The organism is Variovorax glucosi (assembly GCF_051216695.1).
In the GTDB taxonomy this organism is placed as follows: domain Bacteria; phylum Pseudomonadota; class Gammaproteobacteria; order Burkholderiales; family Burkholderiaceae_C; genus Variovorax.
The window spans coordinates 188,233-302,460 of sequence record NZ_JBPJZE010000004.1 but is presented as its reverse complement, the minus strand read 5'-3'; the positions used below and the strand labels follow the sequence as shown (position 1 = coordinate 302,460).

The 114,228-nt window shown below is 61.6% G+C and carries 97 protein-coding genes, 4 tRNA genes and 6 rRNA genes (2 of these 107 cut by a window edge); 40 read left to right on the top strand and 67 right to left on the bottom strand.

Going from position 1 to position 114,228, the window contains the following annotated elements:
• On the bottom strand, positions 1-439 hold the 5' portion of the coding sequence (pyrC, locus tag ACSFA3_RS19835) for a dihydroorotase (RefSeq protein ID WP_435507206.1). It extends 596 nt beyond the left edge of the window; the window shows 439 of its 1,035 coding nt (coding positions 1-439); it begins with the start codon at positions 437-439; its stop codon lies beyond the left edge, outside the window.
• A 98-nt stretch (positions 440-537) separates the two neighbouring features.
• Here pyrC and ACSFA3_RS19830 point away from each other — a divergent pair, with 98 nt between their 5' ends.
• From ACSFA3_RS19830 to ACSFA3_RS19800, 7 genes are all read left to right on the top strand, one after another.
• Positions 538-1,338, top strand: coding sequence for an IclR family transcriptional regulator (locus ACSFA3_RS19830; protein ID WP_435507205.1), 801 nt, complete (start codon positions 538-540; stop codon positions 1,336-1,338).
• Positions 1,339-1,593: 255 nt separating this feature from the next.
• Positions 1,594-3,138, top strand: a complete 1,545-nt coding sequence (locus ACSFA3_RS19825) for an ABC transporter substrate-binding protein (protein ID WP_435507394.1) — start codon at positions 1,594-1,596, stop codon at positions 3,136-3,138.
• Between the two features lie 30 nt (positions 3,139-3,168).
• The gene (locus ACSFA3_RS19820) at positions 3,169-4,122 is read left to right on the top strand and encodes an ABC transporter permease (protein ID WP_435507204.1); all 954 of its coding nucleotides are present in this window, start codon (positions 3,169-3,171) and stop codon (positions 4,120-4,122) included.
• A gap of 5 nt (positions 4,123-4,127) precedes the next feature.
• Positions 4,128-5,021, top strand: coding sequence for an ABC transporter permease (locus tag ACSFA3_RS19815; RefSeq protein ID WP_435507203.1), 894 nt, complete (start codon positions 4,128-4,130; stop codon positions 5,019-5,021).
• A 5-nt stretch (positions 5,022-5,026) separates the two neighbouring features.
• Entirely contained in the window at positions 5,027-6,064 is a 1,038-nt protein-coding gene (locus ACSFA3_RS19810; protein WP_435507393.1) for an ABC transporter ATP-binding protein, read from the top strand.
• A gap of 28 nt (positions 6,065-6,092) precedes the next feature.
• A complete protein-coding gene (locus tag ACSFA3_RS19805; protein WP_435507392.1) occupies positions 6,093-7,082 on the top strand; it encodes an ABC transporter ATP-binding protein in 990 nt (329 codons plus the stop codon).
• An 18-nt stretch (positions 7,083-7,100) separates the two neighbouring features.
• A complete protein-coding gene (locus tag ACSFA3_RS19800) occupies positions 7,101-8,282 on the top strand; it encodes an amidase (protein WP_435507202.1) in 1,182 nt (393 codons plus the stop codon).
• Positions 8,283-8,296: 14 nt separating this feature from the next.
• On the opposite strand, the gene ACSFA3_RS19795 is transcribed toward ACSFA3_RS19800, so the two are convergent.
• From ACSFA3_RS19795 to ACSFA3_RS19780, 4 genes are all read right to left on the bottom strand, one after another.
• Positions 8,297-8,821 carry an ureidoglycolate lyase gene (locus ACSFA3_RS19795; RefSeq protein WP_435507201.1) on the bottom strand — a complete coding sequence of 175 codons (525 nt, stop codon included), beginning with the start codon at positions 8,819-8,821 and terminating at the stop codon, positions 8,297-8,299.
• Positions 8,818-10,095 (bottom strand): Zn-dependent hydrolase, encoded by a 1,278-nt coding sequence (locus ACSFA3_RS19790; RefSeq protein WP_435507200.1) that lies wholly within the window; start codon positions 10,093-10,095, stop codon positions 8,818-8,820. The genes ACSFA3_RS19795 and ACSFA3_RS19790 overlap by 4 nt, the downstream gene beginning before the upstream one ends.
• Before the next feature lie 66 nt (positions 10,096-10,161).
• The gene (locus tag ACSFA3_RS19785; RefSeq protein ID WP_435507199.1) at positions 10,162-11,178 is read right to left on the bottom strand and encodes a Bug family tripartite tricarboxylate transporter substrate binding protein; all 1,017 of its coding nucleotides are present in this window, start codon (positions 11,176-11,178) and stop codon (positions 10,162-10,164) included.
• Positions 11,179-11,234: 56 nt separating this feature from the next.
• Positions 11,235-12,413, bottom strand: a complete 1,179-nt coding sequence (locus ACSFA3_RS19780) for a M20 family metallopeptidase (protein ID WP_435507198.1) — start codon at positions 12,411-12,413, stop codon at positions 11,235-11,237.
• Between the two features lie 61 nt (positions 12,414-12,474).
• Between ACSFA3_RS19780 and ACSFA3_RS19775 the strand changes: the two genes are divergently transcribed.
• The 3 genes from ACSFA3_RS19775 to ACSFA3_RS19765 all read left to right on the top strand — a co-directional run bounded on the left by ACSFA3_RS19775 (position 12,475) and on the right by ACSFA3_RS19765 (position 15,144).
• Positions 12,475-13,389 carry a MurR/RpiR family transcriptional regulator gene (locus ACSFA3_RS19775; RefSeq protein ID WP_435507197.1) on the top strand — a complete coding sequence of 305 codons (915 nt, stop codon included), beginning with the start codon at positions 12,475-12,477 and terminating at the stop codon, positions 13,387-13,389.
• A gap of 92 nt (positions 13,390-13,481) precedes the next feature.
• Positions 13,482-13,826, top strand: coding sequence for an XRE family transcriptional regulator (locus ACSFA3_RS19770; RefSeq protein ID WP_435507196.1), 345 nt, complete (start codon positions 13,482-13,484; stop codon positions 13,824-13,826).
• 1 nt (position 13,827) lies between these two features.
• Positions 13,828-15,144, top strand: a complete 1,317-nt coding sequence (locus ACSFA3_RS19765) for a type II toxin-antitoxin system HipA family toxin (RefSeq protein ID WP_435507195.1) — start codon at positions 13,828-13,830, stop codon at positions 15,142-15,144.
• A gap of 45 nt (positions 15,145-15,189) precedes the next feature.
• Here the strand turns inward: ACSFA3_RS19765 and ACSFA3_RS19760 are convergent, their stop codons facing one another.
• The 7 genes from ACSFA3_RS19760 to ACSFA3_RS19730 form a co-directional block, all read right to left on the bottom strand.
• Complete coding sequence (locus ACSFA3_RS19760) at positions 15,190-15,927, bottom strand: amino acid ABC transporter ATP-binding protein (RefSeq protein WP_435507194.1); 738 nt, start codon at positions 15,925-15,927, stop codon at positions 15,190-15,192.
• A 24-nt stretch (positions 15,928-15,951) separates the two neighbouring features.
• Positions 15,952-16,620 carry an amino acid ABC transporter permease gene (locus ACSFA3_RS19755; protein WP_435507193.1) on the bottom strand — a complete coding sequence of 223 codons (669 nt, stop codon included), beginning with the start codon at positions 16,618-16,620 and terminating at the stop codon, positions 15,952-15,954.
• 1 nt (position 16,621) lies between these two features.
• Positions 16,622-17,353, bottom strand: a complete 732-nt coding sequence (locus ACSFA3_RS19750; protein WP_435507192.1) for an amino acid ABC transporter permease — start codon at positions 17,351-17,353, stop codon at positions 16,622-16,624.
• Between the two features lie 100 nt (positions 17,354-17,453).
• On the bottom strand, positions 17,454-18,350 hold the full coding sequence (locus ACSFA3_RS19745; RefSeq protein ID WP_435507191.1) for a transporter substrate-binding domain-containing protein: 897 nt from the start codon (positions 18,348-18,350) through the stop codon (positions 17,454-17,456).
• Positions 18,351-18,638: 288 nt separating this feature from the next.
• Positions 18,639-19,631, bottom strand: a complete 993-nt coding sequence (locus ACSFA3_RS19740; RefSeq protein WP_435507190.1) for a LysR substrate-binding domain-containing protein — start codon at positions 19,629-19,631, stop codon at positions 18,639-18,641.
• Positions 19,632-19,645: 14 nt separating this feature from the next.
• Positions 19,646-20,584, bottom strand: coding sequence for a 2-hydroxyacid dehydrogenase (locus tag ACSFA3_RS19735; RefSeq protein WP_435507189.1), 939 nt, complete (start codon positions 20,582-20,584; stop codon positions 19,646-19,648).
• Positions 20,585-20,630: 46 nt separating this feature from the next.
• Positions 20,631-22,496, bottom strand: a complete 1,866-nt coding sequence (locus ACSFA3_RS19730; RefSeq protein WP_435507188.1) for an ABCB family ABC transporter ATP-binding protein/permease — start codon at positions 22,494-22,496, stop codon at positions 20,631-20,633.
• A 42-nt stretch (positions 22,497-22,538) separates the two neighbouring features.
• Between ACSFA3_RS19730 and ACSFA3_RS19725 the strand changes: the two genes are divergently transcribed.
• Positions 22,539-22,937 carry an acyl-CoA thioesterase gene (locus ACSFA3_RS19725; RefSeq protein WP_435507187.1) on the top strand — a complete coding sequence of 133 codons (399 nt, stop codon included), beginning with the start codon at positions 22,539-22,541 and terminating at the stop codon, positions 22,935-22,937.
• Between the two features lie 29 nt (positions 22,938-22,966).
• Here ACSFA3_RS19725 and ACSFA3_RS19720 read toward each other — a convergent pair whose 3' ends face one another.
• The 7 genes from ACSFA3_RS19720 to ACSFA3_RS19690 are packed head-to-tail and all read right to left on the bottom strand — an operon-like array spanning position 22,967 to position 29,372.
• Positions 22,967-23,410, bottom strand: a complete 444-nt coding sequence (locus ACSFA3_RS19720) for a cupin domain-containing protein (protein WP_435507186.1) — start codon at positions 23,408-23,410, stop codon at positions 22,967-22,969.
• 2 nt (positions 23,411-23,412) lie between these two features.
• Positions 23,413-24,057: a glutathione S-transferase family protein gene (locus ACSFA3_RS19715; protein ID WP_435507185.1), complete on the bottom strand. Its 645-nt coding sequence runs from the start codon at positions 24,055-24,057 to the stop codon at positions 23,413-23,415.
• A 10-nt stretch (positions 24,058-24,067) separates the two neighbouring features.
• Positions 24,068-25,039 carry an ABC transporter ATP-binding protein gene (locus ACSFA3_RS19710; RefSeq protein WP_435507184.1) on the bottom strand — a complete coding sequence of 324 codons (972 nt, stop codon included), beginning with the start codon at positions 25,037-25,039 and terminating at the stop codon, positions 24,068-24,070.
• Positions 25,036-26,070, bottom strand: a complete 1,035-nt coding sequence (locus ACSFA3_RS19705) for an ABC transporter ATP-binding protein (protein WP_435507183.1) — start codon at positions 26,068-26,070, stop codon at positions 25,036-25,038. The genes ACSFA3_RS19710 and ACSFA3_RS19705 overlap by 4 nt, the downstream gene beginning before the upstream one ends.
• A 3-nt stretch (positions 26,071-26,073) precedes the next feature.
• Positions 26,074-26,916: an ABC transporter permease gene (locus ACSFA3_RS19700; protein WP_435507182.1), complete on the bottom strand. Its 843-nt coding sequence runs from the start codon at positions 26,914-26,916 to the stop codon at positions 26,074-26,076.
• A gap of 7 nt (positions 26,917-26,923) precedes the next feature.
• Positions 26,924-27,931 (bottom strand): ABC transporter permease, encoded by a 1,008-nt coding sequence (locus ACSFA3_RS19695; protein ID WP_435507181.1) that lies wholly within the window; start codon positions 27,929-27,931, stop codon positions 26,924-26,926.
• Complete coding sequence (locus ACSFA3_RS19690; RefSeq protein WP_435507180.1) at positions 27,912-29,372, bottom strand: ABC transporter substrate-binding protein; 1,461 nt, start codon at positions 29,370-29,372, stop codon at positions 27,912-27,914. Before ACSFA3_RS19690 ends, ACSFA3_RS19695 begins: the two co-directional genes overlap by 20 nt.
• On the opposite strand from ACSFA3_RS19690, the gene ACSFA3_RS19685 reads away from it, so the two are divergent.
• Positions 29,320-30,642, top strand: a complete 1,323-nt coding sequence (locus ACSFA3_RS19685) for a helix-turn-helix domain-containing protein (RefSeq protein ID WP_435507179.1) — start codon at positions 29,320-29,322, stop codon at positions 30,640-30,642. The genes ACSFA3_RS19690 and ACSFA3_RS19685 overlap by 53 nt on opposite strands.
• A gap of 6 nt (positions 30,643-30,648) precedes the next feature.
• Here ACSFA3_RS19685 and ACSFA3_RS19680 read toward each other — a convergent pair whose 3' ends face one another.
• Genes ACSFA3_RS19680 through ACSFA3_RS19645 form a run of 8 tightly spaced genes read right to left on the bottom strand, consistent with a single transcriptional unit; the run spans position 30,649 to position 39,289 of the window.
• Positions 30,649-31,413, bottom strand: a complete 765-nt coding sequence (locus ACSFA3_RS19680) for an enoyl-CoA hydratase (RefSeq protein ID WP_435507178.1) — start codon at positions 31,411-31,413, stop codon at positions 30,649-30,651.
• A gap of 7 nt (positions 31,414-31,420) precedes the next feature.
• Positions 31,421-32,260 carry an acyl-CoA thioesterase gene (locus ACSFA3_RS19675; protein WP_435507177.1) on the bottom strand — a complete coding sequence of 280 codons (840 nt, stop codon included), beginning with the start codon at positions 32,258-32,260 and terminating at the stop codon, positions 31,421-31,423.
• A gap of 5 nt (positions 32,261-32,265) precedes the next feature.
• A complete protein-coding gene (locus ACSFA3_RS19670) occupies positions 32,266-33,462 on the bottom strand; it encodes an acetyl-CoA C-acyltransferase (protein WP_435507176.1) in 1,197 nt (398 codons plus the stop codon).
• The gene (locus ACSFA3_RS19665; RefSeq protein ID WP_435507175.1) at positions 33,459-33,878 is read right to left on the bottom strand and encodes an endonuclease domain-containing protein; all 420 of its coding nucleotides are present in this window, start codon (positions 33,876-33,878) and stop codon (positions 33,459-33,461) included. Before ACSFA3_RS19665 ends, ACSFA3_RS19670 begins: the two co-directional genes overlap by 4 nt.
• Before the next feature lie 55 nt (positions 33,879-33,933).
• Complete coding sequence (locus ACSFA3_RS19660) at positions 33,934-36,351, bottom strand: 3-hydroxyacyl-CoA dehydrogenase/enoyl-CoA hydratase family protein (RefSeq protein ID WP_435507174.1); 2,418 nt, start codon at positions 36,349-36,351, stop codon at positions 33,934-33,936.
• 13 nt (positions 36,352-36,364) lie between these two features.
• Positions 36,365-36,805 carry a DUF2147 domain-containing protein gene (locus ACSFA3_RS19655; protein ID WP_435507173.1) on the bottom strand — a complete coding sequence of 147 codons (441 nt, stop codon included), beginning with the start codon at positions 36,803-36,805 and terminating at the stop codon, positions 36,365-36,367.
• The gene (locus ACSFA3_RS19650; protein WP_435507172.1) at positions 36,802-38,598 is read right to left on the bottom strand and encodes an acyl-CoA dehydrogenase C-terminal domain-containing protein; all 1,797 of its coding nucleotides are present in this window, start codon (positions 38,596-38,598) and stop codon (positions 36,802-36,804) included. Before ACSFA3_RS19650 ends, ACSFA3_RS19655 begins: the two co-directional genes overlap by 4 nt.
• A 40-nt stretch (positions 38,599-38,638) precedes the next feature.
• Positions 38,639-39,289 carry a TetR/AcrR family transcriptional regulator gene (locus ACSFA3_RS19645; protein WP_435507171.1) on the bottom strand — a complete coding sequence of 217 codons (651 nt, stop codon included), beginning with the start codon at positions 39,287-39,289 and terminating at the stop codon, positions 38,639-38,641.
• Positions 39,290-39,474: 185 nt separating this feature from the next.
• On the opposite strand from ACSFA3_RS19645, the gene ACSFA3_RS19640 reads away from it, so the two are divergent.
• Positions 39,475-40,329, top strand: coding sequence for an SET domain-containing protein (locus tag ACSFA3_RS19640; RefSeq protein ID WP_435507170.1), 855 nt, complete (start codon positions 39,475-39,477; stop codon positions 40,327-40,329).
• A 40-nt stretch (positions 40,330-40,369) separates the two neighbouring features.
• Here the strand turns inward: ACSFA3_RS19640 and ACSFA3_RS19635 are convergent, their stop codons facing one another.
• Both ACSFA3_RS19635 and ACSFA3_RS19630 read right to left on the bottom strand, forming a co-directional pair.
• Positions 40,370-41,218 (bottom strand): fumarylacetoacetate hydrolase family protein, encoded by an 849-nt coding sequence (locus ACSFA3_RS19635; protein WP_435507169.1) that lies wholly within the window; start codon positions 41,216-41,218, stop codon positions 40,370-40,372.
• A gap of 27 nt (positions 41,219-41,245) precedes the next feature.
• The gene (locus ACSFA3_RS19630; RefSeq protein ID WP_435507168.1) at positions 41,246-41,980 is read right to left on the bottom strand and encodes an SDR family oxidoreductase; all 735 of its coding nucleotides are present in this window, start codon (positions 41,978-41,980) and stop codon (positions 41,246-41,248) included.
• 97 nt (positions 41,981-42,077) lie between these two features.
• Here ACSFA3_RS19630 and ACSFA3_RS19625 point away from each other — a divergent pair, with 97 nt between their 5' ends.
• Genes ACSFA3_RS19625 through ACSFA3_RS19615 form a run of 3 tightly spaced genes read left to right on the top strand, consistent with a single transcriptional unit; the run spans position 42,078 to position 45,403 of the window.
• A complete protein-coding gene (locus tag ACSFA3_RS19625) occupies positions 42,078-42,785 on the top strand; it encodes a FadR/GntR family transcriptional regulator (protein WP_435507167.1) in 708 nt (235 codons plus the stop codon).
• Positions 42,782-44,317 carry a UxaA family hydrolase gene (locus ACSFA3_RS19620; RefSeq protein WP_435507166.1) on the top strand — a complete coding sequence of 512 codons (1,536 nt, stop codon included), beginning with the start codon at positions 42,782-42,784 and terminating at the stop codon, positions 44,315-44,317. The genes ACSFA3_RS19625 and ACSFA3_RS19620 overlap by 4 nt, the downstream gene beginning before the upstream one ends.
• A gap of 30 nt (positions 44,318-44,347) precedes the next feature.
• Positions 44,348-45,403 (top strand): malate/lactate/ureidoglycolate dehydrogenase, encoded by a 1,056-nt coding sequence (locus tag ACSFA3_RS19615; RefSeq protein ID WP_435507165.1) that lies wholly within the window; start codon positions 44,348-44,350, stop codon positions 45,401-45,403.
• On the opposite strand, the gene slmA is transcribed toward ACSFA3_RS19615, so the two are convergent.
• On the bottom strand, positions 45,400-46,056 hold the full coding sequence (gene slmA / locus ACSFA3_RS19610; RefSeq protein ID WP_435507164.1) for a nucleoid occlusion factor SlmA: 657 nt from the start codon (positions 46,054-46,056) through the stop codon (positions 45,400-45,402). The genes ACSFA3_RS19615 and slmA overlap by 4 nt on opposite strands.
• A 131-nt stretch (positions 46,057-46,187) precedes the next feature.
• On the opposite strand from slmA, the gene galE reads away from it, so the two are divergent.
• The gene (gene galE, locus ACSFA3_RS19605; protein ID WP_435507163.1) at positions 46,188-47,216 is read left to right on the top strand and encodes a UDP-glucose 4-epimerase GalE; all 1,029 of its coding nucleotides are present in this window, start codon (positions 46,188-46,190) and stop codon (positions 47,214-47,216) included.
• A 16-nt stretch (positions 47,217-47,232) separates the two neighbouring features.
• Here the strand turns inward: galE and argB are convergent, their stop codons facing one another.
• Genes argB through ACSFA3_RS19590 form a run of 3 tightly spaced genes read right to left on the bottom strand, consistent with a single transcriptional unit; the run spans position 47,233 to position 50,586 of the window.
• The gene (argB, locus tag ACSFA3_RS19600) at positions 47,233-48,138 is read right to left on the bottom strand and encodes an acetylglutamate kinase (RefSeq protein ID WP_435507162.1); all 906 of its coding nucleotides are present in this window, start codon (positions 48,136-48,138) and stop codon (positions 47,233-47,235) included.
• Positions 48,135-49,478: a flippase gene (locus ACSFA3_RS19595; protein WP_435507161.1), complete on the bottom strand. Its 1,344-nt coding sequence runs from the start codon at positions 49,476-49,478 to the stop codon at positions 48,135-48,137. The genes argB and ACSFA3_RS19595 overlap by 4 nt, the downstream gene beginning before the upstream one ends.
• 13 nt (positions 49,479-49,491) lie before the next feature.
• On the bottom strand, positions 49,492-50,586 hold the full coding sequence (locus ACSFA3_RS19590; protein WP_435507160.1) for a glycosyltransferase family 4 protein: 1,095 nt from the start codon (positions 50,584-50,586) through the stop codon (positions 49,492-49,494).
• Positions 50,587-50,640: 54 nt separating this feature from the next.
• Between ACSFA3_RS19590 and ACSFA3_RS19585 the strand changes: the two genes are divergently transcribed.
• The 6 genes from ACSFA3_RS19585 (at position 50,641) to ACSFA3_RS19560 (ending at position 56,149) form a co-directional block, all read left to right on the top strand.
• Positions 50,641-51,423, top strand: coding sequence for a glycosyltransferase family 2 protein (locus ACSFA3_RS19585; RefSeq protein ID WP_435507159.1), 783 nt, complete (start codon positions 50,641-50,643; stop codon positions 51,421-51,423).
• A 48-nt stretch (positions 51,424-51,471) separates the two neighbouring features.
• The gene (locus ACSFA3_RS19580) at positions 51,472-52,275 is read left to right on the top strand and encodes an ABC transporter permease (RefSeq protein WP_435507158.1); all 804 of its coding nucleotides are present in this window, start codon (positions 51,472-51,474) and stop codon (positions 52,273-52,275) included.
• Positions 52,276-52,279: 4 nt separating this feature from the next.
• On the top strand, positions 52,280-53,032 hold the full coding sequence (locus ACSFA3_RS19575; protein ID WP_435507157.1) for an ABC transporter ATP-binding protein: 753 nt from the start codon (positions 52,280-52,282) through the stop codon (positions 53,030-53,032).
• Between the two features lie 2 nt (positions 53,033-53,034).
• The gene (locus ACSFA3_RS19570) at positions 53,035-54,024 is read left to right on the top strand and encodes a glycosyltransferase family 2 protein (RefSeq protein ID WP_435507156.1); all 990 of its coding nucleotides are present in this window, start codon (positions 53,035-53,037) and stop codon (positions 54,022-54,024) included.
• Positions 54,021-54,992: a glycosyltransferase gene (locus ACSFA3_RS19565; RefSeq protein ID WP_435507155.1), complete on the top strand. Its 972-nt coding sequence runs from the start codon at positions 54,021-54,023 to the stop codon at positions 54,990-54,992. The genes ACSFA3_RS19570 and ACSFA3_RS19565 overlap by 4 nt, the downstream gene beginning before the upstream one ends.
• Positions 54,993-55,123: 131 nt before the next feature.
• On the top strand, positions 55,124-56,149 hold the full coding sequence (locus tag ACSFA3_RS19560) for an SGNH/GDSL hydrolase family protein (RefSeq protein WP_435507154.1): 1,026 nt from the start codon (positions 55,124-55,126) through the stop codon (positions 56,147-56,149).
• On the opposite strand, the gene ACSFA3_RS19555 is transcribed toward ACSFA3_RS19560, so the two are convergent.
• From ACSFA3_RS19555 to rfbB, 8 genes are read right to left on the bottom strand one after another with little or no spacing between them, the layout of a single operon-like run.
• Entirely contained in the window at positions 56,139-59,168 is a 3,030-nt protein-coding gene (locus ACSFA3_RS19555; protein ID WP_435507153.1) for a glycosyltransferase, read from the bottom strand. The genes ACSFA3_RS19560 and ACSFA3_RS19555 overlap by 11 nt on opposite strands.
• Complete coding sequence (locus ACSFA3_RS19550) at positions 59,161-61,425, bottom strand: rhamnan synthesis F family protein (RefSeq protein ID WP_435507152.1); 2,265 nt, start codon at positions 61,423-61,425, stop codon at positions 59,161-59,163. Before ACSFA3_RS19550 ends, ACSFA3_RS19555 begins: the two co-directional genes overlap by 8 nt.
• A 30-nt stretch (positions 61,426-61,455) precedes the next feature.
• Complete coding sequence (locus tag ACSFA3_RS19545; RefSeq protein ID WP_435507151.1) at positions 61,456-62,883, bottom strand: O-methyltransferase; 1,428 nt, start codon at positions 62,881-62,883, stop codon at positions 61,456-61,458.
• Entirely contained in the window at positions 62,870-65,185 is a 2,316-nt protein-coding gene (locus ACSFA3_RS19540) for a glycosyltransferase (RefSeq protein ID WP_435507150.1), read from the bottom strand. The genes ACSFA3_RS19545 and ACSFA3_RS19540 overlap by 14 nt, the downstream gene beginning before the upstream one ends.
• Positions 65,186-65,240: 55 nt before the next feature.
• On the bottom strand, positions 65,241-65,786 hold the full coding sequence (gene rfbC, locus ACSFA3_RS19535) for a dTDP-4-dehydrorhamnose 3,5-epimerase (protein WP_435507149.1): 546 nt from the start codon (positions 65,784-65,786) through the stop codon (positions 65,241-65,243).
• Complete coding sequence (gene rfbA, locus ACSFA3_RS19530) at positions 65,783-66,673, bottom strand: glucose-1-phosphate thymidylyltransferase RfbA (protein ID WP_435507148.1); 891 nt, start codon at positions 66,671-66,673, stop codon at positions 65,783-65,785. The genes rfbC and rfbA overlap by 4 nt, the downstream gene beginning before the upstream one ends.
• Positions 66,674-66,718: 45 nt before the next feature.
• Positions 66,719-67,609, bottom strand: coding sequence for a dTDP-4-dehydrorhamnose reductase (rfbD, locus tag ACSFA3_RS19525; RefSeq protein ID WP_435507147.1), 891 nt, complete (start codon positions 67,607-67,609; stop codon positions 66,719-66,721).
• Positions 67,606-68,676: a dTDP-glucose 4,6-dehydratase gene (gene rfbB, locus ACSFA3_RS19520; protein WP_435507146.1), complete on the bottom strand. Its 1,071-nt coding sequence runs from the start codon at positions 68,674-68,676 to the stop codon at positions 67,606-67,608. The genes rfbD and rfbB overlap by 4 nt, the downstream gene beginning before the upstream one ends.
• 328 nt (positions 68,677-69,004) lie before the next feature.
• Here rfbB and ACSFA3_RS19515 point away from each other — a divergent pair, with 328 nt between their 5' ends.
• The 7 genes from ACSFA3_RS19515 (at position 69,005) to ACSFA3_RS19485 (ending at position 75,166) form a co-directional block, all read left to right on the top strand.
• Positions 69,005-70,432 (top strand): mannose-1-phosphate guanylyltransferase/mannose-6-phosphate isomerase, encoded by a 1,428-nt coding sequence (locus tag ACSFA3_RS19515; protein ID WP_435507145.1) that lies wholly within the window; start codon positions 69,005-69,007, stop codon positions 70,430-70,432.
• Positions 70,429-71,559: a GDP-mannose 4,6-dehydratase gene (gene gmd, locus ACSFA3_RS19510; protein ID WP_435507144.1), complete on the top strand. Its 1,131-nt coding sequence runs from the start codon at positions 70,429-70,431 to the stop codon at positions 71,557-71,559. Before ACSFA3_RS19515 ends, gmd begins: the two co-directional genes overlap by 4 nt.
• Positions 71,560-71,637: 78 nt before the next feature.
• On the top strand, positions 71,638-72,069 hold the full coding sequence (locus ACSFA3_RS19505; protein WP_435507143.1) for a phasin family protein: 432 nt from the start codon (positions 71,638-71,640) through the stop codon (positions 72,067-72,069).
• A 663-nt stretch (positions 72,070-72,732) separates the two neighbouring features.
• Entirely contained in the window at positions 72,733-73,188 is a 456-nt protein-coding gene (locus ACSFA3_RS19500; protein WP_435507142.1) for a hypothetical protein, read from the top strand.
• A gap of 106 nt (positions 73,189-73,294) precedes the next feature.
• Entirely contained in the window at positions 73,295-73,969 is a 675-nt protein-coding gene (locus ACSFA3_RS19495) for a TetR/AcrR family transcriptional regulator (protein WP_435507141.1), read from the top strand.
• A 122-nt stretch (positions 73,970-74,091) separates the two neighbouring features.
• Positions 74,092-74,877 carry a tetratricopeptide repeat protein gene (locus tag ACSFA3_RS19490; RefSeq protein ID WP_435507391.1) on the top strand — a complete coding sequence of 262 codons (786 nt, stop codon included), beginning with the start codon at positions 74,092-74,094 and terminating at the stop codon, positions 74,875-74,877.
• A gap of 31 nt (positions 74,878-74,908) precedes the next feature.
• On the top strand, positions 74,909-75,166 hold the full coding sequence (locus ACSFA3_RS19485; RefSeq protein WP_435507140.1) for an acyl-CoA-binding protein: 258 nt from the start codon (positions 74,909-74,911) through the stop codon (positions 75,164-75,166).
• On the opposite strand, the gene ACSFA3_RS19480 is transcribed toward ACSFA3_RS19485, so the two are convergent.
• From ACSFA3_RS19480 to glyQ, 9 genes are all read right to left on the bottom strand, one after another.
• On the bottom strand, positions 75,152-76,288 hold the full coding sequence (locus ACSFA3_RS19480; RefSeq protein ID WP_435507139.1) for an aminopeptidase: 1,137 nt from the start codon (positions 76,286-76,288) through the stop codon (positions 75,152-75,154). The two genes, ACSFA3_RS19485 and ACSFA3_RS19480, sit on opposite strands and share 15 nt — an antisense overlap.
• Complete coding sequence (locus ACSFA3_RS19475; RefSeq protein WP_435507138.1) at positions 76,285-78,333, bottom strand: molybdopterin-containing oxidoreductase family protein; 2,049 nt, start codon at positions 78,331-78,333, stop codon at positions 76,285-76,287. Before ACSFA3_RS19475 ends, ACSFA3_RS19480 begins: the two co-directional genes overlap by 4 nt.
• A gap of 70 nt (positions 78,334-78,403) precedes the next feature.
• Positions 78,404-79,192 carry a M48 family metallopeptidase gene (locus ACSFA3_RS19470; protein WP_435507390.1) on the bottom strand — a complete coding sequence of 263 codons (789 nt, stop codon included), beginning with the start codon at positions 79,190-79,192 and terminating at the stop codon, positions 78,404-78,406.
• Positions 79,147-79,911: a lysophospholipid acyltransferase family protein gene (locus ACSFA3_RS19465; protein ID WP_435507137.1), complete on the bottom strand. Its 765-nt coding sequence runs from the start codon at positions 79,909-79,911 to the stop codon at positions 79,147-79,149. Before ACSFA3_RS19465 ends, ACSFA3_RS19470 begins: the two co-directional genes overlap by 46 nt.
• Positions 79,911-80,492: a D-glycero-beta-D-manno-heptose 1,7-bisphosphate 7-phosphatase gene (gmhB, locus tag ACSFA3_RS19460; protein ID WP_435507136.1), complete on the bottom strand. Its 582-nt coding sequence runs from the start codon at positions 80,490-80,492 to the stop codon at positions 79,911-79,913. The genes ACSFA3_RS19465 and gmhB overlap by 1 nt, the downstream gene beginning before the upstream one ends.
• Complete coding sequence (locus ACSFA3_RS19455; protein WP_435507135.1) at positions 80,489-81,028, bottom strand: DUF6036 family nucleotidyltransferase; 540 nt, start codon at positions 81,026-81,028, stop codon at positions 80,489-80,491. The genes gmhB and ACSFA3_RS19455 overlap by 4 nt, the downstream gene beginning before the upstream one ends.
• Entirely contained in the window at positions 81,025-81,342 is a 318-nt protein-coding gene (locus tag ACSFA3_RS19450; RefSeq protein ID WP_435507134.1) for a hypothetical protein, read from the bottom strand. The genes ACSFA3_RS19455 and ACSFA3_RS19450 overlap by 4 nt, the downstream gene beginning before the upstream one ends.
• 31 nt (positions 81,343-81,373) lie before the next feature.
• The gene (gene glyS / locus ACSFA3_RS19445; protein ID WP_435507389.1) at positions 81,374-83,530 is read right to left on the bottom strand and encodes a glycine--tRNA ligase subunit beta; all 2,157 of its coding nucleotides are present in this window, start codon (positions 83,528-83,530) and stop codon (positions 81,374-81,376) included.
• 15 nt (positions 83,531-83,545) lie between these two features.
• Complete coding sequence (glyQ, locus tag ACSFA3_RS19440) at positions 83,546-84,469, bottom strand: glycine--tRNA ligase subunit alpha (RefSeq protein ID WP_435507133.1); 924 nt, start codon at positions 84,467-84,469, stop codon at positions 83,546-83,548.
• Positions 84,470-84,652: 183 nt separating this feature from the next.
• On the opposite strand from glyQ, the gene ACSFA3_RS19435 reads away from it, so the two are divergent.
• From ACSFA3_RS19435 to ACSFA3_RS19425, 3 genes are read left to right on the top strand one after another with little or no spacing between them, the layout of a single operon-like run.
• Positions 84,653-85,666 (top strand): diacylglycerol/lipid kinase family protein, encoded by a 1,014-nt coding sequence (locus ACSFA3_RS19435; RefSeq protein ID WP_435507132.1) that lies wholly within the window; start codon positions 84,653-84,655, stop codon positions 85,664-85,666.
• Complete coding sequence (locus tag ACSFA3_RS19430) at positions 85,663-86,523, top strand: metallophosphoesterase family protein (RefSeq protein ID WP_435507131.1); 861 nt, start codon at positions 85,663-85,665, stop codon at positions 86,521-86,523. Before ACSFA3_RS19435 ends, ACSFA3_RS19430 begins: the two co-directional genes overlap by 4 nt.
• On the top strand, positions 86,520-87,335 hold the full coding sequence (locus tag ACSFA3_RS19425; RefSeq protein ID WP_435507130.1) for a phosphatase PAP2 family protein: 816 nt from the start codon (positions 86,520-86,522) through the stop codon (positions 87,333-87,335). Before ACSFA3_RS19430 ends, ACSFA3_RS19425 begins: the two co-directional genes overlap by 4 nt.
• A 10-nt stretch (positions 87,336-87,345) precedes the next feature.
• Here the strand turns inward: ACSFA3_RS19425 and ACSFA3_RS19420 are convergent, their stop codons facing one another.
• The 14 genes from ACSFA3_RS19420 to ACSFA3_RS19355 form a co-directional block, all read right to left on the bottom strand.
• Positions 87,346-88,440: a type II asparaginase gene (locus ACSFA3_RS19420; RefSeq protein ID WP_435507129.1), complete on the bottom strand. Its 1,095-nt coding sequence runs from the start codon at positions 88,438-88,440 to the stop codon at positions 87,346-87,348.
• 128 nt (positions 88,441-88,568) lie between these two features.
• Entirely contained in the window at positions 88,569-90,230 is a 1,662-nt protein-coding gene (gene lnt / locus ACSFA3_RS19415; protein ID WP_435507388.1) for an apolipoprotein N-acyltransferase, read from the bottom strand.
• A 46-nt stretch (positions 90,231-90,276) separates the two neighbouring features.
• Positions 90,277-91,155 carry an HlyC/CorC family transporter gene (locus tag ACSFA3_RS19410; protein ID WP_435507128.1) on the bottom strand — a complete coding sequence of 293 codons (879 nt, stop codon included), beginning with the start codon at positions 91,153-91,155 and terminating at the stop codon, positions 90,277-90,279.
• 75 nt (positions 91,156-91,230) lie between these two features.
• Positions 91,231-91,962, bottom strand: coding sequence for a GNAT family N-acetyltransferase (locus ACSFA3_RS19405; RefSeq protein WP_435507127.1), 732 nt, complete (start codon positions 91,960-91,962; stop codon positions 91,231-91,233).
• 328 nt (positions 91,963-92,290) lie between these two features.
• A 5S ribosomal RNA gene (rrf, locus tag ACSFA3_RS19400) occupies positions 92,291-92,403 on the bottom strand.
• A 162-nt stretch (positions 92,404-92,565) separates the two neighbouring features.
• Positions 92,566-95,438: ribosomal RNA gene (locus tag ACSFA3_RS19395) — 23S ribosomal RNA — on the bottom strand.
• Between the two features lie 332 nt (positions 95,439-95,770).
• Positions 95,771-95,846, bottom strand: a tRNA-Ala gene (locus ACSFA3_RS19390).
• A 21-nt stretch (positions 95,847-95,867) separates the two neighbouring features.
• A tRNA-Ile gene (locus ACSFA3_RS19385) sits at positions 95,868-95,944 on the bottom strand.
• Between the two features lie 94 nt (positions 95,945-96,038).
• A 16S ribosomal RNA gene (locus ACSFA3_RS19380) occupies positions 96,039-97,573 on the bottom strand.
• 499 nt (positions 97,574-98,072) lie between these two features.
• A 5S ribosomal RNA gene (rrf, locus tag ACSFA3_RS19375) occupies positions 98,073-98,185 on the bottom strand.
• A 162-nt stretch (positions 98,186-98,347) separates the two neighbouring features.
• A 23S ribosomal RNA gene (locus tag ACSFA3_RS19370) occupies positions 98,348-101,220 on the bottom strand.
• 332 nt (positions 101,221-101,552) lie between these two features.
• Positions 101,553-101,628 (bottom strand) — tRNA-Ala (locus ACSFA3_RS19365).
• A 21-nt stretch (positions 101,629-101,649) separates the two neighbouring features.
• Positions 101,650-101,726 (bottom strand) — tRNA-Ile (locus ACSFA3_RS19360).
• A 94-nt stretch (positions 101,727-101,820) separates the two neighbouring features.
• A 16S ribosomal RNA gene (locus ACSFA3_RS19355) occupies positions 101,821-103,355 on the bottom strand.
• The 16S, 23S and 5S rRNA genes sit together here with 4 tRNA genes alongside, the layout of an rRNA operon.
• A gap of 706 nt (positions 103,356-104,061) precedes the next feature.
• Between ACSFA3_RS19355 and ACSFA3_RS19350 the strand changes: the two genes are divergently transcribed.
• Together ACSFA3_RS19350 and ACSFA3_RS19345 are read left to right on the top strand one after the other, a co-directional pair.
• Positions 104,062-105,969 (top strand): ATP-binding cassette domain-containing protein, encoded by a 1,908-nt coding sequence (locus ACSFA3_RS19350; protein WP_435507126.1) that lies wholly within the window; start codon positions 104,062-104,064, stop codon positions 105,967-105,969.
• Between the two features lie 123 nt (positions 105,970-106,092).
• On the top strand, positions 106,093-107,874 hold the full coding sequence (locus ACSFA3_RS19345) for a phospholipase D family protein (RefSeq protein WP_435507125.1): 1,782 nt from the start codon (positions 106,093-106,095) through the stop codon (positions 107,872-107,874).
• Between the two features lie 17 nt (positions 107,875-107,891).
• Here the strand turns inward: ACSFA3_RS19345 and ACSFA3_RS19340 are convergent, their stop codons facing one another.
• The gene (locus ACSFA3_RS19340; RefSeq protein WP_435507124.1) at positions 107,892-109,160 is read right to left on the bottom strand and encodes a DUF445 domain-containing protein; all 1,269 of its coding nucleotides are present in this window, start codon (positions 109,158-109,160) and stop codon (positions 107,892-107,894) included.
• A gap of 57 nt (positions 109,161-109,217) precedes the next feature.
• Here ACSFA3_RS19340 and ACSFA3_RS19335 point away from each other — a divergent pair, with 57 nt between their 5' ends.
• A complete protein-coding gene (locus ACSFA3_RS19335; protein WP_435507123.1) occupies positions 109,218-110,411 on the top strand; it encodes a M20 aminoacylase family protein in 1,194 nt (397 codons plus the stop codon).
• Here ACSFA3_RS19335 and ACSFA3_RS19330 read toward each other — a convergent pair.
• Positions 110,401-111,192, bottom strand: a complete 792-nt coding sequence (locus ACSFA3_RS19330) for a type III pantothenate kinase (RefSeq protein ID WP_435507122.1) — start codon at positions 111,190-111,192, stop codon at positions 110,401-110,403. The genes ACSFA3_RS19335 and ACSFA3_RS19330 overlap by 11 nt on opposite strands.
• Before the next feature lie 143 nt (positions 111,193-111,335).
• On the opposite strand from ACSFA3_RS19330, the gene lysM reads away from it, so the two are divergent.
• A complete protein-coding gene (gene lysM / locus ACSFA3_RS19325) occupies positions 111,336-111,812 on the top strand; it encodes a peptidoglycan-binding protein LysM (protein WP_435507121.1) in 477 nt (158 codons plus the stop codon).
• Between the two features lie 64 nt (positions 111,813-111,876).
• Here the strand turns inward: lysM and ACSFA3_RS19320 are convergent, their stop codons facing one another.
• Positions 111,877-112,320: a rhodanese-like domain-containing protein gene (locus tag ACSFA3_RS19320; RefSeq protein ID WP_435507120.1), complete on the bottom strand. Its 444-nt coding sequence runs from the start codon at positions 112,318-112,320 to the stop codon at positions 111,877-111,879.
• A gap of 159 nt (positions 112,321-112,479) precedes the next feature.
• On the opposite strand from ACSFA3_RS19320, the gene ACSFA3_RS19315 reads away from it, so the two are divergent.
• The 3 genes in view from ACSFA3_RS19315 to ACSFA3_RS19305 are tightly spaced (at most 34 nt apart) and all read left to right on the top strand, a layout consistent with a single transcriptional unit that may run on beyond the window.
• The gene (locus tag ACSFA3_RS19315) at positions 112,480-112,905 is read left to right on the top strand and encodes a CopG family transcriptional regulator (protein ID WP_435507119.1); all 426 of its coding nucleotides are present in this window, start codon (positions 112,480-112,482) and stop codon (positions 112,903-112,905) included.
• A gap of 34 nt (positions 112,906-112,939) precedes the next feature.
• Entirely contained in the window at positions 112,940-114,094 is a 1,155-nt protein-coding gene (locus ACSFA3_RS19310) for an extracellular catalytic domain type 1 short-chain-length polyhydroxyalkanoate depolymerase (RefSeq protein ID WP_435507118.1), read from the top strand.
• A gap of 33 nt (positions 114,095-114,127) precedes the next feature.
• Positions 114,128-114,228: the beginning of a DUF6600 domain-containing protein gene (locus tag ACSFA3_RS19305; RefSeq protein ID WP_435507117.1), read on the top strand. The gene runs 1,912 nt beyond the window's last position; 101 of the gene's 2,013 nt are visible here — the first part of the coding sequence; its start codon is at positions 114,128-114,130; its stop codon lies beyond the right edge, outside the window.

The window sequence follows — 114,228 nt, the reverse complement described above, 5'->3', positions numbered from 1 at the left end:
GGTCGACGGCCGGGTCGGTAACTTCGCCGTGCACCAGGAACAGCAGGCCGTGCTTCTGCATGGCTTCAAGCGTCTTGTAGGTGTTGCGAAGATCGGTGACGCCGGCATCGCTGTTGGTGGTTGCGCCGGCCGGGTACAGCTTGAGCGCGCGCACGCCGGCTTCGGCGGCGCGGGCGATTTCTTCGGGTGGCAGCTTGTCGGTGAGATAGAGCGACATCACCGGATCGAAAGCGAGGCCCGGCGGCACGGCCGCGAGGATGCGCTGGCGGTAGTCGAGCGCCTGCTGCGCGGTGGTCACCGGCGGGCGCAGGTTCGGCATGATCAGCGCGCGGCCGACCTGGCGCGCCGAATGCGGCACGACCGCTTCGAGCGCGGCGCCGTCGCGCACATGCAGATGCCAGTCGTCGGGGCGAGTGATCGTGAGGGTGTTCAGGGTCATGGCGGCAATTGTCCCATCGGGTTCAGCAAGTCGAAAGAGGTCGAAAGAGGTCGAAAATAGAATCGCGTCTCGATTCTTCCCCAACACATACAAAACAGATGGCGAGCAAGAAGCCCGAGACAATCGCAGCGTCGGAACCCGATCCGCTGTTCAACCAGTCGCTCGAGAAAGGGCTCGCCGTGCTGAGCGCCTTCGACGGCGCACATCGCTCGATGACGCTCGCCGAGGTCGCCGAGCGCACGCAGATGACCAAGGCGTCGGCGCAGCGCACGGTGCATACGCTGCAGGTGCTCGGCTATGTCGGCAAGCATGCGCAGACGCGGCGCTTCCAGCTGCGGCCCAAGGTGATGGACATCGGCTTCAACTATGTCTCGAACCACCCAGTCGTGCAGATCGCCAACCCATACCTGTCGCAGCTTGCGAATGCCAGCGGCGAAACGGCCAGCCTCACCGAGCCGGTCGAGCGCGACATGCTCTACGTCGCCCAACGCGTGACGAACCAGTTCATCCCGGTATCCACGCCGGTCGGCATGCGCATTCCGATGTACTGCACCAGTTCGGGACGCGCCTGGCTCAGCTCGCTGCCGGTCGCCGAGGCGCGGCGCATCCTGCAGGAGTCCGACCGCGCGGCGCGCACGCCCGCCACGCTGACCAGCGTGAACGCCATCCTGGTGCGCATCGCCGCCTGCCGCAAGCTCGGCTACGCCACCAATGCCGAGGAACTGTTCCTCGGCGACATGGGCATCGCCGCAGCCATCGTCGATCGCTCGGGCCGCGCGTTCGGTTCGGTGCATGTCTCGCCGCCGACCAGCCGATGGTCGATCGAGTCGGCGCAGAAGAAGCTGGCGCCAATGGTGATCGAGTGCGCACGCGCAATTTCAAGCGCTCTTTCGCATTGAAAAAATATCGATAATCGATTCACCGGTAGCTATTGACGATCTTCAAGAACGGGAGGATTGGCACAGCATTTGCTTGACGAAGCATTGCGCTTTCAGACTTCGCCAACCATCTCCCTTCGAGGCTGCCCCATGAATTCGATTTCGTCGCCCCGCCCCAACCGCCAGATCTGGACCGGGGCCATCGCCGCAGTCACCGCTGCCGCTGCCCTCGCCTGCGGCACCGCCTCGGCACAGGAAAAGACGCTGCGCATCGCGATGACCGCCGCCGACATCCCGCGCACGCTGGGCCAGCCCGACCAGGGTTTCGAAGGCAACCGCTTCACCGGCATCCCGATCTACGACTCGCTCACGCAGTGGGACCTGTCGAAAGCCGATGCACCGAGCGTGCTGATTCCCGGCCTTTCGACCTCGTGGGCGGTCGACGCCAAGGAAAAGACCAAGTGGGTCTTCAAGCTGCGCCCCGGCGTGAAGTTCCATGACGGCTCGGCCCTGAATGCCGACGCCGTGGTCTGGAACGTCAACAAGGTGCTAGACAAGGAAGCGCCGCAATTCGACGCCAGCCAGGTCGGCGTGACGGCCTCGCGCATGCCCACGCTGCGCAGCGCCCGGAAGATCGACGACATGACGGTCGAGCTGACCACGAGCGAGCCAGATGCGTTTCTGCCGATCAACCTGACCAATCTGTTCATGGCTTCGCCGGCGCAGTGGCAGAAGAAGTTCGACGCCGTCGCGGGCGCGACGCCGGCCGACAAGTCGAAGGCCGCCTGGACAGCCTTCGCTTCCGATCCGTCCGGCTCCGGTCCGTTCAAGGTGACGCGCTTCGTGCCGCGCGAGCGCCTCGAACTCGCAGCCAACAAGACCTACTGGGACGCCAAGCGCACGCCGAAGATCGACAAGGTCGTGATGCTGCCGATGCCCGAGGCCAACGCGCGCACCGCCGCGCTGCTCGGCGGTCAGGTCGACTGGATCGAGGCGCCTGCACCCGATGCGATGCCGCAGATCACGCAGCGCGGCTTCAAGATCTATTCGAACGCGCAGCCACATGTGTGGCCGTGGCAACTGTCCTTCGTCGAAGGCTCGCCGTGGCTCGACAAGCGCGTGCGCCAGGCGGCCAATCTCTGCATCGACCGCGGCGGCATGAAGCAGCTGCTCGGCGGCATGATGGCCGAACCCAAGGGCACCGTGCCGCCCGGCCATCCGTGGTTCGGCAAGCCGACCTTCGACATCAAGTACGACGTGAAGGCCGCGCAGGCGCTGATGACGCAGGCCGGCTATTCGGCGGCCAAGCCGATCAAGGTGAAGGTGCAGATTTCGGCTTCGGGCTCCGGCCAGATGCAGCCGCTGCCGATGAACGAATTCGCGCAGCAGTCGTTGAAGCAATGCTTCTTCGACGTGCAGTTCGACGTCATCGAATGGAACACGCTGTTCACCAACTGGCGCAAGGGCGCGAAAGATCCGTCGGCCAACGGCGCGAACGCCACCAACGTGAGCTTCGCGGCGATGGACCCGTTCTTCGCGATGGTCCGCTTCGTCAGCACCAAGGCGTTCCCGCCGGTGTCGAACAACTGGGGCTACTACGGCAATGCCGAAGTCGACAAGCTGGTCGCCGATGCGCGCACCAGCTTCGACGACAAGCAGCGCGATGCGGCACTGGCCAAGCTGCACGAGCACATCGTCGATGACGCACCGTTCGTGTGGATCGCGCACGACGTGGGTCCGCGTGCGATGTCGGCGAAGGTGAAGAACGTGGTGCAGCCCAAGAGCTGGTTCATCGATATCGCGACGATGACCATGGACTGACCGAGGACAAGGCAAGCCGCAAGCCAGCCCATGTTCGCCTACCTCTTCCGCCGCGTGATCTACGCGCTGCCGATCATGATCGGCGTGGCGCTCGTGTGCTTCCTGCTGGTGCATCTCGCGCCAGGCGACCCGCTGGTGTCGATCCTGCCGCCCGACGCGTCGGCAGAACTTCAGGCGCAATTGCGCGAGCTGTACGGCTTCAACCGCTCATTGCCGGAGCAGTTCGCGATGTGGGTCTGGCGCGCGCTGCACGGCGACCTGGGCGTGTCGATCGCCAGCAACCGGCCGGTGGCAAGCGAGGTGATGACGGCCGTCGGCAACACGCTGCGTCTCGCTGTGGTCGCGACCTTCATCGGCTTCGTGCTGGGCTGCCTCTTCGGCTTCGTGGCGGGCTACTTCCGCAACTCCTGGCTCGATCGTTCGGCATCGATGCTGTCGGTGCTCGGCGTGAGCGTGCCGCATTACTGGCTCGGGATGGTGATGGTCATCGTGTTCAGCTCGCAGCTGATGTGGCTGCCCGCCACCGGCGCCGGGCCGGGCGGGTCGAGCGACTGGAAGTGGGACTGGGAACATCTGCAATTCCTGGTGCTGCCCGCGATCACGATGTCCGTCATACCGATGGGCATCATCGCGCGCACGGTGCGGGCGCTGGTGGCCGACATCCTCGACCAGGAATTCATCGTCGGCCTGCGCGCCAAGGGGCTGACGCACTTCGGCGTGTTCCGCCACATGGTGAAAAACGCAGCGCCGACCGCGCTCGCCGTGATGGGTCTGCAACTCGGCTATCTACTGGGCGGTTCGATCCTGATCGAGACCGTGTTCTCCTGGCCCGGCACCGGCTTCCTGCTGAACTCCGCGATCTTCCAGCGCGACCTGCCGCTGCTGCAGGGAACGATCCTGGTGCTGGCGATGTTCTTCGTGGTGCTGAACCTGCTGGTCGACGTGCTGCAGACGCTGCTCGACCCAAGAATCGCGAGGGCCTGAAACCAATGTCCACACTCACTGCAACGCAAGCCGACATCGCACCGCTGCCCGCGCAGCGTTCGCGCGGCTACTGGACCTCGGCAATGCTGCGCTTCACGCGCGATCCGGTCGCGATGGGCGCGGCGCTCGTCGTGCTGCTGCTGATCTGCATCGCCGTCTTCGGGCCGTGGCTCGCACCGTCCGATCCGTACCAGTCGTCGATGCTCAAACGCCTGAAACCGATCGGCACCGAAGGCCTGCCGCTGGGCAGCGACGAGCTGGGCCGCGACATGCTGTCGCGCCTGATCGTCGGCGCGCGGCTGTCGCTTTTCATCGGCATCACGCCGGTGGTCTGCGCGTTCATGCTGGGTTCGGTGATCGGCATCGTGGCCGGTTATGCGGGCGGCATCGTCAACACGCTGATCATGCGGACCATCGACGTGTTCTATGCGTTCCCGTCGGTCCTGCTGGCCATCGCGCTCTCGGGCGTGCTGGGCGCGGGCATCTTCAATTCGCTGATCTCGCTGACCATCGTCTTCATTCCGCAGATCGCGCGGGTGGCCGAGAGCGTGACCACGCAGGTGCGCGGGCGCGACTACGTTGAAGCGGCACGCGCGTCGGGCGCGAACGCCTTCACCATCGTGCGGGTGCATGTGCTGGGGAACGTGCTCGGGCCGATCTTCGTCTACGCGACGAGCCTGATCGCGGTGTCAATGATCCTGGCATCGGGCCTTTCGTTTCTCGGTCTCGGCGTGAAGCCGCCGGAGCCGGAGTGGGGCCTGATGCTCAACACGTTGCGCACCGCCATCTACGTGCAGCCGTGGGTCGCGGCGCTGCCGGGGCTGATGATCTTCATCACCTCGATCACCTTCAACCTGCTGTCGGACGGCCTGCGTTCGGCGATGGACAACAAGGCATGAGCGCCATGAGCCTGCACGAAGACATCGGCGGCCCGGCGCAACCGTTGCTCACCATCCGCGGACTGCAGAAGCACTTCCCGCTCAAGAAAGACCCGTTCGGTCGCGGCGGCGGCGTGGTGCGCGCGGTCGACGGCGTCGACTTCGAGGTGATGAAGGGCGAGACGCTCGGCGTGGTCGGCGAATCGGGCTGCGGCAAGTCGACGACGGCGCGGCTGCTGATGCAGCTGATCGAGCCAACGGCCGGCGAAGTCGTGTTTGACGGCCGGCTGGTCGGCGGGCGTGAGTTGCCGCTGAAGGAATTCCGGCGCCAGGTGCAGATGGTGTTCCAGGACAGCTACGCCTCGCTCAACCCGCGTCTGACCATCGAGGATTCGGTGGCGTTCGGGCCGCAGGTGCACGGCGTGCCGAAGAAGGAATCGGTGGCCCGCGCACGCGACCTGCTGGCGCGCGTCGGTCTCGCGCCGCAGCGGTTCGCGGAGCGCTACCCGCATGAGCTTTCCGGCGGCCAGCGGCAGCGCGTCAACATCGCGCGTGCGCTCGCGCTGCAGCCGCGCATGGTGATCCTCGACGAGGCGGTGTCGGCGCTGGACAAGTCGGTCGAGGCGCAGGTCATCAACCTGCTGCTCGACCTGAAAAGCGAGTTCGGCCTGACCTACGTTTTCATCAGCCACGACCTGAACGTGGTGCGCTACATGAGCGACCGCGTGATGGTGATGTACCTAGGCCAGGTCGCGGAGATCGGCCCTTCTGACGCGCTGTACGACGACCCCGCGCATCCGTACACGCGCGCGCTGCTGTCGTCGATGCCGTCGATGGACCCGGACAACCGCACCGAAGTCGCCGCACTGGCGGGCGACCCGCCGAACCCGATCGATCCGCCGTCGGGCTGCCGATTCCATCCGCGCTGCGCGATGGCCGCGCCGGTATGCAGCCAGCGCGTGCCGGCACGCGTGGTGGCTGGCGCGAAGCAGGCGGTGAGCTGCCTGATGTACGAGGCGGGGAGCGGGCATCCGAATGCCATCGCTCTGAGGGAAGCGGCCTGACATGACAACGATGAATCCATCCGAACCGATGGTCTCCCTGCGCGACCTCAGCGTCACCTTCACCGGCGGCCGCAAGCCGGTCCACGCGGTCAGCGGCGTGAGCCTCGACGTGCAGCGCGGCGAGGTCGTAGCGCTGATCGGCGAATCGGGCTCCGGCAAGAGCGTGACGATGCGCACCATGCTTCGCCTGCATCCCGAGCGCCGCACGCGCATGGGCGGCCAGGTGCGTGTGGCGGGGCGCGATGTGCTGGCGATGTCGCAGGGCGAACTGTCGGACTTTCGCGGCAAGGTCGCGTCGATGATTTTTCAGGAGCCGCTGCTGGCGCTGGACCCGGTGTATTCGGTCGGCGCGCAGATCGTCGAGTCGATTCGTCGCCATGAGAAGGTGTCGGCCGCAGAAGCGCAGAAGCGCGCGCTCGAACTGTTCGAGCGCGTGCGCATTCCGAGTCCCGAACGTCGGCTGCAGGCCTATCCGCACGAGATGTCCGGCGGCATGCGCCAGCGCGCCATGATCGCGCTGGCCCTCGCCTGCCGTCCGCAATTGCTGCTGGCCGACGAGCCGACCACCGCGCTCGACGCCACCGTGCAGATCCAGATCCTGCTGCTGCTGCGCGAACTGCAGCGCGATCTCGGGCTGTCGGTGGTGTTCGTCACGCACGACATCGGCGCGGCGGTCGAAGTGGCCGACCGCATCGCCGTGATGTATGCGGGCCGCATCGTCGAGGAAGGCACCGCGCGCGAGCTGATCCGCTCGCCGCGCCATCCGTACACCATCGCCCTGCTCAAGAGCCGGGCGCACGGCGCGATGGCGCGCGGTACGCGGCTGGAAACCATCGGCGGCGCACCGCCCGACCTGTCGGCCCTGCCGCCGGGCTGCGCATTCGCCGAACGTTGCGTGCTCGCGACCGACGCCTGCCGCGCAGCGCAACCACCGGCCATCGAACTCGCGCCGGCGCATCGCGTGCGCTGCATCCGCACCGATGCGGCCGCGGCCATTGCGCCGGTTCTCGTCGCCTGAACCCACACGCTTCACACCATGCCGCTCGACGACCCGTCCCACGCCTTCGTTCCATATCCCGACGTGCACGTAACCTGCGCCTCGACCGGCCCGCTCGCCGGCCTGCGCTTCGGCGTGAAGGACCTGTTCGACGTCGCCGGCTATCCGACCGGCGGCGGCAGCCCGATCGTGCTGGCGATGTCCGGCATCAAGACCCGTACTGCGCCTGCCGTGCAGCAACTGCTCGATGCCGGCGCGCGCTTCTCCGGCAAGACCGTGACCGACGAACTCGCGTTCTCGATGAACGGCAACAACGCGCACTTCGGCGCGCCGATCAACGGCGCTGCGAAGGACCGCATCACCGGCGGTTCGTCGTCAGGCTCCGCATCGGCGGTGTCCTCGGGCCAGTGCGACTTCGCGCTCGGCAGCGACACCGGCGGCTCGGTGCGCGCGCCGGCCAACCACTGCGGCCTCTTCGGCCTGCGCCCGACGCACGGACGCATCAGCCTCGACGGCGTGCTCGACCTCTCGCCGAGCCTCGACACCTGCGGCTGGTTCGCGCGCGACATCGGCACGTTTGCCCGCGTGGCGGATGTGCTGCTCGGCAACGACGCCCATCCGCTGCCAGACAAGGTTCGCCTGCTCTGGCCGCAGGACATCTGGGCCATGCTCGATGCGCCGGTCACCGAAGCATTGCAGCCGACAGCGGCGCGCGTGCAGTCGGTGTTCGGCGATGCGACACCTGTCGCGCAGATCGCGCTGGACTCGTGGGATGCGATGTATTGGAACTTCCGCTATATCCAGTCGCGAGAAGCCTGGCTCACCGACGGTCCGCTGATAGAGCGCTACGCGCCGCCGCTCGGCCCCGGCGTGGCGGAACGCTTTGCGTGGTCGCGCGAAGTGACGGATGAACAGGTCTCGACCGCCCGCGCATTCCGCGAGCGCTTCCGAAAGCAACTCGCCGAACTGCTCGGCGACGACGGCGTGCTGCTGATGCCGACGATGCCGGACATCGCTCCGCTGCGCTCGGCCGCCGAGAGCACGCTGGAGGACTACCGCAACAAGTCGGTCCGCATGCTGTGCGCGGCAGGGCTTGCGGGATTTCCGCAGCTGTCGATACCGATGGCGCAGCGCGAAGGCGCGCCGCTGGGGATTTCGCTGCTCGGGCCGTCAGGATCAGACCGGTCGCTGGTGGCGATGGCGGAACGCCTCCTGAACTGACGGACGCCCGGCCCTCAGTCCGGCATGGCGACTGAGACGTGCTCGGACAGGCTCGCAATATCGCAGTCGACGCATTCGCCCACTCGTTCCACCACCACGAAATCGCCGCCGTCCACGGCCAGCAACGCGTGATGCCATGTGCCGGGCGCCAGCACGATGCCCTGGCGGCCATCGGTGACGAAAGCCGCCAGCGATTGCGCCGTCGGCGCTGCACCGGCCGGCGCGACGACGATCACGAAGCGCTGTGTGCCGAGCGGCACGAAGGTCTGGCTGCCCAGCACATGCCGCTCCACCTCGACGACCTCGTGCGGGAACCGGCGCGCCTGCGCACGGAACATCGCCAGCGTGGCGCGGCCGCCCTGTGTGCCGAGTCGCAGATCGTCGAGCAGGTCGAATCGCTCGGTCGTACCGGCATTGATGCGCCGGCCCGTGCCGTCGACGGCACTCGCCCGACCCGCGACGGTGCCGTAGGGCGCGAAGGTTTCCGGCGTGAGCGGAGAAGCCGTCAGCCGCCGCAGGTACGAAGCTTCTGCGCTCACGCAGCGATTCCGGCCCGGTCCAGCATCGCGTGCAGCAGCACGTTGCAACCCGCAGCCAGATGCGCCGGCTTCGCGTCCTCTATCTCGTTGTGCGAGATGCCGTCCTTGCAGGGAACGAAGATCATCGCGGCCGGCGCGACGCGGGCGACGTAGACGGCATCGTGGCCGGCGCCGCTGACGATGTCCTGGTGCGGCAGCCCCGCACGCTCGGCGCCTTCGCGCACGGCACGGACCAACTCCTCCGCGAAGATGGCCGGCGGGAAGTAGACGGTCTGCTCGATCGTCACGCTCACGCCGCCCTTCGCCTGCAGCGCAGCACATGCAGCGCGAATGCGCGCATCCATGCGGTCGAGGCCGGCATCGTCGCCGTGACGCAAATCCACCGTGAAGGTGACGCGGCCCGGAATCACGTTGCGTGAATTCGGATGCACCTGCACGTAGCCGACGGTGCCGCGACCGTTCGGCTGCTCCTCCATCGCGATGATCTGCACTTCCTGCATCAGCGTCGTTGCCGCCTGCAGCGCGTCGCGGCGCAGCGCCATCGGCGTCGGGCCGGCGTGCGCTTCCTGCCCGGTGACGACGACGTCGTACCAGCGCTGGCCGAGCGCGCCGGTGACGACGCCGAGCGGAATGTCGGCATCTTCCAGCACCGGGCCCTGTTCGATGTGCGCCTCGAAATAGGCGCCGAACGGTGGCGCGCCGGCCGCGATGGACGCTGGCTCAGCGCCCGCGAATCCGGTCTCCTGCAACGCATGCGCGACCGAGATGCCGTCGCGGTCGACGGCGGCAAGCGCATGGTCGAGTGTGAAGGCACCGGCATACACGCCGGAGCCCATCATCACCGGCACGAAACGCGAGCCTTCTTCATTCGTCCAGACGCAGACTTCGAGCGGCGCGACGGTGCGGATGCCGGCATCATTCAGCGTGCGCAGCACTTCGAGACCGGCGAGCACGCCGTAGTTGCCGTCGAACTTGCCGCCGGTGGGCTGGGTGTCGATGTGGCTGCCGGTCGCGATGGCCGGCAGGCTCGCGTCGGTGCAGGGACGGCTCGCGAAGATGTTGCCGATGGCGTCGACGCGTACCGTGCAGCCGGCTTCTTCAGTCCAGCGCACGAAGAGTTCGCGGCCCTGGCGGTCGAGGTCGGTCAGGGCCAGACGGCAGACGCCGCCCTTCTCTGTCGCGCCGATGGCGGCGAGTTCCATCAGCGAGGCCCAGAGGCGATCCGGATCGATGGAGAGCTGGGCTGAGGCAGGGGAAAGCACGGTGGAGTTCATGACTCAACCGCAGCAGAAACCGTGCCCGTGGCCGCCTTTCCCCGCTTCTCTCCACCCTTCTCCGTCTTATTCAGCCTTGATCCCGGCGCGGCGCACCACTTCTCCGTAGCTCGCGAGCCGGTCGGACATCATCTTCTCGAAAGCGACCGGCGGCAGCTCTTCCGGTGGAATCACGCCGCGGTCGTTCAGCGCAGCGATCATGGCCGGCGTCACTGCCGCTTCGCGCACGGCGTTGTAGATCGCGCGGACCACCGGCTCGGGGGTACCGACGGGTGCGGCAAGGCCGGTCCACGAGGTGATGTTGAGCTGCGGGTAGCCAACTTCGGCGAAGGTCGGCACATCCGGCAGTTGCGGCATGCGCTTGTCGGCGGTTACCGCCAGCGCACGCATCTTTCCGGACTGGATGTGCGGCAGCATGATGAGCAGGTTGTCGAGGATGAACTGCACCTCGTTGCCCACCACGGCCGTGATCAGCGGCGAGCCACCACGGTACGGGATGTGCGTGGTGAAGATGCCGGTCGCGGCCTTGAGCATCTCGACATTCAGCTGGCCCATGCTGCCGACACCGCCGCTGCCGTAGTTGAGCTTGCCGGGGTTCTTCTTCGCGTACTCGACAAACTCCTTGAAGGTCTTGATCGGCAGGCTCGAATGCACCACCAGCACGTTCGGCTGGCGGCCGAGGATCGTGATGTTCTCGAAGTCCTTGATCGGGTCGTAGCCGAGCTTGGGCTGCGTCAGCGGGTTGGCCAGATGGCTGCTCTGCGACGAAACGACCAGCGTGTAGCCATCCGGCTTGGCGCGCGCCACCAGTTGCGAGGCGACCGAGCCGCCAGCACCCGGACGGTTGTCGATGATGACCGGCACGCCCAGGATGCGCGACATCGGCTCCGAGTACGTGCGTGCCATCAGATCGACCGAGCCGCCTGCCGGGAACGGCACTATCAGCGTGATCGGGCGCGACGGGAACTTGTCTTGCGCGTGAACGCCGAGCGGTGCGGCCAGCATGCCGGCGCCGAGCGACAGACCGGCGCCCAGAAGGCTGCGGCGATGGATCTTGCGGGGAAGGATCGAAGAAGAGGACATGGTGGTTTGAAGGCTGAAGGCTCGATTGAAAAAACGGATGCGTGGCGACGTTCGACTTATTCCAGGTCGAGCAGTGCCAAAGCCAATGCCTGGGCCCGCGGCACGAAGGTGTCGAGCTCGCAGTACTCGCGGTCGGTGTGCGGATGGCCGCCGACCGGACCGGTGGCACACAGCGTCGGCACGCCGACCGATGCGGTGAGGCCGCTGTCGGCTGCGCCGCCGGTGAACTCGCCCTGCACGTCGAAGCCGACCGCCTGCGCGCTGCGGCGATACAGCGCCAGCAGCGGTGCGGGCGTCTCGCGCATCGGCAGCGTGCGGCGCGCGGCGGTCACGCGACCGGCGGTGCGCGGCAGGTCTTCCGCCTCGATGACGGCGCGCACGCGCGCCAGCAATTCGTCGGGATCGAGCGCTGCCGTGTAGCGGATGTCGACCTCGGCGCGGGCCAGCGGCGCGACCATGTTCGGCACGATGCCGCCGCCGATCACGCCGACGTTGACCGTCAGGCCGGTGGCTGGATCGTTCAGCGCATGCAGCGCCAGGATCTTGCGGGCCAGCGCATCGATGGCGCTGGCACCGGCGGCGGGATTGATGCCCGCGTGGGCGGCGACGCCGTCGACCTCGAACTCCACCACCATCGAGCCCTTGCGACTGGTCACGACATTGCCGTTCGAACGACCGGGCTCGGCATTGAACACGGCGCGGGCGCCACGAGTGACTTCCATGATGCGTTCGCGTGTGGCGGGCGAGCCGATCTCCTCGTCGCAGGAGAACAGCAGCCGCAGCGGTGCGCGCAGTCCGGCCGCAGCACCGGTGCGTGCCAGCGCTTCGGCCACGAACACGTTCAGCACCAGACCCGATTTCATGTCCGCAACGCCCGGTCCGAAAGCGCGATCGCCCTCGATGCGGAACGGCCTGCGCGCCACGGTGCCGGCCGGATAGACCGTGTCCATGTGGCCCATCAGAAACACCGCCGGACCGCCGCCGCCGCCGGGCACCTGTCCTTGCAACATCTGGCCGTAACCATCGACAGGATGGAAATCCACCGCGATACCGGCAGCTTCCAGATGACGACGCAGCACGCCTGCGACGGCTTCGATGCCCTCGACCTGACGGCTTCCGCTGTCGATGTCCACGATTTCCTGCAACAGCGTTTGCATCGACTGACGCTGATCGGCCAGCCAGGCCAGCACGGCGGCGCGCACTGCGCCGGGAGCGATTTCGGGGGTATTCTGCATGGATGAAGTCTCCCACTCTTGCACCGCGCTTGCAATACACATTGCATAAACAACAATAAAAATGACTGATCCGTTGCAATCCAGCCTGTTACCTCAGCGTCTTGCGCGCCACGGCAGCGCCCTCACCGGAAGCGAGCGCGGGCTCGCGCAGACGCTGGTAGAGGGTTGGCCTCATGCCTTGCTCGACTCCGCGACCGCGCTCGCTGTGCGCACGGGCACAAGCGCATCCACCGTGGTGCGGCTGTTCGCCAAGCTCGGCTACGAGAGCTACGCGCAAGCGCAAAAGGAAGCGCGCGACGAGGTCGCCTCGCTGCTGCAGACCGCCGGTCAGCGTGCGCCGGCAGCGCTCGGCACGCAGCGAAGCCTGCGCGAATGCGTGGACGACACGCTGGCCCACGACCAGCGCAATCTCGCCGCAACCCGCGACGGCCTCGACGCCGCCGCTTTCGAAGCGATGGCCACCCGGCTCGCGCGGCCCGAGGGTCGCGTCTTCGTCTTCGCGCAGCTCAACAGCGCACCCGTCGCAAGCTGGCTGGCTCTGCACCTCAACATGTGCCGGCCGCAGGTTCAGCAACTCGGCGCCGGCGCAGCGGCCGCTGCCGATGCGCTGCTGTGGATCGGCCCGGACGACGTGCTGCTGGCTTTCAGCATCCGGCGCTATGCGTCGGAGCCTGTACGCATCGCCCAGCGCTTCAGGGATGCAGGCGCGCAGGTTCTGGCGATCGTCGACGGTCCTGCCGCGCCGCTGGCCGCGTTGGCGGACGCATGGGTGCAGGTGCATACCGGCAATGCATCGCCGTTTCGCTCGTACACGGCGGCGTTTTTCCTGTGCAATGCACTGGTGTCGGCGGTGGCACAGCTGCGCCGAGACGAGGTGTCGAGCGCATTGCAGAGACGCGATGCGCTATGGAGCCATTTCGAGGATCAGCTGGCATTGCCGCCTGCGGTTTCGGAACGGTCAACACGACGGCGCTGAACATTCCGATTTCATTGAAATACATATAGATGTATACGAGAATGATATTTCCGTTGTAATCTATGTGTATGCCGAAAACCGCTCGCGCCCTTATGCAACTTCCACCAGCGACTGCTGCCGCTATAGGAAAGCTCGGTGCCGACCTGGCTGTCGCCCGCTTGCGCCGCAAGGAATCGCTGAAGTCATGGGCGAAGCGCATGGGCGTCTCGGTGCCGACATTGCAGCGGCTCGAAGCGGGCGACCCGGGTGTCGGCATCGGCATCGTCGCAACGGCGCTTTGGCTCATCCAGCGCGACGGTGAAATAGGCGACCTCGCCGCACCTGAGCACGATCAGGGGGCCATCGAAATGAACGTCCGCGAGGCAGTCGAACTAGGTCGCGCGCGCGCCCGAGCCTCTGCGGAAGCCCGGATCGGCTCGAACCGGGCGGAAGACTGAGATGCGCTTCGACGACCTTTTCCTCTGGTATCTGGCCGATCCGAAAACACCGCGCTACGTCGGCGCACTGCAGCTGGTTTCCTCAGGCAAGGGGATCTCGCTTCACTACAGCGAGGATTGGCTGACCAACGGCTTCGCACTCAGCGAAGACCTTCCGCTCGTCGACACCGAGTTCCTGCCACCGGGGCGTCTGACTGCCGACATGCAGCGCGCAGTCGGTGCAATCGACGACGCGCGACCGGATCGCTGGGGCGAAAAAGTCATTCGTTTCGTGGTCAAGCCCAAGCGCCTTTCCCTGATGGAGTACCTGTACTACGCCGGCGACGATCGATTCGGCGCGCTCGGTGTTTCGACATCGGCGGACGCCTACAGTCCGCAAGCTACAGGGCCGCTGCCTCACCTCGAAGATGCGCAGCAGCTCAGCGAAGTGGCTGCCAAGATCGAAGCGTCGGAACCCATCACCGTGCAGGAGGCGAAGATCATTGCGGGCGGCGGCAGTCCGCTCGGCGGCGCGAAGCCCAAGGCGCTCATCGATATCGGCGGCGAGCAGTGGGTCATCAAGTTCTTCAACAACGAGCCCGTCGATACGCCGCTCATCGAGCACGCGACGATGACGCTGGCCGCGCGTGCAGGCATCACGGTGGCCACGACGCAAATCGTCCGCCTCGTCGGTACGCATGCGATCGCGATTCGCCGATTCGATCGCGAACAGGGCCGGCGTATCCACAGCATCTCTGCCGGCACTGCAATTCGTGCGGCCACCGCATCCGGTGGCGAGCCCGAGATGGGTTACCCGGAACTGGCGCGAATTCTTCGTCGGATCGGGATCACCCAGGACGACATCAACCAGCGGGACGCGCGCGAGTTGTTTCGTCGCATGGTTTTCAACGTCCTGATCGACAACACCGACGACCACGAAAAGAATCACGCCCTGCTGGTCGTCAATCCGCTCGGCAACGGCCGACTCAAGCTGTCGCCGGCATACGACGTACTGCCGACGAATTCAGGACAGGGATTTCAGGAATTCATCTGCGGTGCAGACGGCCGGGATTCGACGCTCGACAACGCAATGTCGCAGTGCGATGCGTTCGGAATGACGCCCGCGGAGGCTGCTGCGGAAGTCGTCGCTGTGATCGCCGTGGTGAACACATGGAAAGAACACTTCGCGCAGATCGGGGTTTCGGCGCGCGACATCGAAAGCCTGGCCGAGCGCATTGACGGCGAGGAACTCCTGAACCAGCGCATCGGCTTCGATCAGGCACGGTTCAGATCCGCGCCCGTCAAAGGAAAACGAGAAAGTCCGTTCCGGCGCGCCTGAAGCACGTGATAAGCGTGATAAGCGTGATAAGCGCGATAAGCGCGATCAGTGCTGCAGGATCTTGTTCAGGAATTCCTTGGTCCGCGGCTGGCGGTTCTCGGGATGGCTGAAGAACTCGTCTTTCTGGCAGTCTTCGAGAATGCGGCCGCCCACGTCGATGAAGATCACGCGGCTCGCGACCTTGCGGGCGAAGGCCATTTCGTGCGTCACGACCATCATCGTCATGCCTTCCTTCGCCAGCGTGACCATCACGTCGAGCACTTCGCCGACCATCTCGGGGTCGAGCGCCGAAGTCGGCTCGTCGAACAGCATCACGATCGGGTCCATCGACAGCGCACGGGCGATGGCCACGCGCTGCTGCTGGCCGCCTGAAAGCTGACCCGGAAACTTGTCCTTGTGCGCCATCAGGCCCACGCGGTCGAGCATCTTCAGGCCGCGGGTCTTGGCCTCGGCGGCGCTGCGGCCGAGCACCTTGATCTGCGCGATCGTCAGGTTCTCGGTCACCGAGAGGTGCGGGAACAGCTCGAAGTGCTGGAACACCATGCCGACCTTGGAGCGCAGCTTCGGCAGGTTGGTCTTCGGATCGTGCAGGGCGATGCCGTTCACGGTGATCTCGCCCTTCTGGAAGGGTTCGAGCGCGTTCACGGTCTTGATGAGCGTGGACTTGCCGGAACCCGACGGCCCGCAGACCACGACCACGTCGCCCTTCGAGATGCTGACGGAGCATTCGTTGAGCACCTGGACCGGGCCATACCACTTGGAAACGTTTTTGATTTCGATCATTTTTTCGGACATGTTTCTCTCCGGTCAGCGAATGATGGCGATCTTCTTGTGCAGGCGCTTGACCATGTAGGACAGCGCGTAGCACATGACGAAATAGACGACCGCGGCCAGCAGGTACGCCTCGATCGGGCGTCCATAGTTCTTGCCGGCGGTCTCGATGCCCTTGAGCAGGTCGTAGGCGCCGATGGCATAGACCAGCGAGGTGTCCTGGAACAGGATGATGGTCTGCGTGAGCAGCACCGGCAGCATGTTGCGGAAAGCCTGCGGCAGCACGACCAGCTTCATGTTCTGGCCGTAGGTCATGCCGACCGCCTGGCCGGCATTCACCTGCCCGCGAGGGATCGACTGGATGCCGGCACGCATGATTTCGCTGAAATACGCCGCCTCGAAGGCGATGAAGGTGATCACGGCGGACAACTCCGCCCCGATGGGCCGTCCGATGAAGAACGGCACGAGCAGGAAGAAGCCCAGGATCACCATCACGAGCGGAATGCTGCGCATACCGTTGACGTAGATGGCGGCAGGTGCGTCCAGCCACTTCTTGCCGGACAGGCGCATGAGCGCCAGCACGGTACCGAAAAGTACGCCGCCGATAGTGGCGACGACGGTCAGGATCACGCTGAAGTACAGGCCGTTCAGGACGAACTTGCTGACGACGTCCCAGCTGTAGAACGAAAAGTCGAGATTGGACATGTCAGTGACCTCCGCCGCCGGAGGCTGAAACGATGAAGCCCGGCACACGCGTGCGCTTCTCGATAAAAGCCATGATCCGGTTGATTGTGAAGGCCGAGACCACATACAGCGCCGTTACGCCGAGGAACATCTCGATGGGCCGCGAGGTCTCTTCGCTCGACTGGATGAAGAACATCGTGAGTTCCGACACCGAAACGGCGAAGGCCACCGACGAATTCTTGAAGATGTTCATCGTCTCGCTCGTGAGCGGCGGAATGATGATGCGGTACGCCATCGGCAGGATGACGTAACGGTAATACTGGAACGTGGTGAAACCCACGGCCATGCCCGCATAGCGCTGGCCCTTCGGAAGCGCCTGGATGCCCGAGCGCACCTGCTCGGCGATCCGTGCGGAGGTGAAGAAGCCCAAGGCGAGCACCACCAGCACGAAGCTGGGCACGTCCTTCATGATCGGGATCAGCGCCGGGATGACGTGGTACCAGAGAAAGATCTGGACCAGCAGCGGGATGTTGCGAAACAGCTCGACCCACGCGTTGCCGAGCCGAGTCAGCCACGGGCTGTCGGGCAACGTGCGGATGATGCCGACGAGCGATCCGAGCACGAGGGCCACGATCAGCGCCAGCAACGACACGGACACGGTCCAGCCCCAGGCCGACAGCATCCATTCCCAGTAGGTCGGGTATTTCCCGCCCGGGTCTTGCAAGAAGACCTGCCAATCCCAATTCGATCCCATCGGGCTCTCCTTCGTATCGTCGATTTGTTTTTATTCGCTGCCGGAAAACAAACGCCCGCCGGATGGGGCGGGCGTTTGCTTCATGGCGGCCCCGCGAGAATTATTTCTTCGCGTAGTCTTCCATCGGCTTGTCGTTCGGCGTGGCCCAAGCGGCCTTGGTTGCGTCGGAGAGCGGCAGGCCGATCTTCACGTTGGCTGGCGGGATGGCCTGGATGAACCACTTGTCCCACAGCTTGGCCAGATCGCCATTCTTGATCTGTGCCTTGATGCTGTCGTCGACGGCCTTCTTGAAGGCCGGATCGTCCTTGCGGATCATGATGGCGATAGGTTCAACGCTCAGCACTTCGCCGACCAGCTTGTAGTCGGCAGGTGCCTTGGACTTGGCGATGTTCGAAGCCAGGATCGAGCCGTCCATCACGAAGGCATCTGCGCGGCCGGATTCGAGCAGCAGGAAGCTGTCCGAGTGGTCCTTGCCGTACAGCTCCTTGAAGTCCAGGCCGGTAGCGCGTTCGTTCTTGCGCAGCGTCTGCACCGAGGTGGTGCCGGTCGTCGTGGCAATGGTCTTGCCGGCGAGGTCCTTGATGCCGGTGATGCCGGAGTTGGCCTTGACCGCGATGCGCACTTCCTCGACATAGGTCGTGACGGCGAAGGACACGTCCTTTGCGCGCGTGGCGTTGTTGGTGGTAGAGCCGCATTCCAGATCGACCGTGCCGTTCTGGACGAGCGGCACGCGGTTCTGCGACGTCACCGGCTGGTACTTGGTCTCGAGCTTCTTGCCAAGGGTCTTTTCGAGGTCCTTGATGATGTTCGCGCAGACGTCGTAGTGAAAGCCGGTGTATTGACCGTTGCCCAAGGTATACGACAGGCCCGACGACTCGCGCACGCCTTCTGTAATGACGCCGGAGGCCTTGATCTTGGCCAGCGTGTCATTTGCCTGCGCGAAGGCGCCGCCGACGGCCAATGCCGAGATGGCCAGCGCCAGTACTTGCTTCTTCATAAGGAAAACTCCTGAGTTGAGAGATACACAACGGAATTCTAGACATGGGCTCTTGCGGGAAAACCCGCCCCACCCTGGTGCATTTCGCACCATGTCCTCGATCCCGGTACGCCGACCTGTAAAGGATTGGTGCACCGGATCGAATTCACGTTATCGCAGGTTACTTAGCAGTCTTTGTGCCTGAATGCCTTCGTATGACACCCGCATGAAACTGCGCGGACTTTATGCAAACAAATTCACACGTGCCAATGCCTTATGCGGTTCAAGGCATGCGCCATCGTCATAGTTTTATTGCGGCGGCGGCTGGGTTTCGACAAGGTAATCCCAAAGCGCGTCCACCACCCGCTCGACTGGCGGTGCGATGCGCTCGTCACCGCGCCGACTTCCCGGTGGCCTGGCAGGTGTTTTCGTCGATGGCGGCAATGGCCGCTCCCGATAAGCACGGATTTCCATGGTCGCTTCGAGGCTGTCGATTTCCGGCGGCAGTGCGCTCACCAGCCGTCGCGCCTTCACATCCTTGCGCACAGCGTTTTGCGGCAGGAACGCGATGCCGTGACCTTCGAGCGCCATCGCCTTGAGCCCCTCCGACATGTCGGTTTCGTAGATTCGGTCGAGGTGTATCGCGACTCTCGAATCCTTGATGAGCTGGTCGACGACGCCGCTCAGGTACGCCCCCGGCGCATAGCCCAGGTACGGCAGCGGCTGACCCGGCCGACCAGGCAGACGGTAGCGGGGAGCGCCATCGGAATCCGGCTTGACCCAAGGCGCCACGACCTCGCTGCCCAGACGCACCATCTCGTAGCGGTTGGTGTCTAGCTGCAGCGGCTGCGACGGGTGGTGATAGGCGATCAGCAGGTCGCAGCTTCCCTCGACCAGCCGAAGCACGGCGTCATGCACGTTGAGGGCAATCAGCCGGCTCTTTAGCGGGCCGAAATGCTCGCGCAACTTCGTCGCCCATGCCGGGAAGAATGTGAACGCCAGCGTGTGCGGCACGGCGAACTCGATCACGTCGTGCGACGTCGTCGAATGGCCGCGCAGCATCGCGCGCGTGCTCTGCAACCCCTGCAGCATCTCGATCGCCTGGCCGTAGAGCGTCTGGCCGGCGGCGGTCAGACGCGTCGGATACGAACTGCGGTCAACCAGATCGGTGCCGGCCCAGCCTTCGAGCGCCTGGATGCGGCGCGAGAAAGCCGGCTGCGTCACGTGCCGCAACTGCGCCGACCGGCTGAAACTGCGGGTTTCCGCAAGACTGACGAAGTCTTCGAGCCACTTGGTTTCCATAGCGAACCGCGGCGTCAGACCGGCGACACCGCACCGCGTCCGGCGAAGTGCCCGTCCGCATTCGCGATGAAGCGCATCACCGATGCATGCACCGCCTCCGGAGACCAGCCGGCGACATGCGGCGTCAGCACGACGTTGTCGAGGCCGACGAGCAGTTCGGGCGGTAGCGGCTCGCTTTCGTACACGTCGAGACCGGCGGCAGCCAGCCGCCCTTCGGTCAACGCAGCAGCAAGCGCCGAGGTGTCGACGACGCTGCCGCGCGCGATGTTGACCAGCACGCCGCGCGGCCCGAGCGCATCGATCACCGCGGCATCGACCAGGTGCTTCGTGCCCGCGCCGCCAGGCGTTGCGACGACCAGGAAATCCGCCCATTCGGCCAGCGCCTGCAGGCTCTCGAAATAGCCGAGCGTCACGCCGTCGCGCGGCTTGCGGTTGTGATAGCCGACTTCCATGTCGAAGCCGGCCGCTCGACGGGCGATCTTCTGGCCGATCGTGCCCAGCCCGAGGATGCCGAGCCGCTTGCCCGACACGTTCGGCGGCATCGACAGGCTGTCGCGCCAGACGCCATCGCGGCACAGCCGGTCGAGCTTCACGATGCCTCGCACGGCGGCGATCAGCAGGCCGAATGCATGGTCGGCCACGCAGTCGTCGTTGGTGCCGGAACCGTTCGCGATCACGATGCCGCGCGCCTTGGCCGCGTCATAGGCAATGTTCTCGTAGCCGGCGCCCACCGCGCATACAAGTTCGACGACCGGCATGGCATCGATCTCCGCCGCCGTCAGGCCGGTCGAACCGATGGTAAGCACGGCGCGAAACTGCGCGCCCTGCGCGGCGACAGCTTCGGCGCGCTGCGCCGGCGTGGGCGCGTAGGTGATGTCGAAATTCTCGGCGACGAGCGCGAGATGCGCCTCGGACAGTTTGTGCAGCACGAGGAGCGGAATCTTGCCGGACATGAATGATTTCCTGGGAGCGTATCGGACTGGATTGTCGGACTGCCGGTCAAAGTGCCGGCGATGCCTCTATTTTCTGCATCGTCCACATCTGCGCATAGCGCGCCTGCATCGCAAGCAGTTCGGCATGCGTTCCGCGCTCGACGATGACGCCGCTTTCGAGCACCAGGATCTCGTGCGCGTCGACCACGGTCGAGAGCCGATGCGCGATCACCAGCGTGGTCTTGTTCTGCGCCGTGCGCTGCAGTTCGGACTGGATCGCACGTTCGTTGGCCGAGTCCAGCGCCGACGTCGCCTCGTCGAATATCACGATCGGCGGGTTCTTCAGCAAGGTGCGCGCGATGGCCACACGCTGCTTCTCGCCGCCCGACAACTTCAGCCCGCGCTCGCCGACCGGCGTCTGGTAACCCTTCGGCGTGGCGGCGATGAATTCGTGGATTCGCGCAGCCTGCGCGGCGGCCACGACTTCCTCATGCGATGCGCCGGGCCGGCCGTAAGCGATGTTGTATTCGACCGTGTCGTTGAAGAGCACCGTGTCCTGCGGCACGATGCCGATCGCCGCCCGCACGCTGGCCTGCGTCACGCTGCGGATGTCCTGGCCGCCAATGACGATGCGGCCGTCCTGGATGTCGTAGAAGCGGTAGAGCAGCCGCGCCAGCGTCGACTTGCCGGAGCCGGACGGGCCAACGACCGCGACGGTCTTGCCAGCCGGGATTTCGAAGCTGACGTTCTTGAGGATAGGGCGGCTGGGCTCGTAGGCGAAGCTGACGTTTTCGAAGTGCACCGTCGCTTCGCCTGGGGTCAACACGAGTGGCGCGGCGCCGGGGGCGTCCTGGATTTCTCGGTCTTTTTCCATCAGCACGAACATCTTGTCGAGGTCGGTCAGGCTCTGCTTGATCTCGCGGTAGATCACACCGAGAAAATTCAGCGGTATGTAGAGCTGGATCATGAAGGCGTTGACCATCACCAGATCGCCCAGCGTCATGCGCCCCTCGACCACGCCGGACGTCGCGCGCCACAGCATCAGCACCAGGCTGATCGCGATCAGCATCTGCTGGCCGGTGTTGAGCATGCTCAGCGTGCGCTGGCTCTTGATGGCAGCCTTGCGATAGCGGTCGAGGCTGGCGTCGTAGCGGCCGGCCTCGAAGTTCTCGTTGTTGAAGTACTTGACCGTTTCGTAGTTCAGCAGCGAATCGACCGCGCGGCTCTGCGCCACCGAATCGAGCTCGTTCATGGTCTTCCGGAATTGCGTGCGCCATTCGGTCACCGTCACCGTGAAGCCGATGTACAACAGCAGTGCGGCGCCGGTGATCCAGACGAAGAGCGAGTCGAATTTCACGCCGAGGATAGTCAGCACCAGCACCAGCTCGATGATGGTCGGCACGATGCTGTAGAGCGACATCGAGATCAGCGAATGCACGCCGCGCGTGCCGCGTTCGATGTCGCGCGTCATGCCGCCGGTCTGGCGCTCGAGATGGAAGCGCAGGCTCAGCGCATGCAGGTGGCGAAACACCTGCAATGAGATGGTGCGCGACGCGCCTTCGGTCGCCTTCGCGAAGACCAACTCGCGCAGTTCGCCGAACAGCGATGTCGAGAACCGCAGCAGACCGTAAGCGGCCAGAAGCCCGATCGGCACCACCAGCAGCGCGGTCGCCATGTCTGGCTTCGGCGTCATGGTGTCGACCAGGTTCTTCAGCAACACCGGCACGCCGACGTTGGCGACCTTGGCGCCGATCATGAAAGCCAGTGCCGCCGCCACACGCCATTTGTACGGCCAGAGGTACGGGAGCAGGCGGCGCAGCGTGGCCCAGTCGGAGCGGTCGTTGCGGGCGGGTTCGGGAACCGCGCCGGAGCCGGTTGCGTGCGCCGCGGCGGCTGGCGCCACGGAAGTAGACGATTCGCCGCGGTGGCGCATGAGAGGGACAATCGTGGTTGTTATTTGCTCTGGATTGTGCCCATGTCTTCCGATTCCCAAACCCTGCCGCTCGATATGGAGCTGGTGCTCAAGGTCATCCCGATGCCGGCCGACTGCAATGCCAACGGCGACATCTTCGGCGGCTGGGTCATGGCCCAATGCGACCTCGCCGGCTCGGTGATTCCGGCCCGCCACGCACGCGGCCGCATGGCGACGGTGGCTGTGAACGAGTTCATCTTCAAGCAGCCGGTGCGGGTCGGCGACATCCTGTCGTTCTATTCGAAGACGGTTCGCATCGGGCGCACTTCGGTCACCGTGCTGGTCGAAGTTTTCGCCGAACGCATGCGGGCGCAGGGTGCGTACGTCAAGGTGACGCAGGCCACGTTCACCTATGTGGCGATCGACGACAGCGGGCGGCCTCGGGCGATCGAAGCGGACTGACCCGTCGCGCGCCGACCGTTCCCAGGACGCTAGGGCGCAGCGATCCCGCGGCGTACCGGCACCTCTCCCGCCGGCAACACGGTGAAATCCGGAGAATTGCGCATCGCCGATTCAGGTCCCGGCGGCGAATAGACAGCCAGGATTCGCACCGGCTCCCATCCGAGATTGAATGTGGAGTGATAGGCACCTTTGGGGATCGACACCATGTCGCCGCCCCGAATCGTTTTCTTCTGCGGCCGGCCTTCCTCGAACTCGATCGTCATTTCCGCTTCGCCCGCGATCATGAAGATCAGCTGCTCGGATTCGGAATGGTTGTGACGCGCGTGGCCCTGACCCGGATCGAAATAGATCGACACCGCACTCAGGTTTCCGACGCCGTTCGCCTGCGGGTCGGCGAGCACCTTGCCTGTGACCCAGACCGACATGATGGTGTCGGCATCGGCAGGGCTTACGGAGACGGGGTAGTTTTTCATGCTCAGGCCACCCGGTCGCGGATCACCTGCGGCACCGGGCGCGTGGACGCGAACGAAGGCCGCTCCTCCAGCCGGTCGGAGAAGACGGCCAGGTTCGGATACTGATCGCGCCAAGTATTGAGCGGCCATCGCACGGTGATGTAGCGCAGCAACGTGCCGGCGGCGATATCGGCCATGGAGAAGGTGTCGCCATGACAGAACTGCCGGTCTTCGATCACGCGCGAAAGCTCCCGCAACGCGCCGTCGAGCTTGCGCTGCTGGCGTGCGTACCAGGGTGCGCTGCGCTTGTCCTCGTCGCGCGCGTTCTCGAAGAACATCAGCACCATCGCATCGCAGGCGCCGTCGGCGATCACTTCGAATCGCTTGACCGCGAGGATGCCTTCGATATCGGTGGGCACCAGCGGCGGCGTCGGATGACGCATCTCGATCCACTCGTTGATGTAGCGCGACTCGAACACGCTGCTTCCGTCCGGGCAGATCAGCACCGGCAGCTTCTCGAGCGGGTTGAAGCGCGGAGTCTGCGTTTCGCCGTTCCACGGCACCTCGGTGATGAGTTCGAACGGAATTCCCTTTTCCGCCAGCTGGATGCGGACCTTGCGGGCATACGGGCTGGGTGTGGCACTGATGAGTTGGTAGATGTCGGACATGACGCGCCTTTCACGCGGTGGTTTCGAAAGCACGGTGGCAGGCCACCTGGTGGGCGGTGCCGACGCCGGCAGCGAGCAGGTGCGGCGTTTCGGTTGCGCAGCGCGGTATCTGCATCGGGCAGCGGGTGCGGAACCGGCAGCCGGACGGCGGATCGACCGGGCTGGGTATGTCGCCGTCGAGCAGCACGCGACGGCCCCTCCGCCGCGTCGGGTCCGGGAGCGGTGCCGCGTCGAGCAATGCACGGGTGTACGGATGCAGCGGCTGCTGCCAGAGACGCTGCCTCGGGGCGATTTCGACGATGCGGCCGAGGTACATGACGGCCACCCGGTCGCACACGTACTCGACCACCGAAAGATCGTGCGAAATGAAGAGGTAGGCCAGGCCGAACTCGTCCTTCAGGTCCGCCAGCAGGTTGAGCACCTGCGCTCGCACCGACACGTCGAGCGCCGACACCGGCTCGTCGCAGACGATGATCTTCGGCTGCAATGCAAGCGCACGTGCGATGCCGATGCGCTGGCGCTGGCCGCCGGAGAACTCGTGCGGATGGCGGTTCGCCGCGTCCTGCGGCAGGCCTACCTTCTGCAGCAGCCACTGAACCCGCTCGCGGCGTTCGGCGCGCGTGCCGATGTCGTGCACGACCAGCGGCTCCTCGATCGCACGGCCGACGGTGGTACGCGGATTGAGCGAAGCGAACGGATCCTGAAACACCATCTGCAGGTCGCGACGCAACGGCTTCATCGCCCGTCGGCTGACGTCGGCCAGTTCGCGTCCCTGAAGGCGCACCGAACCCGAAGTCGGCGGATAGAGCCGCAACAGGGTCTTGCCCAGCGTCGACTTGCCGCAGCCCGATTCTCCGACCAGACCCAGGGTTTCACCGGCTGCCAGTTCGAAGGTCACGCCGTCGACCGCATGCACCGTGCCGTCCTTCACCGGAAAGTGCTTGACCAGATCGTCGACCAGAAGAAGCGGCGCTTCGCTCATGCGACCACCTGCAGTTTGCGGCGAACCATCGGCGCCCGCAGGCAGGCCACCTCGTGCAGAGGTCCCTTGACTTCCAGCGGCGGCACCGAAGCCTTGCAGGCATCGACTGCCAGGTCGCAGCGCGGCGCGAACGTGCAGCCCGGCGGCATGGCATCGAGTGGAGGCACCATGCCCCTGATCTCGACCAGTCGCTCGCGTCGATCGCCCTGCGCACCCGGCGTTGCACGGATCAACCCCTGCGTGTAGGGATGCTGGGGCGTCCTGAAAAGTTCGAGCACGGGTGCCTCCTCGATCTTGCGGCCGGCATACATCACGGCCACGCGGTCCGCCGTTTCGGCCACGACCCCGAGGTCGTGCGTGATGAGGACGATCGCCATGCCGAGCCGGTCGCGCATCTCCAGCAGCAGATCGAGGATCTGCGCCTGCACGGTGACGTCGAGCGCCGTCGTCGGCTCGTCGGCGATCAGCAGCTTGGGTTCGCAGGCAAGCGCCATCGCGATCATCACCCGCTGGCGCATGCCGCCGGACAGCTCGTGCGGATACTGGTCGATACGCTGACGCGGCGCCGACATGCGCACCAACGAAAGCAATTCGACCACCCGTTCTCGCGCCGCCGCAGGTGTCAGCTTCTGATGGAGGATCAGCGTTTCGGCCACCTGCTCGCCGATGGTCAGTACGGGATTGAGCGAAGTCATCGGCTCCTGGAAGATCATCGCGATGCCGTTGCCGCGGATCGCGCGCATCTCTTCCGCGGTGCAGCGCAGCAGGTCGCGCCCCTCGAACATGATCTGGCCGCCGACGATGCGACCCGGCGGCTGCGCGATGAGCTGCAGCACCGAAAACGCGGTCACGGACTTGCCGCAGCCCGATTCGCCGACGACCGCGAGGATCTCTCCCTTGCGCACCGACAGCGAGACGCCGTTGACCGCTTTCAGCACGCCTCGCGGCGTGAAGAAGTGCGTGTGCAGATCGCGGATTTCCAGCAGCGGAGCGGCGGCTTCGTCCGCCAGGTCGAAGTGTGATGCGGTCATCGTTCAGCGATTCTTCAGACGCGGATTCAGGGCGTCGTTCAACCCCTCCCCCACAAGGTTGAGCCCCAGGACGGTCAGCATGATGGCGAGCCCCGGAATCGCCGTGATGTACCAGGCGCTGCGCAACGCATCGCGTCCGCCGCCGATGATGGTTCCCCAGCTCATGATGTTTGGATCGCCGAGCCCCAGGAACGCGAGGCCCGCCTCGGTGAGGATGGCCGTGGCGACCATCAGCGAACCGGTGACGATGATCGGGCCGAGCGCGTTGGGCAGGATCTGCGTCGCGATGATGCGCAGGTCGCCCATGCCGATGGCGACGGCGGCCTGCACGAACTCCCGCTCCCGCAGCGCCAGGAATTCGCTGCGGACCAGACGCGCCACGGACGGCCACGACACCAGCGCGATGGCCAACGTCACGTTGAGCACCGAGGGCGTCAGGATGGCCACGACGACGATGGCGAAGATGAACTGCGGGACAGTCTGGAACAGCTCCGTGAAACGCATCAGCAGGTCGTCGACCCAGCCACGGTAATAGCCGGCCACCGCACCGATGCCGGTGCCGACGAACACGGCGACAAGCGTTGCCGCGAAGCCCACCACCAGCGACACGCGCGCCCCATGGAACAGGCCGCTGGCCAGATCCCGGCCCAGCATGTCGGAGCCCAGCGGCAGCGTGCTGTCTTCGCCGGGCCATACGAAAGGCGCAGCGGCCATGTCCCACGGATTGCCCGGGAACAGGACCGGTGCCGACAGTGCCATGAGGAGCACCGCGAACAACACCGCGAGTCCAGCCAGCGCTGCGCGGTTGCGGGCGAATCGACGCCAGAAATCCTTGAATGCCTTCACATCGTCCTCACGACATCCGGATGCGCGGATCGAGCCTTGAATAGGCGAGATCGACGGCGATATTGGCAACCACGACGACGAACGAGCACATCAGGAGAATCCCAAGCAGCAGGTTGATGTCGCGCTGGAAAACGGCCTCGAAGGCGAGGCGGCCGAGACCCGGCCAGGAGAACACAGTCTCGACCAGCACCGAACCGCCGAGCATCGTTCCCATCTGCACGCCCAGAAGCGTCACCAGCGGAAGCAACGCATTGCGAAAGACATGCCGCAGCGAAATTCGCCGTTCCGAAAGTCCCTTGGCACGCGCCGTCGTCACGAAATCCTGGTTGAAAACCTCCAGCATCGACGCCCGCATGACCCGGGTGTAGAGCGCCACGTAAAAAAGAGCCAGCGTGCTCACCGGCATCACCATGTGCACGGCGATGTCCCAGGCCCGACGCAGTCCGGTGTAGCCGGCGGCGATCGTTTCCATGCCGCTGGAAGGAAGCCATCCGAGATGCACCGAAAACAGGACAATCATCATCAGTCCCATCCAGAATACCGGCGTCGCGAAGGCCAGCATCGCGAACATGGAGATCAGGTTGTCGCGCAGGCTGTTGACCCTCTGCGATGCGTACACGCCGAGCGCCGCACCGGCGGTCACTGCCAGCAGCATGCCGCTCGCCATCAGCAACAGCGTGGCCGGCAGGCGTCCGAGGATCAGCTGGAGCACGCTCTGGCTGTGCCTGAACGAGTAGCCCAGGTCGAGCTGCGCGAGCTTCCATATGTAGTAGAGCAACTGCTCGTGTACCGGTCGATCGAGCCCGAAGCGGGCGCGCAGCTCGGCGAGGTACTCGGGCGTCGCGGAAGCCGACTCGCCGGCCAGCACTTCCGCCGCATCGCCCGGCGCCAGCTTCAGCAGGATGAAGTTGAAGACGACGACGGCGAGAAGCAACGGCAATGCCTTGAGGAGACGCCGCCCCACCAGCCGCAAGTTCCTTGACACGGCGATGCTTTCACTTGTCGAAGTAGGCATCGGCGAAGTTGCCGCCGATCACGCCGTCGGCACTGATCGTGTGATTCTTCAGCCTGCTGCTGGACACCGTGGCGAACCGTGTCTCCATGAGCGGAATCACCGGAAGGTCGGTCATTGCCAGGCGTTGCATCTCCAGGTACAACGCTTTGCGCTTCACGGGGTCGATCTCGTTCTGCGCGCCTTCGATGATGCGGTCCATCTCGGGGCTGCGGTAGTCGGTCGCGTTGGTGTAGACCACGCCCTTCTGGATCGATTTCGACCAGTAGAGGCGCTGCAGGCCCTGCGTCGGATCGGCGAAGGCGCCGTAATAAAGGCTGGTCGTGTCGAAGTCGTAGTCGGTGTAGACGCGGCGGAAGAAGCTGGGCAGATCCTGGCTGCGGAGTTCGACCTCGATGCCAACCCGCGCCAGCTGTTGCTTGATGAATTCGCCCGTGCGCTGGTAATCGCTGCCGAGCGGAATGAAGTCATGCGTCATCTTGAAGCGCACGCCGCCGGCGCCCGGCTTCAGGCCGGCCTCGTCGAGCAGGTTCTTCGCCTTCTCGGGGTCGAACCCGTACGCTGGAATGTCGGTGGAATGAAAGGTCGTGACCGACGAGGGTATCGGGCTTTCCGCCGGCTTGCCGAAGCCCATCCAGACGATCTGCGTGAACCGCTTGCGGTCGATGGCATGTGCGATTGCCCGGCGCACGCGAACGTCGTTCAATGGTGGCTTCCGGAGATTCACCTCCATCAGCATGAATGGCGACATGTAGGCATAGCCGCGCGTCTCGATCGCCAGCTTCGGATTCTGGGCGATACGCACCATATCGGTGAGCGGCACCGGGCTCAGCGCGCCGATCTGCAACTCTCCCGATTCCAGCCCCGCCGCGCGGGCCGATGCGTCGTTGATGATGCGGAACACGATGCGCTGCAGCGCGGGTTTGCCGGGACGCCAGTAGTCGGGATTGCGCTCCAGCACTATGTGGCTTCCCTTCTGCCATTCCTTGAAGACGAACGGGCCGGTGCCCACCGGCTTGCTGATGAACGGATTCGCCGCGATATCCGTGCCCTGGTAGAGGTGCTTGGGAATCATGGGCGATTCGTAGCCCGATGCCAGCGCCGTGAGCATCGGCGGCGCGGGTTGGCTGAGCTTGATCACGGCCGTGAGCGGGTCGGGGGTCTGTACCTCGACGACCTTGGCGAACGATGAACGTCCGCGCGGATGCAGCTTCTTCAGCGCTTCCATCACCGTGAACTGCACGTCGGCCGACGTGAACGGATGGCCGTCGTGCCACTTCACGTTAGGTCGCAGCTTGAAGGTGTAGGTCAGGCCGTCGGGGCTGATGGTCCAGCTCTGAGCGAGTTGTGGCTGCGGCTTCAGGTCGGTGTCGAGGTACAGCAGCGGCTCCATGATCTTGGACGACACCAGTCCCATCTGCAGCGTCGTGTTGATGGCGGTCATGATGAAAGGCGGCTCCGGCGAAAGCGCGAAGCTCAATACGTCGCCCGAGGCCGGTGCAGCCTGTGCGGATGCAGTCCCGGCGCCCAACGCAAAAGCTGCCGAGAGCGCAACGACTGCGAGTTTTCGAAGCGGAATGAGATTCAGGATCACGTGGAATTCCTCGAGTCAGAAAAATATTTGCCTGCTCCGGTTCAGCTCGCACGGAATTTGCAAGCAGCCCTTCGCTTCAATAGCTGGAGGGCGGCAAAACCGACGAAACAGAAACAGCGTCGAGGCGAGTATTCAAAAAACGCGCCACCCGGTCTTTCAAATTTCAAGCGTTCGTTTACAAGATCCGAGGGAGCACGACATGCATGGCGAGTTCAGCGGCAAGCAGACGCACGGGATCGGCCAATGGGCCGGCAATCAAGTGCTTGCGCAGAGCGGAGGAAGAGGCTGGCGAAACGTGTACGCCGCGCTTGCGACCGTCAACAGCTGGTCGGGCACGCTCGATCCCGTCAAAAATTACTGCGTGGCTTTTTGCCTGAATCGGCCTGCACGGCTGCACCGGGTCGTCGTCGGCGAGGGTGAAACCGGAACCGCCGTCGTGACGCCGAGACAGTTCCTGGTCATTCCCGCGCATCAGGCCTCCGAATGGGATCGGCACGGCGCCTCGGAAATGCTGATGCTGTATTTGCGGCACGACATGGTCGAGGGCGTCAGCAACGAAATCTTCGATCGGGAAGGAGTCCAGATCGAACCGCGCCTCGGTGCAACCGACCCGTTGCTCGAACAGCTGGCACTTGCGATTCTGCAGACGCTGCGCCAACCGGAACCGATGGCAACCGCTCTCTATGTCGACGGTCTTGCTCTCGCGATCGCGGCGCAGCTGGTGCGCGCGCACTCACGCCATGCAGTAGTCCAGCCACGGAACGATCGCATCGCGTCCCGAGGCGCCAAGGGTTTTTCGCGCTTGCGGGATTTCATCGAGGAATCGCTCGACCAGGATCTGTGCCTGGAAACGCTGGCTCGCGAAGCCGGCGTCAGCGTGTATGTACTGCCCCGCGCATTCCAGCAGCACTTCGGCGCCACACCGCACCAATACGTTTTGAGCCGCCGACTGCTCCGCGCCCGCGCACTGCTTTCGGACACCGATCTGCCCATTGCCGAGATCGCACTGGAAACGGGGTTCTCCAGCCAGAGCCATCTCGCCACCACCTTCAAACGGTGCATCGGGGTCACTCCGAACGGCTACCGCCATTCGCAGGAGCGCGGAATCTGGAATCACTGACCCTGCTCAGACCTTCGAGAAATCCGGCCGCCGCTTCTCCATGAACGCCGCGAACGCCTCGCGCGCAGCCGGCTCCTTCATCATCCGGCCGAAGCTCTGCATCTCCTCGTCGATGCGCTCCAGCACCGCCGGCAGATGCGATTTCTTCAGCAGCCGCTTGGTTTCGATCAGCGAACTCAGCGGCTTGGTCGTGAACTTGCGCGCCTGGAGTTGTGCGATGGCATTGGCCTCGGTCGGCGGTACCACGCGGTTCACCAGGCCGACTTCGAGTGCCGCTTCCGCCATAAACGGCTCGCCCAGCAGCAGCGCCTCGGCTGCGCGGTGATAGCCGAACATCTCCGGCACCAGCAGGCTCGAACCGGCTTCGGGACAGACGCCCAGATTGACGAACGGCATCGAGAACGCAGCGTTGTCGCCCGCATAGACCAGATCGCAATGGAACAGCAGCGTGGTGCCGATACCGACCGCCGGGCCGCAGACCGACGCGACGAGTGGTTTGGAAAAGGTCGCGATGCCGCGCAGGAAACGGAAGACCGGCGAATCGCCCGTCGATGGCGGCGCATTCAGGAAATCGCCGATGTCGTTGCCGGCGCTGAACACCGTCGGGTCGCCCTGTATCAGCACTGCACGCACCGAAGCGTCCTGCTCGGCCAGCGCCAATGCATCGGAAAGTGCCGCATACATCGCGCCGGTGAGCGAATTCTTGCGCGCGAGGCGGTTGAAGGTCAGGGTCATCACACCGGCTTCGGTGTGAACGAGGATGTCGCTCATGGCTGTCTCATTCCTTGAAATACGCAATCTGGTTGCTGGTCGCGAGCAGCATACCGGCCTCGCTCCAGAGCTGGACTGCCTGGTCGAAGAAGCCGTTCCTGAACTGCTGGCCGGTCGCGCGACCAAGCAGATGGCCGGTGCCGACCTCCGCAAGTTGCGCGGCCTCGGCATGGAAATACGTCGTCATCGACACCGTGCCGGCCGGCACGCGCTTGGCGCGGCGCAGCCAGACGCGCGGATAGAACATGTCGCTCATCGCCATCAGCGACGCGAAATCGAGCGGTCGCGGCGAGGTGTCGCGCAGCCACAGCACGCTTTCGCTGTGGTCGCCGCCGCCGTCCCACTGCGACGGAATGAGTCCGCTCACGCCGCGCAGCTGGTACTGGCCGAGCCATGCCATCGCACCTTCCCCGAGCTGCATCTGCGGGACATCGGCCGGCTTTGGCACGGCGGGCATCGGCATGTCGCTGGTACCCCAGGTTTCTCGGCGCGCAGCCGTCACGACGGTCGCCGTGGTCGTGGTCTGCGGCGCCCCGCCAATGCCGGCCTGCGTTTGCTGGATCGTCCAGTGCTGCGTCGAGCGGTTGGTACGCACCGCCGTGGCCTGGATGTCGAAGGCGCCCGCCTCGACGGCGGCCGCGAAGTTGACGGTCATGGCGATCGGCGAACCCAGCAGGTCGGGATGCGACAGCACGGAATTCAGCATCACCGCCGCCGTCATGCCGCCGAACGGGCCGATCATGTTCCAGTAGTCCGGACTTGTCGTGCCGGTGAAATGACCGGCCTTGATGTCGCTGTGATGCAGCGCAAGCGCCTTGTCGAATACGTGCTGCTGCTGCGTTGCCATAGCGTCTAGACCCTTTCGAAGATCCCCGCTGCGCCTTGCCCCATGCCGACGCACATCGTGACCATGCCGTAGCGCAGATTCTTGCGCCGCAGCGCATGAACCACTGTCGCCGAACGGATAGCACCCGTCGCGCCCAACGGATGGCCGAGCGCAATGGCGCCGCCCATCGGATTGACCTTCGACGGATCGAGCCCGAGCGTGCGGATGACGGCCAGCGACTGCGCCGCGAACGCCTCGTTCAGTTCGAACCAGTCGATGTCCTCGTGCCGCAGGCCTGCGTAACGCAGCGCCGCGGGCACCGCCTCGATCGGGCCGATGCCCATGATCTCCGGCGGCACGCCCTTGCTCGCGAAACTGACGAAGCGCGAGAGCGGTGTCAGGTCGTACTGCTTGCAGGCCTTCTCGCTCGCGAGAATCAGCGCACCGGCGCCGTCGGACGTCTGCGAACTGTTGCCCGCCGTGACGGTGCCGCGTGCGGCAAACACGGTGCGCAATTTGGCCAAACCTTCGATGCTGGTGTCGGGGCGCGGGCCTTCGTCGAGGTTGACGATGCGGCTCCTGGCGATCGACTTGCCGGTTTCGAGGTCCGGCGTGCGGTCGGTAACCTCGACTGCAAAGATCTCGTCGGCGAACTCGCCCGCCGCCTGCGCAGCCAGCGCCTTCTGATGCGATGCCAGCGCGAACGCGTCCTGCGCATCGCGCGACACCTTCCACTGCTGCGCGACCTTCTCGGCCGTGAGCCCCATGCCGTACGCGATGCCGACATCGCCGTCACGCTCGAAGATGGACGGCGACAGCGACGGCGCATTGCCCATCATCGGCACCATGCTCATGCTCTCGACACCGGCCGCGATCATCACGTCGGCCTCGCCGACGCGGATGCGGTCAGCCGCCATCTGCACCGCCGAGAGGCCCGAAGCGCAGAAGCGGTTGACGGTGATGCCGCCGATGCTGGTCGGCAACCCCGCGAGTACCGCGCCGATGCGCGCGATGTTCAGGCCCTGCTGAGATTCGGGAATCGCGCAGCCGCAGATGATGTCTTCGATGGCCTTCGGGTCGAGGCCGGGGACTGCGGCAAGTGCGGCCTTGAGGGTGGCGGCGAGAAGATCGTCGGGCCGGTAATTGCGGAAGAAGCCGCGGTGCGACTTGCCGATGGGCGTGCGCGTGGCGGAGACGATGTAGGCGTCCTGGGTCTGTTTCATGTGAACGATTTCTCCGGTATGACTCCTTCCCCTCCCGGGGGAAGGCAGGGATGGGGGCCGACGGCCGTCATTTCATCAAGTCGATTCAATACCGCCTGCAGCACCCCTTCCAAATTGATGAACGGCTCGTTCGATGCGAACCTCGACACGCCAAAACCCTGTGCGTGAAAGAAGGCATACCGCTTCGCGTCGTACTCGACCTGCTGCTGGTGCTGCGAGCCATCCGGTTCGACGATCAGTTTCGGGGCGAGGCAGGCGAAGTCGGCGATGTAGTTTCCGAGTGGATGCTGGCGGCGGAACTTGTAGCCGAGCTGTTCACCACGCAAGCCAGTCCAGAGTTTTCGCTCGGAATCGGTCATGTCTCGGCGATGCAGCCGGGCGTTGGTGCGGGCGATGGATGTGGTCTGGTTTTTCATAGGCTGTCGGCCCCCATCCCTGCCTTCCCCCGGGAGGGGAAGGAGAAATACGGGATCAATTGCGCACCGGCTTGCCAGTACTCAGCATCCCCATGATCCGATCCTGCGTCTTCGCATGAACGATCAGCGAGCAGAACGCCTTGCGCTCCAGCGCCATCAGATATTCCTCCGTCACCAGCGAGCCGGCGTCGATATCACCACCCGTTACCACTTCGGCGATCAGGCTGGCGATATGAAAGTCGTGCGCGCTGATGAAACCGCCGTCGCGCATGTTCACCAGCTGACCCTTGATCGTCGCCGCGCCGCTTCGGCCAGCCACGCGGAAGCTCCGGCGCAGCGGGGCGCGATAGCCTGCGTCGGCCATCGACTTCGCCTGCTGAAGCGCGACGTAAAGCAGTTCGTCCTTGTTCGGCACGATCACGTCGCTGTCCAGCAGGTAGCCGAGCTTCTTCGAATCCAGCGCGCCCGTACCGACCTTGGCCATCGCCGCGGCGGTAAAGCCTTCAGTGAGAAAAGGCAGCAGGTCGCTGCCCGTCGACAGCGCCGCGTTCTCCGCCGCGCGACGCGCGATGTAGGTCAGCCCACCCGCACCCGGCACCAGTCCGACGCCGACTTCGACCAGCCCGATATAGCTCTCCATCGCAGCCACGCGCTTCGCCGAATACACGGCCAGCTCGCAGCCGCCGCCGAGTGCCAGGCCGCGGATCGCCGACACCACCGGCACTCCGGCATAGCGAATCTTCAGCATCACGTTCTGCAGCTCTTCTTCCGCGCCCTCGACCGCGCCGATGCCCGCGACCACGAAGGCCGGCAGCATCGCCTGAAGATCGGCGCCGACCGAGAACATCTCATCGGGCGACCAGATGACGAGGCCCTTGTATTCCGCCTCCGCCAGGTCGACCGCAGCGCCCAGCGCCTCGGCCACGTCGGGGCTGATGGCGTGCATCTTCGAATGGATGCTGGCGATCAGTATCTCGCCGTCGAGCGTCCAGGTGCGCACGTCGCCCTCATCGCTGATCGTGGTGCCGGAATCGGTGGCTGATAACGCGTTCGCGCCCAGCACGCTCTCGGGAAACAGCTGCCGCGCATGCACCGGCAACCGCCGCTGCGGCACGAAGCGGCTGGCCGACGCGCTCCACGAACCTTCCGGCGTGTGCACGCCGCCAGCCTCTGCCACCGGCCCTTCGAACACCCACTTCGGCAACGGCGCCGTGCTCAACGCCTCGCCCGCGTCGATGTCCGCCTGCACCCATCGCGCGACCTGCAGCCAGCCCGCTTCCTGCCAGAGCTCGAACGGCCCCTGCTTCATGCCGAAGCCCCAGCGCATCGCGAAGTCGACATCGCGCGCGCTCTCGGCGATGGTCGCGAGATGCACTGCTGCGTAATGAAAGCTGTCGCGCAGGATCGCCCAAAGGAACCGACCTTGCGGCCCTTCTGAGTTGCGCAGCAGGCGCAACCGCTCGCCGGCCGGCTTCTTCAGCATGCGTGCGTAAACGTCGTCGGACTTCTCGCCGCCGGGCACGTAATCGCCCTGCCCGCCGTTGGCCGCCATGTCGAAACGCAGGATGTCGCGTCCGACCTTTTTGTAGAAACCGGCCTTCGTTTTCTGGCCCAGGAATCCGCGCTGCAACAAGGTCGCCAGCACCGGCGGTGTCGCGAAATTGCCGTAGAACGGATCGCTGTCGGCATCGAGGTTGTCCTGCAGCGTCTTCACGACATGCGCCATCGTGTCGAGCCCGACAACGTCGGCGGTGCGGAAGGTGCCCGAGCTCGCGCGGCCGAGCTTCTTGCCGGTCAGGTCATCGACCACGTCCGGCGTCAGGCCGTACTTCTCCGCTTCCTTCAACGTCGCCAGCATGCCGGCGATGCCGACGCGGTTGGCGATGAAATTGGGCGTGTCGTGCGCGCGCACCACGCCTTTGCCGAGCGTGCTGGTGACGAAGGTTTCGAGCTGGTCGAGCACCTGCGCTTCGGTGGTCGGCGTGTCGATCAGCTCGACCAAAAACATGTAGCGCGGCGGGTTGAAGAAGTGGATGCCGCAGAAGCGCGGCTTCAGTGCTTCGGGCAGCGCCTCGCTCAGCTTCGTGATCGACAGGCCGGAGGTGTTGGAAGCAAGGATCGCGTGCTTCGCGACGTGCGGCGCGATCTTCTTGTAGAGGTCGAGCTTCCAGTCCATGCGCTCGGCGATGGCCTCGATCACGAGATCGCATTCGCCGAGCTTTACCAGGTCGTCCTCGTAGTTCGCGACTTCGATCAGCGCGGCATCGGCCACGTCGCCGAGCGGTGCGGGCTTCTGCTTCTTGAGCGCCTCGATGGCGCGCACGACGATGCCGTTTTTCGGGCCGTCCTTCGCTGCCAGATCGAACAGCACGACCGGCACGCGCACGTTGACGAGATGCGCGGCGATCTGCGCTCCCATCACGCCGGCGCCGAGCACGGCGACTTTCTTTACGTTGAATCGGTTGGTGGTCATGGATTGCTCGCGGTCATTCCTTGCGTGTCCAGGTCTGCGTACGCCAGAACGGGCCGATGTACCCGCGCACGTCCAGCTTCTGCCCGCCGTCCACCGGCGTGAAGCTTGCGCGGTATTCCTTGCCGTTCTCCGGGTCGAGGATCTTTCCGCCTTCCCACACGTCCTTGCCGTCGGCTTTCTTGCCGCCGCGGATGATTTCCAGCCCGGTGATCGGCTTGCCCTTGCGGTCGTCGGTGCAGGCTTCGCAGGTGCTGTCGGGCTTGCTGTCCTTGCCGAGTGTTTTCTCGATGCGTCCGGCCAGCGCGCCACCCGATTCGGCAATGCGGATTTCCGCCTTGACCTCGCCGGTCTTGTCGTCGACGTTGCGCCAGATGCCGACCGGGCTGACCTGCGCCAGCGCGGATGCGCCGCACAGAACCAGCGCCGAGGCGAAAGCGATGCGGTGCGCGTTCATGCCAGCGCCGCTTCCGTGTCCATCAGCGAACGGCTGCCGGCGCGCGCGGTACGCATCAGCGTGGCCGTCTCGGGGAACAGCTTCGCGAAGTAGAAGCGCGCGGTCTGCAGCTTGCCGACGTAGAAAGCATCGTCGTTGCCCGAGGCAATCTCGCGCAGCGCGACCTGCGCCATGCGCGCGAACATGTAGCCGAACACGAAGTGCCCAGCCACCCGCAGATAGTCGACCGCCGCAGCGCCGACTTCGTCCGGATTCTGCGAACCCTTGAAGCCGATCTCGGTCGTGAACTTGACCAGTTGGTCGCCGAGCATCGCGATCGGGTTGATGAACTCGGCCATCTTCTCGTTCACGCCCTCTTCCTCCACCAGCCGGCCCACCAGCTTGCCGAATTTCTTCAGCGTCGCCCCGTTGTTCCCCAACACCTTGCGGCCCAGCAGGTCGAGCGACTGGATCGTGTTGGTGCCCTCGTAGATCATGTTGATGCGGTTGTCGCGCACGAACTGTTCCATGCCCCACTCCTTGATGAAGCCGTGGCCGCCGAAGACCTGCATGCAGGCGTTGGTCGCGATGTGGCCGTTGTCGGTGATGAAGGCCTTCACGATCGGCGTCAGCAGCGCGACGAGTTCGCCGCTGTCCTTGCGCACTTTCTCGTCCGGATGGTGATGTTCCTTGTCGAGCAGCAGCGTGCAGAAGATCTGCAGCGCGCGGCCGCCTTCGGCATAGGCCTTGGCGGTGAGCAGCATCTTGCGCACGTCGGGGTGGACGATGATCGGATCGGCATCCTTGTCCTTTGCCTTCACTCCCGAGAGCGAGCGCATCTGCGTGCGGTCCTTCGCGTAGGCCAGCGCATTCTGATAGGCCACTTCGGTCAGCCCGAGCGACTGGTTGCCCACGCCCAGGCGCGCCGCATTCATCATCACGAACATCGCGGCCAGGCCCTTGTTCGGCGCGCCGACCAAGCTGCCGACGGCGCCGTCCATCACGATCTGCGCGGTCGCGTTGCCGTGGATGCCCATCTTGTGTTCAAGGCCGCCGCAGTAGATCGCGTTGCGCTCGCCGAGCGATCCGTCGGCGTCCACATTGAACTTCGGCACCGCGAACAGGCTGATGCCTTTACTGCCTTTGGGCGCGTCCGGCAGGCGGGCCAGCACCAGATGAATGATGTTGGCCGCCATGTCGTGCTCGCCGGCACTGATGAAGATCTTGTTGCCGGTGAGCCGGTAGCTGCCGTCGACCTGCGGCTCCGCCTTGCTGCGCAACAGGCCGAGGTCGGTGCCGCAATGCGCTTCGGTCAGGCACATGGTGCCGGTCCATTCGCCGGTGACGATCTTCGGCAGGTACATTGCCTTCTGCGCATCGGTGCCGTGCGCGACCAGCGCCTCGTAGGCGCCGTGCGAGAGGCCGGGATACATCGTCCAGGCCTGGTTGGCACTGTTGAGCATTTCGTAGAGGCACTGGTTCAGCACGAAAGGCAGGCCTTGCCCGCCGTACTGCGGATCGCAGGACAGCGCCGCCCAGCCACCTTCGACGAACCTGGCGTACGCGTCCCTGAAGCCGGTCGGCGTCTTCACTTCGTGCGTGGTCTTGTCGAGCACGCAGCCCTCTTCGTCGCCACCGATGTTGAGCGGAAAGGCCACTTCGGCCGCGAACTTGCCGGCCTCCTCGATGACGGCATTGATGGTGTCGACGTCGACTTCGGCATGGGCCGGCATGGCCTTGAACTCGTCGGTGACGTTGAAGACTTCGTGCAGGACGAACTGCATGTCGCGCAGCGGCGGCGTGTAGAGAGGCATCGAAAAGCTCCGTGGGGACAGGTAAGAGGAAAAGGAAAACTCAACCGGCCGCGCCGTTGCGCGCCAGGATGTTGTCGAAGCCGGCACTGGCGCGAGCCAGCGATCCCGGCGTGCGAAGGAAGCGCGCTTCGTAATGCAGTGCCAGGATCAGCGCGTGGATCTCGAAGGCGATCTGCTCTTCGTCGGCGTCCGGACGAAGGTGACCTTCATGGATGGCCAGCACCACGGCGCGCTTCATGGCGGCCAGCCAGGTGTTGACAGACTCGGCCAGCGCGTCGCGCACCGGGCCGGCGCGGTCGTCGAATTCCACCGCGCCGCTGATGTAGATGCAGCCGGAATCGAGCTCGGTCGAGGTGCGCTGCATCCAGTTGGCGAACATGGCCCGCAACCGCGGCAGGCCGCGCGGCGCTTCGAGCGCGGGGTAGAAAACCTCCTGCTCGAAGCGGTGGTGGTACTCGCGCACCACCGAAATCTGCAGCTCCTCGCGCGAGCCGAAGTGGGCGAACACGCCCGACTTGCTCATCTGCGTGACCTCCGCAATGGCGCCTATCGAAAGGCCTTCCAGCCCGATCTGCGCAGCCAGCCCGAGCGCGGCATCGATGATCGCGAGTTTGGTCTGCTGGCCTTTTTGCAGGGCGCGGGATAGCTTCGGCGGATTGATGGAATGAACAGCAGTAGCGGCAGTTGGCATGTCGGAACCTGCAGAAAATCGAAAGCTCTAGGAAAAAAGAACGACCGTTCTATTTTGCAAGATTTGTATTGAAAGTTGCAAGCAGAAAAACGCACACAACAACATCCGGCGTTTAGGACCGGTCCGATCCGATGTGCCGGTGCCCTGTCTTCAAATCTCGATCTTTGATTTGAAGAAAGCCCGCCATGACCTTCGCCCCTGCTTCACGCGTCCATCGGACCAGTGCCATGACTGTCGATGCACAGGGGCAAGGGGCCGCAAGGGAGGTGCGCAAGGCAGCACCGTTCGCACGCAGTAAATCGAGCGGAATCGACGACGCTCTTTCGAGAGCCTCTCAGTCGTCACTGCTCGCTTCTCTGAAAAAGATCGGGCTGCCGGACCATTTCTCGCCCCGACAACAGCAAGCGGTGGCCAGACTGCTGGACAAATATCATCCGCACACGCTGACCCAATCGCCCTTGGTGGGCATCAACGGCAAGGCGTTGAACTTGCAGCTTGCATCGGTTCCGCTGACCGACCCTCAGGGGACGACGCTACCGTCAGGCACTCCCCTCAACCGTGGGCTGATCCGCATGCTCACGCATTTTCCGGAGCACCGACGGTGGGAAGACTCGAACCTCGGCGTCCGGACAATTCGGCCCGGCGAGGCCGAAGCTGCGCTCGTCGGACAGGAAGGCGTATTCGCCAAGAGGAATATCCCCGCAAACACGCCTGTCAGCATCTTCGGAGGGATGTTTCTCGATCGACCGGAAGATATCGCCCTCGACGCACAGGTCCGCAGCATGGCCGGCCTGCAGCCCAACAAGTACCAGGACTCCGACGTCTCGGCGAATGGCAATGTGATGAATGCCATGGGCATCGCGATGAAGTGCAACAGCAACGAGCACGCTCACAACCTGATGCCGGCCTATCTGCACGTGATCGCACCGTCGGGAGAAAAGCTGCAACTCATGGCCCTGTACTCCACGAAGCCCATAAAGGCAGGCGAAGAACTGTCCATGAGCTATCACGAGCAACTGAGGCTCGACAACCAGCTATGACCGCTGGCTATCGAGTCGTGCCACCGTTGCCGAACGGCGTTCAGAGCTTGAACGGCACCACTTCCTGCCGCTGCTCGCCGAGCCCGTCGATGCCCAGCGTCATCACGTCGCCCTTCTTCAGATAGAGCGGCGGCTTCATGCCCATGCCGACGCCGGGCGGCGTGCCGGTGGTGATGACATCGCCGGGCATCAGCGTCATGAAGGTGCTCAGGTAGCTGATGATCTTGGCGATGCCGAAGATCATCGTCCTGGTGCTGCCGGTCTGCACGCGCTTGCCGTTCAGGTCGAGCCACATTCCGAGCTTCTGCGGATTGGGCACTTCGTCGCGCGTGACCAGCCAGGGGCCGATCGGCCCGAAGGTGTCGCAACCCTTGCCCTTGTCCCAGGTGCCGCCGCGCTCGATCTGGTATTCGCGCTCGCTGACGTCGTTGATGGTGCAGTAGCCGGCGACGTAGTTCAGTGCCTCCTTCTGCGACACATAGCGCGCACGGGTGCCGATGACCACGCCGAGCTCGACTTCCCAATCGGTCTTGACCGAACCCTTGGGCAGCATCACCGGATCGTTCGGACCCTGGATGCAGCTGGTTGCCTTCATGAACAGGATCGGTTCCTTCGGTATCGGCAGGTTCGATTCGGCCGCGTGGTCGGCGTAGTTCAGGCCGATGGCGATGAACTTGCCGACATTGGCGACCGGGCTGCCGAAACGCGGTTTGCCCCGCACCAGCGGCAACTTGTCGGTCTTCTGTTTCTGCAGCTTGGCGATGGCGGCATCGCCGAGCTGCTCTGGGCCGATGTCCTTCACCACGGCGCTCAGGTCGCGCAGCTGGCCGTTGTCGTCGATGAGCCCTGGCTTCTCCTTGCCGGGGTTGCCGTAGCGAACGAGTTTCATCCGTTGTTCCTTGTGTGAAAAGACCGGTTATATCGTGATGCCGCCATCGACCGAGTAAGCCTGACCGGTGACGAACGCCGCATCCTCGCTCGCGAGGAACACCACCAGCGGCGCGATTTCATGCGCCTGGGCGAGCCGGCCGAGCGGCTGGCGCGCGATGAAAGCCTTGCGCGCCTCGACCGGATCGGCGTTGGCGTTGATACGGTCGGCGAGCGACGGCGTGTCGACCGTACCGGGACAGACGGCGTTGCAGCGCACCTTGTTCGACACGTAGTCGGCGGCCACGCTCTTGGTGAGCCCCAGCACCGCCGCCTTGGTCGTGCCGTAGACGAAGCGGTTCGGCAAACCCTTGATGCTCGAACACACGCTCGCCATGTTCACGATGCTGCCGCCGCCGGCTTCGATCATGCGCGGCAGCACGGCCTGCACGGTCCAGAACTGCGCCCGCACGTTCAGGTGGAACGCGAAGTCGAGATCCGCATCGGTGGCTTCGAGCGCGGTGCCGTTGTGCACGACGCCGGCGCAGTTGAACAACACGTCGACCGCCGGCATGCGTGAGACCAGCGCATGGATCGCCGCCTTGTCGAGCACGTCGAGCACGGCCGTCTGGATGCCCGGCGTGCCGGCATAGCTTTCGAGCAGCGAGGCATTGACGTCGGTTGCCCAGACCGTCGCGCCCTCGGCGGCCATCGCCAGCGCCGTGGCGCGGCCGATGCCTTGCCCGGCGGCGGTGATGAGGGCTGTTTTCCCTTGGAGTCTCATGCGTGATCCTGGTGGTGTGCGGTCGTTGAGGGTTTCGCCCGATTCTGAATTGGCCTTACCAGTTGTCCAATTCAGGACAACCCTTAATTTCCCAGAAGTGTCTCTCGAACCCCAGCGTCTCTACCGCCAGATCGCCGACCGGCTCCGTACCCTGATCGGCAATGGCGAATTCACGGCCGGCGCGCGTCTGCCGGCGGAACGCGATCTGGCGCGGGAGTTCGGCGTGAGCCGGCCCTCCGTGCGCGAGGCGCTGATCGCACTCGAGGTCGAAGGCTGGGTCGAAGTGCGCACCGGCTCCGGCGTCTACGTGCAGGACCGCGCGCAACGCACCGCCGAACGGCTGCCCGGCACCGAGTGGGGACCGCTGGAACTGATCCGCGCCCGCCGCGTGGTCGAGGGCGAAACCGCCGCGCTCGCCGCAGTGCAGGCGCGCCGGAAAGACCTCGACGCGATGACGCGCGCGATGACGCAGATGCAGGACGCCAGCGACCGCCTGGTCGCACCGCTCGAAGGCGACCGTGCTTTCCACATCGCCATCGTCGGCGCCTGTGCCAACGCGGTCCTGGCCGAGACCGTCGAAGCTTTCTGGGATTCGCGCAAGGGGCCGATCTTCACGCGGCTGGGCGGGTACTTCGAAACCCCGCCGTCGTGGCGCGCCGCCATTGCCGAACACACCACGGTCGTCGATGCGATAGCAGCCGGCGATGCGCAGGCCGCCCGCGCGGCCATGCACACGCACATGGACAAGTCGCATCAGCGTTTCAGCGCCAGCTGGCGACGCCTCAAAAGAAAGAGCCCCACATGAATTCCGTCGCACCTTTCATCCGCCTCCATCCGTCCGACGACGTGGTCATCGCACGCGCGCAACTCGTCAGCGGCACGCCGATCGAGAGCATCGTCAGCCGCGGGCTGATCCCGCCCGGCCACAAGGTCGCGATGCGCCACATCGCCGCGGGCGAGCCGGTGCGCCGATACGACCAGATCATCGGTTTCGCCAGCCAGCCGATCGCGCCCGGCGAACACGTGCACACGCACAACCTCGACATGGGCGCCGATAAAGGCGATTTCGAGCGCGACTACGCCTACGGTGCCGACGTGAAGCCGCCGCCGACCCCGCGCGAAGCGACCTTCCTGGGCATCCGCCGCGCGGATGGCCGCGTCGCGACCCGCAACTACATCGGCGTGCTGACCAGCGTGAACTGCTCGGCCACGGCAGCACGCGCCATCGCCGATCACTTCTCGCGCCGCATGAACCCGGCCGCGCTGGCCGACTTCCCGAACGTCGACGGCGTGGTCGCGCTCACCCACGGCACCGGCTGCGGCATGGACGGCGACGGCGCGGGCATGCAGATCCTGGCGCGCACGCTCACCGGCTACGCGACGCATGCGAACTTCGCGGCGGTGCTTGTCGTCGGGCTCGGCTGCGAGGTCAACCAGATCAACACCTGGCTCACGGCCGGCCACCTGACCGAAGGCGACAGCTTCCGCACCTTCAACATCCAGGACACCGGCGGCACCCGCAAGACGGTCGACAAGGGCGTTGCGCTGATCCGCGAGATGCTGCCGCGCGCGAACGCTGTGGTGCGCGAGCCGTGCAGCGCATCGCACATCACGGTCGGGCTGCAGTGCGGCGGCTCGGACGGGTATTCGGGCATCAGCGCGAATCCGGCGCTGGGCGCTGCGGTCGACCTGCTGGTCGCACACGGCGGAACGGCCATCCTCAGCGAGACGCCGGAGGTGTACGGCGCAGAGCATCTGCTGACGCGGCGTGCCGTGCGGCGCGAGGTCGGCGAGAAGCTGGTGGAACGCATCAGGTGGTGGGAGCACTACACCGAGATCAACGACGGCGAGATGAACAACAACCCTTCTCCCGGCAACAAGGCCGGCGGGCTGACGACCATTCTGGAGAAATCGCTCGGCGCCGTCGCAAAAGGCGGCACCAGCAATCTCGAAGCGGTCTACGAATACGCAGAGCCGGTCACGGCGCACGGCTTCGTCTACATGGACACGCCCGGCTACGACCCGGTCAGTGCCACCGGCCAGGTCGCGGGCGGCGCGAACATCATCTGCTTCACCACCGGGCGCGGCTCGGCGTACGGCTGTGCGCCCTCGCCTTCGCTCAAGCTGGCGACCAACTCGGCGCTATGGAAGCGGCAGGAGGAAGACATGGACATCAACTGCGGCGAGATCGTCGACGGCACCGTGTCGATCCAGGCGATGGGCCAGCGGATCTTCGAGACGATTCTTGCGACGGCATCGGGTGTGCAAAGCAAGAGCGAAGAGCATGGCTACGGCCAGAACGAATTCGTGCCCTGGCAAGTCGGCGCGGTCATGTGACCGATACAAATCAAAGGAAGCAACTCACTCATGTCCCAGACCCTTCAAGTCTCATTCCTCCGCCAGCAAGTCGCAGCCATCCTCATCGCCGCCGGCAGCTCACCCGCCGAAGCCGCGCAGGTCGCCGACAACCTCGTCCTGGCGAACCTCAGCGGGCACGACTCGCACGGCGTCGGCATGGTGCCGCGCTATGTCGACGCCATCGCCGAGGGCGGCCTGAAGCCGAATGCGTCGGTCAAGACGAACCTCGACATAGGCACCATGCTGGCGCTCGACGGCCAGGGCGGCTACGGCCAGATCGTCGGCGTGCAGGCGATGGAACTTGGCATCGCGCGTGCCAAGCAGCACGGCAGTTGCATCCTGTCGCTGGCGCATGCGCACCATCTCGGGCGCATCGGCCACTTCGCCGAGATGGCGACCGCACAGGGACTGGTGGCGATGCATTTCGTCAACGTGCTGTCGCGTCCGGTCGTGGCGCCGTGGGGCGGCGGCGACGGGCGATTCGGCACCAATCCGTGTTGCATCGGCGTGCCGCTGGCCGGCGCGGAGCCCTTCATCCTCGACTTCGCCACGAGCCGCGTCGCGCAGGGAAAGATGCGCGTCGCCTACAACAAGGGCGAGCGCATTCCGCCCGGCTACCTGATCGACGAACAAGGCAAGCCGACCGACGACCCCGGTGTGGTCGTCGTGCCGCAACCGAACGGCCTGTTCGGCGCGCTGATGACCTTCGGCGAGCACAAGGGCTACGGCATGGCAATCGCGTGCGAACTGCTCGGCGGCGCGCTGACCGGCGGCGGCACATGGCATCGACAGGCGGACACCGCCCGATCGGTCTTCAACGGCATGCTGACGGTGCTGATCGACCCGGAAAGGCTCGGTGCACAGGCCGGTTTCGCGCAGGAAGCGAACGCCTTCGTCGAATGGCTGCGCCAGAGCCCCGCCGGCGAAGGTTTCGACCATGTGCAGATCGCCGGCGAGCCCGAACGCGCCGCGCGCAAGGCTCGCGAAACCGAAGGCATCTGGCTCGACGACGCGACCTGGGGCGAGATCGTCGCTGCGGGTGCGAAGGTCGGCGTGAGCGTCTAGAACATCATCGCCAGGCTGGGTTCCAGGTGCTCCGACGGCAGATGCCTGAAGCCGGAGCGCACGAAGCGCTGGAGCCTGCCGGCGACGAAGGCCGTCAGCACCGCGGCGCGCACCTGCGCATCGACGGTCGGCGTCGATGACGACTGGATGTCGACCACCACGGCACCGCGCAGTGCCTGGCGCAGCGTCGATTCGATGCGGTCGAAGAACTGATTCATGCGGCTCTGCAGCCGTTCGTTCTCGTAGACCAGCGCATCGCCGACCATCACGCGCGTCATGCCGGGATTCTTTTCGGCGAACTGGACCACCATCGTGACGATGCGCGAAGCCCGCTCCCGTGCGGACGACGACTCGCGCTCCAGGATCTGATTGATCAGCGTGAAGACGCTCTGCTCGATGAAGTCGATAAGCCCCTCGAACATCTGCGCCTTGCTCGCGAAATGCCGGTACAGCGCAGCCTCGCTAACGGCCAGTTGCGCAGCCAGTGCCGCCGTCGTCACACGTTCGGCGCCGGGTCGCTCCAGCATGGCTGCCAGCGTCTGAAGGATCTGCACCCGCCGCTCGCCGGGCTTGGGACGCTTGCGGACCACCGGCTCGATGGACTTGGCCGACCTGTCGGCTGTCTGGCTGCGTTCGATCTCTTCGTTGGGCATGACGACACGCGGAGACGCGCAAATGTAAAAATTTAATTCTCGCACGCCGCATTTGGCGGTCATCCGTGATCCGGCGTGGCCGAGAATGACGGTAAGTTCACATTTGTTCAACCATCCGAAAGCAACCGCACATGGGCAATCGCATTCTTGTCACGGGTGGCGCCGGTTTCATCGGCAGCCACACCTGCGTGGCGTTGGCAGAAGCCGGCTACGAACCGCTCATTCTCGACAACCTGGGCAACAGCGACGTGCGCGTGCTCGATCGCCTCGCGCGCATCAGCGCCACCGGCACCGCACCGCAGTTCATCGAAGGCGACGTGCGCGACCGCGCCCTGCTCGACCGCATCTTCAAGGAACACGAGATCGCCGGCGTGATCCACTTCGCCGGGCTCAAGGCGGTCGGCGACTCGGTCGCAGATCCGCTGACCTACTACGACAACAATGTGAACGGCACCTTCGTGCTGGCCGCCGCGATGCACGCAGCGGGTGTGAAGACGCTGATCTTTTCGTCGTCGGCCACGGTGTACGGCGAACCGGAAAGCTCGCCGATCCCCGAAAGCGCACCCTGCCGCCCGGCCAATCCGTACGGCCGCTCCAAACGGATGGTCGAAGAAGCGCTGGTCGACCTGCAACTCGCCCAGCCCGACTGGCGTATCGCGTTGCTACGCTACTTCAACCCGGTCGGCGCACACGAAAGCGGCCTGATCGGCGAGCATCCGCAAGGCAAGCCGAACAACCTCATGCCGTTCGTGAGCCAGGTCGCGGTCGGCATGCGCGACAAACTGTCGATCCACGGCGGCGACTATCCGACGCCGGACGGCACCGGCGTTCGCGACTATGTGCATGTGATGGACCTGGCCGAAGGCCATGTCGCGGCGCTGCGCAACGCGGAAAAATCCGCCGGTCTCGTGACGGTGAATCTGGGCACCGGCATCGGCGCATCGGTGCTCGACGTGGTCAAGTCCTTCGAGCGCGCCTGCGGCAAGCCGATCGCGCATGAAATTGGCCCGCGCCGCGCCGGAGACGTGCCCGCCTACTGGGGCGACCCGTCGCTCGCAGAAAGCCTGCTCGGCTGGCGCGCGAAGCGCAGCGTCGACCAGATGTGCGCCGACAGCTGGCGCTGGCAGCAGGGGAATCCGCGCGGTTACGAGCCGGTCTGATAGGAGAGGAGCGCGCTCAACGCGCCCGGATCATCGTCCCGTAGGCCTGCTCGGTCAAAATCTCCAGCAGCATCGCGTGCGGCACCCGCCCGTCGATGATGTGCACCGCGTTCACGCCGCTCTTGGCCGCATCCAGCGCGCCTTCGATCTTCGGCAGCATGCCGCCGGAAATCGTGCCGTCGGCGAACAGTTCGTCGATCTCGCGGGCGCTGAGGTCGGTCAGCAGATTGCCGGCCTTGTCGAGCACGCCGGGCGTGTTGGTCAGCAGCATCAGCTTCTCGGCCTTGAGCACCGTGGCCAGCTTGCCGGCGACGACGTCGGCGTTGATGTTGTAGCTCTCGTTCTCTTCGCCGAAGCCGATCGGGCTGATCACCGGGATGAAGGCATCGTCCTGCAACGCCTTCACCACGCTTGGATCGATCGAGACGATTTCGCCCACCTGGCCGACGTCGTGCAGCAGGCTCGGGTCGGCGCGGTCGGCCATCTTCAGTTTTTGCGCGCGGATCAGGCCGCCGTCGCGACCGGTCAGGCCGACGGCTTTGCCGCCCGCCTGGTTGATCAGGCCGACGATGTCCTGCTGCACTTCGCCGGCGAGCACCCATTCGACGACTTCCATCGTTTCGGCATCGGTCACGCGCATGCCCTGGATGAAGCTGCCCTTCTTGCCGAGCTTGTTGAGCGCCGCTTCGATCTGCGGACCGCCGCCATGCACGACGACAGGGTTCATGCCGACCAGCTTGAGCAACACCACGTCTTCGGCGAAATCGGCCTGCAGGGCCGGATCGGTCATGGCGTTGCCGCCGTACTTGATGACGATCGTCTTGCCGTGGAATTTGCGGATGTAGGGCAGCGCCTGGGCGAGGATCTCGGCCTTGTCGCGGGGAGGAATATTGAGCAGATGCTCGGGCACTGGCGAAGTCATGGACGCTCCGGTTCGGGGGATGCCAAATTGTGCCGCATGGCAGGGGTTACCCGAGCCGGAAACATGCGGTCGGGAAACACCTTCCGGCGAACGACGCCGAGCAGCAACACCAGGTCGACGCCGACGCGCAGCGTCCACGCGACAGCCGCGCCGGCCAGGCCGAACTGACCGAGCGCGAACCACAGCACCGGAAAATAGATCAGCGCCTCGACCACGTGAAGTTGCGCCGTCGTGCGCGCGAAGCCCGCGGCCTGCACGGCGGCGAACGGCACGAAGGCAATGCCGTTGAACAGCAGGCCCAGCGCGAAAATCGACACCACCGGCGCCGAGCGATCGGCGAAATCGACGCCCAGCCACAGCGACAGGCCCCAGTGCGCTCCGAGCGCGATCAACACACACAGCGGCAGCAGCGCAGCGGCCACCAGCGCGACGCAGTGCCGGTAGATGCGTCGTGCGGCCTCGATGTCGTTGGTCAGCAGGGATGCCAGCCGCGGGAACAGCGCGCCGGTGAGCGCACCCGGCAGGATAAGCAGGCGCGCCATTACTTCCGACGGCACCGTGTAATACGCGACGACGGCGGCGCCCAGCACCGCCGAGATCACGAAACGATCGGCCGTGACCATCAGCGGACTGATGATGTTCGACACCGTCATCCAGGCTCCGAACGACAGCAGCGCGACGATATCGGTGCGTTGCCATGCCACCCGGCCCAGGCCGCCACCCAGCCGGCGGCGCACCATGATCCAGTGCGCAACGCCGAAGACCAGCCGCGCCGCCATCAGGCTCGCCACCATCGGCACCAGCGACGGCCCGAGCCAGAAGACGCTCAGGGCAGGCAGGCCGAAGTTCGCCAGGCCGAGCACCATCCGCAGCAGGTTGACGTTGCGGAAGTCTTCGTAGGCTTCGAGCACGCCGCGCATGCCGGCAGTGATCGTCGTCACCGGCACGCCGACCGCGGCGATCAGCAGCGCATGGAAGACATCGGAGTGCAGCGCCTCCGAGACCTTGAGGCCCTTCACGGCCAGCGGCTCGGCAAAAACCACCAGCAGGACGCCGCCGATGGCGCCCATCAGCGCCGCCATCATCAGGCCGCTCTTGACCAGCGACGGCACTTCGGCTTCGCGTCCGGCCGCGAGCTTCTGGGCCACCTGTTGCGTCAACGCACGCCCCAGCCCGAAATCGAACAGGCTGAAATAGCCGATCAATGCCCAGACCAGCGTCAGGATTCCGAAGATCTCGACACCGGCTTCCCGGACAAGATAAGGAATGAGCGCGACGCCCGCGAGCAACGGCAGTCCCGCGCCGGCGAGATTCCACAGGACGTTGTGCCGAAGGGACATCGAGGCGCCGGCTTCAGTGCCGCAGCCAGCGCGGCACCTTGAAGCGCACGATCATCAGGTAAGCCACGACATAGGTCGTGACGAACAGCAGGCTGCACAGCATCAGCGCCATCGTGTTGCGCCAGAACAGCACGGCAGGCACCACCGACATCGCCGCGAACATCCAGAGATACGGCGAGGTACGGTTGTTGCGCCTGAGCAGCTGGCGCGCCTCGTCGTCGGTGAAGGCGACCCGCACGATGCGGCGGAAGATCAGCTGGTGGAAATGCAGCGCGTCGGCATGACCCGGCGACTGGCCGCGCGCCATCTTGCGGTAGATGGAAAACAGCGTCTCCCACACCGGATAGATCAGCAACAGCATCGGAAACCACGGCGAAACGGTCGGATGGCGCTGCACCAGCGTCACGCACGCCACCGCGATCACCATGCCCCAGACGTACGCACCGCCGTCGCCGGCGAAGATGCGACCGCTCGGGTAGTTCCACATCAGGAAGCCCATCGTCGCGCCGACCAGGCACAGCACCATCGCGGCAAGCTGCCGGTCGCCGACCTGCAGCGCCACGTGCGAGATCGCCAGGCAGACCAGCACCGCCACCGCGCCGGCCAGGCCGTTGTAGCCGTCGATGATGTTGAAGGCATGCGGCAGGCCGCCGATGGCCAGCACCGCCAGCAGCACCGCCATGAAAGGCAGCGCGCGCATGCCGGCATCGACGAAACCGAGCCCGGTGCGGTGCACGCCCAGTCCCAGCAGCCAGCACAGCAGCAGCGCCGAGCCGAGCGTCAGCCCGAGCCGGTAGCGCACGCTCACGCGCTGCGTCACGTCTTCGGCGATGCCGCCGAGCACCGACGGCGCCATGCACAGCAGCATCAGCGCCGACGCATGAGCCGGCCAGTTGGTGTTGAACGGATCGCCAGGCCAGCCCGCACCCAGCCAGGCCGCGCCGGTGCCCAGCAAGATGCCGGCGCCGCCCAGCCGCGGCACATGCCCCTTGTGAAAGCGCTGCGGCATGTCGGCCGCGTAGCGCCTCGCATGCCGACGCGCGCGACGCATGAACACCAGCACGGCGAACGCGGAGACGACAAAGCTGATGAGGAGCAGGGCAATCATGGAAAACCGGAGAGAGGGGTGCGGGAACCTAGAATTCCCGAGCGAAATTAGACCATGCCGAACCATTCACGCCCGTTGCCGTCGAGCCCTCCCGCGACCACATCCCAAAAGCCGATCACCGTTTCGATCGTCAGTCACGGCCAGCTCGCGCTGATCCGCCCGCTGCTCGAACAACTGGACCGCTGGAGCCATGCGGCGATCGACAAGGTCGTGCTGACGATCAACATCCCGGAAACAGATGCGATCGCCGATCTCGCGGGACTGCGTTTTCCGGTCGAGCGCATCGAGAACGCGCAAGCCAAGGGATTCGGCGCGAACAACAACCAGGCTTTCGGGCGCTGCACGACGCCGTGGTTTCTTGTACTGAACCCCGACATCCGGCTCGACAGCGACGTGCTCGCGCCGATGATGTCGCAAGCACTGCCGACGAGCGGCCTGCTGACGCCGCGCATCATGGAACCCGGCAAATCGGCGCCGGAACAGCACCGGGCGATAATCACGCCGGTTGAAATCCTGACCCGCAGAAGCCCGACTTACCTGCGCCCGACAACCCCCGCCTGGATCCCAGGTCTGTTCATGCTCTTTCGCACCGAGGCCTACGCCCGGATCCACGGCTTCGACGAACGCTTCTTCATGTACGGCGAGGATTTCGATATCTGCGCACGGCTTGGCTTGTCCGGATGGGGCTTGCAGGTTGCCGAAGATCTGCAGGCTCGGCATGAAGCGCAGCGGGCGAGTCATTCGAGCCGTAGGCATCTGTGGTGGCATGTGTCGAGTCTGTTGAAAGTGTGGACGTCGACGAGTTTCTGGCAGTACAGGAGCTTTCGTCGCGACTGAGCTGCGCTACAGATCTACCCCTCCAAATCCAAATACACCAACGCCTGCATGAGCCAAGTCCACTCCAATCTTCACAAAACCGCCTGGTCCGACTGGTGGGAAGGCACGCGCCGCACCGACATCTGGTGGACGCTGGCCTGGTTCGACATCGTCTTGCGCTATCGGCGCTCGATGCTGGGGCCGCTCTGGCTGACGTTGAGCATGGCCGCAATGATCGGCGGCATGGGACCACTGTACAGCTCGCTTTTTGGCGCGGAATTGTCCAAGTTCTTTCCCCACTTAGCGCTTGGAATCATCTTCTGGAGTCTGTTCTCCAGCCTGGTCAATGAAGGATGCAATGTGTTCGCCAGCGCCGGCAACTATCTCAAACAGGGCTACTTTCCGATCAGCTTGTTCGTTTGGCGCAGCATGTCACGCAACATCATTCAATTTTTACATCAGATAGTGATCTACGTACCGGTTGCGATGTGGGCTGGGATCTCGCTGTCCTGGTCAGCGCTGCTTGTCTTGCCGGCCTTTCTGCTTCTGCTGATCAACGCACACGCCATCGGAATCGCTCTCGGGCTCGTTTGCACCCGGTTTCGTGACGTCGCCCAGATCGTCACCAGCGTGATGCAGATGCTGATGTTCCTGACGCCGGTTTTCTGGCTGCCCGAAAGTCTTCCAGACCGCGCCCGCTACATCCTCTATAACCCGCTCGCGCAGATGCTTGATCTTCTGAGAACGCCCCTGATGGGTGGCGAGGCGTCGCTGCACAGCTGGATAGGTATCTTTGGATGGACTCTCGCCACCGTAATCGGCTCCGCACTGCTGTTCCAAAAATACCGTCGCCGGGTCGTCTACTGGCTTTAAGAACATGGCCCTCATTTCCCTCAAAAACGCATCGGTCAGCTTCCCTATCTACGGTGCCGGCTCCGCTTCATTAAAGAAGACACTTGCGGCTTCAGTCACGGGTGGCCGATTGGGCAAAGAAACGGGCGTCCGTGTCGTCCAGGCTTTGAACGGCATCAACCTCGAACTTCAGAGCGGCGACCGCCTCGGCCTTATTGGTCACAACGGCGCTGGCAAATCCACTCTGCTGCGCACGCTTGCAGGAGTCTACGAACCGTCGTCGGGCGACTTCGAACGTCAAGGCACGGTGGCCAGCTTGATCGACCCTTCGCTCGGCATCGAGCCCGATGCGACGGGCATCGAAAACATAATGCTGCGCGGATTGGTAATGGGCATGAGTCGGAAGCAGGTAGACGCCATGACCGACAGCATCTGCGAATTCAGCGGGCTGGGCGAATACGTCAACATGCCTGTGCGCACCTATTCCACCGGCATGCAGATGCGACTGGCGTTTTCGATCTCAACCAGCATTGGGGCGGACATCCTTTTGATGGACGAATGGCTGTCGGTCGGCGATGCCGAATTTACCGAAAAAGCCGAAAAGCGCATGCGTGAGGTGGTCGCCAAATCGGGCATTCTGGTGCTGGCATCGCACTCGATGGCTCTAATCGAGAAGGAATGCAACCGCGTAATCCATCTTGAACACGGACGCATCGTCGATGCCTATCCTCTCAAGCCCAACTCGGAAGGAACCGGTTACACCGGCATCAAGCAGTGAGCTTGCCAAGTGCTACCGTCGTTTCGGTCGCCCTGTGCACCTACAAGGGCGAGTCGTACCTCGGGGCGCAACTCGACAGCATCCTTGCTCAAAGCCGGCTGCCGCAGGAAATCGTCGTGTTCGACGACGTTTCGCCGGACGGCACCTGGGCGCTTCTCGAATCGTATGCGCCGCGCATCCGCGCAACTGGCATCCGGCTGGAGCTTCATCAAAACGCCCGCAACCTCGGCTACGTCGGAAATTTTGGGCAGGCGCTACAGGCGACCACTGGCGAAATCGTCTTCTTGTGCGATCAGGACGACGTCTGGCATCCGACCAAGATCGAGCGCTTCCTGCCGGAATTCGAACGTAGGCCCGATCTGATGATGCTGCACAGCGATGCGCGTTTGGTCGACGGCAGCGGCAAGGACATCCATTGCGGTCTCTTCGAAGCGCTGGAGGTCACACGCGAGGAATTGGAGGCGATCCACGCCGGACGTGCATTCGAGGTCCTCGTACGCCGCAACATGGTGACTGGGGCAACGATGGCGGTGCGGCGCAAGGTGTTCGAGCGAGCGCCCGTCGTTCCCGCGGGATGGATCCATGATGAATGGTTGGCGATGATCGCAACATTCATCGGAACGATCGATTGCCTTGAAGCGCCAAGCATCGATTACCGACAGCACGCCAGCAACCAGGTCGGTGCGCGCCGTCGCGGTTTCGTCGAACGACTGACGGGCGGCGGCATGTCGCGCCTCGAATTCATGACGCGCACGCTGTTGCGCACTCAGACGTTGCTCGATATCGCCGAGGCAGGCCCGCTGCGCCTCCGCGAAACGGATCTGCAGATGTTGCGCGATCGGCTCACGCACGCACGGTTTCGCGCCACGCCGCCGCTCCGATGGCCGGCGCGTCTGGCCGCCATCGCGCGCGAGTACGCAAGTGGCCGCTACTCGCAATTTTCGAACGGTCCGCGCTCTGCCTTGAGCGATTTCCTGCTACTGCGCAAATGAAAGATCTGCGCCAGGACGATTCAGAAAAACCGACAACTTCTGTGGCTCGACATTGCGTCGACGTGTGCGCTGTCGTCATTACTTACCAGCCCCAACTCGACGTGCTGAGCCAGGTACTGGACAGCGTAGCGCCGCAGGTCGGACAGGTTCTGTTGTTCGACAACGCAACCGCGGGGTCGGCATTCGCGGGGTTCCCCGCTTTTCTCGAACGAGCCGAGGCTGATGGCGTTGTCGTTGTCCGCTCACCGACCAACGTTGGACTTGGCGCAGCCATGAACCGCGCGGCCGCGCATGCGTGCGCTGCCGGTTTCACCTATCTTCTGCTGCTTGACCAAGACAGCCTGCTCGATCCGCGAATGGTCGCAACGCTTAAGGCGGCTTACGAGGATCTTGGCAGGACCGAACTGATTGCAGCCGTCGGTCCGCAGTTCAGCGATAGGCGCAACGGACACGTCGCACCTTTCATCGAGATGGGTTTCCCGCTAAACCGTAAGCTATACGGCAGACCTGGCCAACGCGTGCGCTGCGACTTTCTGATCTCCTCGGGCAGCCTGATACCGCTGGACGTACTGGAGCATATTGGCGGCATGGATGAGCGCCTTTTCATCGACAACGTCGACATGGAATGGTGCTTTCGCGCGCGCCATCACGGCTTCGCACTGTTCGGCATTTGCGACGCACGGATGCGCCACAGCATCGGGGACACGTTGCGCGCAACGTGGCTGAAACCCGGCGGGGTGATGATTCACAAGCCGATTCGGCTTTACTACATCATGCGGAACCGGGTTCTGCTCTACGGACGCAAGGAAACGCCGAAGGTGTGGATCGCACAAGACGTGCCGCGGTTGCTGCTTAAGTTCCTTGGAACGGCGCTGTTCGTCGCACCCAGGATGAATTACGTCCGGATGATGGTGCGTGGCTTGCTCGATGGCGTGCTCGGACGGAGCGGGCCGTTTGACGGCCGTTGACCCTTAAACCGGTTCGATGTCATCACGGGCACTGCCATTGACGTACAGGGAATCGTTTGTTACCGACACGCTAATGCGGCGACACAAGATAGTATTGAGCGTCATTCAATTCGAACCCATGGAATATTACCGTGACGGTCATCCAAAACATCCAAATTTCCAGATCCGCTCAGACGGAAAAAATACTCGTCATTGGCTTCAGCGTAACAGAGATGCCCAGCAGCTACTTTCCGATCGCACAACGGACTGCACAAACTCAGAATTTGGGAATAGAACTTAGAAAGTGCGGAATTGGCGGTATTACAACAGAGAGTCTTCCGTATTTCATCGACCATGTTCTCGACCGCCATCCTGACTGCACCCGCGTCGTTTTTGAGATAGCGACAAGCTATGTGCGACAGGTATATCAGCAGCACGCCGCCTATAACAATGCTTATCATCGGGAAATATGGCAGCACGTTGAAAGACTTATTCTTGCCTGTCATGAGCGCGGCAAGGAAGTGGCGTTCTTCAATCTTCCAAGAGCCGACGTCAATTATGCGGACGACATGCTCGAATCGATCATTTTAAAAGTCTGCTCAGTCTATTCAACGCCTGTACTTTCGCTATCGAACGATTTTTTTCTGCAGCAAGTCGACATCCCCTCGCTTCTAGTAGATGAAGTTCATCCCACGCCCCTGGGTGCTCAGCTGTATGCGGAGAAGCTCTTGAGCTTCTTGGGGATCTTGGGAGCACCTCAGGTGCGCAGGGGATCGCAACCAACTAGGCATCGCTACAACGCGTTGGACATCGGTCATTTCGCGGAGGACAGCAAGCGCAAATTCTTGCGCCATGGCTTCGAAGCCGACTATGCGCTTGTTCAAGAAGGAAAGCCACTCACCGTCAATTTGGGGAGCCAACAGAAGATCGAAGGATTTTCAGTCCTGTGCGGACCTAGAAGTGGCATGCTGACAATGACAACAGACAAGAAACGTGACTTCTTCTGTTACGACGAACATTGCTATTACGAGAGGATGATGACATCTGTTCAGCCGCTGGGAACAACCGGGACTGTCACTTTCGAGATTCAGCCCGACATTCCCCAGACCAAGCTCCTCAAAGGCGAGAAAGATCTGCGGAGTCGCGAAATCGGAATATTCTTCCTGTTTACTGAGTAATTCTCGGCGGCCAAGCGAGACCGAAATCTTCTATCGAGAGTGTAAGATTCGGGTTGTAGAAAGGATCAAGTTGCAATGTATCACCCCAGCGGGCTTGCATATACTGAATTTCTTTATTAAAGCGTTTCTGCTTCTCCGGAGCGACGTCGTCACCGCGCGTTGCCGATTCGTGATGGTAGAGCTGCGCGTAGGGGGTCCATACATTGCGCAGTCCCGCCTCACGCAGCCTAAGGCAGAAGTCGATGTCGTTAAAGGCGACCTTGAGATGATCTTCGTCTAGGCCACCGACCGCCTCATAATGCTCCTTACGCACCACAAGACAAGCGGCTGTGACCGCTGAAAACGACTGGATCAAGTCGGCGCGACCGAAATATCCCAACTGCCCTTTCGGAAGCGTCTTGTGGGCGTGGCTGGCTACTCCGCCCATACCGAGCACCACTCCACCATGCTGGAGGGTATCGTCCGGATACCAGAGCTTCGCTCCGACCGCGCCAACACCTGGCTGCAGCGCGATCGACACCATTTCGGAAAGCCATTCCGGGGAAATCACTTCGATATCGTTATTGACCAGTGCAACAACGGCACCAGCCGACATGGCAACCGCTCTATTGTTCAACGCAGAATAATTGAAATCGCGATCGTCACGAAGTATCCTGATGCCTGACTTCCTCGAAATAATCTCGAAATACTCAAGTGCCTCTACATCGTCTGATCCGTTATCCACGATGACGATCTCGTAATTTGAGTAATCCGTCAACGCGATGATGCTCTCGACACACTGCCGTACCAGAGCAAGCGCGTTTCTCGTGGGAATAATGATCGACGCGAGCGGTTGTTCGACCGGCAGATCGTAGTGCGCCCGATAGCCATGACCAATGAACTCAACGCGGCCCCGAATGCCGGTCCGCTGGAAATGAGAGTTCAGAGCGCGCTCGCCAGCGATTTGAGCATAGGGTTTTGCATCGGACGAACCGGCAGTGCTTTCCGAGTGCACACGCCAGTGATAAAGAATACGTGGAATATGTACCACCTGCCTTGGCTCAAGATGCTCGATACAGCGGAGAACCAGATCGTAATCTTGCGAACCTTCCATTCCCAGCCTGAACCCACCTACCTCGAGCATCAGCGTAGCTTCGAATACCCCAAGATGCGAAAACATGTTCTGTGAATAAAAGAGATCGATATTCCAGTCGGACTTGAAATAAGGCTCCTTACGTTCGCCTCGGACGTCGATCTTGTCTTCGTCCGAATAAATCAGCCGAGCCGTCGGGTTGGCTTGAATGGCCTCGGCAACATGAAACAAAGCATGCTCAGGCAGCAGATCGTCGTGGTCCATCAACGCTATCCACTGCCCAGTAGCCAGTGCCAATGCACTGTTTGAGGCAGCCGATATATGACCGTTCTTCTCTCTATAAACGACCTTGATGCGCGAATCCTCCCTCTCGAACTGCTGCAGGATGCTGCGGCATTCAGCGTTTGGAGAGGCATCGTCAGCAATACAAAGTTCCCAAAAAGGGTAAAGCTGGGCTTGAACCGACCGTATCGCTTCCGCCAGCCAGACAGGGTTGGGGTTGTACGTCGGCATGACGATGGAAATTAAATGCTTATTGGTCATCCCCTCGATGCGACGACGCATCGAGACTCTTTGAAAGTCGTCCAACGTATCGTACCGAAGTACCCAGTCTACATAGTCGTTCAACGGTCTGGACGAAGCTTTCAGATGTTCGCGCATTCCTGAATAACCAGACTCAATGAAAATTTGATATCCACGTGTCAACAATGGCTTGATGCCACCATGGCGCTCACGCAATGTGGAAAGGTGCCGCGCTTTTACCGATGTTTCAAGGATTCGGTCTTTGACCCACCGCAAAGGTTTGGTCGCGCGCCAACTGCTGGATTCGTAAATCGCTCGGATTTCTTCCGCATGTACAAACTTTGTACGCTCCAACGCCTCTGCGGCTTTGGTGAGTGCGAGTTCCAACTCGGCAATTCGAACGGAAGACCGCCTTGCCGCAACCTCCGCTACTGCGAGCTGGCGACTCAACGCAATGGTCTCGAGCGTTTTCGGGTCGCCCTGAACTTTCGGGGGTTGTATCAAGTTTGAGTACTCGTTATAAATTGAAATTTCGCCATTTTTCGGCACCGGCTTTCCATCCAAACGTTCCAAAAGCCCACGTATCGTCAACTCTGGATCAAACGAATAATGATCATCAAGGCCAGCCTGAACATCGGCGCTGATCCGCGTCAGTTGCCGCCTCATTTCGATTCGAGCCGCGACCTCGCGGTAGATCGAAATCTTGCTGGCTGAAAGCATGTCGTCAGTCCAAATGGAATTGCTGCCATCGGTCTTAAAATAGTAATCGCCAATGAAGCTGCCGAGCAGTTCAAAGTCCGCGGGCGCGTAGGCACATATTCTTAGCAGAAAATCGTAGTCCTCTTCCCAGTTTAAAGCGGTATCGAAAGCCAGTATTTCTTTCGGCAATCGGGCGCGATCTATCATATACGAATGAATAGGACAAAAATTCCCGCGGATCAAATCGAAAAGCCCAGAACCCGCAAATGGTGCCTTTACAGGTCCGACAACGTTCACAAAATCGGTGTAAACATCCACTTTAACGGTCCGGACCGACGCAAAAGCGATAGCAGCACTCGTATTTTCGAGGCGCGACATAAGCGTTTCATAGGCTTGTGGATACAGCGTATCGTCATAATCCAGAAATGCAACGTATCGACCGGTCACCGCGCCCAGCCCAAGATTTAGCAGTTCGGTCCGTGCATCCCTTGGAAACTCAAACTGCCAGTTAACGATCGTGAGGGCTGGCGCACCGAAAGTCGAAAGCATCGGCTCAAATGCGGCGCGTAATCGATCCTGTTCGTCCACCGAAAAGCGCTGCGTTGCGAGGATGATATGAACATTTGAGTGTGTCTGACCGATCAGCGAGAAAATGCAACGCTCAAGCTCCATGATCCGGCTACCGTCATGGAAACGAATAATGCAGTCAACTTGTGATTCATTCATCACGCGGACCAACGTACGAAGCAAAGCGACCTAGATTGTCTACATCCGCATAGGGAAACCATTCGGATGGAACAACAACTGGATCAATGGAAGCCAAATCAATGCCCATGGCGCTCGACTGCTTCGATGCGAAATGTTCAGACTCTTGTGACTGTCCCCATTTGCGCGCCAGATAAATAGTTGAGCGACGCCGCTCGATCTCTTCGGAGACGTTAGCCTCAGCGATGAAGTGTTTTTTTCGCGCCAATAGGAAGAGCGCATGCGGACATCTCTTTAAAGACAGGCCTGCGGCGCGCGCGCGCCATGAAAGATCGGCGGCTGCAAATGGATCGGAGAGTTGCTCGTCGAATCCTCCAAGCAGCTCATAAGCCACACGGGAAACCATCATGCATTCCCCCGACATCGAAGCTACTTCAAAATCGAACACGCCGTACGGCTCAGGGTCCGCCTCGGGAAACCTGATCGCCTCGACTAATGCCTTGTCATGGTTCGCCGCAAGCACGCGAATCAGGGCCGTTGCTGCAGAGGGATGCATCACGCCCTCGGGATTCAGCGCCACGTAATGGCTCGCACCATTGGAAAATGCGGCTTTCATCATGCTATTGTGAATAGCAGCCTCACCAATTCCACTTATCTCATCGATGACTTCGACGGATGAATTTTTGAGGGTCAGATCTATTATCTTGGCTGCGCTACGGGGAATATAGATCGATGTAGCGGCGACTTCAAGACAATTTGAGAAGGAAGTCTTCGCCGCGTCGATCGCTCGGCGAACATCGATACGGGAATGGTTCCTGATCGAGAGCCCAATCGCGACGCGCTTTTTAACTTCAGCTTCAAACAGCCGTGTGCAATGGCCTGAAGAGTGCCGCTGAATACGAGTTATCAACGCATTAGTAGGATGGGCTACAGCCGTCTGCTTCTCAAAATGCGATCTAGGCTCATCAGGCGCTAGCAATGATAGAAAATTTGCATCTATCCATTCTTTCAGCATTGCCGGAGTTTCGACAAAATCAATCCGGGGCGTATTTTTATAAAACTCGACTTGCGCAACCTTTAACCAACGAAAACCCGCTTTCTCGCAGATGAAGTAATAAATTCGCTCTATGGCCTGAGAAGCAGACGCGGAAGCCAAACCATCCAAATTCTCGAAGTCATCTGCCGTCAGCTTCAATTTCAACAACGGCGCCAATGCTGCCGAGCGAGCCCAGAACATTGAACCCGAAGGAAAGTCCAGTTTGCTGGAATGATTCAATGCGATGCCCATCTGCCTTGCGAGCAATTGACCGATTTGAAAACTTTCGCCCCACCCGAGTTGTTGGCGTTTCGGCTCAAAATGCTGCACGCCCACCATCCCCAGATCAGGTGCTTTGTCCATCAATGACAAGATGTATCTTGCCGAGGAGCCGTTTCCGACCAGCGTTTCCAGTAAAAACTGTCGCCAAGGTGCACCTTGCAGCGCAGCATCGGTTCGCAATCCGTGAAGGTACAGGATGTACGTATATTCTGCATACACGTTCTTGAAGGTGGTGAGTCGGCAAACGCCCTCGCCGCCGCTGTTGTCCGCAACGCGAACATCGACTTTTCCTCCGGAAAATCCTTGAAACAACATCTCAAGTTGTGCTGCATGAAACACGCTAGACGTTGAAATATAAACGTCTATTTTTTCATCGATGCAATCTAGATAACGTCGGCATTCGTTAGCAAAATCTGCATTCTCAAGATGAATGATCGCGGCTATCCGGGTTTCGTCGTGCTGCAACGTTGGGGCAAATGAAAGCGGCAATGCAATGCTGGCGTCGGTCGATGGGTCGCGAAACAGCTCTGCAGGTGGTGCACATGTGGTGCCAACGCTGGTTGAGCTTGATAACTTGGACGAGTCGCCTGGGGCTGCACCGTTGTCCAAGTGTCCTTGGTCAAGAAATGCGCGCAGGCCAGATGCCACCGCGCGCAATCCTTTGCCGAGCCATGGAAAAGATGCAAACAAATGGCGAACTGGGGCGGTCAATCGCCAAGACACACTGAATCGAACGGCCTCGATTTCTGCAGACAGTCGACGGACTTCGGCACGCTGGACTTCAAGCTCGGTGGAAACGGCGCTAAATTGCGCAGACACGATATGTGCCTGCAGAGCCTCCTCCTGTGCTCGCTGCAATGCGAGGATTGAATTCAGAAGCGCAGTTTCAGCATCGACTTTCAACGCTTCCGGGAAAAGAGCGCGGTTCTCGGCCGAAGTCAATTCTGGATCTGATGCCATTACCTGCTATTCGTCGAGCAAAAGCTCAGCCTATAGATTCTGTAATCCGGGTTTCGTTATTTCGGATTCGAGACGTAGTATGTTCAAACGTGCGCTTGGAGCTAGGTGCGACAACATTTTTAGTCCGCGGGAGTTCTTTAATTCGCCAATAATTCGGAGGACCACTTCTTTGTCATAGGACGGCAGTGTCTGGACAAAGCGAAGGCTGGACGAATGCAACCCAACGCTTTTCGGCTCTCCTTCAGTTTCATGCAGTCGCTCTCGAAGATGATGGATCTGGCGGACCAGTTGAAGGGCATGAGCTCGCTCCTCGACCAAAGCGCGCCCGACCTCCAGTCTTTCTCGGGAATCTTCGTCCGTCCGGTCAGCGTGAGTTGCAAGTCGTTCAAGCAAACTCTCAAATTCCTGATGTCGGGCAAGCAGCAATGCAATATCTGGCACAAAGCGGAGATAGGCATCAGCTTGAAGGTGTGGCGACAGCTTTCGAATAAATCCTTCGGCAATGGGAATCCATTCCGCGGATCCATCATCAACCGGCACTGGCTCTAGAGCAGGTTTGATCTCCGCTTCAATTTCTGGCTCAGAGTCAGCGATCGGCAACTCAGTGGCCTGTTCTGCAAGCAGTACATCGTACTTTTCGGCTTTTCCCAACGCTTCACGAAGGAGCACGTCCAGTTCGACAATGCGCCAGTCTCGCCAATCTCCTCCGCGAAGCAAATCGCAGGCATCGAGCTCTTGTATCATTAGACGCGTAAGAACGCAGACCCCGCTTTTGGATCCATCCTCGAGATTGGATGGGAGTGCAGGAAAGTAGATGCGATAGCCCTTTGTCTTTAAAAACTCAATAAGGTCGATGGTAAGCGCCCGTCCAGGACCATAATCATCGTACTTGTACCCTGGGTCCCCAGGCACTCTAAAGTCATCGATCGCAATAATTGCTTTTACACCTGACTGATCGATAATTTCAAGCTCGCGCGCCAAGGGGAGATCATCCTTCCAATGTGCGTCGAGATAGATGAATAGTTGATCGTCATGCGCTGTGTTATCTAGCGAGCGAGTTAGAAATTCGCGTGAATCCAGCAGACTCAGGGTTACATTTGAATACTTTGAAAGTCTATTTTGCGCTTGCAACAGATAGAGCTTCTCAAGTTCGCACGTAGCGATGGGTCCAGCGTAATGTTCCGCAAGCCACTCCGTGGTAATTCCGCGAAACGTCCCTGTTTCGAGAATCCCATCAAATTTAGAGACGCCTAAGATTTGCTCAAATATTGCTTTCCGTCCACTTTGTCCATTTAGCGGCCCGCCCCAGCACATTTGCAGATCGTCAGAGAGCAGTTCCACATCGGCTGCGAGTTCTACGAGCCGAGTTGCATCGGCGGCAAGACCTTGCTCGTTTGCTTCGCGAGAAAGGCGCATGATCCGCCAAGATATTTCGTTGAATTCGTTAACTTGGCTCATAAGCTTTCTTACTTACTGCATCGAGCAGTGTCACATAACTTAGTTTCGCGAGATATACGCCCAGATCGCGCGAGTCGTTTCCCGTCCCAGCGGCTAACGGGTTGAATAAATGTTCGCAACGCACGGTAATGAAAAGTGCATGCATTACGCTCTGAAATTCAATGTCTTTCTCCACAGTAATAGAAGTCCAGTTATCAACTCGACCTCTGAAAAAATCCTGTCCGTTAATGTCGATAGCGACAATTTGGTTTGGCAACTTACTGGATCCTGCGGCACTAAAGGTCAGCCTCACGGTCATCGTCTTTGCACTTTCCTCAAGTCGGACCCGAAGCATTGCCTTCTTAGCGCTAGACCATATGCCATGAGTTTCTGCGCCGTGGAAACATAGCTGGCGGTCAAGCGGCAAATAGTTACTCGAAAGATAATGCTCCTCCCCAGCCGGGAACGTAGCCGGCATAAGAGGCCAGGATTGAGCGGCCATACCACTTAGCATGAGTCGCATCGCCTCGAAGGTTAGTCCATTGCAAAACTGCTCGTTTGCTAGCCGCAACAGTAGTTTGTGACCTTCACGCTGCCAGCCTTCATCTTGTACGTTGAGCATGGAGTTACCCTTACTCGTCGAACGCCAATGCCAGAACGCCGTTGGCGTACCGCTAGATTTGAACGCGCGCTTCCTTGCAAGCATCAGATAAAGGTACATATCCTCGCCAACGACCAAGAATGGATCTTGAAGCAGTCGCGTATCAAGGCATTCAGAACGCGCAATGAAACTGTTCGAACCGATGAAGTTTCTCAACCCGACAAGGTTGGCCAAATTGAATGAATCAAGAAATACGAGATCTTTGCGCTCTGAAATTTCAATTTCAAGGGGACCCTGGAAATTTGGAGCAGAAATAAAGTCGCCAGCATCTTCTTCTACTCGGATAAGTCCACTATAGTAAAAATCGTGATCAGGAAACTCAAGTGCGCTAGAAAGAAGAGTTGGGAGATGCTCTGGCGAAAAAGTATCGTCGTCGTCCTGATTCGCGAAAAAGGGCGCGGTTACATTCTGGAGGCCAGTCCACAGTGCGGTACTTCGGGCACCATTATCAGGTGAGCGAAGATACTGAATGGACACACGTGAGGTGGCCTCCTCAGCGGCAACCTGGCGTACATCCTCACGCCCTTTGTAATCGACCAGCAATATCTTGTAGGTTCCGAGCGTTTGCGACGTTACGCTGCGGATAGCACGTCGCAGCAAACTTAGGTCGCGACCACCGGTACGTATGATCACATCGACAAGTGCAGGGGAACGTCCCCTAGATTTTCCAGACACATGAGCCCGCGAAAATTTAGCAACTGCAGCAGTTAGTTTCGTTGCTGCGGCTGCTTTTGCCGAAGCAACGAACGCGCAGCATTTCTCGAGTTGCTTTTCAATCGAGTACGTTTCCTTAAGGATGTCATGACAGCATCGGGCCATCTGATTGGCAAGTCGCGGGTTATCGTTTGCCCACTTCACGATACGCAGAATCTCTGCTGCATTTTCTTCGGGCGGCGCAGACATGTTGAGGTAGAAAGCGCTGTTACCCAGCGTCTCCCGGGCAAAATCAATCCCATCTGAAATGATTAAGCAGCTTGCAGCAGCCGCCTCGAACAAGCGCATGGAAGGCGTATTTGCGTGGTAGTGCTCCTGTTTATGAATGCAAAGTGCAATTCCATGACGAGCAAGTGTTTCAGCAACCGAGTTCCCATCAAACGCGACTGCCCCACGATAGGATTTTGGATAACTGTTCCAGCTCCCCGACGGTCCATAAAGATTCAATTCGCCAGCGTCACTTAGAGCCTCAAGCAGCTTGTTGTGCCGAAGCCCATCCCAATGCACACCAAAATAGACAAGCTCGAACGGTTCGGACGCCGCCCGTGGCCGAAAGTCTGTTGAGAGCGCGGTTGGAAGAAAGTTGAAGTCGGAGCGTGGTTTTGAAATTCCGGTAGCGAAATCGAGATCATCTAAAAATCTGCCTACCGAAGGAGCGCCTACCAAGCAGGCGTCATAGCTCCTAATTGATCTTACGCGCCTTGCGTCCCTATTAAAAAACTCTGGCGGACTCCAAAGCGCGCCTACAGTAAAAAAAGGAGTCAGCTTTGGCGTGAACTCGTGCGTGACCAGGACGAAATCTGGCTGACACTCGTGAATATCGTCGGAAGTGACGACTTCATAGGCACGGTGCCCAAGCCGATTTGCTGCCTTTATGAATCGGGTGATGTATTCGATTTCCGCTGAACCCGAAAAACGAGGAAACCCGTTGACTACCGCAATATCCATTGACTAAACCTCTCAAACTTCAAATAGCGAGTTCTTACGACCCGAAGCCATCGATTCAGAACAATTCAGCCGCCGCAAAGGCCTGACCGTCCAAGTCCTTCGCCGACAGCACTGGCTCACTTCCACATAAAGGCCAATCGATTTCGATTGCGGAGTCGTTCCACAGAATGCTTCTCTCGTCTTCGGGCGAATAGTATTCCGTGACCTTGTACAAGAAGTCAGCGCTTTCGCTTAGCACCAAGAATCCGTGTGCGAGTCCCGGCGGCACCCACAGCTGGTTGTTTTTCTCGTCGCTCAACTCGACGCCAACCCACTTGCCGAAGGTTGCCGAAGATCTGCGGATGTCGACCACGACATCGAATACAGCGCCACGCGTCACCCGTACAAGTTTTCCTTGTGGCTTTCGGATCTGGTAATGAAGACCCCTGAGCACGCCCTTTGACGATCGTGAATGATTATCCTGGACGAATTGCACATGACGCCCAACGATTTCATCGAAAGCTTTGTTATTGAAGCTTTCGAGAAAGAAACCTCTCGAATCCCCAAAGACCCTGGGCTCAAGAATCAGAACGTCGGGAATTGCAGTGTTCGTGACCTTCATGCACGCACGCCTTCCGCAAGCAAATGGTTGAGGTATTTACCATAGCCATTTTTCTGCAGCGGTGCCGCCAATCGAGCCAGCTGTTCTTTGTCAATGAAGCCTGCACGCCAGGCAATTTCTTCCGGACAGGCAATCTTCAGCCCTTGGCGATGCTCCAGCGTCGCAATGAATTGACCGGCTTCAAGCAGGCTTTCATGCGTGCCCGTATCGAGCCAGGCGTATCCGCGCTGCATGATCTGGACATTTAGTCTTCCCATGTCGAGATAGGCCTGATTGACTGCGGTGATTTCATACTCCCCACGAGCGCTACGCTTCACGGATTTTGCGATGTCTACAACCTGATTGTCGTAGAAGTACAAACCGGTTACTGCATAGTTACTTTTCGGCAAGGTCGGCTTTTCCTCGATGCTGCTGGCTTTGCCGCCCGAGTCGAACGCCACTACGCCGTAGCGTTCTGGATCGAGTACGTGATATGCGAAGACGGTGGCGCAATCGTCTTGCTTGTCTGCTTCTCCCAGCAAGGTCGCAAAATCGTGCCCGTAGAAAATGTTGTCGCCCAGAACCAGTGCGCTCGGCGCGTTGCCGACGAACTTCTCGCCGATCACAAAGGCCTGCGCGAGGCCGTCTGGGCTGTCCTGTACCGCGTACTGGAGATTCATCCCCCACTGGCTGCCATCGCCGAGCAGTTGTTGAAAGCGCGGCGTGTCCTGAGGCGTGCTGATGATGAGGATGTCGCGGATACCGCCGAGCATCAGTGTCGTCAGCGGGTAATAGATCATCGGCTTGTCATACACCGGCAGCAATTGCTTGCTGACCGCAAGCGTTGCTGGATGCAGACGCGTGCCTGAACCGCCAGCTAAGATGATACCTTTGCGTTGCGTTGTCATTTAGTTCTTGTCTTTTCTATTTGCTGGACGGTTCAATAGGTTTGTTCAATGCGTCTCGCGCAACATGCGCGCAACGCCAGCCTGCCAATTGGGCAAAACCAGTCCAAACGTGGACTGCAGCTTCGATGTGTCGAGCCGTGAATTCTGCGGCCTGCGCGCCGGCGTCGGAAAAGCGCTGGTCGGCACTGCGTCTACAGCGCCGGGCGCAACCTTGAGTTCCTGTCCAGCCGCACGCGCCTGATCCAGCACGAAGCTCGCATACCCATGCCAACTGGTTTCTCCGCCAGCCACTAGGTGATAGAGCCCCGCCTTCTCAGGCGCGCGGAGCGTGTCGCGAATCGCGTGCGCCGTGACGTCGGCCAGCAATTCCGCGCCGGTGGGTGCGCCGAATTGATCATCGATCACGGTCAGGCGGTCGCGTTCCCGGGCGAGCCGAAGCATCGTCTTGGCAAAATTCCCTCCGCGAGCCGCATAAACCCAGCTCGTCCGGAAAATCAGGTGTCGCACGCAATTCGCCGCAACCAATTGCTCGCCTTCGAGCTTGGTGCTGCCGTAAACGCTGAGCGGACCCGTCGCATCCGTTTCGACCCACGGCTTGCCACCGCTGCCGTCGAATACATAGTCGGTCGAGTAATGCACCATCAGTGCGCCGATTTGCTGCGCAGCCTTTGCAATGACGCCGGGTGATGTGGCGTTCAGCGTGCGTGCGAACTCGGGTTCGCTTTCCGCCTTGTCGACAGCCGTATGCGCTGCAGCATTGACGATCACGTCGGGCCGCACCATAAGCACGGTTTCGGCAAGCGTTTCGGGACGGCTGAAATCCGCAGCGAAGTCGGTGCTGTCGAAATCGAGCGCGACCAGTTCGCCGAGCGGCGCCAGGCTGCGCTGCAACTCCCATCCCACCTGCCCGCCCTTTCCGAGAAGCAGCAGCTTCATGCAGCGACTTCCGCGTCGTACTGCTTTTCGACCCAGGCGCGGTAGGCGCCGCTCTGCACATTTCGCACCCACTCGCCGTTGCTCAGATACCACTCGACCGTCTTGCGAATACCCGAATCAAACGTTTCTGCCGGCTTCCAGCCAAGTTCGCGCTCGAGCTTGCGCGCGTCGATCGCGTAGCGGCGGTCATGGCCCGGACGATCGGTGACATAGCTGATCTGTTCGCGGTAGCTTTTGCCATCCGTGCGCGGCTGCAGTTCGTCGAGCAGCGCGCAGACGGTGTTCACGATGTCGATGTTCGGCTTTTCGTTCCAGCCGCCGACGTTGTAGGTCTCGCCCAGACGCCCGGCTTCGAGCACGCGGCGGATCGCGCTGCAATGGTCCTTGACGTAAAGCCAGTCGCGCACCTGCATGCCGTCGCCGTAGACCGGCAGCGGTTTGCCGGCGAGCGCGTTGACGATCATCAGCGGGATCAGCTTCTCGGGAAAGTGATACGGGCCGTAGTTGTTGGAGCAGTTGGTCGTCAGTACCGGCAATCCATAGGTGTGATGCCAGGCGCGCACAAGGTGGTCGCTGGCTGCCTTGCTCGCCGAATACGGGCTGTTCGGCTCGTACGTGTGCTCTTCGGTAAAAGCCGGATCGGTTGCGGAAAGCGAGCCGTAGACCTCGTCGGTCGACACATGCAGAAAGCGGAAGGCAGTCTGCTCGTCGGCCGGCAAGGTCTTCCAGTGGCCGCGCACCGATTCGAGCAGGCGAAAGGTGCCGAGCACATTGGTCTGCACGAAATCGTCCGGTCCGTGGATCGAGCGGTCGACATGCGACTCAGCCGCGAAGTTGACGACGGCGCGCGGCTTGTGTTCGGCAAGAAGGCGGTCGAGCAGCGCACTGTCGCCGATGTCGCCCTGTACGAAGATGTGCGACGGGTTGCCCTTGAGCGACGCAAGCGTCTCAAGATTGCCTGCGTAAGTGAGCTTGTCGAGATTGACGACCGGCTCGCTATTTGCAGCAAGCCAGTCGAGTACGAAATTTGCGCCGATGAAGCCAGCGCCGCCGGTAACCAGGATCATGGGAGTCTGTATCCTTTTTTTGTCTGAGCAAGGCTGCATCGCGCAGCAAATGACGGATTATCCACAGCCGCACTAGAAGAAAAAAATATGCAAATTGGTGCTTATCCTTAAAGATAGTCTTCGTTTGAAACGTTCTGTGTACGCGTTTCGCCTCTTATTTCACGCTTTCGCCCGACTCGACGGTTGGCACGTATCGCGGTAGGCTAGTCAGCACTTGCAATATTAAGTTACATTCTGCGACTGCTTTAGTTCTCACGTTCCTTGAGGGTTTGACATCTCACCCCCTAGGATCACGCACCTTTCTCCAATCATTGCCGCTTCTTACATCATGACCACCTCCATTCATCCTGTAGTCCTCTGTGGCGGCAGCGGTACGCGTCTCTGGCCCCTGTCGCGCAAGGCGTTGCCGAAGCAGTTCGCTCCGCTGATAGACGGCAAGAGCCTGCTGCAGCTGACGCTCGAGCGTCTCCGCTCGCTCAACGCCAACATCACCTGCGTCGCTTCGGACGACCATCGTTTCCTGGTTCAGGAAGCGCTCGAGTCCGCGAAGGTCACGGGTAAGCAGATCCTCGAGCCGGTAGGCCGTAATACCGCAGCCGCCATGGCCGCGGCTGCGCTGCTCGCCGGCCCGGATGATCTGCTGCTGTTCGCACCGGCCGATCACCACATCCCCGACGCCGAAGCGTTCGCCAAGACCGTGCGCGCCGGCATTCCTGCGGCGCTTGACGGCCAGATCGTCACCTTCGGCATCGTTCCGACCTTTCCAAGCACGGCCTACGGCTACATCGAGTCCGGCGCAGCGCTGGAAGGTTCCGAAGGCAACGTGGTTCAGCGCTTCGTCGAGAAGCCGACGGCCGAAGTGGCCGAGTCGCTGCTGCTGAAGGGCGGCTACTACTGGAACGCGGGCATCTTCCTGGTGCGCGCCGGCACGCTCATCGAAGCGCTGCGCGAACAGGCACCCGACATCCTGGCTGCCTGCCAGAAAGCCACCGCATCGACGGTGCCAGACGGCAATTTCCTGCGTCTCGATCGCGAAGCCTTCTCGGCCTGCCGCAGCGAAAGCATCGACTACGCGGTGCTGGAGAAGCACGGGAAGATCGCCGTCGTGAAGTTCGAAGGCGCCTGGAGCGACGTCGGCAGCTGGAACGCTGTCGCCAATCTCTACCCCGCCGACGATTCCGGCAACCGCCTGAACGGCATGGCCAGCGCGCTGAACGCCAGCAACACCTTCGTGCACGCGCCGCTGCGTCCGGTGGTGGCCCTCGGCACCGAAGACCTGATCATCGTGGACACGCAAGATGCCGTGCTGGTCGCGAACGTCAAGTACGCGGAGCAGGTCAAGGATGTCGTCGCGATGCTGAACCGTGAAGGCCGCAGCGAAGCCATCGAACACCGCCGCGTGGCGCGTCCGTGGGGCGCCTACGACGGCGTCGACTCGGGAGAGCGCTTTCAGGTCAAGCGCCTGACGGTCAAGCCGGGCGCCAAGCTGTCGCTGCAGATGCACCACCACCGCGCCGAGCACTGGGTCGTCGTAAAGGGCACCGCGCTGGTCACCCGCGACGAGGAGACCGTGATGGTGCGCGAAAACGAATCCGTCTACATCCCGCTGGGCACCGTTCACCGGCTGGAAAATCCGGGCAAGGTCATGCTGGAAGTGATCGAAGTCCAATCCGGCGGCTATCTCGGCGAAGACGATATCGTTCGCTACGACGATACCTACGGTCGCGTCACCCCCATCAACGCTCTCAAGAAATGACTACTCCCTCCAAAAAAGCACTCATCACCGGCATCACGGGCCAGGATGGCTCGTACCTTGCCGAATTCCTGCTGGAAAAGGGCTATGAAGTCCATGGCATCAAGCGCCGTGCGTCTTCCTTCAACACCGAACGCATCGATCACCTGTACCAGGATCCGCACGAAGCCAATCGCAACCTGCACCTGCACTACGGTGACCTGACCGACACCAGCAACCTGACGCGCATCGTGCAGCAGGTTCAGCCGGACGAGATCTACAACCTGGGTGCGCAGAGCCACGTGGCCGTGAGCTTCGAAGCGCCGGAATACACCGCCGACGTCGACGCGATCGGCACGCTGCGACTGCTCGAAGCCGTGCGCCTGCTCGGCCTGCAGGACAAGACGCGCTTCTACCAGGCCAGCACCAGCGAGCTGTACGGCCTGGTCCAGGAAATCCCGCAGCGCGAAAGCACGCCTTTCTACCCGCGCAGCCCTTACGGTGTGGCCAAGCTCTACGCCTACTGGATCACCAAGAACTACCGCGAGGCCTACGGCATGTACGCCTGCAACGGCGTGTTGTTCAACCATGAGAGCCCGCGTCGCGGCGAAACCTTCGTGACGCGCAAGATCACGCGCGGCATGTGCAACATTTCGCAAGGCCTGGACAAGTGCCTGTTCGTCGGCAACCTGGACGCGCTGCGCGACTGGGGCCATGCCAAGGATTACGTCCGCATGCAGTGGATGATGCTGCAGCAGGACGTCGCCAAGGACTTCGTGATCGCCACCGGCGTGCAGTACAGCGTGCGCGACTTCGTTCGCAAGTCGGCTGAACAGCTCGGCATCGAACTGGACTTCGTCGGCACGGGTGCTTCGGAGAAAGCCATTGTCAAGGCCGTTACCGGTGACAAGGCACCTGCCGTGAAGGTCGGCGACGTGGTGGTGCAGGTCGATCCGCGCTACTTCCGTCCGGCTGAAGTCGAGACGCTGCTCGGCGACGCGACGATGGCGAAGGACGAGCTGGGCTGGATCCCGGAAATCACGCTCGACGAGATGGTGGAAGAAATGATCGCCAGCGATCTGGAGTCGGCGCGTCAGCATTCGCTGCTGAAATCGCACGGCTACAAGGTTTCGGTCAGTCAGGAAAACTGATTCGCACGCCCTCGCAGCAACCCGAAGGGGCGCGCACGCATCGTGTGCGCCCCTTTTTCACATAGGAGCACGCAAGTCATGACCCCCGAAGACGACAAGTCCACAGACCGCATTAAGGACTCCGCCCAGCAGATCTGGCTTGCCGGCCTGGGTGCTTTTGCCAAGATGCAGCAGGAAGGCAGCAAGGCTTTCGAAGCGCTGGTGAAGGACGGCGTGGGCATGCAGAAGAAGACGCAGCAGGCCGCCGAGGAAACACTCGCACAGGCACAGGCGCGCATGGCGGGACTGGCCGGCGACCTCGGCAACAAGGCTGCAGGCGGCTGGGGCAAGCTGGAGAACATCTTCGAGGAGCGCGTGGCCCGCGCGCTGGCAAATCTCGGAGCGCCGTCGGCGGAAGAGTTCGCGGCGCTGCAGGCGCGCGTGGAAGCACTGGAAGCGCAGTTGAAGGACGCCGAGCAGACGCTCGATGCCTCCCGGCCGCAACGGACGCCTCGCAAGCCGGCCGTTTAGGAATTTTCCGATCGGATCGATCGACGTTCCGGAAAACACTTCCGACATTCGCGCAGATGCGCTTTTTCAGGATGCTCCCGGCCGTGACTCATTCCAGCAAACCCATATCTCCGATCCCGACTGCCCAGCCAAAACGTTTTGAGTCGACCGTCGACACCAGACATAGGCCGCAGTTCAGACGTGTCGGCGACCAGGGCGAAGCAGCCACGAGGAACAATGACAAGCAACCCATGGGATGGCTCAGGCGGCATCTCGGAGGCCCGAACGTCCGGCATTTCGACGTAAACGGGAATGCACCGCGTGGTGAGCCACCAACAGGTCGAACTCTGTTCCAGGAAATTCGTCAGCCGATCCCGGTCAGCGCACAACGATTCGAGCCACTTGCAGAGCAACCTCGTCGCTATTCGGGGCCTGAGGTAAGGCAGCTTCATGTCTATCTGGAAGCAGAGAACGAGCGTGTCGAATATCGACAACTCGGCGTCCCGCTCGCCCCCCTGCACAACCTCCATGTAGGCCAGCCCCCTCACATGGCACCGGGTGTGATGACGTACATGAGTGGCTGGGCGCCGAGCAGTCCGATCCATCATCAGACACCCCTCGTTTACGCCGAGCAGCCGCATTACCCCGGTTACGTCCCGTCGCGCTAATAGGACGACTCCTCCAATGAAAGCCATTTACAGAAAACCGGGTCAACTCAATCACTCTGACTCCTCGATAGTCCACCACAAGAACAACGCCGGTCCGGCCGACAAACATGCGTTGGGCATTTGGATAAGAGAACATGTAGCCGGCCCGGTCGCGCACCATGCGCATCAGATCGGTCGGAGCGTGAGGCAGACGGCCCGCCTGTTCGGCAATCGACAAGCCACTGCCGGGCAAGCGGCTCAACCACAATCTGCCGCGCTTTCGCAGAACACCCCGCTGCAGCCCGTCCCGTTTCTTCGAGTAGGCGATCCGGCAATCAGGATGCAACCTCCGAGGCTCTATCAGGGACAGTGGGTTCGAGGTCAACCGCCCGTCTACAACGAAATCCCCGTCATTTACGTCCAGAACATACCTCAGCCGCCCGTATTGAGTTCGGTAAGCAGCCAGCACGACGATCTGATCACTTACTTCTGATCCAGCCTTAAGACCAAGGGCTTACCCGCCAAAGACCGTTTGTCGGTCGCCGGACGGCAGAAGTTGCGCTAGAGTGCCTCAAAGAGACAAGAAACGGGGCTCCCTGATGGCCAAGAAAGCGCCTAGACGCACCGCCGAGCGCATTCTCGAAGCGGCGCTCGACCTGTTCAATCGCTTCGGCGAGCCCAATGTGTCGACGACACTGGTGGCCGGCGAGCTCAACATCAGCCCCGGCAATCTCTACTATCACTATCCGGCCAAGGACGAATTGATCAACCGGCTCTTCGAGAGCTACGAGCGCGAACTCAACGAACTGCTGCATGCGAGCGAGGGCGTGCACGATGTGGAAGACGCTTGGTTCTTCATGCACAGCCTGTTCGAGCTGCTGTGGCGCTATCGCTTCCTGTACCGCGACCTGAACGACCTGCTGAGCAAGAACCGGCGTCTCGAAAAGCAGTTCCAGCTGGTGCTCCAGAACAAGACGACTGCGATTCGCACCCTGTTCGACGGCCTTAGCGAAGCCGGCCATCTCGACATGCAGGCATGCGAGGTCGACACTCTGGCGCAGAGCATGGTGGTCGTGCTGACGTACTGGCTGAGCTACGAATACGTGCGCAATCCGCGCGAGGCGCTGGAGCCTTCGCATGCGCAAGCTGCACTGTTGCGCGGCGCGCAGCACACGCTGCACCTGATGGCACCGTACCTGGCGCCGGCGCAGCGACGGCACCTGTTGACCCTCGGCCGGGCCTATGCCGGCGAAGACCTGGCGCTCGAGGCCTGAACGACTCCCCGGAGACTCACAGAAAGAGGTTGCGCATGCAGACACGCGAACAGACTCAAGAGCGCCAGTCGAGTGCCGCTTCTTCGGCTCCTTCAGCTTCCCCCGCCTATCCGGCCCACTGCATGCGCACGATTCCGTCCGTCTGGACGCCGATGCCCTACGACGACGTGGCCGCCGTCGAGCCCGACCACCTCCTGCCGCGCTGGAAGCGCCTGCACGCAGGCCAGGCGCTCCCTGCGCCGCCGCCAGGACCGTTGGTCGATGGCTGGGCCCTGTACCACAGCGGCCAGTTCCAGCGCGCCGCAGACATCGGCCTGCAGCACGGCTCCGCCGGTCTCACGCTCGCCAACCAGGCGACCGCCATCTATGCCAACTACATCGAACCGCACGAGGCGGCGCGGCTGGCGCTGTTCATGCTGGTGGCCGAGCGCGCGGGGATGCAGGCCGTCGAGGAGCCCGACAACTGCCATGCGCTGTACTGGGAAGCCTATTCTCTCGGCCGTTACGCCCAAGGGATCAGCGTGGCGCGGGCGCTTGCGCAAGGACTTGGCGGGAAGGTGAAGCAGACGCTGGAACGTGTCGTCGCGCTGGAACCGCGCCATGCCGATGCGCACATCGCGCTCGGCGCCTTTCATGCCGAAGTGATCGACAAGGTCGGCGCGCTGGTCGGCAACATGACTTACGGCGTGCGCGCAGAGACGGCTGTCGCGATGTTCGAGCGCGGCGTGGCCCTCAATCCGGATTCGGCCAGCGCCTGGATGGAATACGCACGCGGACTGTTGATGCTCGATCACGAAGCGCATGCCGAAGAGGCGACCCGGCTCTACGAGAAAGCTGCTTCCCTCCCCCCGGCGGACGCGCGCGAGCGCCTCGACGTCGAACTGGCACGCGCGGGCTTGTCCGACTGATGGATCGCGACGGCGCCGTTACCATTTCCGCATGTCAGACCTGCAAACACTCTTCGATGCCGCACAGGCGAATTCCAAGCTTCTCGCCGAACGTCCGGACAATCCGACGCTGTTGAAGATCTACGGCTTCTTCAAGCAGGCGACCGAAGGCGACAACACGGCCAAGCGGCCCAGCTTCAGCGACTTTGTACCGCGCGCGAAGTGGGATGCGTGGACCGCGCAAAAAGGCCTGTCTTCCGACGAAGCCAAGCAGAAGTACATCGACCTGATCGACTCATTGCGCGGGTAAGGCGGCCCCTCGCGGATCGCGTGCAGGCTTCGGCGTCGCAGCGCTGCCGTCCCGGACCGGCCCTCCAAGAGCGACCATCGCCAGATGCCGCTCTTCCTTCGACATCGAGGCCAGACGTTTGACATCTGCATAAAAACGCGTCCATTCGCCGTCGTCGCGCGCGAACAGCGCTTCGAACGCGGGTACCAGATCGTCGTAAGCGGCTTGAGCACCGAAAGTCGCGTTGTTGGCGCGAGCGACCCAGCCGTCGTAAGCCGCCTGCCGGTTTGCCGGCCAGCCTGCACGCAGCGCGGCGTAATCGGCGCGAAAGTCGCGCATCGCATCGGCCTTCATCGTCTCGACCACGGCCCAATCCTGCGCCTTGGCTTGCGGCGAGTCGTACACCGCCTGCAGCTTGCGGCGCGTGGCAAGCGTCAGCGCCCTGAATTCACGGCGCCGGCCATCGAACTGCGCATATTCGGCTCGCGCCGCGTCGCTCGCCCGCGTACGAAGCCAGCGTTCGCCGCCGATCCGCTCGACCGCCGTCGCGAACGACTCGTTGAACAGCGTGTCGCCGGCCGCATACGCCATCTGATGCGCCAGCTCGTGAAAGATCAGCCGCGCCAGTTCGCCTTCCGGATAGTTGATGAAAGTGCTCAGCAGCGGATCGCCGCCAGCCCAGTTCAGCCAGCCGAGCGTCGAATAGGCCGGCACCGGATATACCGCGACTTCGAGCCCCGTCGCGCGTTGCGCCTCGGCTTCTGCCCGCGCGTCGGCATCGTTGTAGTAGCCGCGATAGCCGACACAGCCCGCCACCGGAAAGCACCAGGTCTTCAGTTTCAGCGAATACGGCGGCGCGGCGACGACGTTCCAGACTGCGGCAGTGCGATGCAGATCGGCATAGCCCGTGTAGCTGCGGTTGTCCGGCAGGCCGAGATCGGTCACGGCGAAACGGCGGATGCGCTGCGTTAGCTCGAGCTTGGCCTTGAGCGCGGGCGACGTCGCCGGGTCTTCGAGCCATTCGGGCACCGGGCGCGCGGCTCGCATCAGATCGACGTGACCGCTTGCGGACTGCCAGTAGTAGCCGAGATCGGCGCATCCCGTGAGGCCGAGCGCGAGCAAGGCGGCGAACAACGCCTTCATGATCCGGCGGGCTCGACTTCCACCAGGCAGTCGTAGAAAGTCGGCGCGCGGCCGATGTCGGTCAGGCGCTGGCTGGTGAGCTCGTTGACGTTGGTGCCATCGAAGCCGAGTTTGCGCCACCAGATGCCCAGCCCGTGCACCACGCCTGGCCGGGCGCGGCGCGAGACTTCGGCGCGGCAGCGATGCTCACCACGACCGTTGAAGACGCGCACCATCGAACCGTCGACGATGCCGCGCGACGCCGCATCGGCCGCATGAATCTCCAGCAACGGCTCGCCTTCCATCGCGCGCAGGCTGGTGACGTTGACGAAGGTCGAGTTCAGGAAATTGCGTGCCGGCGGCGAGATCATGGCCAGCGGAAACTGTGCCGAACTGCCGATCGATTCGTAATTGGGCAAATGGTCGGGCAAGCCGTCCTGGCCCATCGCGGTCAGCCGGGCGCTGAAGAATTCGCAGCGGCCCGACGGCGTCGGGAAACCGCCCTGCGCGAAAGGCGCTTCGGGCTGGTTCACGCTGGTGAAACCTTGCGCTTCGAGCTGATCGATGTCGATTGCACCCGGCGCGAAGGCGCTGCGGCACAGCGCCTCGTCGTCGTCCGCGAAGCACGGCTCGTCGAAACCCATCCGACGCGCGAGTTCGCCGAAAACCCAGGCGTTGCTGCGCGCCTCGCCGCGCGGCGCGACGGCCGGCTTGTTGAGCAGCACATCGGTATGGCCGTAACTTGTATGGATGTCCCAGTGCTCGATCTGCACGGTGGCCGGCAGCAGGTAGTCGGCGTAATCGGCGGTGTCGGTGCGGAACTGTTCCAGCACGACGGTGAACAGATCGTCGCGCCCGAAACCGGCCGCGACGCTGCCCGAATCCGGCGCGACCGCGACCGGGTTGCTGTTGTAGACCACCAGCGCCTTGACCGGCCCTCCCCCCGACAGCGCACCGGCATCGCCGGCCAACGCATCGCCGATGCGGCTCATGTTGACGGTGCGCGGCTGGCGGCCGGCCAGCAGATCGGGCCGCTGCAGCGCTGCGCGATCGACCGGGAACGCGCCCGACGCGCTCAGCAGCATGCCGCCCGCCCGCTCGCGCCAGGCGCCGACGAGCGCCGGCAGGCACGCCACCGCGCGAACCGCGTTGCCGCCGCCGCGCACGCGCTGCATGCCGTAGTTGAGCCGGATCGCAGAAGGTTTGGTGGTGCCGTAATCGCGTGCCAGGGCGACGATCTGCGCTTCCGGCACGCCGCAAACGGCGGCGGCACGCGACGGCGGCCATTGCAGCGCGCGTTCGCGCAGCGCATCCCATCCGAGCGTGTGCTGCGCGATGTAGTCGTGATCGAGCCAGTCGTTCGCGATCAGCTCGTGCATCAGCGCCAGGGCCAGTGCGGCGTCGGTGCCGGGCAGCAGTGCGATGTGCTCGTCGCACTTGTCGGCGGTTTCGGACCTGCGCGGGTCGATGCAGACCAGCTTCGCGCCGGCACGCTTTGCGGCCTGCGCATGGCGCCAGAAATGCAGGTTGCTGCCGATCGAATTGCTGCCCCAGATCAGGATCAGTTTCGATTCGGCGAAGAACTCGACCCGCATGCCGAGCTTTCCGCCCAGCGTGTAGCCGAGCGCCTCGCCGCCGGCCGACGAGCAGATCGTGCGGTCGAGCAGCGATGCGCCGAGCTTGTGGAAGAAGCGCCGGTCCATCGATTCGCCCTGCACCAGCCCCATCGTGCCGGCGTAGCTGTAGGGCAACACCGCTTCGGCGCCATGCGCATCGACCACCGAACGCAGCCGCGCGGCAATGTCGTCGAGTGCCGTGTCCCAGGACACCGGCTCGAAATGACCACCGCCCGTGGCCCCTTTGACGCCGACGCGCCGCATCGGCTGCAGCACCCGCTCGGGATGCAGGCAGCGCTCCAAGTAGCGCGAAACCTTCGCGCAGAGCACGCCGCCGGTGTGCGGATGCGCCGAATTGCCCTGTAGCTTGATCGCAACGCCGTCCTGCACGGTGGTGACGAGCGAGCAGGTGTCGGGGCAGTCGTGCGGACAGGCGCCGAGGACAGTCATGGTGGCGGAGGAAAGCGCTTGAGCGGTCATCGCCACAGTCTAAGTTCTCGGACAAATCCGAGCAGCACGCTTACCAGCGCGGAATCGTCTCGTCCTTGAGCTGACGGCGCAACACGCCGTAGTCGGGCACCACGCTTTCCACCGTCTTCCAGAAGCGCGGGCTGTGGTCCATGAAGCGCAGATGGCTGAGTTCGTGAGCGACCACGTAATCGAGCACCGGCATGCGGAAATGCACAAGTCGCCAGTGCAGCCGGATCGCACCGGTCGAGCTTGCGCTGCCCCAGCGCGTGGCCGCGTTCGAGAGCGATAGCTGCGTCCAGCGCACCGCCAGCAGCGGCGCGAAATGATCCAGCCGCTCGGCGAAGATCGCGCGCGCCTGCCGCTGGAGCCAGGCCTGCACCGCGTCGCAGATCCGCTTCGGCGTTGCGTCCGATGGCAGGGCGATCCGCAGGATGCGCGCTTCGGGATCGAACACACCCCGGCCGGGCCGGCCTTGCGTCGCATCCAGCCTGACCTCGACGCTCTCGCCCAGGAACGGAAAACACACGCCGTCGCGCCAGTCGATGCGCGCGGCTTCGAGCGTGGCATGGCGCTGCCTGGTCTCCGCCAGCTTGCGCAGGATCCAGTCCGCCTTGTCCTGCACGGCGGCATCGACGTCGCTCAGCGCGACCCAGCGCGGCGCACGCACGGACAAGCCGTCCACACCGACGACGAAGCCGATCGTCCGGCGCTGGCCGCGCGTGAATTCATAGGCGATGCGGGTGTCGCCGAGCGCGATTTCCCGCGTGGCGCGGGGGTGGGCGAAGAGCGCGCTCACTGGTTCTCGTAAGCGGCGGGATCGAGCCGGCGCATTTCCGATTCGATCCAGGCCTCGACTTCGCGCATCAGTTCATCGGGCTTGCGTCCGGCGCTCGGAATCGCCGGTCCGATCGACACGTCGACCACGCCTGGCCGCTTGATGAAGGCCTTGCGCGGCCAGACGCGCGCCGAGGTCACCGCGACAGGAATCACCGGCGCGCCGGTGTCGATCGCCAGCCGCGTGCCGCCGGTCTTGTAGACGCCCTGCTGGCCACGCGGAATCCGCGTGCCCTCGGGAAACATGATGATCCAGATGCCCTGCGCCAGCAGCAGTTTGCCCTGCGCCACCACCTTGTTGAAGGCGCGCGCCTTCTGGTTGCGGTCGATGTGGATCATGTCCAGCCGCGCCATCGCCCAGCCGAAGAAAGGCACGTAGATCAGTTCCTTCTTGAACACATAAGCGAGCGGATGCGGCATCAGCGTCGGCATCAGGAAGGTTTCGAGCGTCGACTGGTGCTTGACCAGCAGCACCGCGCCGGCACGCTTTTCCTGCGGCAGGTTCTCCATGCCGGTGACCCGCGTGCGGATGCCGAGGATGACCCGCGCGCCGCTGACCGCCCAGCCGAGCCAGCGCTCGGCCATCCAGTAGAGCGGCTCGCCGCGCCGCCAGATCGAGGCGACGCACATGATGATTCCCCACGGAATCACCGTGACCAGCATCCAGACCATGTGGACGACCGAACGCACGAATGCTGTGAAGGTAGGCAGGAAACGACTCATCAGACAGCGACTTGCAGCGCGGTTTTCTCGGCCTCGCGGGCCAGCAGGAAGGCAACGAACGCCTCCAGGTTCTCATGCACGTGCGTGCCGGCCGGGTACTCGGGCGGCAGCGGATTCACGCCGCGGCACGCCGCGCCCATGCCCGTCAGCAGCAGATGCGGCTCGCAGCCGGCCGCCGCGCCGGCCTGGAGATCGCGAAGGCTGTCGCCGGCCGTCGGCACGCCGGCCAGGTCGATGCCGTAGCGCTCGCCGATCTGGATGAAGAGCCCCGGCTTGGGCTTCCGGCAGTTGCAGTCTTCGTCCGGGCTGTGCGGACAATAGAAGATCGCATCGATCTTTCCGCCCACCGCAGCCAGCATCTTGTGCATCTTGGCGTGCATCGCGTTGAGCGAAGCCACGTCGAACAGCCCGCGCCCGAGCCCCGACTGGTTGGACGCGACCACCACCCGCCAGCCGGCATGGTTGAGCCGCGCGATCGCTTCCAGCGCGCTCGGCAGTGCGGTCCACTCGACCTCGCTCTTGACGAAGTCGTCGCGGTGCAGGTTGATGCTGCCGTTGCGGTCGAGGATGACGAGTTTCATGGGGTGTACGGTTCTTTGGCGTCGCGTTGTCTGCGCGTAGCCCAGGCCACGATCTGTGACACCGGGTACTTTTCGCCGTCCAAGGCGTGAATACGCTGGATCAGCGTGTTGAAAACGATCTGCTCGTCGCGAAGAAGGACACGGATGAAATCTGCATCCTTTTCCCGCGCGGCCACGCATTTGGAAACGCAGAGATCATGCAGGTCTGGGCAGATCGCCGTCAGATCGCCGAAGTAGTGAAACCGCGCCCGCTTCATCCAGTCGGAGGGCATGACTGCGGTTTCCGGACTCACGCCATCGGCGTGGTAGCCGAACTCGTCGTGAAAGCGAGAGAGTGCTCCTATGGCGCCATCGATCAGGTCTGCCTTCTCTGGTGCCATCGATGGATAGAGGTCAAGCTCATCCGACAACGTCAACAAAGCGTCGGCTTCGTCCAGCGCAAGTACGACCACTTGGCTGCCGACGAGAACGAAGCTCTTTTCTCCCGAGATTTCTGCTGCAGCGCGGAGAACATGAAGAAGCTGCGAGTACTTCATCGATACATCGCCTCGCGACGGATCCGAAGCCGCTCCGCGTCGTCGAGAACGAACCCGAGCGGCGACATGTTGCGTAAGGTTGCTGCGTGATCCGTCTCCACGCATACGCTTTGCTCGAGTTTGCCAAGATCGCCGCCCAGAAGCGTTCGCCATTCGTCGCGATACGGACGACCTGCCGACGACAGGCCGCTGGCCTCCCAACGATCGATCACGGCCAGCGCGCGTCCGAGTAAACGCCGGTCATCGCGCAGCCGCACCACTGCTTCTCGATGGAACGCCAGCGTGAAGCGATCGATTGCTTGATGGGAAGGCATCGTTGAATGCTCGTGATATCGCTGGCGCCGGTCAAGCAGCCAGCCGCTCCAGCATCGCCACGCGGTTCATCGCGGCGTGCAGCGAGCGGAGCAATCCGATGCGGTTGAGCCGTAGATCGGTCTGTTCGGCATTCACCATCACGCCGTCGAAGAAGGCGTCGACGGGTGCGCGAAGCACCGACAACGTCTGCAACGATGCCGTGTAGTCGCCGGCGGCGAACTGCGCATCGGCTGCCGGCACGGTCTGCTGCATCGCGGCGTAGAGCGCTTTCTCGGCAGGTTCCTGCAGGAGAAGCTCGCTGACGTGAGCGTCGGCTTTGGGGGATTTCTTGAGGATGTTGCCGATGCGCTTGTTGGCGGCTGCGAGCGCGGGGGCTTCGGGGAGTGCGGCGAATGCGCGGACTGCGGCAAGGAGCTTCGGGACGGTGCCCAGGCGCTGCGGGCGGGAAGCGAGCACGGCGTCGACCTCCTGCGGACTCGCGCCTTGCTCGCGCAGGCTGCCGGCAAGGCGGTCGTACACGAAGGTTTCGAGCGCATCGATCGCTGTGCTGTCGATGCCGGAAAAGGCAGCAGCTGCGTCGTCCAGCAACACACGCAGGTCCAGGGCGAGGTCTTTTTCGACCAGCATCCGGATCACTCCCAGCGCATGCCGACGCAGCGCAAACGGATCGCGGTCGCCGGTCGGCAGGTTGCCGATGCCGAACATGCCGACCAGCGTTTCCAGCTTGTCCGACAGCGCGACGACGACGCCGACTTCGCCGCGCGGCAGCGTGTCACCGGCGAAGCGTGGTTTGTAGTGGTCTTCGATGGCATCGGCCACGTCAGCGGCAAGGCCGTCGTATAGCGCGTAGTAGCGGCCCATGGTGCCTTGCAGCTCGGGGAACTCGCCGACCATGTCAGTCATCAGATCGGCCTTGGCGAGCTGTGCGGCGGCAACCACATTGGACTCCGTGAACCCAGGCGTGAAATGCGTTGAATCAAGGTTCGCAAGCGCAACGCGCTCAAGCTTGATAAAGATGGACCGAGCGATTTCCATTACGCGCGTCACGCGCTCGCCCTGCGTCCCCAGCTTGTTGTGATAAACCACCTTGTCCAGCGCCTCGACCCGCGATTCCAGCGTCTTCTTCCGATCCTGGTCGAAGAAAAACTTCGCATCCGCCAGCCGCGGGCGCACCACGCGCTCGTTGCCCTGGACCACGGCGCTGGCGTCGTCGGGCGTGATGTTGCTGACGACGAGGAACTTGTTGGTGAGCTTGTCGGCTGCGTCGAGCAGCGGAAAGTACTTCTGGTTGGCCTTCATCGTGAGGATCAGGCATTCCTGCGGCACATCCAGGAATTCGCTTTCGAACTCGCAGACCAGCACGTTCGGCCGCTCGACCAGCGCGGTGACTTCGTCGAGCAGTGCTTCATCGTCGATGGGCCGTGCGCCGTTGCCGACCTTTGCAGCCGCAGCGGCCAGTTGGCGGACGATCTCGGCGCGGCGGGCATCGAAGCCGGCGATCACCGCACCCTCGTCAGCGAGCTGCTGTGCGTAGCTGTCGGCATCGCGCAGCACGACCGGATCGACCTTGGCCTCGAAACGGTGGCCGTGCGTGTCGCGGCCGGCTTTGAGCCCCAGCGCTTCGATCGATACGATTTCGTCGCCGTGCAGTGCGACCAGCCCGTGTGCAGGACGCACGAAGCTCACGCTGCTCCAGCGGGGCAGCGCGCAGCCGCTTTCGAGCTGATAGCTCATGACCTTGGGAATCGGCAGCTTGGCGATGGCTTCGGTCAGCGCCTTCTGTAGGCCTTCGGCCAACGTAGCGCCCTTTGCGGTGCTCTCGTAGAACAGCGCTTCGGCCTTGCCGTCCACGGCGCGCTTCAACGACGGCACGGCGGACGCGTCGGCACCCAGCGCGGCAAGTCGCTTGAGCAGCGCCGGCGTGGCGTTGCCGGACGCGTCGAGGCCGACCGCCACGGGCATCAGCTTTTGCGTGACGGCCTTGTCGGCGGCTTGCGCGGATACGCCGGTCAGGTGCATCGCGAGACGGCGCGGCGAGGCGTAGGCGGTCAGCACCGAATCGGCGCCGGCCAGGCCCAGGGTCTTGAGTTGATCGGCCAGCACGCCGGCAAAGGCGTCGCCGAGTTTGCGCAGCGCCTTGGGCGGCAGTTCTTCGACGAACAGTTCAAGAAGGAGATTGCGGGTCATCGTGTTCATCGTCGTTCAGGCTGCCTTCTTGGCGGGTGCGTCCAGAGGGGTCATCTCGGCCACCCATTCGCGCGGCGCCATCGGGAAACCGAGCCGTTCGCGGCTCTCGTAATAACTGCGCGCAACGCTGCGCGCGAGATTGCGGATGCGACCGATGTAGGCCGCGCGTTCGGTCACGCTGATTGCGCCGCGCGCGTCCAGCAGGTTGAAGCTGTGCGCCGCCTTCAGCACCTGCTCGTAGGCCGGCAGTGCGAGCTGGGTTTCGATCAGGTGCTTTGCCTGCTTCTCGTGCGCGGTGAAGGCGGTGAAGAGGAAGTCGGCGTCGCTGTGCTCGAAGTTGTAGGTGGACTGTTCGACTTCGTTCTGCTTGTAAACGTCGCCGTAGGTCAGCCCGTCGGTCCAGGTCAGGTTGTAGACGTTGTCCACGCCTTGCAGGTACATGGCGAGGCGCTCGAGGCCGTAGGTGATCTCGCCGGTGATCGGCCGGCAGTCGATGCCGCCGACCTGCTGGAAATAGGTGAACTGCGTCACCTCCATGCCGTTGAGCCAGACTTCCCAGCCGAGCCCCCATGCGCCAAGCGTCGGATTTTCCCAGTCGTCCTCGACGAAGCGGATGTCGTTCTTCTTCAGATCGAAGCCGAGTGCCTGGAGCGAGCCCAGGTACAGCTCGAGGATGTTCGAAGGTGCGGGCTTCAACACCACCTGGTACTGGTAGTAATGTTGCAGCCGGTTCGGGTTCTCGCCGTAGCGGCCGTCCTTGGGGCGGCGGCTCGGCTGCACATAGGCGGCTTTCCAGGGTTCCGGGCCGAGCGCGCGCAGGAAGGTCGCGGTATGCGAAGTGCCGGCTCCCACTTCCATGTCGTAGGGCTGGAGCAGCGCGCAGCCCTGTTCGGCCCAGTACGACTGCAGTTTGAGAATGATTTGCTGGAAGGTCAACATGAGGCTGGCCGGCGCGGGGCCGGACTTTGAGCTGTGGTACGCACACGCGAAGGGTGCGATTTTACCGGCGGCGGCGCGCCTGTCCGTGCTCTCCCACAGTCAACCGGGGCGTCGCCTGCTGCGCGACCCGGCAGGGGTTCGACATAAAGACCGCTTTCGCGCCACCTGATCTACCCTGATTCCATGACTGCCTCCGACGCTCCTCCCATAGGTCCTTCATCGCCGCTATTCATCGTCCTCAACGCCGGCTCGGGCAAGTCCGACACCGACGAAGTTCGACAGACGATCGAGAGAACCTGCGACGCAGCCGGACGACACCACCGGATCTTCCTGGTCGACGGTCCGGGAAAGATCAGGTCGCTGGCGACGGAGGCTGTGGAATGCGCGAAGGCGCAGGGCGGCATCGTGGTCGCGGCGGGCGGCGACGGCACGATCAACACGGTGGCACAGGCGACGCTTGGAAGCGGTTGTGTCTTCGGCGTGCTTCCGCAAGGAACCTTCAATTACTTCAGCCGGGCGAACGGCATCCCTGCCGAAACCGAAGCCGCGCTGGAAGTGCTGCTGACGGAGTCGCCGCGCGAAGTCCAGGTCGGAATGGTCAACGACCGCGTGTTTCTGGTGAACGCGAGCATGGGCCTGTACGCAGAGTTGCTGGAAGAGCGCGAGGCCGTGAAGCGCGAATACGGACGCAGCCGTGCCATCGCATTCGGTGCCGCGGTGATGATGCTTTTCAAAGGCCATCGCCAGTGGGATCTGCATCTGGACTTTCATGGCGAGCGGCGCGACATCCGCACGCCGACGCTTTTCGTCGGCAACAACCCGCTGCAGTTGCGCCAGGTCGGCTTTCCCGAAGCGGAGCAGCTGGAGAACGAACGCCTGCTGGCGGCGGTGGCCGTCAAGCCGGTGGGTGGATTCGGGCTGGCCGGGCTCCTTCTGCGCGGCATGTTCGGCAAGATGGGCGGTGCCGGCAACGTGAGCAGTTTTGCATTCGAGACCCTGACGGTAGAGCCCCGTCAATCGCACAAGCCGGGCAAACCCGGGAAACCTGGCAAATCCAAGAAGAACAGCCGGGTTAAGGTCGCCACCGACGGAGAGCTCGGCTGGCTCGACATGCCGCTGGTGTTCCGTGTCGCGCCGGACTCGCTCTGGCTGATTCGCCCGCAGGTCGCACCCGAGCTGGAGGCGGCAAAGAAATGAAGCGTGCGCCGCTGCTGCTGCAAATTTCCGATCCGCACTTCGGCACCGAGGTACCCGTCGTCGTGCAGGCGCTCGAACGCCTCGCACAGGAACAGGCGCCGGATGTGCTGGTGCTCTCGGGCGACATCACGCAGCGCGCGACCCGTCGGCAGTTCGACGCGGCGCGCGCTTTCGTCGACCGCCTGGGCATCGCCAACATCGTCGCCATTCCAGGCAATCACGACATACCGCTGTTCCAGATCGGCGCCCGGCTGCTCTCGCCGTATGCGCGGTATTCGGAAGCATTTGGCGAAGACATGGCGCCGGTTTTCGAATCCGCGACATGGCTGGTGATCGGCACCAACACCACGCGCTGGTATCGGCATGAAGACGGCGAAGTGTCCGATGCACAGATCGAACAGGTGGCGAAGCGCCTCGCGCGTGCGCAACCGGGCCAGGTGCGCGTCGTCGTCACGCACCAGCCGGTGATGGTGACGCGGGCGGAGGATGCGTCCAACCGTCTGCACGGACGCGATGCGGCGGTGAGGCGCTGGTCGGAGGCCGGCGCCGACCTGGTGCTCGGCGGACACATTCACCTGCCCTTCGTCAAGCCGCTGCAGAACGAGGTCTCCGACTGTCCGCGCGCGCTCTGGGCGGTGCAGGCCGGCACGGCCGTGTCCAGTCGCGTGCGCTCGGGCGCGCCGAATTCGGTGAACCTGATCCGGCAGCTGCCGACGACGGAAAACGGCCAAGACGCATCGGGACGCGCCTGCGTGGTCGAACGCTGGGACTATTCGGCCGATGGCGACTGCTTTGCTCGCGCCGACCTGCATCCGCTGGTACTGGACGCGACCGACAGCCAGGGCCGCGTCAGATGAACGAAACGTCTGCACTGGTCGAGCTTGCTCAACGCGTCGGGCCCCATGCGCTGACGACTTTTCTTGCGCTCCTGATGGTCGCAATGCTTGGCGGAGGCCTGCTGTGTGCCGCGAGAAACCGACGAATGGCCGCACGCGAAGCCAGCGAAGAGAAGAAAGCGCCGCGCATCGTCCTCAACCTGGTGGCGGGTTTCGGCGGCGTCGTGCTCGCAGCAAGCGCTTTTGCATGGATTGCACGACAGATCGGCCCCGACCGAACGCTGGGACTGGCGGACCAGGCGTTGGCGGATGCCATCGGCGCGACCTTGCCGCGTGCGGCGCTGAGATTTTTCAGTGTATTCACGCATGTCGGCGACCCGTCGGTGCTGATCGTGCTGGCACTGGTCGTCGCCGGAGTGCTTTGGCGGATGCGACAGAAGGCGCTGATGCTGGGCTGGCTACTGACGCTGGCCGGCAACGGTCTGCTGAATCCATGGCTGAAGGAGATTTTCGCGCGCGTCCGGCCGCTGCACGACCACGGATTTGCCGCAGCCACCGGTTTCAGCTTCCCGAGCGGTCACAGCTCGGGCGCGATGGTGACTTACGGAATGCTCGCGTATCTGGCGCTGAGGCTGCTGCCGCCACGCTGGCACGTTGCTGCAGTGATGGCGGCCATCGCCATCGTTCTCACCACGGCCTGCAGCCGCATCTTCCTGCAGGTGCATTTCGCCAGCGACGTGGCCGCCGGATTGTTGTCGGGCGGGACGTGGCTGGCGGTGTGCATCGCCAGCATCGGGTATGCGGAACGGCGTCGTGCGCGCCGTCCCGCATAGCCACGGCCGATCAATATTCCCAGAAGATGCGCTGAAGTTCTTTCGTGTCGCTGGTCTTGGTCATCGCGACCATCGCCAGGATGCGTGCCTTCTGCGGGCGCAGGTCGTGTGCGACGACCCAGTCGTACTTGTCGTCCGGCTGCTCGGCATTGCGCAGCACGAAGCCGTCTGGCACGCGCGAGGCGCGGATCACGACGATGCCGTCGGCGCGCACTTTCTGCAGGCTGGGAACGATGCGGTCGGCCACGGAGCCGTTGCCCGGACCGCCGTGGACCAGCGCCTTGATGCCGCTCTTGCCGAGCGCGTCGATGGCTGTCGAGGCCACGCCTTCGTAACCCATGGCGATCTCGACAGCCGGCAACGACGTGATGGTGTCGATGTCGAACTCCGAATTCATGGTGTGGCGCTTGACCGGTGCGCGGAACCAGTAGTTGCGGCCTTCGACGACCATGCCGAGCGAGCCCCACTGGCTGACGAATGCGCTCGGCTTGATGTTGAAGTTCTTGCTGACGTCGCGACCGCTCTCGATGCTGTCGTTCATGGTCAGCAGCACGCCCTTGCCCATCGCGTCCTTGCTGCCGGCGACGCTCACGGCGTCGAACAGGTTGAGCGCGCCGTCGGCCGAGAGTGCGGTGCCCGGACGCATCGAGGCGACCATCACGATCGGCTTGTTGGTGTGGACGGTGAGCGTCAGGAAGTAGGCGGTTTCCTCGACGGTGTCGGTACCGTGGGTGATCACGATGCCGTCGACGTCGGGTTGCTTGGCCAGCGCCGAGACGCGCTTAGCCAGCGTGAGGAGGTTGTCGTTGGTCAGGCTTTCGGAAGCGACCTGGAACACCTGTTCACCCTTGACGTTGGCGACCTTGCCCAGCTCTGGCAGTCCGGCGATGAGCTTGTCGACGCCGACCTTGGCTGCAGCGTAGGTCGCGCTGTTGATGGCCGAGGCGCCGGCGCCGGCGATGGTGCCGCCGGTCGCAAGGATCACGACGTTGGGCAATGTCGCCGGTGCAGCAGGCGCGGCGGCGGTCTGCGCCTGGGCGATCGCGCTCGCGGCGAGCAGCACGGCAGTCGCCGCGAAGGCGCGCATGCGGGTTGAGAAATGCATGGGATAGCTCCTGATTTGGAAAGGAAACGGGAAAGGCTTCGAGAGAAGCCGCGGAACGATACAGGTGCTCCGGTCATCGCCCATGCACGATCGATGCCAAGCCGGCATCGATCCATGCAGGAACCGGATCAGGCCCGGCGGCGCATTCCGACCGCGAAAGCCGCGGCGATCGTCAGCAGTGAAAAGCCCCAGAGCGGCCACAACCCGAATCTTGAAACCCACCATGCAAACGGCGTGATGCCGCTCCGCCCCTCGACGTCGGCGACCAGCACACCACGGGTCAGTCGCGGCAATGCGTGCGTGACGCGGCCCAGATGGTCGATCACCACCGTGGCGCCGGTGTTGGTGGCGCGCACCATCGGGCGCTCGAATTCAAGCGCCCGCATCCGCGAGATGGCGAGATGCTGGTCGATGGCAACCGTGTCGCCGAACCAGGCGATGTTGCTGACGTTGAGCAGCATCGTCGGCGCGCTGGCTGCGTCGCGGAAGTTGGCGCCGATCTCGTCGCCGAACAGATCCTCGTAGCAGATGTTCGGCGCGATGCGCTGCCCCATCCAGACAAATGGCGCCTGCGCGAGACCGCCGCTTCGGAAATCGCCCAGCGGGATATTCATCAGGTCGGTGAACCAGCGAAACATGCCCGGAACGAACTCACCGAAGGGAACGAGATGGTGCTTGTCGTAGCGGTATGGCGTCGCCGGGGTCAAGCTGCCGGCGACTTGCGGCTGGAAGCCGAGTACGGCGTTGCGATAGCTCACGGAAAGCGCCGCACCACCCGAGCCGGCCTCTTCGAATCGCAGCGGTAAGCCGATGATGGCTGCCTGATTGCCACTGACGTAACGCGCAGTGATCGCATCGAGATAGCCCGGCGGCAATTGAGACGGCAGCACGGGCAAGGCGGTTTCCGGCGTGATGACCAGGGGCGCGGTGGCATCGCGCAGTTCGTCGCCATACCAGCGCAATGCCGTGGCAATGCCGCCGCCTGGAACAAACTTCTCGTCCTGCGGAATGTTTCCCTGCAGCAGCGCGACCGTCAAGCGTCCACGTGCCAGCAGCGGCGCGTCGACAGGTGTGCGCAGCAGATCGAGGATCGAGGGCGCGCCGACAAGAACGGCGATCAGAGCGGCGGAGGCAAGCGTCGCCTGGATTGCCGGGCGCCGGTCGCGCGCAGATCGGCTGTCGATGATCGCGCCAACAAGGCCGCTCGTGGCCAATGCCGCTATTGCCGCTGCCACGGCGCCGATGCCATAGACGCCCAGCCACGGCGCGTAGCGCCCCAAGGGACCATCGACATGCGCGTAGCCGCCGGCGCCCCATGGGAATCCTGTAAACCAGCTTCCGCGCAGCAACTCGCCAAGCGTCCACAACGCAGCGAAGAGCATTGCGGCGCCGGAACGGCTCTTGGGCGCGTATGCGACGTAGAAACTGCATGCGAGGGCGTAATAAAGCGCGAGCCCTGCCGCGAGCGCCAATATCGCAGTGACAGCCAACGGCGCAGCGAGGCCACCGTAGGTGTGGAGAGAAACGAACAGCCACCAGAATGTGCCGCACAGCCAAGCCGTGGCGAAGAGCCAACTGCCAAGCAATCCGACGCGCCAGCGTGCGTCGCGTGGGGTGAATTGCTCTGTGCGACCGGACGACGATGTTGCGCGCAGGCCGTCCAGCAGCCAGACCAGCAACGCAAGGGAAAGCAGTTGCAGCCACCAGAGCGGCTGCCCGTTCCAGGGCGCTGCAGTCGAGGCGGCCTGCATGAGTCCGGCCGAGCCAAACAGAGCCAAGCGTCCGAACATGCGCTCACCCGGCGCGCCTCCGCTTGAACTGGCCATCGACAGGCGCTCAGTCCGAGGTATCGCTGCCGCGTGCGGGAGAGACGCGGAACCAGCGCACTGCGCCGCCCTTCGTATGCAGTACGACAAAGTCGAATCCGCCAAGTGCGTGGTGCTCGCCCTTTTTCGGCACATGGCCCATCTCGTGCGCGATGAGACCTCCAATCGTGTCGAAATCCTCTGTCAATGCGTCGGCGTCGAAGGTAATGCCGAACGCTTCCGCAACACGCTCGATCGGCGTATCTCCCGAGACGCGATAGGTGTGATCCGCCAGCCCGAAGATATCGCCCGCATCCTCGGCGATGTCGAATTCGTCCTCGATCTCGCCGACGATCTGCTCCAGAACATCTTCGATGGTGATCAGTCCGGCAACGCGCCCGAATTCATCGATGACGATCGCCAAGTGGTTGCGATTGCCCCGGAAATCATGCAGCACATCGTTCAGGCCTTTGCTCTCCGGAACGAACGCAGCAGGTCGCAACAACGCGCGAATGTTCAGACTTGGCGAACGCTGCAGCTTGAGCAGATCCTTCGCGAGAAGGATGCCGATGATGTTTTCCTTTTCGCCCTCGTACACCGGGAAGCGAGAATGTGCCGTGTCGATCACGACATGTAGCAGCGCATCGTAGGGAGAGTCGATATCGACCAGATCCATGCGCGGCGCAGCAACCATGACGTCGCCGGCAGTCATGTCTGCCATCCGCAGGACACCTTCGAGCATGACGCGCGATTCGGGACCGATTACATCGTTGTCCTCGGCATCGGCCAGTGTTTCAATCAGCTCGTCTCGAGAATCCGGTCCAGGATGGATGAATTCTGCAAGTTTTTGAAGAAAGCTGCGTTTGTCTTCCCGTTCAACGGGTATGCGGTCTGAGTGAGGTTCGGCCACTGCGGCAGGGCGGAGTTGGGAAGCGTGAAGGATAACGGATTGCAAATCGCCTGCGAAAGCGAGCGACTAAAGCTCTCAAGGAGCCGATTTTTCGCGAGCAGCACGTATGCCACTTCGCACTTCCTGGATGCTCGCGAGAAAAGACCAGAATTGCTTTGCTCTGTTCTTGATCTGATAGTCGACTTCCGCAAACTGAGCAAGCGCGATCTCGCTCATGCGGCTGTCCAGAGTCGCCGAAGGCAGCTCAAGATGGGCCTCGGACTCCGAACCGCTTCTCACCACCGTCGCTCCCGCCTTGCGCGCAATCTTGAGCATTGCAGCGTTCTCGCTAAGCGCATGGATGAACAGCATGCCGACGCCCTCGTTGCGGGCAACGACTACCGCACGCTCAAAGAGCCGTGCACCATAACCACGTCCCCGTGCATGTGCGGCCACCGAGACACCAAACTCTGCACAATCGCTGTATTGGTCGGGCGGCGCGAAAGCGACGTGCGCCATCGCAATCAAATTGAGTTTGCGGTTGTAAATGCCGAACAGCTCGTCGCGCTCGAAATCAAGCGCCTCGACATAGCGTCCGATCTGCTCGTCGGAAGCCGCATAACCGAAACGCAGATAGCGATCTCCCGGAGTCAAGGCCAGCAGATGGCGTTTGACCCTCTCGCGCTCACGTGGACCGATCGAGCGGATGGGCACCATCAGCGACGATGATGTCCCCGCACGACCACGCGGTTGCGCATCGATGACTGCTAGGTTCAGGGATGTGCCAACGCCGATGGAGGCGAGGAAGAAAGCCTTTGCGGGATGCATGGCTCAAATATAAGGGTTTTCACCAATTTACCAAGATACCAGTTTCTTAAGTCGGAATAAATATGCACATCCGGACCGAAGATCAGCAAATCGTGGCGTTTCTGCGTCTTCTGAGACGAAGGTTGAGCGTACGCAGGATAGCCTGGTCGGCGTCAACGCCAACAGTGCACACCCAGGGCTCTGCACACGCTGCAACTGGCACACACATTGATTGGAAAACAATAAAGCTGATCAGATACGGCGACGTCTAATCAAGATTCGCAATCTGAAAGCACAAATGAAGAAAGCCCAACCATCATCAGATGGTTGGGCGTTCTAGGCTGTAAGAGCCTGACGATGACCTACTTTCACACGGGAACCCGCACTATCATCGGCGCTGACGCGTTTCACTGTCCTGTTCGGGATGGGAAGGAGTGGTACCACGTCGCTATGGTCATCAGGCATAACTTGTTGCTGTGCTGATCGAGCGATCAACACAACGAATTCATAGAGTTTGGAATCAGCTTTTGTGTACTTTTGAGGGTACTTTTTGAATGCGTCAACTTGGCATAACACCTTGATCTGTATTCGCGACTCCGTGTGAGGGAGTCTGATCAAAGTTATAGGGTCAAGCCTCACGAGCAATTAGTATCAGTTAGCTTAACGCATTACTGCGCTTCCACACCTGACCTATCAACGTCCTGGTCTTGAACGACTCTTCAGGGGGCTCAAGGCCCCGGCAGATCTCATCTTGAAACGAGTTTCCCGCTTAGATGCTTTCAGCGGTTATCTCTTCCACACTTAGCTACTCGGCAATGCCACTGGCGTGACAACCGATACACCAGAGGTGTGTCCACTCCGGTCCTCTCGTACTAGGAGCAGGCTTCCTCAAATCTGCAGCGCCCACGGAAGATAGGGACCAAACTGTCTCACGACGTTTTAAACCCAGCTCACGTACCTCTTTAAATGGCGAACAGCCATACCCTTGGGACCGGCTACAGCCCCAGGATGAGATGAGCCGACATCGAGGTGCCAAACACCGCCGTCGATATGAACTCTTGGGCGGTATCAGCCTGTTATCCCCAGAGTACCTTTTATCCGTTGAGCGATGGCCCTTCCATACAGAACCACCGGATCACTATGTCCTGCTTTCGCATCTGCTCGACTTGTCAGTCTCGCAGTTAAGCACGCTTATGCCATTGCACTATCGTCACGATGTCCGACCGTAACTAGCGTACCTTCGAACTCCTCCGTTACGCTTTGGGAGGAGACCGCCCCAGTCAAACTGCCTACCATGCACTGTCCCCGATCCAGATAATGGACCTAGGTTAGAACCTCAAACACACCAGGGTGGTATTTCAACGTTGGCTCCACAAGATCTAGCGACCCTGCTTCAAAGCCTCCCACCTATCCTACACAGATCTGTTCAAAGTCCAATACAAAGCTACAGTAAAGGTTCATGGGGTCTTTCCGTCTTTCCGCGGGGAGATTGCATCATCACAAACATTTCAACTTCGCTGAGTCTCAGGAGGAGACAGTGTGGCCATCGTTACGCCATTCGTGCAGGTCGGAACTTACCCGACAAGGAATTTCGCTACCTTAGGACCGTTATAGTTACGGCCGCCGTTTACTGGGACTTCAATCAAGAGCTTGCACCCCATCATTTAATCTTCCAGCACCGGGCAGGCGTCACACCCTATACGTCCACTTTCGTGTTTGCAGAGTGCTGTGTTTTTAATAAACAGTCGCAGCCACCGATTTTTTGCAACCCATTCATGCTTCGTTGTTCACTACACACTAATAGGGCACACCTTCTTCCGAAGTTACGGTGTCAATTTGCCGAGTTCCTTCTCCTGAGTTCTCTCAAGCGCCTTAGAATACTCATCTCGCGCACCAGTGTCGGTTTGCGGTACGGTCGTTGTTAGCTGAAGCTTAGTGGCTTTTCCTGGAACCTCGTTCAGTTACTTCATGAGCAAGCTCACTCGATCAATGGCCTCGGTATATGTACGCCGGATTTGCCTAACGTACGCCTACATCCATCTAAACCGACATATCCAACAGTCGGATAACCTATTAAGATCCGTCCCCACATCGCACTAACAATCGGTACAGGAATATTGACCTGTTTCCCATCAGCTACGCATCTCTGCCTCGCCTTAGGGGCCGACTCACTCTACGCCGATGAACGTTGCGTAGAAAACCTTGCGCTTACGGCGAGGGGGCTTTTCACCCCCTTTAACGCTACTCATGTCAGCATTCGCACTTCTGATACCTCCAGCACGCTTTACAACGCACCTTCACAGGCTTACAGAACGCTCTCCTACCACTTGCAATAAATTGCAAATCCGCAGCTTCGGTAACTGGCTTAGCCCCGTTACATCTTCCGCGCAGGACGACTCGATCAGTGAGCTATTACGCTTTCTTTAAATGATGGCTGCTTCTAAGCCAACATCCTGACTGTTTTAGCCTTCCCACTTCGTTTCCCACTTAGCCAATTTTAGGGACCTTAGCTGGCGGTCTGGGTTGTTTCCCTCTTGAGTCCGGACGTTAGCACCCGGTGCTCTGTCTCCCAAGCTGTACTCATCGGTATTCGGAGTTTGCCTTGGTTTGGTAAGTCGCCATGACCCCCTAGCCAAAACAGTGCTCTACCCCCGATGGTAATACTTGAGGCACTACCTAAATAGTTTTCGGAGAGAACCAGCTATTTCCAAGTTTGTTTAGCCTTTCACCCCTATCCACAGCTCATCCGCTAGTTTTGCAACACTAGTCGGTTCGGACCTCCAGTACCTGTTACGGCACCTTCATCCTGGCCATGGATAGATCACTTGGTTTCGGGTCTACACCCAGCGACTGATCGCCCTATTCGGACTCGATTTCTCTACGGCTTCCCTATTCGGTTAACCTTGCCACTGAATGTAAGTCGCTGACCCATTATACAAAAGGTACGCAGTCACCCCTTACGAGGCTCCTACTTTTTGTAAGCACGCGGTTTCAGGATCTATTTCACTCCCCTCCCGGGGTTCTTTTCGCCTTTCCCTCACGGTACTAGTTCACTATCGGTCGATGATGAGTATTTAGCCTTGGAGGATGGTCCCCCCATATTCAGACAGGATTTCTCGTGTCCCGCCCTACTTGTCGTTAGCTTAGTATCACACGTCTCTTTTCACGTACGGGGCTATCACCCACTATGGCCAGTCTTTCCAAACTGTTCCGTTAAGAGTCGTGCTATCACTAACAGGCTTTTCCGATTTCGCTCGCCACTACTTTCGGAATCTCGGTTGATGTCTTTTCCTCGAGCTACTGAGATGTTTCAGTTCACCCGGTTCGCCTCGCATGACTATGTATTCATCATGCGATACCTTTCGGTGGGTTTCCCCATTCGGAAATCTCCGGATCAAAGCTAATTTGCCAGCTCCCCGAAGCTTATCGCAGGCTATCACGTCCTTCGTCGCCTATCATCGCCAAGGCATCCACCACGTGCTCTTATTCACTTGACCCTATAACTTTGACGTCTCACCAAACAAATTCGGCAAAACACAAAATCACTCAAGGAATATGTCAGGTCTTTCACCTGACGCGTTATGCCGTATTCATTCAATTCGATATGACTCGAAATTGATGTTCATTTGACGCAATCAAAAATTCTATGTTGCTGATGGCACGGTCTGCACTAAACCTTTACGAATGTGCAGTTTCCATCAGCAACGCTGATTCGACTCTATGAATTTTTAAAGAACAGCCGATTGATCAAGAGATCTTGATCAACAACAAAATAGCCTCTTTCAAAGCCACTTTGGTGTTGATTTTTTATTGTTGTTGTCGAAAGAATTGGTGGAGGTGACAGGACTCGAACCCGCTACCTACTGCTTGCAAAGCAGCCGCTCTCCCAGCTGAGCTACACCCCCAAAACTCTGGCATTGGAGGACTGGTGGGTCGGGTTGGATTCGAACCAACGACCCCCGCCTTATCAAGACGGTGCTCTAACCAACTGAGCTACAGACCCAAGTCGGTCGCTTCAGCAAACATGAATGCATGCCTTAGCGACTTTTTCCAACAACCGATAAGTGTGGACGTTCAAATTAAATTGCTGTTTCCAGAAAGGAGGTGATCCAGCCGCACCTTCCGATACGGCTACCTTGTTACGACTTCACCCCAGTCACGAACCCTGCCGTGGTAATCGCCCTCCTTGCGGTTAGGCTAACTACTTCTGGCAGAACCCGCTCCCATGGTGTGACGGGCGGTGTGTACAAGACCCGGGAACGTATTCACCGTGACATTCTGATCCACGATTACTAGCGATTCCGACTTCACGCAGTCGAGTTGCAGACTGCGATCCGGACTACGACTGGTTTTATGGGATTAGCTCCCCCTCGCGGGTTGGCAACCCTTTGTACCAGCCATTGTATGACGTGTGTAGCCCCACCTATAAGGGCCATGAGGACTTGACGTCATCCCCACCTTCCTCCGGTTTGTCACCGGCAGTCTCATTAGAGTGCCCAACTAAATGTAGCAACTAATGACAAGGGTTGCGCTCGTTGCGGGACTTAACCCAACATCTCACGACACGAGCTGACGACAGCCATGCAGCACCTGTGTTACGGTTCTCTTTCGAGCACTAATCCATCTCTGGAAAATTCCGTACATGTCAAAGGTGGGTAAGGTTTTTCGCGTTGCATCGAATTAAACCACATCATCCACCGCTTGTGCGGGTCCCCGTCAATTCCTTTGAGTTTCAACCTTGCGGCCGTACTCCCCAGGCGGTCAACTTCACGCGTTAGCTTCGTTACTGAGTCAGTGAAGACCCAACAACCAGTTGACATCGTTTAGGGCGTGGACTACCAGGGTATCTAATCCTGTTTGCTCCCCACGCTTTCGTGCATGAGCGTCAGTACAGGTCCAGGGGATTGCCTTCGCCATCGGTGTTCCTCCGCATATCTACGCATTTCACTGCTACACGCGGAATTCCATCCCCCTCTACCGTACTCTAGCTATGCAGTCACAGATGCAATTCCCAGGTTGAGCCCGGGGATTTCACAACTGTCTTACATAACCGCCTGCGCACGCTTTACGCCCAGTAATTCCGATTAACGCTTGCACCCTACGTATTACCGCGGCTGCTGGCACGTAGTTAGCCGGTGCTTATTCTTACGGTACCGTCATTAGCCTTCTTTATTAGAAAAGACCGTTTCGTTCCGTACAAAAGCAGTTTACAACCCGAAGGCCTTCATCCTGCACGCGGCATTGCTGGATCAGGCTTTCGCCCATTGTCCAAAATTCCCCACTGCTGCCTCCCGTAGGAGTCTGGGCCGTGTCTCAGTCCCAGTGTGGCTGGTCGTCCTCTCAGACCAGCTACAGATCGTTGGCTTGGTGAGCCTTTACCCCACCAACTACCTAATCTGCCATCGGCCGCTCCATTCGCGCAAGGCCTTGCGGTCCCCTGCTTTCATCCGTAGATCGTATGCGGTATTAGCACAGCTTTCGCTGCGTTATCCCCCACGATTGGGCACGTTCCGATGTATTACTCACCCGTTCGCCACTCGCCACCAGGATTGCTCCCGTGCTGCCGTTCGACTTGCATGTGTAAGGCATGCCGCCAGCGTTCAATCTGAGCCAGGATCAAACTCTATAGTTCGATCTTGATTTTTTTCGCTCTTTCGAGCAACTCATAAATTGGAATTGACATGAACTTCATTTCTGAATTTCACATCTTTTTTACTTCATGAGCGTTTAAAGTCTTGCGACTTTGTTCCGAAGAACTTGGCAATTAACCTTCAAACGCCCACGCTTATCGGCTGTAGATTTTTAACGAACCTGCAAACATCTACTGTTTGCTTGTCTTCGCTGCGATCAGCGAAGCCTTCGATCATAACACGTTTTTCAAAAGAGTGTCAAACTTTTTTGCTTTCTTCGACTCGCTGCTGTCTTGCGACAAACCAGCTACTCGTTTCAGCGAAGCCTTCGATTATGACACGTTATTTTCTAACCCGTCAACAATTTTCAGCATTCTTTGCTTTCTTCGACTTGATTCCTACCAAAGCAAGAAACAAACCCAAGAAAACAACCTCGACATGAGGATGCTGGAAAAGAAAGCCCAACCATCATCAGATGGTTGGGCGTTCTAGGCTGTAAGAGCCTGACGATGACCTACTTTCACACGGGAACCCGCACTATCATCGGCGCTGACGCGTTTCACTGTCCTGTTCGGGATGGGAAGGAGTGGTACCACGTCGCTATGGTCATCAGGCATAACTTGTTGCTGTGCTGATCGAGCGATCAACACAACGAATTCATAGAGTTTGGAATCAGCTTTTGTGTACTTTTGAGGGTACTTTTTGAATGCGTCAACTTGGCATAACACCTTGATCTGTATTCGCGACTCCGTGTGAGGGAGTCTGATCAAAGTTATAGGGTCAAGCCTCACGAGCAATTAGTATCAGTTAGCTTAACGCATTACTGCGCTTCCACACCTGACCTATCAACGTCCTGGTCTTGAACGACTCTTCAGGGGGCTCAAGGCCCCGGCAGATCTCATCTTGAAACGAGTTTCCCGCTTAGATGCTTTCAGCGGTTATCTCTTCCACACTTAGCTACTCGGCAATGCCACTGGCGTGACAACCGATACACCAGAGGTGTGTCCACTCCGGTCCTCTCGTACTAGGAGCAGGCTTCCTCAAATCTGCAGCGCCCACGGAAGATAGGGACCAAACTGTCTCACGACGTTTTAAACCCAGCTCACGTACCTCTTTAAATGGCGAACAGCCATACCCTTGGGACCGGCTACAGCCCCAGGATGAGATGAGCCGACATCGAGGTGCCAAACACCGCCGTCGATATGAACTCTTGGGCGGTATCAGCCTGTTATCCCCAGAGTACCTTTTATCCGTTGAGCGATGGCCCTTCCATACAGAACCACCGGATCACTATGTCCTGCTTTCGCATCTGCTCGACTTGTCAGTCTCGCAGTTAAGCACGCTTATGCCATTGCACTATCGTCACGATGTCCGACCGTAACTAGCGTACCTTCGAACTCCTCCGTTACGCTTTGGGAGGAGACCGCCCCAGTCAAACTGCCTACCATGCACTGTCCCCGATCCAGATAATGGACCTAGGTTAGAACCTCAAACACACCAGGGTGGTATTTCAACGTTGGCTCCACAAGATCTAGCGACCCTGCTTCAAAGCCTCCCACCTATCCTACACAGATCTGTTCAAAGTCCAATACAAAGCTACAGTAAAGGTTCATGGGGTCTTTCCGTCTTTCCGCGGGGAGATTGCATCATCACAAACATTTCAACTTCGCTGAGTCTCAGGAGGAGACAGTGTGGCCATCGTTACGCCATTCGTGCAGGTCGGAACTTACCCGACAAGGAATTTCGCTACCTTAGGACCGTTATAGTTACGGCCGCCGTTTACTGGGACTTCAATCAAGAGCTTGCACCCCATCATTTAATCTTCCAGCACCGGGCAGGCGTCACACCCTATACGTCCACTTTCGTGTTTGCAGAGTGCTGTGTTTTTAATAAACAGTCGCAGCCACCGATTTTTTGCAACCCATTCATGCTTCGTTGTTCACTACACACTAATAGGGCACACCTTCTTCCGAAGTTACGGTGTCAATTTGCCGAGTTCCTTCTCCTGAGTTCTCTCAAGCGCCTTAGAATACTCATCTCGCGCACCAGTGTCGGTTTGCGGTACGGTCGTTGTTAGCTGAAGCTTAGTGGCTTTTCCTGGAACCTCGTTCAGTTACTTCATGAGCAAGCTCACTCGATCAATGGCCTCGGTATATGTACGCCGGATTTGCCTAACGTACGCCTACATCCATCTAAACCGACATATCCAACAGTCGGATAACCTATTAAGATCCGTCCCCACATCGCACTAACAATCGGTACAGGAATATTGACCTGTTTCCCATCAGCTACGCATCTCTGCCTCGCCTTAGGGGCCGACTCACTCTACGCCGATGAACGTTGCGTAGAAAACCTTGCGCTTACGGCGAGGGGGCTTTTCACCCCCTTTAACGCTACTCATGTCAGCATTCGCACTTCTGATACCTCCAGCACGCTTTACAACGCACCTTCACAGGCTTACAGAACGCTCTCCTACCACTTGCAATAAATTGCAAATCCGCAGCTTCGGTAACTGGCTTAGCCCCGTTACATCTTCCGCGCAGGACGACTCGATCAGTGAGCTATTACGCTTTCTTTAAATGATGGCTGCTTCTAAGCCAACATCCTGACTGTTTTAGCCTTCCCACTTCGTTTCCCACTTAGCCAATTTTAGGGACCTTAGCTGGCGGTCTGGGTTGTTTCCCTCTTGAGTCCGGACGTTAGCACCCGGTGCTCTGTCTCCCAAGCTGTACTCATCGGTATTCGGAGTTTGCCTTGGTTTGGTAAGTCGCCATGACCCCCTAGCCAAAACAGTGCTCTACCCCCGATGGTAATACTTGAGGCACTACCTAAATAGTTTTCGGAGAGAACCAGCTATTTCCAAGTTTGTTTAGCCTTTCACCCCTATCCACAGCTCATCCGCTAGTTTTGCAACACTAGTCGGTTCGGACCTCCAGTACCTGTTACGGCACCTTCATCCTGGCCATGGATAGATCACTTGGTTTCGGGTCTACACCCAGCGACTGATCGCCCTATTCGGACTCGATTTCTCTACGGCTTCCCTATTCGGTTAACCTTGCCACTGAATGTAAGTCGCTGACCCATTATACAAAAGGTACGCAGTCACCCCTTACGAGGCTCCTACTTTTTGTAAGCACGCGGTTTCAGGATCTATTTCACTCCCCTCCCGGGGTTCTTTTCGCCTTTCCCTCACGGTACTAGTTCACTATCGGTCGATGATGAGTATTTAGCCTTGGAGGATGGTCCCCCCATATTCAGACAGGATTTCTCGTGTCCCGCCCTACTTGTCGTTAGCTTAGTATCACACGTCTCTTTTCACGTACGGGGCTATCACCCACTATGGCCAGTCTTTCCAAACTGTTCCGTTAAGAGTCGTGCTATCACTAACAGGCTTTTCCGATTTCGCTCGCCACTACTTTCGGAATCTCGGTTGATGTCTTTTCCTCGAGCTACTGAGATGTTTCAGTTCACCCGGTTCGCCTCGCATGACTATGTATTCATCATGCGATACCTTTCGGTGGGTTTCCCCATTCGGAAATCTCCGGATCAAAGCTAATTTGCCAGCTCCCCGAAGCTTATCGCAGGCTATCACGTCCTTCGTCGCCTATCATCGCCAAGGCATCCACCACGTGCTCTTATTCACTTGACCCTATAACTTTGACGTCTCACCAAACAAATTCGGCAAAACACAAAATCACTCAAGGAATATGTCAGGTCTTTCACCTGACGCGTTATGCCGTATTCATTCAATTCGATATGACTCGAAATTGATGTTCATTTGACGCAATCAAAAATTCTATGTTGCTGATGGCACGGTCTGCACTAAACCTTTACGAATGTGCAGTTTCCATCAGCAACGCTGATTCGACTCTATGAATTTTTAAAGAACAGCCGATTGATCAAGAGATCTTGATCAACAACAAAATAGCCTCTTTCAAAGCCACTTTGGTGTTGATTTTTTATTGTTGTTGTCGAAAGAATTGGTGGAGGTGACAGGACTCGAACCCGCTACCTACTGCTTGCAAAGCAGCCGCTCTCCCAGCTGAGCTACACCCCCAAAACTCTGGCATTGGAGGACTGGTGGGTCGGGTTGGATTCGAACCAACGACCCCCGCCTTATCAAGACGGTGCTCTAACCAACTGAGCTACAGACCCAAGTCGGTCGCTTCAGCAAACATGAATGCATGCCTTAGCGACTTTTTCCAACAACCGATAAGTGTGGACGTTCAAATTAAATTGCTGTTTCCAGAAAGGAGGTGATCCAGCCGCACCTTCCGATACGGCTACCTTGTTACGACTTCACCCCAGTCACGAACCCTGCCGTGGTAATCGCCCTCCTTGCGGTTAGGCTAACTACTTCTGGCAGAACCCGCTCCCATGGTGTGACGGGCGGTGTGTACAAGACCCGGGAACGTATTCACCGTGACATTCTGATCCACGATTACTAGCGATTCCGACTTCACGCAGTCGAGTTGCAGACTGCGATCCGGACTACGACTGGTTTTATGGGATTAGCTCCCCCTCGCGGGTTGGCAACCCTTTGTACCAGCCATTGTATGACGTGTGTAGCCCCACCTATAAGGGCCATGAGGACTTGACGTCATCCCCACCTTCCTCCGGTTTGTCACCGGCAGTCTCATTAGAGTGCCCAACTAAATGTAGCAACTAATGACAAGGGTTGCGCTCGTTGCGGGACTTAACCCAACATCTCACGACACGAGCTGACGACAGCCATGCAGCACCTGTGTTACGGTTCTCTTTCGAGCACTAATCCATCTCTGGAAAATTCCGTACATGTCAAAGGTGGGTAAGGTTTTTCGCGTTGCATCGAATTAAACCACATCATCCACCGCTTGTGCGGGTCCCCGTCAATTCCTTTGAGTTTCAACCTTGCGGCCGTACTCCCCAGGCGGTCAACTTCACGCGTTAGCTTCGTTACTGAGTCAGTGAAGACCCAACAACCAGTTGACATCGTTTAGGGCGTGGACTACCAGGGTATCTAATCCTGTTTGCTCCCCACGCTTTCGTGCATGAGCGTCAGTACAGGTCCAGGGGATTGCCTTCGCCATCGGTGTTCCTCCGCATATCTACGCATTTCACTGCTACACGCGGAATTCCATCCCCCTCTACCGTACTCTAGCTATGCAGTCACAGATGCAATTCCCAGGTTGAGCCCGGGGATTTCACAACTGTCTTACATAACCGCCTGCGCACGCTTTACGCCCAGTAATTCCGATTAACGCTTGCACCCTACGTATTACCGCGGCTGCTGGCACGTAGTTAGCCGGTGCTTATTCTTACGGTACCGTCATTAGCCTTCTTTATTAGAAAAGACCGTTTCGTTCCGTACAAAAGCAGTTTACAACCCGAAGGCCTTCATCCTGCACGCGGCATTGCTGGATCAGGCTTTCGCCCATTGTCCAAAATTCCCCACTGCTGCCTCCCGTAGGAGTCTGGGCCGTGTCTCAGTCCCAGTGTGGCTGGTCGTCCTCTCAGACCAGCTACAGATCGTTGGCTTGGTGAGCCTTTACCCCACCAACTACCTAATCTGCCATCGGCCGCTCCATTCGCGCAAGGCCTTGCGGTCCCCTGCTTTCATCCGTAGATCGTATGCGGTATTAGCACAGCTTTCGCTGCGTTATCCCCCACGATTGGGCACGTTCCGATGTATTACTCACCCGTTCGCCACTCGCCACCAGGATTGCTCCCGTGCTGCCGTTCGACTTGCATGTGTAAGGCATGCCGCCAGCGTTCAATCTGAGCCAGGATCAAACTCTATAGTTCGATCTTGATTTTTTTCGCTCTTTCGAGCAACTCATAAATTGGAATTGACATGAACTTCATTTCTGAATTTCACATCTTTTTTACTTCATGAGCGTTTAAAGTCTTGCGACTTTGTTCCGAAGAACTTGGCAATTAACCTTCAAACGCCCACGCTTATCGGCTGTAGATTTTTAACGAACCTGCAAACATCTACTGTTTGCTTGTCTTCGCTGCGATCAGCGAAGCCTTCGATCATAACACGTTTTTCAAAAGAGTGTCAAACTTTTTTGCTTTCTTCGACTCGCTGCTGTCTTGCGACAAACCAGCTACTCGTTTCAGCGAAGCCTTCGATTATGACACGTTATTTTCTAACCCGTCAACAATTTTCAGCATTCTTTGCTTTCTTCGACTTGCCAACCTCTTATTCAGAAGCCAACTTATCGTTATCAGCGCAGCCTTCGATTATCACTTGGTTTTATCAACCTCGTCAACTTCGTTGGCAATTTTTTATCGACTTTCCGTAATCGCCTTCGGCGCTTTCGGTAGCGAAAGCGCGATGCGTTTTCAGCCGAGTCGGCGAGTATATGCCGGCCGATGCAGGATGCAAGCATTGTCAGGAAACTTCGACAGATATTCATACAAGAGGGGTTGGGCCTGCGGCCCAACCCCTCTTGTATGAATCACTCACGATGCCTCCAGACACGCTCCCCTCGATAATTGGCATCACATGGCACTCATCACACTCCTCGACGCGCAACTTGCGTTCGGCCACGTCCCGCTGCTCGATCATGCGGATTTCTCTCTTATGGAAGCCGAGCGTATCGGCCTCATCGGCCGCAATGGCGCCGGCAAGTCGTCCATGCTCAAGATCCTTGCGGGCATGGAGAAACCGGACGATGGCGTTCTGCAGCTCCAACAAGGACTCCGCGTTGCCTACGTAGCGCAGGAACCCGTCCTCGATCCCGATGCCGATGTCTTCACCGCCGCCAGTGCAGGCCTGGGTGCCGTCATTGCCGTGCGGGATCAGTATCTCTCCGGTGCGCCGGGACTCGATCTGGACGCGTTGCAGTCTCAGATCGAGGCCTACGACGCCTGGAACTGGGAGCAGCGTGTCGAAGAAACGCTGCACCGCCTGCATCTCGACGGTACTGCCCGTGTCGGCTCCTTGTCCGGGGGGACGCGCAAGCGTGTCGCGCTGGCACAGGCACTTGTCGCTGCACCGGACGTCCTGCTGCTCGACGAGCCGACCAACCATCTGGATCTCGACTCCATCGAGTGGCTCGAACAACTGCTGATCGATTTCAAGGGCAGCGTCGTCACCATCACCCACGACCGGACCTTTTTGGACCGTGTCGCTACCCGCATCATCGAGCTGGACCGAGGCAAGCTGCGCTCGTATCCAGGCAACTTCGGCCAGTACGTCATACAGAAGGATGAGCAGCTCGCCCAGGAAGCGGTCATCAACGCCAAGGCCGACAAGCTGCTCGCGCAGGAGGAAATATGGGTGCGCAAGGGCGTCGAAGCGCGTCGCACACGCAGCCAGAGCCGCATCGGCCGCCTGGAAGCGCTGCGCGACCAGCGGCAAAGTCGCCGCAACACCGTCGGCAGCGTGAACATGGACGTGGCCGTCGGCAACTCGACCGGCAAGATCGTTGCGGAGCTGACGGATGCATCGAAAGCGTTCGGCGATCGCACCATCGTGCGCGACTTCAGCGCCACCATCCTGCGCGGCGACAAGGTCGGCCTGATCGGCCCCAACGGTGCCGGCAAGACCACGCTGCTCAAACTCATCCTGGGCGATCTCGAACCCGATAGCGGCAAGATCCGTCGCGGTGCCAATCTCGAAGTCGCTTACTTCGACCAGATGCGCGAGACGCTCGACCTCGACGCCACCCTCGAGGACTTCATCAGCCCCGGCAGCGAATGGATCGAGATCGGCAAACAGCGCAAGCACGTCAAGAGCTATCTGACCGACTTCCTCTTCTCGCCCGCCCGGGCCAACTCACCCGTGCGTTCGCTGAGCGGCGGAGAACGCAACCGGCTGTTGCTGGCGCGCCTTTTCGCGCGCCCAGCCAATGTGCTGGTTCTCGACGAGCCGACCAACGACCTCGACATCGACACGCTAGAGCTGCTCGAAGACCTGCTGCAGAACTACGACGGCACGGTTTTCCTGGTCAGCCATGACCGCACCTTTCTGGACAACGTCGTCACCAGCACCGTCGCGTTCGAAGGCGACGGCAAGTGGCGCGAGTACGAAGGCAGCGTGCAGGACTGGCTGATCCAGTCAAAGCGCGCCCGGGACCTCGCCGTCCAACGCGCAGCGGCCGCGCCGCCAGCGCCCGCAGCGGCTCCCGCGCCGGGCGCGGCTGTAACGACGGCCACCGCCGCAGCTCCTGCCCCTGCTCGCAAGAAGCTCAGCTACAAGGAGCAGCGCGAGCTCGACGGTCTTCCCGCGCAGATCGCTGCGCTCGAAGACGAGCAGAAACGCATCGCCGACGCGCTCGCCCTCGATGGCGGCTCGATCTATGCCAACGAGGCCTCCCGTGCGACCGAGCTTGCTGCGCGCCACGCGCAGATCGACGACGAACTGCTCTCGGCGCTGGACCGCTGGGAAACGCTCGGTCCCAAGCGCTGAGTTAATCGTGAAATGGTGCGCACTCATTGGGTGCCGCCTCCCTGCGGTGCGCTCACTGTCCCACGGGCTGCGCCAAAAGCGTGCGCTATATATAGAGCTCCTCCACGGCCTATGGACAGTTGCATGTTTTCAACCCGTTTCGCCAGTCTTCGCAATTTCTTGCTGGCCTTGGCCGTCACGTCGGCGCTGGCCGGATGTGCACAACTTCCCACCGACGTCCAACGCCCGGTTTCCAGCGCGCTTGCCGCGCCTCAGGGCACTGCGCTCGATACGCTAGTCAAGGAGCGGCGCCAGGCGAACAACGGCCGCGCCACTTCCGGTTTCATGCTGCTGCCAACGCCCCAGGCTGCTTACGGCAGCCGACTCGCCCTCGTCGACGCAGCACAGAAGACGCTCGATCTCCAGTACTACGCCATCCATGCGGATGCCAGCACCGAGCGTCTGTTGCGGGCCGTGCTCGCGGCGTCGCAGCGCGGCGTGCGGGTGCGCATTCTTCTAGACGACTTTCACGGCACCGGCCGCAATGCGCTGGTGATGCGCCTCGGCTTCGAGCCGAACATCGAGATGCGCATGTTCAATCCGCTCGCCGGGGCCCGCGGTTCTTCCATCGGGCGCATGGTGAACGCGATCGGCGACTTCAACCGCGCACAGCAGCGCATGCACAACAAGCTGTTCATCGCCGACAACGCCATTGCCGTGACCGGCGGGCGCAATCTGGGCGACGCCTACTTCGGCATCGCGCAAACGCGCAACTTCGTCGACCTCGACGTGCTCACGGCCGGCCCGATCGTGCAGAACCTGTCGGCGAGCTTCGATCAGTACTGGAACAACGAGCGCGCCTATCCGGTGGAATCGCTCGTGACCCGGGAAGAGCTGAAAGACATTCGCGACAAGACCATCGCCGCTGAAAAATCCAGGACGGATCGGGAAGCCGCCGCGAACGCTGCGAATGCCGCGAACGACACCAGCCCCGGCAACAGCGCGAAAGCCGCACCGGAAGGCACGACGGGTGACGGCGGAAAACTCCCGGACGGCGAGCCCCGCCCGGCCGATGCCGGTCCCACCGACGCCCAACGCACGGCCGCCTGGGACCAGAAGGCGCTCGACCTGAGTCGGGCGAACTTCGTCTGGGCGCCGGCCGTGGTGATGGCCGACAAGCCGGCCAAGATCCCCGTCGAAGACGCCGAAGCAACTTCCGGAATCGCCCCCGAAAGCGAAACCGTCGTCGACGGCCTGCTCAATCTGATCGCGCAATCGCGGGAAGACCTGCTCATCATCTCGCCCTATTTCGTGCCGGGACCGGACATGCTGCAGGCTTTCGCGACGGCCCGTTCGCGCGGCGTCAAGGTGAGGGTGTTGACCAATTCCCTGGCATCCAACGACGCACCCGTCGCTCACGCAGGTTATGCGCGCCACCGCGAAAAGCTGCTGGCGCTGGGCATCGAGATCTACGAACTGCGCAGCGAACAGTCCGGACTCCGCAGCGCTTTCGGTTCATCCGGATCATCGGGATCATCGGGATCATCGGGATCGTCAGGAGCGTCGACGGCGGCAGGCTCCAGCGGGTTCGGCGAATCGCGCGCCATGCTGCATTCGAAGGTTCTGGTGATGGACAAACGCCTGGTCGTCATCGGCTCGATGAACCTCGACCAGCGCTCGCAGCTGCAGAACACCGAGATCGCGCTGCTGATCCGCAGCGCAGCGCTGGCGCAGCAGGTGGCGGCGGAGATCGATCCGACGATGTCTCACGGCGCCTGGCATGTCGAACTCATCGACGGCCAGTTGATATGGCGCGCTCCGCAGGCAAGCAATCTGAAGGATGCGACGCACGACCCCGACACCAGCCTCGGCCTGCGGACGCTGCTCAAGCTTTTCGGACCGCTCGCGCCGGAAGAGCTGCTCTGAACCGCTCCGCTCTCTAATTAGAAGAGCTCCGTCACGGCGTGGATCGCCAGCCCGACCGCGCCGCCGACCAGCGTTCCGTTGATGCGGATGAATTGCAGGTCGCGTCCGATGTTGCGTTCCAGTTCGTTCGTCATCTCGTCCGCATTCCACTGCCCGACGCGCTCGACGATGTAGCGCCGGATGTCTTCGCGGTAACGCTCGATCGCCTTCGGTGCCGCTTCGGTGATCTGCTCGTTGATCCAGAAGCGGAAGGGCTCATCGCGCTGGAGCCGCTCACCGGTCGCTGCGGCGATGGTTGCAATGCGCCGGCGCACCGTCGAATCGCTGCGGCCCAGGTCGTCGTGCAGCCAGGCCAGCATGTCGCTCCAGAGGCCGTGCACGTACTCGCCCAGCGCGGGATGCGTCTGCAGCTGCGCGCGGATCTGCTCGCCGCGGGCATGGAAATCCGGATCGTGCTTCAGCCGGACCACGAAATCGTCCATGAAAGCGTCGAAACGCTGCCGCAGCGGATGCGCAGGGTTTTCCGACAACTCGCCCAGCGTGTGAACGACGGCGGCGACGATCTTCCGCGTCGCCGCGCGCGCCGCCATCTGATCGAGGCCGACGTAGCGCAGCGTCTTGATTTCCCGGGCGATGGCTTCGGTGATGCGGTCCTGCACCTCCTCGCCCTCGACCACCAGCGTGACCTGCGCCAGCACATCGTTGAGCAGCGCCTGGTGGCGGTTGTCCGCGGTCAGCGCGTCGAGCGCCTGGCCGAGCAGCTTCGACAGATCGATCTGCGCCAGTCCGGCCGACGCCGCGCGCGCCAGGAAAGCCCGCGCCCGATCGTCGTCGAACGCGCTGAGTCCGTAACGCACCGCGGCCACCGCGTGATCGCCCAATTTCTCGCCATGCGCCGGAACCGAAAGCCACTGCGCCAGCCGCGCGGCCGGATCGAACTGCTTCAGCTTGGCCAGTACCTGCTGCGTGCTGAGGAAGTTGTCGACGATGAACCCGGCCAGCTTGGCGCCGATACGGTCCTTGTTGGCCGGGATGATCGCGGTGTGCGGAATCGGCAAGCCGAGGGGATGGCGGAACAGCGCCGTCACGGCGAACCAGTCGGCGACCGCGCCGACCATCGCGGCCTCGGCGAAGGCGGCGACGTAACCCCAGAGTGCAAATTCCGGATGGCGCTTGCCCAGCCAGCTCGCCACGGCATAGATCAGCGCGGCGGCGATCAGCAGCGCCAGCGCGATGCGTTTCATGGATTTCAGCTCAAGCGTCTGCGTTTCGGGGGTCTTCGACATGCGGGCGATTGTCACGGAACCTTCTCATCCGAATCCGAGCGCGCCTAGACTATCGGCATGAAGCTCATCGATTCGATCGTCACCCAGGCGGCCGGGATCGCGTCCATCCGGCGCGATATCCATGCCCATCCCGAACTCTGCTTCCAGGAGGTGCGCACCGCAGACGTCGTCGCGGCGAAGCTGACCGAATGGGGCATTCCCGTGCACCGCGGCATGGCGACCACCGGCGTCGTCGGTATCGTCAGGAACGGTACGAGTACCCGCGCCATCGGCCTGCGCGCCGACATGGACGCCCTGCCCGTCACCGAAATCAATACCTTCGACCATGCGAGCAAGCATCCCGGAAAGATGCACGCCTGCGGCCACGACGGCCACACCGCGATGCTTCTGGCGGCAGCGCAGCATCTGGCGAAGCACCGCAACTTCGACGGCACTGTCTACCTGATCTTCCAGCCCGCGGAAGAAGGCGGCGGCGGCGCACGGGAGATGGTCAAGGAAGGGCTTTTCGAGCAATTCCCGATGGACGCCGTCTTCGGCATGCACAACTGGCCAGGCATGAAGGCCGGGCAATTCGCGGTGAGCCCCGGCCCGGCGATGGCGTCGAGCAACGACTTCACCATCACCATCCACGGCAAGGGCGGCCACGCGGCGCAGCCGCACACCGGCATCGATCCGGTGCTGGTCGCCTGCGAGATGGTCCAGGCCTTCCAGACCATCCTCACGCGCAACAAGAAGCCGATCGACGCCGGCGTGATCTCGGTCACGATGATCCATGCGGGCGAAGCGAACAACGTGATTCCCGACGCCTGCGTGCTCAAGGGAACCGTGCGCACGTTCTCGCTGGAGGTGCTGGACCTGATCGAATCGCGGATGGCGAAGATCGCCGAGCACGTGAGCGCGGCGCACGACGCGCACAGCGATTTCGAGTTCAACCGCAACTATCCGCCGACCGTGAACACCGCCGCCGAGGCGAACTTCGCGCGCGGCGTGATGGCCGGCATCGTCGGTGCGGACAACGTGCTGGTGCAGGAACCGGCGATGACGGCCGAGGATTTCTCCTTCATGCTGCTGGCCAAGCCCGGCGCCTACGCCTTCATCGGCAACGGCGACGGCGCGCACCGCGACATGCACCACGGAGACGGACCATGCACGCTGCACAACGCGAGCTACGACTTCAACGACGACCTGATTCCGCTCGGCGCGACCTGCTGGGTGGAACTGGCGGAGCAGTTCCTGAAGATCAGGGCGTGATCGGCTCGGCCTCGTCGCCGGCCCGCGCTTCGGCGATGACCAGCAGGCCGTCCATTATCAATCCGTCGACCAGTTCGAACGGGCTGACCATCGACGGCGCCATCTTCCAGCCCGCACCGCCGGTCATGTAGCAGGCCGGCTCGACGCCGCAGTGCGAGCGCACGTGCTGGCGCATGCGCTCGACCGCACCGGCGATCGCATACGTCCCGCCGCTGGTGAGCGCATCGCTGGTGTTGGTCGGGAAATCGCGCACGTCGCCGGTCGGCACGTGCAGGCCGGCGGTGCCGGACTCCAGCGCGCGCAGCATGATGCCGTGGCCCGGCAGGATCAGTCCGCCCAGAAAGCGGCCTTCGATGTCGATCGCCTCGACCGTCACCGCCGTGCCGATCATCACCACCACCATCGGCCGCGCCGGTCCCTGCGACAGCATTCGGTGCCGCGCGCCGATCATCGCCACCCAGCGATCGGCACCCAGGCGCGTCGGATGGTCATAACCGTTGATCAAACCGGCCTCGGACGCGCTCGACACCACCCATCGCGGCCGGCAATCGAAACATTCCTCGATCTGCTCCTCGGCGCGACGGCGGACGGCATCCCCGGCCACAGCGCAGCCGAGCATCGACGAAGGCGCAGCAAGCGAGGCCCACGGCCCCTCGGCCAGACGCTCTATATGGTCGAGAAACTCGGCGCCGTGCGCGATCGGAGCCGCGCCGGGTCGTGGTCCTGCATACAGCGCCCACTTGAGACGGGTGTTGCCGATGTCGAGCGCTAGAAATGTCATGCGGCGGATTATTGCTACTTTGTTGCGGAATATTGCACTCCGCCGGTGCGCCGATGAACGGGCCTGTCGCCTACGCGATTGCCGCGCGTTCAGCCCTTAAAGTGGTGGTACGACATTTGTCGACCAACACAAGGAGAGAAATCATGGGTCTGCTGAGTTTTATCAAGGAAGCTGGCGAAAAGCTGTTCGGTGGTTCGTCTGCACACGCATCCGAAGCGCCCGCCGCCGGCACCGACGCGAACGCTGCCGCTGCGGCCGCCATCAAGACCTACATCGAGACGCAGAACCTCGGCCTCACCGGTCTGCAGGTTACCTACGCAGCCGACACCGGCGTCGTGACCCTCGCGGGCAGCGCGCCTTCCCAGGAAGCCAGCGAAAAGGCCAGCCTCGCCGCCGGCAACGTCGCCAACGTCACCAGCGTCGACAACAACCTCGAGGCGCCTGCTGCGGCACCAGCCCAGTACCACGACGTGGTGCGCGGCGACACGCTCTCGGCCATTTCGAAGAAGTACTACGGCGACGCAAACAAGTACAACGCGATCTTCGAAGCCAACAAGCCGATGCTGACCAGCCCGGACAAGATCTACCCAGGCCAGAAGCTGCGCATCCCGGCGCTGTAATCCATCCGTTAGCCGGAATATGCAAAGCCCGCCCGTCATACGGCGGGCTTTTTCAATTCTGGGTTCAGTTCTGTTTCCAGGGCAACCCGCGCAGGCGCCAGCCGCCGATCTGTCCGCGATGTCCTTCCGCATCCGGATTGCCTTCGAATCCTTCCAGGATGTTGTAGGCCTCGATGCCCAGCTCCGCCGCGCGTTTGGCCGCGGCGATCGATCGCACGCCGCTGCGGCACAACAACACCGCCTTTTTGCCTGCCGGCACTGCCGCCAGCAGTCCGGCGTCGAACGATGGATTCATCGCCATGCCGGGCCACTGCTTCCAGGCCAACGGCATCGCACCCGGAACGAAGCCGACCCATTCACGCTCGGCATCGGTGCGCACGTCGACAAGCACCGCCGATCCGTCGGCCACCCATTTGGCTGCGAGCGCGGGGGAAATGTCCCCGGCATAACCGGCAGCGGGCTGAACGCCGGAATCCATGGAAGCGGAAGAAACGTTGGCGTCGGTCATTGCTTGAATTTCCTTGAAAGATCGAGAGCGGATTCTGCCGCTCGAGTGCGATTGAGTTCCGACCGCCCTTTCCTTCATCCGCCGCAATGCCCCTATCAATCAAATACCATCCTCAGAACATCCCAAAACCATCCACACAGATGGTGATAGCATTCAGTCATGCCATCGAACATCACCGCCACCCCAGCGCGCCCGAAGCCATCCGACGCTGAGAAGATCACCATCAACCTCGGCTACGTCGACCTCGGACAGGTCGACCTGCTGGTGTCGGAAGGCTTCTATTCCAACCGCACCGACTTCATCCGCACCGCCATTCGCAACCAGCTCGGCGTGCACGGCGACACCGTCAAGCAGGTCGTTGCCCGAAAGATGCTGGTGCTCGGGCTGCAGCATTTCACCGTCGCGGAACTCGAAGCCGTGCGCGACAGCGGTCAGCCGCTTGAAATCCGGGTGCTCGGCCTGGCCACCATTGCCGCCGACGTGAGCCCCGAGCTCGCGCAGGCGGCCATCGCATCGATCACCGTTCTCGGCGCGCTGCACGCCAGCCCGGCCGTCAAGGCCGCGCTTGCGGACCGTCTCCGCTGAATCCCCACAGCCCATCTTCAACAGAAAGTCCGCAATGAACCCCATGTTCCAGCAATTGATGTCACGCGCCGCCAAGCTCACGCAGGGCGGCAATCTGCAGGCGGCGACAGAGGCGATCCAGCGCGCGCTCAATCCAGACCGCTACGCCGCCGAAGAAACGCAGGAAAGAGCCGCTCCAGCGCCCTCGCCTTCCGCGCGATCTGCCGACCAGCGCCGCCATGACAACCAGGGCATCGTGATCGAAGGCCATGTCCGCGTGATCGACGACGCCCCGGCGCACCCGGCCGAGCCGAAACCCGCATCCCGATCCGCCGAAGCCGTTTCCGAGCGCTGGACGGACGGCAGCTTCAGCCACCAGGGCCGCACCCTCGCCTACAAGCTGTACGTGCCGCCACATCTGGCCGGAAGCACACCCGCGCCGCGTCCGCTGATCCTGATGCTCCACGGCTGCACGCAGAACCCCGACGATTTCGCCGCCGGCACGCGCATGAACGACCTGGCGCGCCGCGAAGGCTTCGTCGTGGTGTATCCCGCGCAGACGGCGCATGCCAACTCGCAGAAATGCTGGAACTGGTTCAAGCCGCAACACCAGAAACGCGGTCGCGGAGAGCCGGCGCTGCTGGCGGCGCTGGCGCAGCACATCGCTGCGGCCGAAAACGTCGACAGCGCACGCATCTACGCAGCGGGACTGTCGGCCGGCGGCGCGATGGCGGACATCCTCGGGCAGGCCTATCCGGACGTCTTCGCCGCAGTCGGCGTGCATTCGGGGCTGGCAGCGGGGTCCGCAAGCGATGTGGTGTCGGCGCTCGCAGCGATGCGCAGCGGCGGAAAGGCCAGTTCGTCCGGCGGCGCATCGAGCGCTTCCGGAGCGCCGGTCATCGTTTTCCACGGCGATGCCGACAGCACGGTGAATCCGGTCAACGCCAAGGCGGTCGTGACCGCAGCCTTGAGCGGATCGAACGGAAACCAGCCGTCGCGCACATCCGGCGGCACGTCTCCGGGCGGCCAGAGCTACGCGCGCACCGACTATCCCCGCGCCGACGGCAGCACCGCCGTCGAACTCTGGATGCTTCACGGCGCGGGCCATGCATGGTCGGGCGGCAGCGCCAGCGGCAGCTACACCGACGCGCGCGGCGTCGATGCCAGCGCTGAAATGCTGCGTTTTTTCCTGGCGCATCGCCGTTCCTGACAGCGGCGGCGATCGTTGACGCGTTACTCCACGATGTCACGTACTCTCGCCCTCCTTCTCCTGCTCGCAGCCTGCGCGTTTTCGCCGGCCAGCGCCCAGCAGACGACGCCGACCCAGGACCCGCCCGCCCGCAT

Coding starts and splice junctions, on each gene's coding strand:
- ACSFA3_RS19540 (WP_435507150.1), bottom strand. CDS start 65,185: ATGGATATTGCGGTAGTCAACGGGTTTCCTCGTTTTTCGGGTTCAGCG.
- ACSFA3_RS19455 (WP_435507135.1), bottom strand. CDS start 81,028: ATGAAGTACTCGCAGCTTCTTCATGTTCTCCGCGCTGCAGCAGAAATC.
- ACSFA3_RS19620 (WP_435507166.1), top strand. CDS start 42,782: ATGAATTCCGTCGCACCTTTCATCCGCCTCCATCCGTCCGACGACGTG.
- ACSFA3_RS19615 (WP_435507165.1), top strand. CDS start 44,348: ATGTCCCAGACCCTTCAAGTCTCATTCCTCCGCCAGCAAGTCGCAGCC.
- ACSFA3_RS19770 (WP_435507196.1), top strand. CDS start 13,482: ATGCAACTTCCACCAGCGACTGCTGCCGCTATAGGAAAGCTCGGTGCC.
- ACSFA3_RS19495 (WP_435507141.1), top strand. CDS start 73,295: ATGGCCAAGAAAGCGCCTAGACGCACCGCCGAGCGCATTCTCGAAGCG.
- ACSFA3_RS19730 (WP_435507188.1), bottom strand. CDS start 22,496: ATGCGCCACCGCGGCGAATCGTCTACTTCCGTGGCGCCAGCCGCCGCG.
- ACSFA3_RS19515 (WP_435507145.1), top strand. CDS start 69,005: ATGACCACCTCCATTCATCCTGTAGTCCTCTGTGGCGGCAGCGGTACG.
- ACSFA3_RS19705 (WP_435507183.1), bottom strand. CDS start 26,070: ATGACCGCATCACACTTCGACCTGGCGGACGAAGCCGCCGCTCCGCTG.
- ACSFA3_RS19655 (WP_435507173.1), bottom strand. CDS start 36,805: ATGAACGCGCACCGCATCGCTTTCGCCTCGGCGCTGGTTCTGTGCGGC.
- argB (WP_435507162.1), bottom strand. CDS start 48,138: ATGACTTCGCCAGTGCCCGAGCATCTGCTCAATATTCCTCCCCGCGAC.
- ACSFA3_RS19450 (WP_435507134.1), bottom strand. CDS start 81,342: ATGCCTTCCCATCAAGCAATCGATCGCTTCACGCTGGCGTTCCATCGA.
- ACSFA3_RS19350 (WP_435507126.1), top strand. CDS start 104,062: ATGGCACTCATCACACTCCTCGACGCGCAACTTGCGTTCGGCCACGTC.
- ACSFA3_RS19405 (WP_435507127.1), bottom strand. CDS start 91,962: ATGCATCCCGCAAAGGCTTTCTTCCTCGCCTCCATCGGCGTTGGCACA.
- ACSFA3_RS19330 (WP_435507122.1), bottom strand. CDS start 111,192: ATGACATTTCTAGCGCTCGACATCGGCAACACCCGTCTCAAGTGGGCG.
- ACSFA3_RS19475 (WP_435507138.1), bottom strand. CDS start 78,333: ATGACTGTCCTCGGCGCCTGTCCGCACGACTGCCCCGACACCTGCTCG.
- ACSFA3_RS19435 (WP_435507132.1), top strand. CDS start 84,653: ATGACTGCCTCCGACGCTCCTCCCATAGGTCCTTCATCGCCGCTATTC.
- gmhB (WP_435507136.1), bottom strand. CDS start 80,492: ATGAAACTCGTCATCCTCGACCGCAACGGCAGCATCAACCTGCACCGC.
- ACSFA3_RS19315 (WP_435507119.1), top strand. CDS start 112,480: ATGCCATCGAACATCACCGCCACCCCAGCGCGCCCGAAGCCATCCGAC.
- ACSFA3_RS19775 (WP_435507197.1), top strand. CDS start 12,475: ATGACTGATCCGTTGCAATCCAGCCTGTTACCTCAGCGTCTTGCGCGC.
- rfbB (WP_435507146.1), bottom strand. CDS start 68,676: ATGATCCTGGTTACCGGCGGCGCTGGCTTCATCGGCGCAAATTTCGTA.
- ACSFA3_RS19645 (WP_435507171.1), bottom strand. CDS start 39,289: ATGCCAACTGCCGCTACTGCTGTTCATTCCATCAATCCGCCGAAGCTA.
- rfbC (WP_435507149.1), bottom strand. CDS start 65,786: ATGAAGGTCACGAACACTGCAATTCCCGACGTTCTGATTCTTGAGCCC.
- ACSFA3_RS19340 (WP_435507124.1), bottom strand. CDS start 109,160: ATGTCGAAGACCCCCGAAACGCAGACGCTTGAGCTGAAATCCATGAAA.
- ACSFA3_RS19660 (WP_435507174.1), bottom strand. CDS start 36,351: ATGACCACCAACCGATTCAACGTAAAGAAAGTCGCCGTGCTCGGCGCC.
- ACSFA3_RS19485 (WP_435507140.1), top strand. CDS start 74,909: ATGTCAGACCTGCAAACACTCTTCGATGCCGCACAGGCGAATTCCAAG.
- ACSFA3_RS19590 (WP_435507160.1), bottom strand. CDS start 50,586: ATGATTGCCCTGCTCCTCATCAGCTTTGTCGTCTCCGCGTTCGCCGTG.
- ACSFA3_RS19550 (WP_435507152.1), bottom strand. CDS start 61,425: ATGGCATCAGATCCAGAATTGACTTCGGCCGAGAACCGCGCTCTTTTC.
- ACSFA3_RS19740 (WP_435507190.1), bottom strand. CDS start 19,631: ATGGAAACCAAGTGGCTCGAAGACTTCGTCAGTCTTGCGGAAACCCGC.
- ACSFA3_RS19690 (WP_435507180.1), bottom strand. CDS start 29,372: ATGACCGCCATCAACACGACGCTGCAGATGGGACTGGTGTCGTCCAAG.
- ACSFA3_RS19640 (WP_435507170.1), top strand. CDS start 39,475: ATGACCTTCGCCCCTGCTTCACGCGTCCATCGGACCAGTGCCATGACT.
- ACSFA3_RS19830 (WP_435507205.1), top strand. CDS start 538: ATGGCGAGCAAGAAGCCCGAGACAATCGCAGCGTCGGAACCCGATCCG.
- rfbA (WP_435507148.1), bottom strand. CDS start 66,673: ATGACAACGCAACGCAAAGGTATCATCTTAGCTGGCGGTTCAGGCACG.
- ACSFA3_RS19635 (WP_435507169.1), bottom strand. CDS start 41,218: ATGAAACTCGTTCGCTACGGCAACCCCGGCAAGGAGAAGCCAGGGCTC.
- ACSFA3_RS19720 (WP_435507186.1), bottom strand. CDS start 23,410: ATGAAAAACTACCCCGTCTCCGTAAGCCCTGCCGATGCCGACACCATC.
- ACSFA3_RS19715 (WP_435507185.1), bottom strand. CDS start 24,057: ATGTCCGACATCTACCAACTCATCAGTGCCACACCCAGCCCGTATGCC.
- ACSFA3_RS19785 (WP_435507199.1), bottom strand. CDS start 11,178: ATGTCCTCTTCTTCGATCCTTCCCCGCAAGATCCATCGCCGCAGCCTT.
- ACSFA3_RS19490 (WP_435507391.1), top strand. CDS start 74,092: ATGCGCACGATTCCGTCCGTCTGGACGCCGATGCCCTACGACGACGTG.
- ACSFA3_RS19750 (WP_435507192.1), bottom strand. CDS start 17,353: ATGGGATCGAATTGGGATTGGCAGGTCTTCTTGCAAGACCCGGGCGGG.
- ACSFA3_RS19505 (WP_435507143.1), top strand. CDS start 71,638: ATGACCCCCGAAGACGACAAGTCCACAGACCGCATTAAGGACTCCGCC.
- ACSFA3_RS19595 (WP_435507161.1), bottom strand. CDS start 49,478: ATGTCCCTTCGGCACAACGTCCTGTGGAATCTCGCCGGCGCGGGACTG.
- ACSFA3_RS19480 (WP_435507139.1), bottom strand. CDS start 76,288: ATGAAGGCGTTGTTCGCCGCCTTGCTCGCGCTCGGCCTCACGGGATGC.
- ACSFA3_RS19810 (WP_435507393.1), top strand. CDS start 5,027: ATGAGCCTGCACGAAGACATCGGCGGCCCGGCGCAACCGTTGCTCACC.
- ACSFA3_RS19685 (WP_435507179.1), top strand. CDS start 29,320: ATGATCTTGGACGACACCAGTCCCATCTGCAGCGTCGTGTTGATGGCG.
- ACSFA3_RS19545 (WP_435507151.1), bottom strand. CDS start 62,883: ATGAGCCAAGTTAACGAATTCAACGAAATATCTTGGCGGATCATGCGC.
- ACSFA3_RS19820 (WP_435507204.1), top strand. CDS start 3,169: ATGTTCGCCTACCTCTTCCGCCGCGTGATCTACGCGCTGCCGATCATG.
- ACSFA3_RS19815 (WP_435507203.1), top strand. CDS start 4,128: ATGTCCACACTCACTGCAACGCAAGCCGACATCGCACCGCTGCCCGCG.
- rfbD (WP_435507147.1), bottom strand. CDS start 67,609: ATGAAGCTGCTGCTTCTCGGAAAGGGCGGGCAGGTGGGATGGGAGTTG.
- ACSFA3_RS19675 (WP_435507177.1), bottom strand. CDS start 32,260: ATGGCAACGCAGCAGCAGCACGTATTCGACAAGGCGCTTGCGCTGCAT.
- ACSFA3_RS19670 (WP_435507176.1), bottom strand. CDS start 33,462: ATGAAACAGACCCAGGACGCCTACATCGTCTCCGCCACGCGCACGCCC.
- ACSFA3_RS19800 (WP_435507202.1), top strand. CDS start 7,101: ATGCCGCTCGACGACCCGTCCCACGCCTTCGTTCCATATCCCGACGTG.
- ACSFA3_RS19565 (WP_435507155.1), top strand. CDS start 54,021: ATGAAAGATCTGCGCCAGGACGATTCAGAAAAACCGACAACTTCTGTG.
- ACSFA3_RS19630 (WP_435507168.1), bottom strand. CDS start 41,980: ATGAGACTCCAAGGGAAAACAGCCCTCATCACCGCCGCCGGGCAAGGC.
- ACSFA3_RS19755 (WP_435507193.1), bottom strand. CDS start 16,620: ATGTCCAATCTCGACTTTTCGTTCTACAGCTGGGACGTCGTCAGCAAG.
- ACSFA3_RS19345 (WP_435507125.1), top strand. CDS start 106,093: ATGTTTTCAACCCGTTTCGCCAGTCTTCGCAATTTCTTGCTGGCCTTG.
- ACSFA3_RS19335 (WP_435507123.1), top strand. CDS start 109,218: ATGAAGCTCATCGATTCGATCGTCACCCAGGCGGCCGGGATCGCGTCC.
- ACSFA3_RS19575 (WP_435507157.1), top strand. CDS start 52,280: ATGGCCCTCATTTCCCTCAAAAACGCATCGGTCAGCTTCCCTATCTAC.
- ACSFA3_RS19710 (WP_435507184.1), bottom strand. CDS start 25,039: ATGAGCGAAGCGCCGCTTCTTCTGGTCGACGATCTGGTCAAGCACTTT.
- ACSFA3_RS19695 (WP_435507181.1), bottom strand. CDS start 27,931: ATGCCTACTTCGACAAGTGAAAGCATCGCCGTGTCAAGGAACTTGCGG.
- ACSFA3_RS19790 (WP_435507200.1), bottom strand. CDS start 10,095: ATGAACTCCACCGTGCTTTCCCCTGCCTCAGCCCAGCTCTCCATCGAT.
- slmA (WP_435507164.1), bottom strand. CDS start 46,056: ATGCCCAACGAAGAGATCGAACGCAGCCAGACAGCCGACAGGTCGGCC.
- lysM (WP_435507121.1), top strand. CDS start 111,336: ATGGGTCTGCTGAGTTTTATCAAGGAAGCTGGCGAAAAGCTGTTCGGT.
- ACSFA3_RS19420 (WP_435507129.1), bottom strand. CDS start 88,440: ATGCATTTCTCAACCCGCATGCGCGCCTTCGCGGCGACTGCCGTGCTG.
- ACSFA3_RS19725 (WP_435507187.1), top strand. CDS start 22,539: ATGTCTTCCGATTCCCAAACCCTGCCGCTCGATATGGAGCTGGTGCTC.
- ACSFA3_RS19585 (WP_435507159.1), top strand. CDS start 50,641: ATGCCGAACCATTCACGCCCGTTGCCGTCGAGCCCTCCCGCGACCACA.
- ACSFA3_RS19680 (WP_435507178.1), bottom strand. CDS start 31,413: ATGAGCGACATCCTCGTTCACACCGAAGCCGGTGTGATGACCCTGACC.
- ACSFA3_RS19805 (WP_435507392.1), top strand. CDS start 6,093: ATGGTCTCCCTGCGCGACCTCAGCGTCACCTTCACCGGCGGCCGCAAG.
- ACSFA3_RS19780 (WP_435507198.1), bottom strand. CDS start 12,413: ATGCAGAATACCCCCGAAATCGCTCCCGGCGCAGTGCGCGCCGCCGTG.
- ACSFA3_RS19310 (WP_435507118.1), top strand. CDS start 112,940: ATGAACCCCATGTTCCAGCAATTGATGTCACGCGCCGCCAAGCTCACG.
- ACSFA3_RS19425 (WP_435507130.1), top strand. CDS start 86,520: ATGAACGAAACGTCTGCACTGGTCGAGCTTGCTCAACGCGTCGGGCCC.
- ACSFA3_RS19320 (WP_435507120.1), bottom strand. CDS start 112,320: ATGACCGACGCCAACGTTTCTTCCGCTTCCATGGATTCCGGCGTTCAG.
- gmd (WP_435507144.1), top strand. CDS start 70,429: ATGACTACTCCCTCCAAAAAAGCACTCATCACCGGCATCACGGGCCAG.
- ACSFA3_RS19825 (WP_435507394.1), top strand. CDS start 1,594: ATGACCGCCGCCGACATCCCGCGCACGCTGGGCCAGCCCGACCAGGGT.
- galE (WP_435507163.1), top strand. CDS start 46,188: ATGGGCAATCGCATTCTTGTCACGGGTGGCGCCGGTTTCATCGGCAGC.
- ACSFA3_RS19745 (WP_435507191.1), bottom strand. CDS start 18,350: ATGAAGAAGCAAGTACTGGCGCTGGCCATCTCGGCATTGGCCGTCGGC.
- ACSFA3_RS19735 (WP_435507189.1), bottom strand. CDS start 20,584: ATGTCCGGCAAGATTCCGCTCCTCGTGCTGCACAAACTGTCCGAGGCG.
- ACSFA3_RS19555 (WP_435507153.1), bottom strand. CDS start 59,168: ATGAATGAATCACAAGTTGACTGCATTATTCGTTTCCATGACGGTAGC.
- ACSFA3_RS19465 (WP_435507137.1), bottom strand. CDS start 79,911: ATGAGTCGTTTCCTGCCTACCTTCACAGCATTCGTGCGTTCGGTCGTC.
- ACSFA3_RS19580 (WP_435507158.1), top strand. CDS start 51,472: ATGAGCCAAGTCCACTCCAATCTTCACAAAACCGCCTGGTCCGACTGG.
- ACSFA3_RS19765 (WP_435507195.1), top strand. CDS start 13,828: ATGCGCTTCGACGACCTTTTCCTCTGGTATCTGGCCGATCCGAAAACA.
- glyQ (WP_435507133.1), bottom strand. CDS start 84,469: ATGTTGACCTTCCAGCAAATCATTCTCAAACTGCAGTCGTACTGGGCC.
- ACSFA3_RS19760 (WP_435507194.1), bottom strand. CDS start 15,927: ATGATCGAAATCAAAAACGTTTCCAAGTGGTATGGCCCGGTCCAGGTG.
- ACSFA3_RS19430 (WP_435507131.1), top strand. CDS start 85,663: ATGAAGCGTGCGCCGCTGCTGCTGCAAATTTCCGATCCGCACTTCGGC.
- lnt (WP_435507388.1), bottom strand. CDS start 90,230: ATGTTCGGACGCTTGGCTCTGTTTGGCTCGGCCGGACTCATGCAGGCC.
- ACSFA3_RS19500 (WP_435507142.1), top strand. CDS start 72,733: ATGAAAGCCATTTACAGAAAACCGGGTCAACTCAATCACTCTGACTCC.
- glyS (WP_435507389.1), bottom strand. CDS start 83,530: ATGACCCGCAATCTCCTTCTTGAACTGTTCGTCGAAGAACTGCCGCCC.
- ACSFA3_RS19665 (WP_435507175.1), bottom strand. CDS start 33,878: ATGAAAAACCAGACCACATCCATCGCCCGCACCAACGCCCGGCTGCAT.
- ACSFA3_RS19650 (WP_435507172.1), bottom strand. CDS start 38,598: ATGCCTCTCTACACGCCGCCGCTGCGCGACATGCAGTTCGTCCTGCAC.